Here is a 112,296-nt window from a genome sequence, read left to right on the forward strand (position 1 = left end):
ACTCGGTGGGGTTGACGCCACGCGAGCGTGCCCACAATCTGCACGACAAGATCATGACCGTGACCCAGCTCGCCGACGCGGCGGCCATCGCGGCGAACGCCGAGGTAGTCGTGGTCGACGACGTGCTCACGACAGGGGCGACTGTCACCGAATCGGTACGCGTTCTTAGTCGAATCGGCGTACTTCCGTGCGCCGTTTTGGTGACCTGCGCGGCTTGACTCCGCGAAATTTGCGTGAACAGTGGCGCACTTGCCCGTGGCGGACTAGCGTCGCGGACACACACCGAACGACAAGTTTGGGAGGTGGCGCCGCGGACATCTGGTGCCGAGCGAATCCCGATCGGCACAGCTCAATCCCGCCGCACTCGCTTCATCGTGTGCGGCCATATCCGGGAGGTACGCGTGACGACTTCTTCACGGGCATCAGTGCGAGATGCTGACCCCACGGCACTGGCTGACAGTGCCGCCGACTCGACCGAGAGCCCGCACGCCGAAGTGGTGGTCTCCGGTCGGAATGTCGAAGTCCCCGACCACTATCGAATCTATGTCGCGGAGAAGCTGGCTCGGCTAGAGCGCTTCGATCCGTCGATATTCCTCTTCGATGTGGAACTTTTCCACGAACGCAACCGTCGTCAACGCAAGGCCTGTCAGCGCGTCGAGATCACCGCGCGCGGCCGTGGACCGATCGTGCGCGCGGAAGCCTGCGCAGACAGCTTCTACGCCGCGCTGGAGTCGGCCACCCAGAAGATCGAGAGCAGACTGCGCCGGACCAAGGACAAGCGGCGCGTCGTGCACTACGGCGACAAGACGCCGGTCTCGGTCGCGCAGGCCACCGCGACGCTGGTGGACGAATCCCTGTTCGCCGCGCCGAACGGCGCCGCGGCGCACGCCCATGCCGAGGAACCCGAACACGAGGACGGTCCCGGCCACATCGTGCGCACCAAGGTGCACACCGCGACACCGATGTCGGTGGACGATGCGCTCTACCAGATGGAACTGGTCGGGCACGACTTCTTCCTGTTCCATGATCGCGAGACGGACCGGCCCTCGGTCGTCTATCGCAGACACGCCTTCGATTACGGCCTGATCCGACTGGCCTGACACCAACACACACCCCTCCGGGCATCCGCTGTCGCAGCGGGTGCCCGGATCGCGTTCAGCCGCCGAAGGTTTCGTGGTGCACGGCCTCGGTGAGCGAGCGACCCGATCGCCACCCGAATCGTTCCAGGTCGGGGACCCGCTGGAATTCGCGCACCGGTCCGACGCACAGCCAGGCCACCGGCTTGATCCCGGCGGGCAGGTCGACCAGCGCGCGCAGGAACTCCGGATCGTAGAACGACACCCAGCCGACGCCCACCCGCTCCGCGGTCGCCGCGAGCCACAGGTTCTGGATGGCCAGCACCGTCGAGTACACGCCGGTCTCCGGCACCGTCGCCCGGCCCAGGATCTGCGGTCCGCCGCGCCGGTCGTCGTGGGTGACCACGACGCCGGTGCCGCTCTCGATGATCCCGTCGATCTTGATCGGCTCGAAGGTCTCGGCCCGATCGGCGGGCAGCGCGTCCCGGAACTCGACCCGCTTGCCCGCGACGTGGTCGGCGAAGCGGCGCAGAGTGTCCGGCTTGCGGACCACGACGAAGTCCCACGGTTGGGAGTTGCCGACGCTGGGCGCGCGGTGGGCGGCGTCCAGAATCCGCCACAGGGTGTCGTCGTCGACGAGCTCGCCGGTGAACTCGGCGCGCACATCACGGCGCAGGCGGATCGCGTCGTAGACGCTCAACTGGTCGGCACACACGCCGACCAGTCAACCGCAGCCGGTCAGGCCATCGAGCGGCGGGCCAGCTTGCGCCCGGCGTCCAGCGCGGTGCGCAGGCCACGGCGACGGCCGGTCACCGGGTCGACGGTGCTGACGGCATTGCCGCCGAACAGCTTCTCGGACTTGGTCTCCGGGGCGTCGTCGGTGGTGTGGCGCAGGTACTTGTTGGGCAGCGACAGCTTGAGGATCGTGCGCCACGACTTGAAGTACTGCACCGGCAGCGACCCGGTGGTGTAGGGCAGGTCGTACTTCTCGGCCAGCTCGCGCACCCGCACGGCGATGGCGGCGTAGCGGTTGCTCGGCAGGTCGGGGAACAGGTGGTGCTCGATCTGGTGGCTGAGGTTGCCGGTCATGAAGTGCATGACCTTGCCGCCGGAGATGTTGGCGCTGCCCAGCATCTGGCGCAGGTACCACTCGCCCTGGGTCTCGTTCTCGATGTCGGCCTTGGTGAACTTCTCCGCGCCGTCGGGGAAGTGGCCGCAGAAGATCACCGCGTTGGTCCACACGTTGCGCACCACGTTGGCGGCCATGTTGGCGGTCAGGGTGGTGAAGAACGAGGGACCGGTGAGCAGCGGGAAGATCACGTAGTCCTTGGCCGCCTGCTTGCCGATCTTCTTGAGCACCAGCTTGCGGTCGGCGTCGAACTGCTGCCACTCGGGCGAGTCCTTGGTCCACTTCTTCTTGGCGACCTTGCCCAGCTCCAGATGCTGGATGGCGACGCCGTACTCGAACAGCATCTGCAGCAGCAGGTTGTAGACCGGGTTGCCCAGGTAGAACGGCATCCAGCGCTGATCGCGGGTGACGCGCAGCAGGCCGTAGCCGATGTCGTCGTCCATGCCCAGGACGTTGGTGTACTTGTGGTGCAGGAAGTTGTGGGTGATCTTCCAGTGCGCCGACGGGCCCGCGTTGTCCCATTCCCACGAGGTGGAGTGGACTTCCGGATCGTTCATCCAGTCCCACTGCCCGTGCATGACGTTGTGCCCGATCTCCATGTTCTCGATGATCTTGGCAGTGCCAAGCAGGGCGACGCCGGCCAGCCAGGCCGGCGGCAGGAAGCTGGCGAACAGCACGGTACGTCCGCTGATCTCCAGCGCCCGCTGTAGGCGGATGACATTGCGGATGTAGCGCGCGTCGGCGGCCCCCCGTGAAGATTCGATTTCGCGGCGGATCGCGTCGAACTCAGCACCGAGAGCTTCGACATCCGCGGCGGTGAGGTGCGCGTATTCCTTGACATCCGAGATCGCCATGCCGGTTACACTACCGTAGGTTACGAGAGCGTAGGTTGGCGATTTCGGGCCCGGATTGTGTGAAACGTCCTATTGCGAAATCGAGATGGAGATGTTATCTCATCCCCGGCGCGCCATCCGCTTGGCCGCTCGGTCGCGCAGCGCGCCGCGCTCGTGCTTGGCCCGCTCGCCGAGGGCGCGCTTGGCCTCGCGCAATGCCAGCTTCTCCTGCCGCGCCCGCGCCTTCAGCGTCGCTTTCGCTTCGCGCAGCACTTCCTTCTCGTGCCTGGCCTTGATCTCCAGCGACACCTTCGCGTCGTGCAGCGCCGAGCGCAGGCCGAAGCGCTTGCCCGTCTCCGGATCGACCCGCAGCGCGTCCGGCAGCGAGATGCCGGCGAACTTGTGCTCCGAGGACGTCTCGGGCGCGTCGTCGGCGGTCCGCTTCAGGAAGCGGTCCGGCAGGGCCAGCTTGTGGATGGTCCGGAACGCCAGCAGGTACTGCTTGCCCAGCGAGCCGGTCGTGTAGGGCAGGTCGTACTTGTCGCACAGTTCGCGCACGCGCACCGCGACCTCGGGGTACCGGTTGCTCGGCAGGTCGGGGAACAGATGGTGCTCGATCTGGTAGCAGAGGTTGCCGCTCATGAAGGCCATCACCGGACCGGCCTTGAAGTTGGCGCTGCCCAGCATCTGGCGCAGGTACCACTCGCCCTGGGTCTCCCCGTCGAGCTGCTCGATCGTGAACTTCTCGGCGCCGTCGGGGAAGTGGCCGCAGAAGATCACCGCGTAGGCCCACAGGTTGCGGACCAGGTTGGCGGTCGTGTTCGCCTTCAGCGTCGACTTCCAGGCGGGACCGGTCAGCGCGGGGTAGAGCACGAAGTCCTTGACGACCTGGCGGCCCGCCTTGCGGGCGAACTCCTTGTTCGGCTCGGAGAGCAGCTGTTTGGTCGGAACGCCGGCCAGCTCCTTCTCGATGCCGAGGTCGTGCAGCGCGATGCCCCATTCGAAGGTGGCCGCGAGCAACAGATTCGCCGCGGGCTGCACCAGATGCTTGGGGTGCCAGGCCTCGTCGCGGGTCATCCGCAGGATGCCGAAGCCCAGATCCTCGTCCTTGCCCAGCACGTTGGTGTAGGTGTGATGGGAGTAGTTGTGCGCCCGGCGCCACTGCGCCGAGGTCCCGGTCATGTCCCACTCCCAGCTGGTGGAGTGGATCTCCGGATCGTTCATCCAGTCCCACTGCCCGTGGCTGACGTTGTGCCCGAGCTCCATGTTCTCGATGATCTTGGCCACCGACAGCAGCGCCGTGCCGCCGAGCCAGGCCCAGCGGTTGCGGCTGCCGAACAGCACCGCGCGTCCCGCCACTTCCAGCGCGCGCTGGGCGGCGATGGTGCGACGGATGTACTTCGCGTCGCGTTCGCCGCGGGAGGTCTCCACCGAACGGCGGATCGAATCGAGTTCTTTCCCCAGGGTCTCGATGTCGGCCGACGTGAGGTGGGCGAAGGCCTGGATATCGGTGATGGCCACCGGGGTCCTCTCTGTTGGTGTGGCGGCTGGTCGGGTCGGAACGGAGACGGGCCGAGAACGGCTGGCTGTGCCGCGTTCTCGGCCCTCGTGCGCCGGTCGGCGCGTGGTAGCCGGGACCAGCCGCTGTCGGCCATTCATATGGCCGACGCATTACTCCGAGGGTACCTGGTGTCCGAAGTGCGTGGGGTGCTCAGATGTCGAGCGTGCAGTCACCTGCGGCGGCGGAGATGCAGGTCTGCACCTTGTCGCCCGGCTGACGTTCGTCACCGTTGCGCAGGTCGCGGGCGTGTCCGGCGGACAGGGTGACCACGCAGGTCTGGCAGATGCCCATCCGGCAGCCGAACGGCAGCTGGACCCCTACCGACTCGCCCGCCTCGAGCAGGCTGGTCGCGCCGTCGGCGGAGACGGTGCGGCCGGTGGTGCCGAAGGTCACGGTGCCGCCCTCGCCGATCGCCGAGCGCTCGACCTCGAAGCGCTCGATGTGCAGCTTCTCGGCGATTCCGGCTGTCTTCCAATGCTGTTCGATCGCGTCGAGCATCGGGGCCGGGCCGCAGGCCCAGGTCTCGCGCTCACGCCAATCGGGGTAGAGCTCGTCCAGGCTCGCCAGCGAGAACAGGCCCTGCGCGTCGGTCAGCTGCAGGTGCGAGACGAAGCTCGGGTGCTTGTCGTGCAGCGCCCGCAGCTCGGCGCCGAACATCACATCGGCGTCGGTGGGCGCCGAGTGCACGTGCACCACATCGGAGACGCCGTCGCGCCGATCCATCGTCCGCAGCATCGACATCACCGGGGTGATGCCGCTGCCCGCGGTGAGGAAGAGCACCTTCGCCGGCGGCGGCTCCGGCAGCACGAATCCGCCCTGCGGCGCGGCCAGGCGCACGATCGTGCCCGCGGCCACCCCGTTGACGAGGTGGCTGGACAGCTTGCCCTCCGGCATCGCCTTCACCGCGATGGAGATCAGCCGCTTGCCGCCCTCGCCGGTCCAGTCCGGCGGACAGGTCAGCGAGTAGGACCGCCAGTTCCAGCGGCCGTCGATCAGGATGCCGATGCCGATGTACTGGCCCGGCTGGTATTTGAAGTCGAAACCCCAGCCCGGCTTGATCACCAGGGTCGCCGAATCGGCGGTCTCCTTCTGTACCTCGACGATCCGCCCGCGCAGCTCCCGCGCCGACCACAGCGGGTTGGCCAGATGTAGGTAGTCGTCGGGGAGCAGGGGAGTGGTCACCCGGGCTACCGCGCCACGCAGCACGTTGAGCTTGCCGCCGCGGTCGCCGACCTGCGCGGCCGGTGCTTCGAGCCATTCCCGGAACTTGTTCATGACCATGCTTGCCGTTGTCTCCCTGTCCTGCCGTCGAGCCGCGGTGGGGCAGCTCGCTCGCAGCCAGGTTACGGCATCGTAGGTTTGATGGCAGTGGCAGCGGTGATCACGGCGTTGATCTCGGGAGATGTCACAGCAGGTCGAGCAGGAACGGTAGTTCCTGGGTGGCGTACCAGGCGAGCTGGTGGTCCTCGGCGTCACCGAGGACGAACTCGGCGTCGGTATCGCCCAGATCCGCGGCGTCGATGACGTCGACGGCCTTGGCGACCTGCGGCTCGGCCTCGGCCAGGTCGACGTGCACCGACGCCACCTGGTCGTAGGTGATCGGCCCGGCCAGCTTCACCACCGCGTCGTCCAGATCGGGCCGCAGCTTCGCGCCGGCGACGTCGGCGGCGATCACCGCCCGCCGGTAGATCGGGCTGCCGGGGTCGGCCGCCTCGCCCTCGGCGGTGGCGTCGTCGGCCGCGTCGTCGAGGCCGTCGCGTTCGGCCGCGAGCAGCCGCATCGACGCCCTGGCCGCCTCCTGCATCGCGACCTCGGCCAGTTCGTCGTCGTCGCCTGCGGCGTAGGCCTCGCGCAGCGCGGGTGTCACCGCGAACGCGGTCGCGCCGAGCGGGAACACCTCCCGCTCGTCGACGAGCCTGCGCAGCATCGGGATCGTCGCCGGGATGTAGACGCGCAGCTTGCCGTTGTCAGATACAGGCACCGAGCAACTCCTCCATCGATTCGTGCACCGACGCCGCCAGGACGTCGATGTCGGCCATGGCGTCGCGGTCGGCGTTGAGTCCGTAGAAGACCTGACCGTCGTACGAGGTGAGCCCGAAACTCAACGTCTGATTGCGCAGCAGCGGCGATACCGGATACATCTCCAGCATGCGCGCCCCGCCGATGTACATCGCGGTCTGTGGTCCCGGCGCGTTGGTGATCACCAGGTTGAACGTGTTGTCGGCGAAGGTACTCGCCGCGCGCACGCTCATCGCGTGCAGGCTCGCCGGGGCGAACCCGGCCAGGTGCACCAGCGTGCGAGCCCGCACGCCACGACGCTGCCGACCTGCGGCTTCGGTGGCGTGCGAGATGTGGGACAGGCGCATGACCGGATTCGGCTCGCCGACCGGCAGATCGATCAGGAACGAGGAGACCTCGCTGGCCGGGGTCAGCTGGTCGCCGCCGTCGACGTAGACCGACATCGGCACCACGGCCCGCAGGTTGTCCGATTCGACCAGGGCCTCGTTGCGTGAGAGCAGCCAGTTGCGCAGCGCGCCGGTGACCACGGCGAGCACCGTGTCGTTGATCGAGCAGTCGAAGTGGCGCCGGATGGTCCGGTAGTCCTCGAGGTCGGTGCGCACCACGTCGAACCGCCTGCTGCGCGAGGTACGGGCGTTGAGCGGGCTGTCGGCGACCCCGGAGGTCGCCGCGCGGACCGCGTTCGTCGCCGCCTTGACCGCCATGCGCGTGCCCCGGACCAGCCCGAACGCGTTCGACCCGGCGTCGCGGGCGACCTCGTAGGCCTCGCGCGGCTGCGCGGCCAGCTGGGACAGCGCGCCCGCCAGCAGCTCCACGTCGGTGGGTTCGCGCGGGGCCCGCCACGCGTCGTCGGCCAGTTCGCGCGGCAGCGGGCTGTTGTCGAGGATCACGTGCCCGATCTCGAGGGCGGTGTCGCCGTCGACGAGCGCGGAGTGCGATTTGGTGAACACCGCGCTGCGCCCGTCGGCCAGCCCCTCGATGAGATACATCTCCCACAGCGGCCTGCCCTGATCGAGCGGGCGCGAGGCGAGCCGGGCGACCAGGTCGTAGAGCTGTTCGTCGCTGCCCGGACCGGGCAGCGCGGAGCGGCGGATGTGGTAGCTGATGTCGAAGCGGCTGTCCTCCACCCACACCGGCCTGCCCAGGGCGAGCGGGATCTCGCGCACCTTGCGGCGGTAGCGCGGCACCAGCGGCAGCCGGGATTCGACCAGGTCGATGAGGCCGTCGTAGTCGAGGACCTGGCCGGTGACGCCGGTTTCGGTGTTCTGGAGGATCGCGAGAGAGCCGATGTGGATCGGGTTGCTGCTCGACTCGAGTCGGTAGAACGACGCATCCTGCGGCGTCAGTCTCGTGATCACGCGCTCCGCTACTCCTTCCGGTGCCGCACCGCGCAGATCGGGCACGTGCCTCATCCTACGTCACCGTAGGTGAATCGCGGTGCCGGGCAAGGAGCCTCATCGGCGCGCGTGACCTGGGCCGATGCCATCGCCCGGTACACCGGGCACGGGTACTCCCGGCCGGGTACGGTGGTCTGCGGACTACCATGGCCCATAACACCGTGGCTCACTAGCCGAACACACTCCGACCAGAGGACTGACGAGACCCGTGCCTGCGCTGACACTGACGAGGTTGCTACGGATTGGTGAAGGTCGCATGGTCAAGCGCCTGTCGAACCTCGCCGACGAGGTCATCGCGTACGGCGAGGAGATCGAGCAGCTGACCGACGACGAGCTGCGCGCCAAGACCGGCGAGTTCAAGCAGCGCTTCGCCGACGGTGAGACCCTCGACGACCTGCTGCTCGAGGCGTTCGCGGTGGCTCGGGAGGCGTCCTGGCGGGTGCTGAACCAGAAGCACTACAAGGTGCAGATCATGGGCGGCGCCTCGCTGCACCTGGGCAATATCTCGGAGATGAAGACCGGTGAGGGCAAGACCCTGACCTGTGTGCTCCCCGCGTACCTGAACGCGCTCTCCGGCGAAGGCGTGCACGTCGTCACCGTCAACGACTACCTGGCCAAGCGCGACGCCGAGTGGATGGGCCGCGTGCACCGCTTCCTCGGCCTCGAGGTCGGCGTGATCCTCGGCGGCATGACCCCGGCCGAGCGCCGGGTGGCCTACCACGCCGACGTCACCTACGGCACCAACAACGAGTTCGGCTTCGACTACCTGCGCGACAACATGACCCACTCGCTGGACGATCTCGTCCAGCGCGGGCACAACTTCGCCGTGGTCGACGAGGTCGACTCCATCCTCATCGACGAGGCCCGTACCCCGCTGATCATCTCGGGCCCGGCCGACGCCTCGTCCAAGTGGTACGCCGAGTTCGCGCGCATCGCGCCGCTGCTGAAGAAGGACGTCCACTACGAGGTGGACATCAAGAAGCGCACCATCGGTGTGCACGAGGCGGGCGTGGAGTTCGTCGAGGACCAGCTCGGTATCGACAACCTCTACGAGGCCGCGAACTCGCCGCTGGTGAGCTACTTGAACAACGCCATCAAGGCCAAGGAGCTCTACACCCGCGACAAGGACTACATCGTCCGCGACGGCGAGGTCATCATCGTCGACGAGTTCACCGGCCGCATCCTGGTCGGCCGCCGCTACAACGAGGGCATGCACCAGGCGATCGAGGCCAAGGAGAAGGTCGAGATCCAGCCGGAGAACCAGACGCTGGCCACGATCACCCTGCAGAACTACTTCCGCCTCTACAACAAGCTGTCCGGTATGACCGGTACCGCCGAGACCGAGGCCGCCGAGCTGCACTCGATCTACAACCTCGGCGTGGTTCCGATCCCGACGAACAAGCCGATGGTCCGCAAGGACCAGGCCGACCTGATCTACAAGTCGGAAGAGGCCAAGTTCGCCGCGGTCGTCGACGACGTGGTGGAGCGGCACGAGAAGGGCCAGCCGGTCCTGATCGGTACCACCAGCGTCGAGCGCTCGGAGTACCTGTCCAAGCAGTTCACCAAGCGCGGCGTCGCCCACTCGGTGCTGAACGCGAAGTTCCACGAGCAGGAAGCCCAGATCATCGCCGAGGCCGGTCGGCCCGGCGCGGTCACCGTCGCCACCAACATGGCCGGTCGTGGTACCGATATCGTGCTCGGCGGCAACGCCGACATCATCGCCGACATCCTGCTGCGCAAGCAGGGCCTGGACCCGGTCAACACCCCCGACGAGTACGAGGCCGCCTGGCACTCCGCCCTCGAGCAGGTCAAGAAGCAGACCGAGGACGACGCGGAGAAGGTGCGCGAGGCCGGTGGTCTGTACGTGCTCGGCACCGAGCGGCACGAGTCGCGCCGTATCGACAACCAGCTGCGCGGTCGTTCCGGTCGCCAGGGCGACCCGGGCGAGTCCCGCTTCTACCTGTCGCTGGGCGACGAGCTGATGCGCCGCTTCAACGGTGCCGCGCTCGAGGCGATCATGACCCGCCTGAACCTGCCCGACGACGTGCCGATCGAGGCGAAGATGGTATCCAAGGCCATCAAGAGCGCCCAGACCCAGGTCGAGCAGCAGAACTTCGAGATCCGCAAGAACGTCTTGAAGTACGACGAGGTGATGAACCAGCAGCGCACCGTCATCTACGGCGAGCGCAACCGGATCCTGCGTGGCGAGGACATGGAGGGTCAGGTCCAGAACATGATCACCGATGTCGTCGCGGCCTATGTCGACGGCGCCACCGCCGAGGGCTACGTCGAGGACTGGGACCTGGACAAGCTGTGGACCGCGCTCAAGACGCTGTACCCGGTGAGCCTGGACCAGAAGGAGCTGGTGGGCGAGACCCACACCGGCGACGCAGGCGAGCTCACCCGCGACGAACTCCGCGAGGCTCTGCTCGACGACGCGCACACCGCCTACGAGAAGCGCGAGCAGGAGATCGACGGCCTGGCCGGCGAGGGCGCGATGCGCAACCTGGAACGTCAGGTCCTGCTCTCGGTCCTGGACCGCAAGTGGCGTGAGCACCTCTACGAGATGGACTACCTCAAGGAGGGCATCGGCCTGCGCGCGATGGCCCAGCGCGACCCGCTGGTCGAGTACCAGCGCGAGGGCTTCGACATGTTCGCCGCGATGCTCGAGGGTCTGAAGGAGGAGTCGGTCGGCTTCCTGTTCAACCTCCAGGTCGAGGTCCAGCAGCCCCAGCCCGAAGGCGTGTCCGTCGGCACCGGCCTGCGCTCCCCGGTCGGCGCCCGCCCCCAGGACACCCCCGTCGAGACCCAGGCCCCGCCCGCCCTGCGCGCCAAGGGCATCTCCGATCAGGCCCCCCGCGGCCTGAACTACTCGGGTCCCGCCGAGGACGGCCGCGCCGAATCCCATTCCGACGCGCAGGAATACGGCGGCCAGCAGCCCGGCACCCGCCGCGAACGCCGGGAGGCCGCCCGCGCTGAAACCAAGGGTAAGCGCCGTCGCTGACGCACTCTCGATAGCTAGACCCACCGAGGCCCCCGCACCCGCGGGGGCCTCGGTCTTCGTTGAAGCAGCTGAAATCCGACCGGCCGCACCCCGGTTCGTCGGCGACGCCGCGGAATTCAGCTCGTGGGGGTCGACGATCCAGAGGTGCTCCGCGTGCTCGAGGGGGTGGTCGCGGAGGACTTCGGGGTGCTCGGGCCGGTGGGGGTGGTGGGGCTTGTCCGGCTGACGGAGGCGGTCGGGAGGGGGCCGACGGTGAGGGAGCGGGCCCTGGCCTGCCAGTCGCCCGGGAGGTCGCCCTGGGCGGATTTCGCGACGGTATAGGACTCGCCCGTGTTGTCGCGGGCGGCGAAGAGGGTGGCGGTCTTTCCGGTGCGGTTGTAGACCGAGCGGGCGGCGCTCTCGATGTGCTGGCCGGCGAGGTCGGGTGAGCCGATCTTGAACAGCGACATCTTGCCGGTGCCCTCGCTGCCGGTGAACAGGCACAGGTAGCCGGTGGGGCAGCGGTCGTAGCCGGTGCAGCCGCCGGTCTTGTCGCACCAGTTCTGGGTGACGCTGGTGAAGGTGTTCGCGCTGACTTTCGTTGTCTCGGTGCCCTTTCCGTTGTCCAGAATCACCGGGATCTCCTCGTCGGGTGCCTCGCCGAGCCGGTCGAGCAGGTACGTGCAGGCCTGGGAGAGCGCGATGCCGGTCGCCGCGACGACGAGCGCGGCCGTCACCGTCATTCCGGCCCTCAGCTTCGTCGCGACGACCTCGACGACCGGGACCACCATCTCGCACACGACTTCTTTCGCCGTGTCGGCTCCTTCGTCCGCCTTGCAGCCGACGATCCCGAATCCGACCACGAACGCGAGAACCACCGCGACCAGCTTCTGCACAGCGTCAGAATGCGCGTGTATTACCCACTCGTGCAAGGAAATTCGTGGTCACCTGCCCCGCGCTCGGGCGTGGCTACCTCATCCGCACACGGCTACCCCGACCGCGGTGGCGCCGTTGCGGGCGAACCACGCCGCGAGTTCCTCGCCGCGCACCAGCCGCGGTGACTCGTAACCGATGTCGATCGCGCCGTCGACCGCCCCGCTGGCGCCGGTCAGATCGCAGCCGGCCAGCCGCGCGCCGTCGAAGTTCGCGCGATCGAGCCGGCAGTCCCGCAGACTCGCGCCGCGGAAGTCGCTGTCGCCGAAGCAGGCCCGGCGCAGGTCGGCGCCGGTCAGATCGGCGCCGCGGAAATCGGAGGCCGCGAAATCGGCTTTCATCAGGCGCGCGCCGACGAGCCGGGCCGTGCGCAAGACGCAGTCGCGGGCCTGCGCGGTCCCGAGGTCGGCGCCGGTGAGATCGGCCCCGGACAGATCGGTGGCGAGCATCCAGGCGCCGTAGAGGTCGGTGTCGATCAGCCGGGCACCGGCCAGCCGGGCTTCGCCGAGCTCGGCGCCACCCAGATCGAGTCCCGACAGATCGCTGCCGGTGAGGTCGAGTCCCCAGCCGTTGAACAGCATCTCGGTCGTGCGTGGCACCGTCGGGTCGGCGGGGAGCTGGGCGAGATAGTGGGCGAGGACCTTCCTCGCGTCGGGGTCGTTGGGCCACCTGGGCACCGTGTGCAGATCGGCTTTCGGCCGACGCCGCCAGAACATCATGAGAAGTATTTACACCCTGCGGTTCTCACGCGGGAACGGTCGGGTCACGAACACGAATCAGCTGGCGCGGTGGATGGGATGGACCCGCGACAGCGCCCGTTTGGCCTCGGCGAGTGAGATCAGCTGATCCTCGTCGTCGATCTCGGCGACGGCGGCCTCCGCCCATTCCCGCAGCAGCGTGGACACGCCGACCCGACGTTCGTCGGCCAGGTCCTTCAACCGGGAGTGCAGGCCCAGCGGCAACCGGATGGAGGTGGTCACCATGATGTCCTCGTTGGCGGGCAGGCGGGGTGGCGCTTCGGCGGCCGCATCGGAGAAACTCAGCCGATCCATGAAGTCGGCGAGCTCTTCCTTGCTCGATGGATAATCCTGATCGCTCATGAGCGGTCCCTACTTTCCCACTGCTCGAATTGCGCCAGCTCCTCGGCGCGCATCGCGCGTGCGCCGATGATCACCCACGTCCAGTCGTCGCGCTGTCGTGTGACCACGATCAGCGGACGTCCGGCCGTGGTGCGCCCCCACACCGTCAGAACGGACACCTGGCCGTCGAAGGCCGGGCGTGGCCACCGTCGTGACGCTGCGAGGACCTGCCGAACCTCGCTGGGTTCGACGCCGATCAGGTGAGCGATCGCCCAATCAGGCCACTCGAAACCCATAAGTCCATAATACGCACGTAGTAACTGCCTGTGAAAGCACTGAGCATCCCGACCGGATCGGTGGGTAGATTCGCTGGGTGTTGACCATCAGCAGACTGGTCGCCGATCCCGCGCTCGGCCTGCGGATCGTGACGCCGGAACTCACCGATCGCCTGGCCGCCGAGATCCGCTGGCTGCACACCACCGAGCTGCCCGACCCGTCGCGCTATGTGCGTCCCGGCGAGCTGGTGCTGACCAACGGGCTGTGGCGGCCGCACGTCGCGGCGGCGCGGTTCGTCGAGGCGCTGACCCAGGCGGGGGCGGCCGGCCTGGTCTTCGGGCTGACCGCGCAGACCCCGGTGCTGCCCGCCGAACTCGTCGACCTGTGCCGCGAGCGCGAGTTGCCCCTGGTCGAGTTGTGTATCGGGGTCCCGTTCGCCGCCCTCACCCGGGCCGCCGCCCGGATCCAGAACGAGGTACTGCAAGCCGAGCTGACCGCGACGGTGCGTCGGGGCGACGCGCTGGCCACCGCGCTCTCGCGTGGCAGCGGTGCGGCGGGCGTCCTCGAAATCCTGCGGGGCGAGACGGAATTGCCGCTGCTGGTGGTCGATCGGCGGGGCCGCTGCCTGGCCGCCATCGGCTGTGAGCCGACCGCCGAGCAGATCAGGGTGGCCGCCGCCGCGCTCAATCGCACGCCACCGCCGCTGGAGGTGAACCTGCTCGGGTCGGGACCGTCGGCGCTGTACCTCGTCGAGGGCGCGATGGGGGAGATCGACGCCGGGCTCTACTGCCTCGAGCCGGCGGCGACGCTGACCGCCGCCGACCGGGAGGCCCTCGAGCAGGCGGCCAGGTTCCTGAGTCTCGAGGTCACCTAACAGCAGGCGGTGCAGGCCATCGAGGCCCGCTTCGCCGCCGAGGTGCTCGAGATGATCCTGTCCGGACCCGGCCGCGACGACGACGTGAGCCGCCGGTTGCGGGCCTACGGCGTGCCGTCGGACGAGCCGCTCGCGGTCCTCGCGCTCGCGGGCGCGGACGTGTCCCTCGACGACATCGCCGACGCGGTGGGCACCCTGTTCGCCGCGCACGGCATCCCGGTGTTCACCGCCGCGGGCAGCCGCGACGTGGTGGCGGTGAGCCCGTGGCCGGGCACCGCCGAGGAGCTGGCCCGCTTCGCCGCCGAGCTCTCCGGCGACATCGCCCGCCGTACGGCGGCGCCCCGCATCGTCATCGGCGTCGGTGACCTCGCCGCCGCCGCGTCGAGCCTGCGCGAGCCGCTGGTCCGGGCGCGGGAGGTCTGCCAGGCGTTGCGCGCGCAGCCCGGCCCCGACACCGCGACCTTCGCCGATATCGCCACCCACCGGATGCTGCTGGGCCTGCTCGACGCCCGGGTCCTGGAGCGATTCACCGACCAGGTCCTCGGCGCCCTGCGCGCGCACGACGCCCGCGCCCACACCGAACTCGAGCACACCCTGCGCGTCTTCCTCGCCAACGACGGGCAGTGGGGGGTGACGGCGACGGCGTTGCATGTGCACGTCAACACCCTGCGCAACCGGATGGCCAGGATCACCGAGCTCACCGGCCGCGATGTCCACCGGCTCGCCGACACCGTCGACCTGTTCCTCGCGCTCGCGGCGGGCGCTCAGCCGGGATAGATCGCCGGATCCAGGTCGTAGGTGGGCAGTGGCCGCTGCGGTGTCGCGGTGTCGGCGCGGGCCCAGGCCGCCACGTCCCGGCAGCGCGCGAACGTCACGTCCCCGCACTCCTGGGCGTAGCGGATCAGGCTGCGCAGCGCCAGCATCCGGCCAGGGCGGCCGGTGAGGAACGGGTGCATGCAGACGTTGAACAGGCACCGGTAGTGGCGCATCCCGTCGAGTTCGGCCCGCCACATGCGCTCGACCTTGGCCGGCTCCTCGATGACCGACCCGATCCGCGGTTGCGGCAGGTACGCGTACTGCTCCCAGTCGTCGAGCGACCAGTGCACCGGCAGTTCCACCACCGGCGCGTGCGCGCCCGGCACCAGATACGGCCGGTCGTCACCCATCAGCGAGGAGTCGTAGGCCAGCCCGTATTCGGCGACCAGCCCGAGGGTTTCGCGGCTGGCGCTCCACATCGCCGCCCGGTGCCCGGCGATGTCGATGCCCTGTGCCGCGAAAACCTCCAATGCCCGAACGAAATCCGCGCGCTCGGCGCCCGGGGGCAGCGAGGTGGGCGCTCGGTGACTGTAGGAGTGGTGGGCGACCTCGTGCCCGCGATCGACGATCGCGGCGGCCAGCCCCGGACGCTGCTCCGCGACCCAGCCGGGCACGAAGAACGTCGCGGGCACGGCCAACTCGTCGAGCAGGTCGAGGATCCGTGGCACGCCGACATCGGGCCCATAGGACTGGTGCGACATCACCATCGGGTGCTCGGCGTAGCGCCCGCCCTCGGCGAGGATCGGCGTCTCGGCGTCGACGTCGAAGGTCAGGGTCGCCACGGCGGCCGCGCCACGGGTCCAGGAGGTCATCGGCGTGCGCGCCAGGCCGCGGCAGTGTCCAGGTTCGCCATGGGGTGCAGCATCTCACGGTCGAACGCGGCGAGCGGAGCCCCGGTCTCGACCCGGCGGGGCAGGTCGGGGTTGGCCAGCGCGCCGGTGCCGAGCGAGAGCAGATCCGCGTGCCCGCCGGTGAGGACGTCGGCCGCCTGGGGCAGCGCGTGCATGCCGCCGTTGGCGACGACCGGCTTACCGGTCACCTCGCGGGCGAGCTGGGTGATCGTCGAGCCGCCCGCCAGCCGCGCGGTCTCCAGGAAGTCGCGGCCCTCGCTGGCGATGTGCAGGTAGCTCGCGTCGGCCAGCGCGTCGAAGATCACGCGCGCGTCGTCCGCGCCGCCGGGCCAGCGGTAGGCGAAGTCGTTGACCTTCGTCTGCGACAGCCGCATTCCCACCGGCAGGTCGCCGACGGCCTCGCGCACCGCGTCCAGCACGCGCACGTGCAGCCGGATCCGGTTCGCCACCGGGCCGCCGTACTCGTCGGTGCGCAGATTGGTGTAGTCGGTGAGGAACTGGTCGAGCAGGTAGCCGTTGGCGCCGTGGATCTCGACGCCGTCGAACCCGGCGGCCCTGGCCCGGGTGGCCGCGGCGGCGAACCCGGCGATCACCTCGTCGATATCGCGGGCGGTCATCTCCGCGGGCGCGCTCCACGCGCCGCCGACGCCGCCGTAGTCGGCCATCATCCGTCCCGGCGGCGCCACGGCCGACGGACCGATCGTCCCGACGCCGTAGGAGTTGCCCTGGGAGATGGCGCCCGCGTGCATCAGCTGGGCGACGATCGGCACGCCCTCGGCGTGCACCGCGTCCACCACCGTCCGCCACCCGGCGACGTGGCCCTCGGTGACCAGACCGGGCTGGCCGAAGTAGCCCTGGCTGTGCGCGGCGTCGGGGTAGATGCCCTCGGTGGTGATCAGGCCGAAGCCGCCTGCGGCGAATTCGCGGTAGTACCCGGCCATCTGCGCGGTCGGGGTGCCGTCGGGCTGGGCCGAGATCCGGGTCATCGGGGCGACGGTGAAGCGGTTGCGCAGCCGCAGGGGTCCGAGATCGAACGGGGCGAGGGCGGGGTGGGCGAGGTCGGTGGTGGTCATCGGTTCTTCTCCTCGGTGGTCAGTACGGTCAGCGACAGCGGGCTCGGGCCCGCCCCGTTGATGACGTTGTGGTCCTGCGGGCAGGACGAGACGACGACGAGACACGGCAGCTCGGCGCGCAAGGTGATGGCGTCGCCGGGCCGCGTCGCGGCGGTCAGCCACGACAGCTCGCCGTCGGCGCCGACGGGGATGCGCATGAACACGTTGATGGGCTGCGGGATATGGGACGGCGCCGGATACCCGCGTTCGGCCAGCGCGTCGGTCAGGTTCTGCGCACAGCTGGCGTGGTCCGGATCCCCGTAGGCCGCATAGCGTTGCGGGTCGCAGGCGGCGATCAGCATGTCGTGAATGCCGGGGGAGGTGTCGGCGAGGTAGGTGAGGATCGGGCGGCGCCGGTTGGTCACGAATGCCTCGCCCAGCGCCGGGAACAGGCGGCTGGTGTGGGTGCGGGTGTGCGCGGCGCTGTGGTGTTCGGCGAGGTCGTCGGCGTGGTAGGCGAAGACGTCACCGACCTGCCCGCCGGCGACATCGGTGATCCGCAGGCGATCTCCGGGGCGCAGGAGCACCGACCTGGCCTGCCTGGCGGGCACGAGGACCGGCTCCGGGTGGCTCAACGTTGTCATGCCGTTCAGTCAACCGGTGCGCGGGACCCGAGCGCCATGGAGATGTCGACACTCTCTTGTGTTCGAGGTGGATGTTTCACTATGTCACGAGGGCTTGGGGGCGCGATAGCGTGCGATGGTCCGTTCGGTCTACGCACAGGAAGTGCCCATGATCACTGCCCTCGCCACGGCACACGCCATCGCGACCGGCGACACGACCTCTTCGGCGGTCGTCTCCTCGGCGATAGACGTTGCGCGGCAGCCTGATTCGGCCACGACGCTGGTGACCGTCACCGCTGAACGCGCCCGTCTCCAGGCCGCGGTCGGCGATCGCCGGGCGGCACGGGGCCTTCGGCGCAGTGTCCTCGACGGTGTGCCGATCGTGTGGAAGGACCTGTTCGATCTCCAGGGCACGGTCACGACGTGCGGTTCGGCCAGCCACCAGTACGACGAACCCGCCGCCGTCGACAGCCTGCTCGTGCGCCGGGCCCACGATCGGGGCCTGGTCACCCTCGGCAAGACCACCCTCAGCGAGTTCGCCTTCTCCGGCCTCGGCGTCAACACCCGCTTCGGCACCCCCACCAACCCCGTGGCCCCCGATCTGATCCCCGGCGGATCCTCGTCGGGGTCCGCCGTCGCCGTCGCCCGTGGCCTGGTCCCACTGGCGGTCGGCACCGACACCTCGGGCTCCGTGCGCATCCCCGCCGCCCTCTGCGGAGTCCTCGGATTCCGCGCCAGCCCAGGGCGATACGGGCCGCACGACTTCGCGCCTCTGTCGCCGACTCTCGACAGCGTCGGTCTCTTCGCCACCACCGTCACCGACATCGCCGCCCTCGACGGCCTATTGCTTCCATCAGGTTCCACGCCGTCACTCGGGTCGGCGCCCGTCGGCCAGGGGTTCGAGGGCCGGACAACGGACCGGGAGCGTATCGCCGGTCATGGGAACGAATCCCTCAGAACGACAGCGGGATTCGACGCCGCGCGCCCGCTGCCGCCCCGGTTCGTCGTCCCGACCGGCGAATGGACCGACGACCTCGCGGCCCCGATCGCCGAGAACTTCGCCCGCACCGTCGCGCACCTGCGGGCCGCGGGAGCGGCCGTCGAGGTCCGCGCGCTCGCGTCCCTCGTGACCGCACAGCGACTGCTGGACGACCACGGCACGATCGTCGGCGCCGAGGCCCACCGCCTGCACGGCCACCGGCTTCGCTCGACGATGCCGATCGAACCGGCCACCCGCCGCCGTCTGGAAGCCAACGCCCACACGGCGACCACCATCGCCCCGGTGTACGCCGCGCTGCCCGGCCTGCGCGCCGACTTCGCCGCCGAACTCGGCGCCGCGACTCTCCTCTGCCCGACGATCCGCCGCCTGCCACCGCCGATCACCGACCTGCTCGCCGACCCGGATGCCTACGACACCGCCAACGCGACGATCCTGCGCACCACGATGCTGCTGAGCTACCTCGGCAGCTGCGGCATCAGCCTGCCCACCCCGTCCCGCCACCCGGGACACTCCGTCCTGCTCTCCAGACACGGCGGCGCCGACGGCGCGCTGCTGGCGGACGCCCTGTGGACCGAACGAGTCATGCACCGGCACCAGGATCACTAGCGGCCGAACGAGTCGCGCACCTGCCTCGGGATCACCAGCGACCGAATCCTCGGTGGCGCAGTGGGGACCGCGGGTCGGTGGCTTGCCTGTGCAGGGGTCGGCGCCGGTCCGGCGCACCGGGAACCGTGGGATTCGCGCCGGGGTGCGGTCGCGGCCGTACTCTCGAACGGATGCGTGTGGCCGGGCCGCGGGTGGGTCCGGGTGAGTGGAGGAGGGCGGGCGTGAGGGTGCGCGACGGCGAGATCGATCGCCCGCTGTCACCGTCGGAGCGCTGGTTCTGGCTGGTCGATCAGCTGTCCCCGGCCAATTGCGTGGTCCGGCTGCGGGTGCGCGGCCCGATCGGCGGGTATCGCCTGGAGGACGCCGCGGCGGCGGTGGTCGCCGAATTCCCGTTGCTGCGGGTGGTCGTCGCGGACGGGCCCCGGTTCGTGCCCGCCGCCGACCCACATCTGCCGGTGCTGCATCGCATCGTCGGCGATCCGGACGAGTGGCGCACCGTCTTCGACGAGCAGCTCGCCACCCCGGTCGATCTCGCGACCGCGCCCGGCAGGCTCATCGATCTGGCCTGGCGCCCAGGTACGTCCGACGAGCTGCACGACCTGATCCTGGTCTTCTCGCATGTCCTCGTCGACGGCCGTTCGATGGCCTCGCTCGGCTCCCGCATCCTCGCCGTCGCCTTCGGCGCGCCCGCGTCCGAGATCGTCCGGCCCCCGATCCCGGCCGCCGACGACCTGATCCCACCCGCGCACACCGGCCTGCTGCGGTGCCTGCGCACGAACCTCTCCGGCCAGCTCACCGCGACTCTGCGGCGCACCGTCGGCCTGCCCGGCACCCCGCCGCCGCTGCCCGCCCGGCGCACCCGCACCGTGCTGCGCACCCTCGAGGGCGACGAGCTGGCCGCGCTGCGCACCCGCTGTCATCGCGCGGACGTCACCGTCAACGCCGCGCTGACCGCCGCGCTGGCCCAAGCGCTGGGCGAGCTGAATCGCCCCCGTGGCTCCGGCATCGCCGCCATCGGCATCCCGGTCGACGTGCGGTCGCGCCTGCGTCCGCCGCCCGCCGACGACGAACCGGGCATGTTCACCGCCGTGGTCCCCACCTTCATCCCCTTCGGCCCGGAAAGCTCCCTCTGGGACGCGGCCCGCACCGCCAAAGCTCACCTGGCTCAGCGCCTGGACCGCCATGCCGACCTCACCGCGCTGGCCGCGATTCGCTACGGGTGCCCGCGCTCGCTCGAATCAGGCAGGCGCGCGGTCGAACTCGTCGACCGTCGCGCGCCATGGAACGTCACCCTGAGCAACCTCGGTCACCTCACCACCCCCGAAACCCCCGAGCCCCTGCCCATCACGGCCCTCACCGTCGCGGGCACCAACTCCTGCGCCAGCGCCCTCACCGTCGCCGTGGCGACCCTGCACGCCACCATGTCGATCACCTTCTGCTACGTCGACACGATGCTCGCGCGCTCCACCATCGAATCCCTCGCCGACCACACTCTCGCCGCCGTCACCCGCTGACACGCGGCGGAGCTAGCCGAGGTGGGCGCGCAGCCGGTCGCGGAGGGCGGCGCGGTCGGGTTTGTTGGTGCGGCCGCTGACCGGGATCTTGTCGACGATCACGATGTCGTCCGGAACGGCCGTGGTGTCGATGATCTGGGGCAGGCGGGTGCGCAGCAGCGCCGCGATGTCGCCCGCGTCCGGGTCGGCGACCACGGCGAGGACGATACGTTCATCACCGATCTCGTCGGGCAGGCCGACCATGATCGCCTCGCGGACCCCGGCGATCGCGGTGATCACCGGCTCGTACAAGCCCGGGTAGATATTGGTCTTGCCGCGGATCATCATGTCCTTCTTGCGGCCGGTGAGCACGAGCTGCTCGCCGTCCCAGCGCGCCAGGTCGCCGGTGGCGACCTCGGTGAGCGGCTCGTCGCCGAGATAGCCGCGGCACAGATTCGGGCCTGCCAGGACGAGTTCACCGTCCGCGGCGATGCGCGCCCGCACGCCGGGGACGGGGGCGCCGAGCAGATCGCCCTCGTGGGCGAGCTTGGCGACGTCGTTGGTGACGGCGACCGGCAGGATCTCCGTCATCCCGTAGATGGCGAGGAACTCGGTGCTGGGCAAGGATTTCCGCGCCCGCCGCAGCAGCGCCGAGGTGACGGGTGCCCCACCGAGGGCGACCTGGCGCAGGTTCGTCGGTGCGGTGATCTCGCCCGCCTCGAGCGCGTCGAGCGCGACGGCCAGGTCGGCGGGGGTGTAGAAGGCGTGGGTGGCGCTGCGCAGCTGGTGGGTGAACCGCACCGGGTCGATGTGGGTGCCGAAGCGTGGATACGGCGGCATCGCCCAGCGCGCGCCCGCCATCAGCGCGGGCAGCCCCATCATCAGCTGCTCGGTGTGCAGGAACGCGCCGGGGGCCAGACTCGTCCGCCCGCCCATCGCCGCCAGCCCGGCGCCGAGCGAAGCACGGGTGTGTACAACGGCTTTCGGGTCATCGGTGGTCCCGGAGGTGAACACGATCAGCGCGGCCGCCTCGGGATCGGCGGGCGCCGCGGCGGGCCCGGCCGCCTTACCGGTGAAGCGGCGCAGGGGAATCGAGCCTGCGGGCACGCCGGGCAGCCACGCGCCGCTGTGGATGTGCCGCACGTCCAGCGCACCGAAGCGCGGCAGGCTCAGCCCCCGCCGACGCCCGAAGCCGGCGAGCGGGCCGCTCACCGCGTACAGCAGCGATTCTGTGGCCGCCCAGGTCGGTTCGACCAGGGCTACCCGCTGGGCGAACAGCTCGGGCCCGATGCCCGGGTCGACGAACACGATGGTGCCGCCCGCGGCGATCACGCCGAAGATCAAGGTCACCGAGGCCACGCTCGGGCGGATCGAGAACAGCATCCGGTCGCCGGGCGCGAACCCGGTCGCGCCCAGATTGGCCGCGACCCGATCGACGCTGTCGACGAGCTCGCGATAGGTCAGCGCGCGCTGACCGACCGTGCCGAGGGCCGAGGCGTCGGGAATGCGATCGGCCTGCATCGCCAGGTGAGCGAGGAAATCGGCGGTCATCGGATATCGACGATGTCGGGCCGGTAGCGGTGGTCGGCGTACCAGGCCAGTGTCTTGCGGATGCCCCACGCGCGCACCCGCCGGTTCGAGCCGTACACCCGCACGTCACGGCGCAATCCGTAGTCGGTGGTGATCGTGCGCACGGCATTGACCAGCGCCCGGTCCTCGTGCAGGTCTTCGATGGCGGTTCGCGGGAATCCGCCTGCGGCCGTGTACAACTCGGCTGTGATCGCCATATTGCAGCCGGGCGTCATCACGTACGGGCCCAGATACTTCGGGTCGCGATTGCCCGAGCGCACCTTCCCGAAGGCCGAGGCCACCTCGAGTGCGACCCGGATGATCGTGCGGTCCCGCCACGACACCCCTTCGTCGGTCCGGGGAATCAGCTGCCCGCTGATCAGTCGCAGCCCCGCGTCGAACCCGGCGTTGATCCGCTGGGTCCAGTCGGGCGCGGGCAGGCAATCGGCGTCGGTCCGGGCGAGCCGGGTCGCGCCCCGCGCGATCGCGTACCGCATTCCGGTGTCGGCGGCGGCGCCGGTGCCCTTCTGCGCTTCGCTGATCACCTCGATCGCGGGAACCGGATGCGCGGCCGCGAACGCCCGCACGATGTCGGCGGTGCCGTCGGCCGAATTGTTGTCGACCACGACCACGCGGAAGTCGGTATCACGTTGCGCGGCAACGGCGGTCAGCGTCGCGTCGATCCCGCGCGCTTCGTCGAAGGCGGGGATCACGACCCACAGCCCGCTCACCGCCGCGCCACCAACCGGTCGAGACCACCGATCTCGGTGACCCAGTCGTGGAAGCGATCCAGCCCCTCCGCGAACGGCACGGTCGGTCGGTAGCCGAGTTCGCCCTCGGCGCGCGAGAGATCATAGGTCGCCGACCGGGTGACCAGCGCGACCGCGTAGCGCGACAGCGGGGGAGTCCACCGCCGCGCGACCGCCGGAATCCGCCACACCGTCTCGATCGCCGCCAGCGCCCCGCCGAGTACCGGCGCGGGCACGACGACGCTCGGTGCGGACAACCCGAACCGCCGCGCCACCGCGGCCATCGTCGGCCACACCGCCACCGGCTCCGCATCGGCGACGAAATAGGCGCGCCCGCCGACCTTTTCGGCCGCGAGCGCCAGCTCCACCGCCTGCACCAGATGATCGATGTAGCACAGCGACGCGCGCACCTCGCGGCCGCCGGACAGGTCGGGCAGGCGTCCCGCCCGCAATTTCGCCAGGATCTGCACGATCGGCCCGTGTCGATCCCCGGGCCCCCAGACGGCGCGTGGCCGCAGCGAGCACGTCGTGAAGGTCGGCGTATCGGCCGCCAGCACCAGCTGTTCGGCGACCGCCTTGGTCTCGCAGTAGCTGTTGAGGAATCGCGCCGGGTACGGCACCGACTCGTCGATCCCCAGCTGATCACCGCCGTCGGGCGCCATCAGCGCGCTGGGACTGCCGATGAACACGAAGCGCTCGACTCCGGCCGCGGCGGCCTCCTGCATCAGCCGATCGGTCCCAGCGACATTGACCGCGAAGAACTCCGCGGGCCGCCCGAACTCACCGAGCAGCGCCGCGGCGTGCACCACGGCCGTCACCCCGGAGACCGCACGGGCCAGCGCCGCCGTGTCCGCGAGATCGGCCACCGCCACCTCGGCGCCCGCCGGGGCCGTGGCGGGGTCGCGGACCATTGCCCTGACCGTGACGCCGCGCGCCAGCAGGCCGCGCACGATCGCCCCGCCGACGAACCCGCTCGCCCCTGTCACCAGCACAGTCATCGCGTCACCCTACGACGTGGACCCGGCCCGACCGCCGGGGCGCACCGGTCCCGGCGGTCGCGCGCCGCTGCCCACGCCGATTCACCGATCGGCCTCGCCCAGTGTCTTCCACCAGGTCGCACCGAGCAGCATCGTCATCGCGGCGGCCCGGCCGGGCCCGATCCCGTGCTCGGCGGCCACCCGCCGCGCGGCTGGGATCTGGGCGAGGTGCGCGCCGACGCTGAGCGCCAGATCGATCCAGAACGCCAGCTTCGCCAGGCGGGAACGGAACGGCCGCACGATCCCGAGGATCACGTAGGCCCAGCCGAGCACCGGCACCGCCCGCAGGGCGAACACTGTCGTTGCGCTCGGGGCGCTCGCCGTCGCCGCGCGATGGCGCGCCTGAGTCTGCTGCGGTGCCGTCACCGTCCACCTCTCCTTGTTCGCGTTCGCTGTCGACGCGGCGTGTGTGGTCATCACCGCACCCCGGGCCCGCGGTAGGTCACCGCGGCTGCCGTCGGCCCGCCGTCGGCGGCCACGAACAGCAGCGGCTGATCGGTGCGTCCGGCCTCGCGGGCCGCCACGTAGGCGGCCGTGAGCGCGGAAGTGTGCGCGTCACCGGCGAAGTCGTCGGTCACCAGCGCGGCGACGCCGAGTTCGGCGGCCAGTGCCGTGGCGAATTCGGGCGTCGGCTTGCCGCACACGAGGACCACGCGTTCGGCCTCGATGTCGTCGGCAGCCAATGCTTCCCGGGCCGCCGCGGTCGCGTGCTCGACGAGTTCCGCTGTGCCGGTGTCGAGTTCGACGGTCAATGCCGACCGTCCGGTGGCGCCCATCGCCGAGAGCGTCACGTAGCCCTGCGGATCGGGCAGCGCGTCACCGGCACTCACGTGCACGCCGCCGAAACCGATGGCGGTGGCGGAATTCTCGAGCACCAGTGCCGCCCCGACCGGCTCGAACGGGAAGTCCGCGTCGGCGCGCATCGACGGATGCGCGTCGCCGGAGACGACGACCACGTGCCCGGCGGGCAGGTCGGCCAGCAGCGACGCGGCCACACCGACCGCGTTGACCAGGCCGCAGGCGCCGTTCATCAGGTCGAACGACAGGCAGGGCACGTCGCCGGGCCGGTACTCGAGGCCGATGCCCGCCGCCTGCTGGATGAGCGCGGCCACCGCCGGTTCGACGAGGTTCGCGTCGCGGTAGACCCCGACGTTGATCAACGCGTCGACCTGGTCCGGCGGACAGCCCGCACCGGTCAGCGCGGCCCGCGCGGCGGCGGCCGCCTGACCCACCGAGCTGACGCCACCGGTCTGCGTGACGGCCGAAGAAATGATGATTCCCATACTGTCCTATACCCGCAGATCGCCGATTGTCACCGACAAGAACCCGGCGACCACGCCCGACGCGGCGGGCACCAGCAGCACTTTGGACCCCGGCGCGATCCGGCCCTGCCGTAGTGCGTCGTGCAGCACCACGAAGTGCGAGGTCGAGGCGGTGTTGCCGTAGCGATCCAGCACCGCCAGCTTCGGCGGCATCGGTGAGTCGAACTCGCGCTCGGCGATCTTGTCGATCAATTCCACGGCGGGACCGCTGAATTGATGATGGATCAGATAGTCGTAGCCCTCGGCGGCGAAGTCGGAACCACGGGCGGCCAGGAACTCGCGCTGCCGCGAAGTCCACAGCAGATACCGCGACTCGTTGTGCATCGCGCGATTATCGGTGTAGAGCGCGACGCCGGGGCCCTGATCGCTCGGCATGCCCAGGCACAGTTTCGCGAAGGCGGCGCTGGTGTTGAGCTCCACGTAGTCCAGGCCGGGGCCGTCGGTGGCGTCGAGGACCACGGCCGCGCCCGCGTCGCCGACGGTCAGCGAGGCGAACTGCGGGTCGTACTTCTGCGAGATCTCGCGCACCGCGGTATCGGAGATCGGGGTGATGCACTCGCCGGAGACCACCAGGCCCCTGCGGACCGCGCCGGAGCGAATCATCCGGTCCAGCAGCAGGACTCCGGTCATCATCCCGGCGCAGGCGTTGGACACGTCGAAGTGGATCGCCCGGTTCGCCCCCAGCGCGGTGCGCAGCATCAGCGCGAACGACGGCTCGAGGCAGAAGTCCTCGCCCCGGGTGCGGGTGATCGAGCAGGAGATGATCACCTCCAGCTCGGCGGCCTCGTAGCGGGAGTTCGCCAGCGCCTCGCGCGCGGCGGCCAGCGCGATGCTGAACGAGTCCTCCGGCCTGCCCTGCGCGTCGACGCCGCGCACCCGCCGCGCCGCCACCCCGCTGACCTTCTCCAGATCCAGCGGCGCATCGATGGCCAGCCGGCTCATCAGCTCCGCCGTGGTCACCTCGCGGGCGGGCAGATACGCGCCGACGGCCTCGATTGTGGATTTCACCATGTGCTTGTTCACTTCCGAATATCGCGCGATGCACAGTCCTCCATCAGCGCATCTCGCCGATCCTAGTCACAGACCTTCACTATTCGGTCTCGCTCAACTAGATTGTGCCGGGGTGTGGAGTGCTGCCCGACGCCATGAACTCACCCTACTCGCCGCAGGTCAGCCCTGGTTGCCCGGCGTATTGCTGCTGGGCCGGGTCGCGCGCCCGATTCGCAAGGTCCCCAAACTCGGCTGGTTCGTTGCCGATCCGCTGGTCGCACGCCAGATCTACAACGACAGCACGCACTTCAGCATCGTCTCCGAGGGCGCCGCCGGGCACTGGTGGGCGCAGGTCATCGGCGACTGGGTCGAGGACCTGTTCGAGGGTCCGGGTCACACCGAGCTGCGGACCACGGTGCGAGACCTGTTCACCCTGACCCACACCGACGCGCTCGTGGCGCGCGTCATCGGCCCTGACCTGCGGGATCTGCGTGATCGGCTGGCCGAGGGTGAGACCGTCGACATCGCCGCGCGCGCCCAGATCCTGGTCGGCCGCAGCGTGTCCGACCTGGTCGGCATGCGCCCCGAGGACATCGCCGCGGCCATCGGCGGCGATCCCACCGACGACCTCGACGCGCTGTTCCTGCGGCTGTTCCACCATGTGGAGGAGCTGGTCAACCTGGGTTTCGGCACCATGGCCTCGACCACGCTCGACCCCGTCGCGGTGGCGCGGGCGAAGGAGCTGGCCGGGCAGCTGGCTGTCAATGTCCCTACCGCCTACGCGCGCGCCGATCCCGACACCACGCTGGGGCGCTGTCGCGAACTCGGCCTCGACGTCGAGCACGCGGCCGGGCTGGCCATCCTGATGGCGGTGGCCGGCACCGACACCCTGGCCAGCGCCATGACCAGGATGGTCGCGATCATGCACGACACCGGCGAGCACCGGGCCCTGCTCGCCGCGCCGCACCGGCTGCCCGACGCGGTGCGCGAGACCCTGCGGGTGACCAGCCCGGCCTACCTGGTCGGGCGCTCGGTCACCGCCGACGTGCGCGTGGCGGACCGGGACCTGCGGGCGGGCGAGCACGTCAAGATCCTCACCTGGACCATCAACAACGCGGTCGGTGAGTTCAGCGTGCACCGCGACTACGTGTCCGAGACCCGGCAGCTCTGGTTCGGCGGCGGCCGCCATCTGTGCCTGGGTGCCCAGCTCGTGCACTCCGAGCTGACCGCGCTGCTCGAGGCGCTGACCGCGGCGGGCAGGCCGTGGGAGATCGTCGAGCGCCGCTACCGGCGCAAGGTGTTCATCCCCACCTACGAGACGCTGCGCATCCGGCTGGCGGGCTGAGCGCAGCACGAAGGCCCCGTCCGTGGACGGGGCCTTCGTGGTGGCTACTACTGGTTTTCCGGGGCGTTGATCCGGTTGCTGAAGCCGATACCGATCACGATCGCGGCGGGCACGCCGGTGATCACCAGACCGGCCGCGGCGCCCAGCGGGATGCCGACCGCGCCACCGGCGAGGCAGCCGGCGATGCCGGTCGCGCCACCGAGCGCCAGCACCGGGATGCCCAGGATCAGGCCGCCCGCGGCGCCGATCGCGCAGCCCGCGACGCCACCGACGAGGGTGCCGACCAGGGTGCCGATGGCGGTGACGATGCCGAACTGGGTGGCGGCGGCGCTCACCGCGTCGTCGAAGGCGTCCTGGCGGACGACGTCCTTGAGCAGGGTGGACGGGCGGGCCGAGGCCGCCTCGGTGCGCGGGGTGAGCACGGCGCGGGTGCCGTCGATGGCGGCGTCGATCGGGTACTCGAGGTCGTTGAGCGTGTAGGCGAGCGGGAACCCGACGACGACGTTGCCCTGCCCGTCACGGACCTGGAACTGGCCGTTCTCGCTGGCCAGCGAGCCCGCGTCGGTTTCGACGACGACCGAGTCGCCCTCGATGCCGGTCTTCCAGTTGATGCCGGGCAGCACCTGGTTCACGCCCTGGCTCACGCCGTCGAGGAAGGCGGGAATCGGCGCCGGGGCCGGGGCCGGGGCGGCGTGCGAGGTGCCGGTGGCGATACCGAGCGCGGCGATGACAAGTGCGGAGGTTGCGGCAACCTTGCTGAGCTTCATGAATGCAGTCTTTCCCTCAATGGCAATGCTCCCGGGGGGAGCGCAGGCCCTCGATCGAGCACCCATGAACAAGTGTCCAACTCAATGTTGCTGAGATGTAACTTAAAATGTCATAAGAACACAAAACGGACAGTGATCTGCGCCATTGCGTTCGAATGTCATTTGCCGCGTGGAACTTTCACCCCCGAATTCGCCATCGTGATCTGAAACACGTCAGGGTCGTCCCTGGTCGGCCACTGCCGGGACGAGCCGGAGCCGCCGCGACAGATCCGACGCGAAGACCTGCTCGGGATCGGCCGCGTCCCGCACCCGCCGCCATTCGTCCAGCCGCGGATACATCGCCGCGATCGTCTCCGGAGCGGTCCGCGAGTCCTTGGCGAAGTACAGCCGCCCGCCCGCGACCAGCAGCCGCTCGTCGAGCTCACGGCAGAAGCGATCCAGGCCGGCCGTGATGGGGAAGTCCAAGCTCAGCATGTATCCGGGGTGTGGCCAGGACAGCGGCGCCGGGTTGCTCGGGCCCATCCGCTTGAAGACGTTGAGGAACGAGTGGTGCCCCGACTCGGCGATGGCCTGCACCGCGCGGGCCAGGTGCCGCTCGGCGCCGAACGGCATCGAGAACTGGTATTGCAGGAACCCGCGCCTGCCGTAGGCGCGATTCCATTCACCGAGCAGATCCAGCGGGTGATAGAACTGCGTCAGATTCTGGATGCGACCGCGCGCCCGTCGCGGGAACATGCGATGCGCCGCCTCGGCCGCGATTCTCGTCGTCATGCTGTTCACCATCCCGTTCGGAAAGATATCGGGCACAGTGAACAATTGCGGCGCATCGAAAGTCAGTGGTTTGCTGCGAAGCCTCACCGGCAACTGGTCCACGGTCGCGAGCGAACCGCGGCTGAACCCGGCCCGACCGAGTTTCGCGCCGGTGGAAATGGTGTCGGGCACCGACATCGAATAGTCGTAGCCGTCGTCGGACCCGCCGGTCAGTAGCGCCATCGTCTCGTCGAGATCGCGGGTGCGGTCGTTGTCGACGAAGAAGTACGCGGTCTCGGTGTGCTTCAAGCGGATTCGGGCACCGGTCACGATGCCGGTCAGCCCCATCCCGCCGACGGTCGCCCAGAACAGCTCGGACTCGGGGCCCTGCGGGGTCAGTGTCCGCACCGAACCGTCGGCGGTGAGCAGATCCAGCGACACCACGTGGTTGCCGAAGCTGCCCTGCGAATGATGGTTCTTGCCATGGATATCCGACCCGATGGCGCCACCGACCGTCACCTGCCGGGTGCCGGGCAGCACCGGGACCCACAGTCCGTACGGCAGCGCGCGCCGCATCAGGGCATCCAGGCTGACCCCGGCGTCGACGTCGGCGATCCCGCTGTCGGGGTCGATGTGGTGGATGCGGTCGAGCGCGGTCATGTCCACGACCAGTCCGCCGCCGTTCTGCGCCGGATCGCCGTAGCTGCGGCCCAGTCCGCGCGCGATCACCCCGCGCGGGCCCGCCGTGCGCACCCGCTCGGCGATCACGCCGATGTCAGGCGTGCGCAATACCTCGGCGACGGTCGGCGCGGTGCGCCCCCACCCGCTCAGGCTGCGCCGTTGGGTCTCGGGAATCCCCTGTGTGAAAGTCACGGGAGCACACGTTAAGTCGTGTTGCTGAGGGCAGCCTGAGGCGTCAGCGTGTGGTCAGGGTGCCGTTCTCGACGGCGGTGACGTGGGTGCAGGTGGCGTCGAGGAGCGGACGGTCGTGGCTGATCAGGAGCACGCCGAGGGTGTCGGCGGCTTTCGTCATGATCAGCCGGATGATCGTGGCGGTGGTGGCGGCGTCGAGCATGGCGGTGGCCTCGTCGAGGACGAGATAGCGGGGGCGCTGGGTGAGCGCCCTGGCGACGCAGGCGCGTTGGAGCTGACCGTCGCTGAGGGCGTGCGGGCGGCGGTCGAGCAGGTCCGGAGTCAGGCCGACCGCGGCGGCGACCGCGTTGAGGTCGGGCGCGGGGAGGCGGCGGATCGTGGCCGGTTCGGCGATGATCCGGGCCAGGGTGAAGTGGGGATTGGTGGCGGCGCGCGGTGATTGGAAGACCATCGCGATCGCCCCGCGCCGCGCGTGTGGCGGCTCGCCGTCGACGGTGACCGTGCCCGCGCGCGGCGGGAGCAGTCCGGCCAGGGTCTTGGCCAGGGTGGTCTTGCCCGAGCCCGAATCGCCGGTGATCCCGACGATCTCGCCCGGCGCGACCCGTAGGTCGACCCCGCGGACCACGGGCTCCTCGGCTCGGTAGCCCACGGTGAGGGCGTCGGCGATCAGCATCGGGACCTCGGTCGGCGGATCATGCGCTCGCCCTCGCGAACCAGCGCGGTGGGCCCGCCCGCGTAGGGGCAGGTCTCGGACAGGTTGGTCAGCGCGAGCGGCGGATGCGGCAGGGGGCGCAACCCGCGTTCGGGCAGGGCCGCGAGCAGATCGCCGGTGTAGTCGTGCCACGGATCGTCGAGAACCTCCCGCCCGGGGCCGACCTCCATCAGGCGCGAGGCGTACATGATCGCGACGGTGTCGGCGATGCCCGCGCGCAGCAGATGCCCCAGATCGTGGGTGATGAGCAGGACCGCGGCGCCCTGATCAGCGCACTCGCGCAGCAACTGGCCGATCTGGTCGGTGCGCGCCCGGTCCAGTCCGGCGGTCGGTTCGTCGGCCACGATGACCTCCGGATCGCCGGCCAGAGCCGCCGCCACCGCCGCCCGCTGGGCCATCCCGCCCGAGAGTTCGTGCGGGTACAGCGACAGCGCCGAGGACTCGAGCCCGGCGCGCTCGACCAAGGCGGCGGGGGTGTGGTCGGTGCCCAGCGCGGCGATCGCCTCGGCGAGCTGGGAACCGATCGTGCGCACCGGCGTGAAGTGCGTCCCCGGCGACTGCGGGATCAGGGCGATGTGGCGTCCACGGTAGGAGTGCTCGCGGCGGCGAGGGCGTCGCAAGGCCCGGTGGGCCGGGGTCGCGGCGCCGAGTCCGGCGCGTGGCGGGCGGGCTCCGGTTCGCGGGTTCTCCTCGTCGAGCAGGTCGACGGTCCGGTCACCCAGATCCAGGCGCACCGCCCCGTCCGTGCGCGCCGTCGGCGGCAGCACGCCGACCACAGCGGCGGCGACGATCGACTTACCGCAGCCGGACTCGCCTGCCAGCGCGGTCACCGTTCCCGACGCCACCTCCAGCGACACCTCGGTGGCCGCGTGCACGACATCCTTGCCGCGCAGGGGAATCCGCACGGTGAGCGCGTCGATCGACAGTCCGGTCACCGGGGCATCCTCGCGGGTTTCGGCGGGAGCAGTACCCCGCGCAGTGCCGAGCCCGCGATGGCGACGGCGACCGTGGTCAGCACCAGGAAGCCGGCGGGGAAGACCAGCGTCCACCACCCGCCGAGCAGCAGGGAGGTGCGCGCTTCCTCGAGCAAGGTGCCGAGGCTCGGTTCGTGCGGCGGCAGTCCGAATCCGAGGAACGACAGCGTCGACTCGTGCCAGATCGCGTGCGGCAGCAGCAGGACCACCGCGATCAGTGCCTGCGGGGCGACCGCGGGCAGCAGATGCCGGGTGAGCAGATGGGTCCGTCCGGCTCCGGCGAGCACCGCCGCCGCCACGTACTCGCGTTCGCGCAGACTCAGGCTCTCCGCGCGCACGATCCGCGCGACCTGCACCCAGTGCGTGAGTCCGATCGACAGCACCACCGCCGCCGCGTTCCCGCGGAACAGCGCCACGATGACGATCCCCAGCAGCAGGTGCGGCAGCGCGTTCGCGGTGTCGGCCAGCCGCATCACCGCCCGATCGATCCGCCCGCCCGCCAGCGCCGAGACCGCGCCGACGCCGACCCCGATCACCGTCGACACCGCCGCCGCGCACGCCGCGACCACCAGCGAGGTGCGCAATGCCGCCGCGATCCGGACGAACAGCGGCCTGCCCGCCGCGTCGGTGCCGAACCACGCCCGCGCCGACGGCGCCTGGCGGGCCGCGGCGAAATCGGTGAGCCGGTCGTCGACACCGGCCACCCACGGCACCAGCACCGCGTACAGCACCACGGCGGCCAGCACGGCCAGCGCGAGGAACAGTCGCCGCCGCTCAGCCATCGGCCCGCACCCGCGGATCGAGCACGACCACGGCGATGTCGGCCAGCAGCGAACCGAGCATGACCGCGCAGGTGGTGCCGACGGTGAGGATCGCCAGCAGGGCCATGTCCAGGTCCTTCGCCGACTGCACGAACGCCCCGGCGACGCCGGGCCAGGAGAAGATCTCCTCGACCAGCACCGCGCCGACCACGACCTCCGGCAGCCGCACACCCAGGATGGTCACGAACGGGGCCAGCGAGGTCGGCAGGATATGCCTGCGGGTGATCGTCGTGGCGTCGATGCCGCGCGTGGCCGCGCCGACCACGAAATCCTCACTCCGGTTGCCCGACACCGACTCCCGCACGGCCAGCAACAGCCAGGGCACCTGCGACAGCGCCAGCGCGGACGCGGGCAGCACGAGATGCCGTGCCACTTGGGCGAATCCGGGGTCGGCGCCCGCGTCGGTCAGCCCGGCCGGTGGCAGCCAGCCGAGGCCGACCGCGAACACCGCGATCGCCGCCAGCGACACCACGAACGGCGGCAGCCCCTGCAGGATCACACACGCGGCGGCGACCCCGCGGTCGACGAGCCCGCCGCGACGCATGCCCGCCCATACCCCCGCACCGAGCGCGACCACCACGGCCGCGGTCATCGCCACGATCACCAGCAGTACCGTCCACGGAATGCGCTGGGCCAGTAGCTCGCTCACCGGCTGGGCGAAACCGCGCGAGACGCCGAGGTCGCCGCCGAGCAGGTCGGTGACCCATCGCCAGTAGAGCTGATACCAGGGCGCGTCCACGCCGAGCTGGTCCGTGAGCAGGGTCTTGTCGGCGGCGCTGGTCGATTCGTAGCGCGCGCCGAGATAGCCGACCAGCGGATCGAACGGTGACACCGCCGCGGCCGCGAACAGCCCGGCCGACACCGCGACGAGCACCGGAATCAGCGCCACCAACCGCCGGCCCGCCATCGCGCCGATGCCGCGACCGCGCAACCGGCCGCGGGTCACGAGCGGGTCCAGGTCTGCAGCGACCACCACGGCCCCCAGGTGACGCCGTGGGTGTGCGGCTCGAGGATCGGGCCGGAGGTGGTCCAGGCCGAGTCCTTCACCACGTAGGTGTGATCCAGGTGCACCAGGAACACGTGACTCGGGTCCTGGCCGTAGCGGCTCTGCACATCCCGGTAGGCGGCCGCCCTGATCGCGGGATCGGTACTGCGCCTCGCCTGTTCGAGGAGCGCGTCGATCGCGGGGTCGCGGTGCCTGCTCGCGTTGTCGTACGGGCTGCTCGCGCCGGGGTCGGCCGCGGGCGAGTGCAGGGTGGCGTAGGCCTGGGTATCGGGGTCGTACGGTTCGCTGCCGCCGCCGAGCAGAATGCCCGCCGTGTCGATGCGCGGCTCGATGCGGTCCCAGGACAGCGCCTCCGGATCGACCTCGACGCCGACGCGCCTGGCGTCGGAGACGAAGGCCAGGGCCAGATCGCGGCGCAGGGTGTCGGTGGAGTTGTACATCACCGTGAACTTCGCGCGCACACCGTCTTTGGCGCGGATGCCGTCGGGGCCGACACGCCAGCCCGCCTCGTCCAGGATGCGCTCGGCGCGGGCCCGGTCGAACGCGAAGGTCACCGCGGGGTTGTGGGCATCGCCGTAGACCTCGGGCAGCGGGGTGTACGCGGGACGGCCGTGGCCGCCGAGGATGTTGTCGATCATGGCCTGGCGGTCCACCGCGTAGTTGAGGGCCAGGCGCACGGCGGGGTGGCCCGCGACCGGGTCGCCGGCGGGCATCGAGATGCCGCGCCAATCCGCGGACGTGTTGGCCCGCACCGACATCGACGCCCGGGCGCCGAACGTCTCGGCCAGCAGCGGCGGCAGCGTGGTGCCGTCGAGTTCGCCCGCGGCCATCCGCTGCGCGCGGGTGTTGTCGTCGGGGACGTAGAGCAGCGTCAGCCGTTGCACCGCCGGCGCGCCGCCCCAGTAGTCCTCGTTCGCCTCGAAGACCGCGCGGGTCGGTTCGAGGCCGACGAGCCGGTACGGGCCGGTGCCGATCGGCGCGGTGTTGAGCGTGGACGCGGTCGCGGGGCCGGGAGTGGCGACGGATTCGGCCGGGACGATGCCGATGAGCAGCTTGGTGGGGAACGCGGCGTAGGGGTGGCGCAGGGTGAACCGGACCGAGGCCGGATCGACGGCCTCCACCCGCTCGATCATCGAGAACGACGAGCGGGCCTCCGAGGCCGAGGCCGGGTCCAGGATCGCCCGATAGGTGGCGACCACGTCGGCGGCGTCGAAGGCGGAGCCGTCGCTGAAGCGCACGCCGGTGCGCAGGGGCGCGGTCCATACCGTGGCATCGGCGTTCGGGGTGGGCAGCGCGGTGGCGAGGGCCGGGGCGAATCCGGACAGCCCGGGACCGCCGGTCAGGCGCAGCAGGCCGTCGTACATCTTGGCCTCACCGGCCGCGCCGTATCCGGCCACCGGGTTGTATCCGCCCAGCTCATAGGCTTCGGCGAGGACGAGCGAGTCGGTCGACCCGCTCGTCGGCGCGCCACACGAGGACAGCGCCACGGCCAGCGCGCACGCGGCCCCCACAGCGAACAGCGACCGAGCGCGCAGCCTCATCCTCGTCCCAACTCATGTTTATCTGAACAGATGGACAGATAATAGCCGCGCTGTCCAGTCGAGGACTAAGCTGAGCGTCGCCATGGGAGAGCCACGCACACTGGAGGGATCGCCGGTCGAACTCGGTCGGCGCGCGATCGGTGACGTCGAGATCGCCGCCTGGGCCCAGCGATTCGACCTGCTCTCCGACCCGAACCGCCTGGAGATCCTGCTGTGCCTGCACCGCACTCCCGGCATCAGCGTGGGCGAACTGGCCGCCGCCATCGGCCGCACCGAGAACGCGATCTCCCAGGCCCTGCGCGTCCTGCGCCACGAAGGTTGCGTCACCTCCAGTCGCGAAGGCCGCACGGTCACCAACCGCTTGACCGACCCGATCATCCACGAGATCCTGCACACCATCGGCGCCAAACACGCCTGATGGCGGCCGCTTTCAGGTCGCGGAGCCGGGGCGGACGATCATGAGGACGACCACGGCGGTCCAGAGCAGGTTGTAGATGCCGGCGAGCATGGACAGGGTGCGCAGCCGTTTGCCGTCGTCGGGGGTGTCGAGGGCCTGGCGCTGCAGTGGGTGGATCTGGACGGCGAGCAGGCCGCCGGCGATGGCGGTGGTGATCATCGCGATGGTGATCCAGATTTCGTTCATCCGGCCCTGGATCGTGGCCAGGACGATGCCGATCACGGGGACGATGATCGCGAGTTTGGCGTAGTTGCCGGTGATCCGGTGCAGGGCGACCGCGACCGACCGGCTGCGCACCGCCTCGGGATCGGGTCCGCCAGCCGTGACCGGGGCGTAGCGGGGGAACAGGCTGGTGGCGACCGCCGAGCCCCCGACGAAGACGATGCCCGCGACCACGTGCACGGACAGCAAGAGATGTTCCACCTGTCGACTCCCTCCGACCTTCAATGTGGCTGAAGCTTAGCTCGAGTTTCAACAACATTGAAGGTTGGTGGGGTCACGTCACGCGGGCAGACGGTTCAGGCTGTCGACGCGCCGGTGAACGCGGCGACGACGGCCGCGCCGACCCGCCGCTGGATCGGGTCGGCGTCGGGTCCGAACAGCTCGGTGTCGACCCGTGTCACCACCTTTCGCGCCTCACCGAGCAGGCGCGTGCCCGCCTCGGTGAGCTCGATCGCCGACGCCGAGCCGGCGCGCGCGGTGCGGTCCTGCACCAGTCCGGCCGCGACCAGCGACTTCACCGCGGTGTGCACGCTCTGCACGCTCGTCCCCGACATCCGCGCCAGCTCGCTGAACGACGCGCCCGGCAACCCGTTGATGTGCCCGAGCAGCCCGAGCCTGGCCACCGTGAGATCCAGCGGCGCCAACCCGGCGCTCAGTGCGGCCTCGACCCGGCGCGACAGCGTGATCACCAGGATGGTCGGGCTCATCGCCGGTGGTCGGGGGCGCGGGTTCTCGGTGGTCACCCGGCCATTTTCTCGCATGCGCCCACGCCCGGCGGGGACAGGCCGGGCGCGGGCGCGCCGGATCAGAGGCCGGAGCGGATCATGCCCTTGCAGCGCATGAGGAATTCGGCCAGGTAGCCGTCGTGCGGGACACCGGGCCGCAGCCAGGTGGTCGGATGGTCACCGAGGTAGAGATTGGTGATGGTCGGTTCGTGCAGCAGCGCCTCGACCAGTTCGGGGCGCGTGGTCATCGCCGTCAGAACCAGCGTATCGCGCAGGGGCGCAATGCCGTCCGTGGGCAGCCACGGCCCGACCCAGACGCAGGGGAAGGCCAGTTCGACCCCGAGTTGCGGCGCGGTCGCGGAGTCGACCAGGTGCACGGCCGGGCGCAGGACCGCACCGCCGGAGGGAAGTTCGTCGACGATGGTGTCGCCGCCGAGCAGCGGCGTCGCCGTGCCCGCGACCTCGTGCAGGTACGCGTCGATCGCCGTCACCGTCGGCACCGGCTGCACGGTGAGCAGGGCGTCGGGATGATCGGCGGGCAGGCTCGGGATGCGGGCCAGGCGCTCGGCCAGCGCCCGGGCCACCGGTTCCGGATCGCCCTCGACCAGCACCGCGGTGGTGCAGGTGCAGGCGGTACCACCCAGGTGACTCACCGAATCGGCGATCACGTCGATGTGCTCGCGCCAGTCCACGTCGGCGGCGATCAGGATCTTCGACCGGCCGGGGCCCTGGGTGAGCACCCGCGAGCTCGCGCCGTACTTGTCGACGACATCCTGACCGCCGTAGACGATCGCGTAGTCGGCCTCGGCGATGATCACGTCGGCGGCGGCGTAGTCGGTGGGCAGCAGGGTGATCGTCGCGGGCGGGAATCCCGCCATCCGCAGGGCGCTCACCAGTCGGAACGCGGTGAACGGCTCGCGCGCCGACGGCCGGACGACGACCTTGTAGCCCAGCGCGAGCGCCTCCGGCCAGAGCCCGTGCACCGCGGGCGTGTTGCCCGCCGCGTGCACCGCGAAGATGTCGCCCTTGCGGACCCACACGCCCGCGCCCTCGCGCGTGCGATCGTCGGACCATTCCGCGACCGCGCCCCGCGGCATGGCGAATGTCAGTGTGTCGCTGGATGATCGCAGCACCTCGGCGACCCACTCGACCGATCGGCGCACCACCTGCTGGGGCACGCCGGACACGGTCGAGACGATCCGGACGTACTCCTCGGGATCGAGGCCGCCGATGGTGGCGGTGGTGAACAGCTCGGCGGCCTTGGCCATGAGCGCGAAGCGTTCGGCGGCCGGGACGGTGGGCGCGGCCCGCATCGCCGCCAGCGCGCGGCGCACGAACAGGGCCGGAACCTGGCCCAGCGTGCCGACTTCGGTGCCGTCGAGCGCGGTGATCGGCAGGCGCTGCCGGGCGTGGTAGGAGCCGGCGGGACCGAGGGCGTCGATCTCGATCATCAGTAGACCCCCTCGATGACGGACTTGTCGGCGAAGGTCCGCACCGGCCGCACATCGGCGACGGCGCAGCCGAGCGCGCCCGGCGCGGGCGCGGCCCGCAGCGCGGTGTCGCGTTCCAGATTGTTCGGCAGCAGAGCGTATTTGGTGAGGTGGTTCATCACCACCTGACCGCGCTCACCCTCGGCGACATCGTCGCCGGTGGCCGGATCGACCACCCGGAACGCGATGTAGGGGCTCGGCGTATCGAACACGGCCAGCCCGTCCGCGCGCTCGATATCGCGCTCGCGCGACATGCCGAGAATGGTGGTGCTGCCGTAGAGGCCCTTGAGCGGGATGCCGGGAAAGACCTCCTGCCGCAGGATCTCCCGGGTGTCGGCATCCATGTGCGCGCCGCTCCAGCACAGGAACTTCACCTGCGCGCGCACCGCGTCGACCAGCTCCGGGCGCCGGGCCAGCCGCTCGAGCAGCGGCGGGGTCGCGATGAGGATGCCGACCGACTGGGTCGTGAGGATGGCGGCGGCCTGGTCGATCAGGTGCTCGGCGTAGCGGTCGGCGCCCTCGGTGTCGCCGGAGCCGATGAGCTGCTTGATCCAGCGCGGGTCCAGATCGACGGTGAACTTCACGCCGTGGTGTCTGCGGGCGCGCCGGGCGGCGAACTCCCCGAACATGTGTGGGCCGCTGGGGGCGATGGCCAGGGTGTTCGTCGTTCCCAGGTCGGCGTAGTGGTGCTCGTCCCAGGACAGCGCGAACTCCATCCAGCGCTCGAACATCACGAACCGCTTGGGCGCCCCTGTCGTCCCGCCGCTCTCGTAGACCCCCGCGATCTCCCGGTCCGCGCCGCGCAACCCGCGCGGGATCAGCTCCTCCACCGCGACGTCGCGGAACTCGTCGATCACGTTGGGGAACAAGCGCAGATCGTCGAAGCCGCGCACGTCGGTCCGCGGATCGAAGTCGAGCTCCGCGGCCCGCCGTAACCAGTACGGACTCCCCGTGTCGGCACCGAAATGCCAGCTCATCAAGGCCCGGACGTAGTCGTCGGGATCGACGTCGACAGCGTCCAGATCGAGTATGTCGGAACACATGGCACGGCCTCCGAGGCTCGCAAAAATTGGGCGTTTTGCGAGGTTCATCGTTCCGCGCCGGAGGCCGCGCGAGCTCACAGCCGCGCCCACGTCGATCAGACGATAGGAACGTCCATGGTCCGCCGGTGGCTAGGCCGGTAAGGCGGGGATGGTGCGGGCGTGGGTGACCTCGGGGGTGACGGTGATGATGTCGCACGCGGCGAGCAGCCGGTGGGGCAGGTCGGAGCCCAGGTGGGTGAGGTCGGGGGTGACCACGGCGGCGGCCTCGGTGGTGGTCACCACGTCGAGCAGGCGACCGAGGGGATTGGTCGTGCGGTTGCTGAACACGACGGTCTTGGTGAAGCGGTAGCCGAGTCGCTCGGCTAGGGAACGGATCTGCGTTTCGTCCCAGGACTGGGCGACACCCGAGATGTCGCGGCGCAGATAACCGATCGCCGGTGGCTTCATGGGGGAGACGCTACCGGCGTCGGGGCCCGGTTGCCGGGAACGCGAACCAACGTGAGTCGAATTCGCAATCTGAATGAGACTCATTTCGGAATTCGATCCGCGTGGGTGTCACTGCGTGATCTACTGCTCGCCAGCTCGGGCGATTCGTCGCCTCGACGACGACGTCGAGGGCGCCCGGTGTACGTGGGAGACAACGATGGTGGACAGAAGAGTGCAGCGGGTGGCCGGTTCGATGGCCGCGTTCGCGGTGGCGGCCGGTTTCGCGGTGGCGGCGATGCCCGCGACGGCATCGGCGGCGCCGGGAACGATCACCTGGAACGACGGGAACAGCAAGTTCACCCGGACGGTGTCCAACACCAACCCGGTCGTCGGCGACACCGTGACCGTGACGACGAAGTTCGAGCGCACCGGCATCCCGGTGGAATACATCTACAACATCAAGGACCTGCACCCGGCCTGCCTGACCCCGGTCCCGGGTTCGGCCAAGATGGGCGGTGACCAGGTCCAGCTCGACACCTCGTCCTCGGACTGGGTGCGCGCCGAATTCGGTATCACCAAGTACCCGGTGTACCCGAACATCGAACCGAAGTCGCAGACCTTCGAGGTGCAGTACAAGGTGGGCGTCAACTGCGCCCGTGACACCCCGCTGCCGACCTCCATGCACTACGGCGGCTCGCTCGGCGACGGCACCTACCAGGGCAAGGGCCCGAACATCACGGTCTCCAGCGACGCCGTGTCGAGCACCGTGCTCACCGAGGTAACCGGCGCGCAGGTCGGCAAGGCCGTCACCCTGGAGGCCACCGTGTCACCGGCGGCGGCCGGCGGCACCGTCCAGTTCAAGGCGGGCGACAACGTCCTGGGTGACATCCCGGTCGCCGCCAACGGCAAGGCCACGATCGTGTGGACGCCGGGTGCCGCGGGTGCCTACACCATCGGCGCGACGTTCTCCGGCCGCAGCGGCGTGGCCAGCTCGTCGACCACCAAGGTGGTCACCGTGGCCGACGTACCGACCGATCCCGGCCCGGGTGACGGCGGCGGCACCGGCACCGGATCCTTCGGGTTCTGACGCGCCGGCCCCGGCACGGAATCGGTTGCTACCAGGTCTCGTTCGAGATCAGCGCGGTCAGCAGCTGACGAATCGCGGCGACCCGCCGTTCCGTGCCGGGGAGCTGGTCCAGCGCGCACTCCGGGTCCGCGGGCGGACCCAGGTGGGTGCAGCCGCGCGGGCAGTCCTCGATGGCGTCGGCGAGGTCGGTGAACGAGGCGATCACGTCGTCGGGCGTGATGTGGGCCAGACCGAACGACCGCACGCCGGGGGTGTCGATCACCCAGCCGCCCTCGGGCAGCGGCAGCGCCACCGACTGGGTGGAGGTGTGCTTGCCCTTGCCCACCCCGGACACCTCGCCCACGGCCCGATAGGCATCGGGCACAAGGCGATTCACCATCGTCGACTTACCGACCCCGGAGTGCCCGATCAGCGCGGTGAGCCGGTCGTCGAGCAGCTCGAGTACCGGCTCCATCGGATCGTCGATCCCGGCGTAGAGGATCTTCAGGTCCAAACCCTCGAACGCGGCGGCGAATTCGGACTCCGCCACCAGATCGCGCTTGGTGAGCACCAGGATCGGTTCCAGCCCACCGGCGTAGGCGGCCACCATGGCCCGCTCGACGAAACCGGTGCGCGGCGGCGGATCGGCCAGCGCGACCACGATGAACAACTGCTCGGCATTGGCCACGACGATCCGCTCGAACGGATCGGTGTCGTCGGCGGTGCGCCGCAGCACCGTGCTGCGCTCGGCGACCCGCACGATGCGGGCGAGGGTGTCCGGCTTGCCGGTGAGATCGCCGACGACGTCGACCTGGTCGCCGACCACGATCGGCGTGCGGCCCAGTTCCCTGGCCCGCATGGCGACGATGCGCCGGTCGGCATCACCGTCGAGCACACATCCCCAGCGGCCGCGGTCCACCGCGACCACCATGGCGGCCTCGGCGTCGTTGTGCCGCGGGCGCGTCTTGGTGCGCGGACGCGAGGCCTTGCCCGGGCGGACCCGGACATCGGATTCGTCGTAGCTGGCTGCGGAGCGGCCTTGGCGGCTCAGCGCGCCGCTCCCTCACCCGATAGCGCGGTGTCGAGCATCTGCTCCCACAGGGTGACGAAGGTCGGCAGCGTCTTGGCCGTGGTGCCGATGTCCTCGATCTCCACGCCGGGCACCCGCAGACCGAGAATCGCGCCCGCGGTGGCCATCCGGTGATCGGCGTAGGAGTGCCACTGCCCGCCGTGCAGCGGGGCGGGCACGATCTCGAGGCCGTCCTCGGTCTCGGTGACATTGCCGCCGAGCCGGTTGATCTCGGTCGACAGGGCCGCGAGCCGGTCGGTCTCGTGGCCGCGCAGGTGCGCGATGCCGCGCAGGTACGAGGGCGAGTCGGCCAGGGCGGCCAGCGCCGCGACGGTGGGGGTGAGTTCGCCGACGTCGTGCAGGTCGATATCGATGCCGGCCAGGCGACCGGGGCCGCGCACGGTGAGCACGCCGTCGAAGATGCGCGCCTCGGCGCCCATCCGGACCAGGATCTCGCGGATCACGTCACCGGGCTGGGTGGTGCCGCGCGGCCACATCGGGACGCTCACCTCGCCGCCGGTGACCGCGGCCGCGGCCAGGAACGGGGTGGCGTTGGACAGATCGGGCTCGATCTCCCAGTCCACCGCGCGGATCGGGCCCGGCTCCACGGTCCAGGTCTGCGCGCTGCGCGAATCGGTCGGGGTGTGCACGGTCACGTCGGCGCGGCGCAGCATCTCCACCGTCATCTCGATGTGCGGCATGGACGGCAGCTGCTTGCCGTCGTGGTGGACGGTGATGCCCTCGTCGAACCGGGCCGCCGAGAGCAGCAGGCCGGAGACGAACTGCGAGGAACCCGACGCGTCGATGGTGACCGCGCCGCCGCGCAGGCTGCCGGTGCCGTGGACGACGAACGGCAGCGCGTCGCCGTCGACATCGAGGCCGAGCTTGCGCAGCGCGTCGAGGATGGTGGTCAGCGGGCGGGACTTGGCCTGCTCGTCGCCGAAGAAGGCCACGTCGCCGGTCGCCAGCGCGGCGGCGGGCGGCAGGAAGCGCATGATGGTGCCGGCCAGGCCGCAGTCGACGGCGGCGCTGCGCAGCGGCGCCGGGGTGACCTCGAGCGTCTCGGCGTCACCGAGGATCTCGGTGCCCAGGCTCTGCAGTGCCTTGATCATCAGGTCGGTGTCGCGGCTGCGCAGCGCACCCGTGAGGGTGGACGGCCCATCGGCCAGTGCGGCCAGGATGAGCGCGCGATTGGTGATGGATTTCGAACCGGGCAGGGTCACAGTCGCGTGGACGGGGACCTCGATATGGGGCGCTGGCCAGAAACTCACCCGCCCATCTTCGCGCATGTGCGGTCCGGACACACGGGTGGTGTGGAATTCGGTGTGGTCGCGTCGCCGTCGCGTGTCGGACTCCGGTGAGACGATGGCCGTATGTGCGGACGATATGCGACGACCACGAATCCGGGTCGGCTGGCGGCCGAACTCGACGCGATCGACGAGACCGACCTCGACGCGGACCAGCAGGAATCGACGGTCAGCTACAACGTGGCCCCGACCAGCCAGGTGCTCACCGTGGTCGAACGCCACGAGCACGACGCCCCCGAGGACGACCCGAAGCTGCGGGTGCGGCGCATGCGCTGGGGCCTGATCCCGTCCTGGACCAAGGCGGGCGAGCCCGGCAAGCCGGCCAAGGGCAAGCCGCTGTTCAACGCCCGCGCCGACAAGGCGGTCACCGCGCCGTCGTTCCGCGAGGCCGCCAAGCACAAGCGCTGCCTGGTGCCGATGGACGGCTGGTACGAGTGGCTGGTCGAATCGGACCCGGCCGCGCAGGGCAAGGCCGTCAAGCGGCCGTATTACATGGCGCACGCGGACGGGTCACGGCTGTACATGGCCGGCCTGTGGTCGGTGTGGCGTGATCGGCAGGTGCCCGACGCCGCTCCGCTGCTGTCGTGCACGATCCTGACCACCGACGCGATCGGCGACCTGGCGAAGATCCATGACCGGATGCCGCTGCCGATGCCGCGCGAGCACTGGGACGCCTGGCTCGACCCCGACCATCCCGCGCCCGCCGAGCTGCTCGCCGGCGCTTCGCCCGCCGAGGTGTCGGCGATCGTGGCGCGGCCGGTGTCGACCCTGGTCAACAGCGTGCGCAACAACGGACCGGAGTTGCTCGCCCCCGCCGACCCGGTCGCCGGCGAAGCCGGACTGTTCTAGCCGGTCACCCGGAACGAACGGGCCGGATCAGCGCGCTGATCCGGCCCGTCCAGGGACTACTCAGAGCTTGCACGGCACCGCGTCGGTGGCGATGTTCAAGCCACACTTCAGGATTCCGGTGGCCAGATCGATCAGCTCGCTGGCGACCCCGCCGCCGAGTTTCTCCGCCTTCTCGGCCTTTTCGTCCTTCTCGGGCGCGGCTTGTGGCGAGTTCTTGGAGGTGCCGGGACCGTTGAGCGGGTAGTCGCTCGGATCGGTCGGCGCGGTCGGGGCGACCGGCGGGATCGCGGTGACGGGCGGGGCGAAGGCGACAGCGCCGAAGGTCAGGACAAGAGCACCGGACAGGGTGGCGATCGTCGAACGAGCGGACATTTCTCGCATCACATCCTCGGGTCGAATCGGTCGTACCGGGCGCGGACTGCGTCGCAGTGAATTCGGAACCAGACCCCGATCGGATGGCTGTGCGCTGCTCAGGCCGTGATCGGGGCCGTGACGGCCGCCGCCGCGCGGACCAGATCGGCCGGTGCCAGCTCGATCTCCAGGCCCCGTTTGCCCGCGCTGCACAGCACCCGGTCCCAGTCCAGGGCCGAGGCGTCGACGACGGTCGGCAGCTTCTTGCGCTGGCCCAGCGGGGAGACGCCGCCCAGGACGTAGCCGGTGGTGCGCTCGGCCTTGGTCTTGTCGGCCATGCTCGCCTTCGGCGCGCCCAGCGCCGCGGCGGCCGCCTTCAGCGACAGCTTGGCGGGCACCGGCAGCACCGCGACGGCCAGCGCCCCGGTGGACAGCTCGATCACTAGCGTCTTGAAGATCTGCGCGGCCTCGACACCCAGTTCCGCGCCGAGCGCGTCGACCGCCTCGTCACCGAAGGACTCCGCCCGCGGATCGTGCGCGTAGGCGTGCACCCGGTGGGCGATGCCCGCACCGGTGAGAATCTTGATCGCGGGAGTCGACGCGGCTGCCATGAGCGTCACCCTAATCACGCGGGTGCCCCGCTCGGCAACCACATTTCCGTCCGTCCGGGAACACCGATGCGGGGGTGCATGTTGCACCCAAGTGACAAGCCCACCCGCCGCCGAACTCGCGAAGGAGAGATAGTGACACTGCTGCTCGAGGAGCGTCCCGTCTCGCCGCAGGGTGCGCGATTGCCCTTCGATTCCGTGGTGCCGGTAGATTCGGCTACTACGGCGATCGAAGGGATTGGTGTGACGAGCGACGACGACGTGGTGCCTGCGGAGGCGTCCGGCTCAGAAGTCGACGAAGCCGAGCTGGCTGCGCGGTTCGAGCGCGATGCGCTCCCGATGCTGGACCAGCTCTACGGCGCCGCCCTGCGCATGACCAGGAACCCGGCCGACGCCGAGGATCTGGTGCAGGAGACGTATGTGAAGGCGTTCCAGGGGTTCAAGTCCTTCAAGGAGGGCACGAATCTGCGGGCCTGGCTGTACCGCATCCTGACCAACACCTACATCAACTCCTATCGCAAGAAGCAGCGCCAGCCCGCGCAGTACCCGACCGACGAGATCACCGACTGGCAGCTCGCGGCTACCGCCGAGCACTCCTCGACGGGCCTGCGCTCGGCCGAGGTGGAGGCGCTCGACGCGCTGCCCGACGACGAGATCAAGGCCGCGCTGCAGCAGCTGCCGGAGGAGTTCCGGATGGCGGTGTATTACGCCGACGTCGAGGGCTTCCCGTATAAGGAAATCGCCGACATCATGGGTACCCCGATCGGTACCGTGATGTCCCGGCTGCACCGCGGCCGCAAGCAACTCAAGGGTTTGCTCGCCGATGTGGCGCGCGAACGTGGATTCGACCGTGGGGAACGCCAGGAGGTAACGAAGTGAGCGACCCCGACATGGAGATGGACTGCACTGCCGTACTCGCGGACGTGTGGCTCATGCTCGACGGCGAATGCGATCAGGCCACCCGGGACCGGCTCCAGGAGCACATGGACCATTGCAGTCCGTGCATCGAGGCCTACGGCATCGAGGAGAAGATCAAGGGCCTGCTCAGCCGCAAGTGCGGGGGTGAGCACGCGCCGGAGGGCCTGCGCGACCGGCTGAAGCTGGAGATCCACCGGTCGATCACGGTCACCAGGATCGAGACCACCGAGGGCTGAGCGCCCTGGTCAGGACACAGAAAAGGGGCACCCGACGGGTGCCCCTTTTCCGTACTCCGAGCGCAGCTCAGGAGTTGGGCCGCTTGCCGTGGTTGGCTGCGTTGCCCTTGCGGCTGCGCTTCTTACGTCCACGCTTACCCATAGGTTGCTCCCTTCTCTGGGTCCTCCCCGCCGGAGCGCGGAGCACGATCTGATCGAGAGCCATTGTTTCATGTGTGATTGGCTGTAGCTTCGGCGGATACGGCCATCGCGCATCGCGGTGGCCGAACGACTAGTGAACGGGGTGCCATGCCTGAAGAAGTGCGCGCGGAGATGGTCTCGACCGTGCTCGCTGTCGAGGTCGCGGTGGGCGAGCACGTGCGGGTCGACCAGACCCTGGTGCTGCTCGAATCCATGAAGATGGAGATCCCGGTGCTCACCGAGGTCGAGGGTGACGTCACCTCGATCGATGTGGCGCCCGGACAGGTCCTCCAGGCGGGCGACCTGATCGCCACCATCGCCTGACCCGCACCAGGAAGCGAAGCGTAGATCCACCGTGGCAACTCTGAGCGAGCTCCTGGCCGAGCACACCGACCTCCCCGGCACCGCCGTGGACCATCTGCAGCGGGTGGTGGGTGACTGGCAGTTGCTCGCCGACCTCTCGTTCTCGGATCTGCTGCTGTGGGTCGGCGCCGGGCCCGTCGCCGAGGGTGCCGACGTCGTGTGCGTCGCCCAGATCCGCCCGACGACCGCGCCGACGGTCCACCTGGACGACAAGGTGAGCACCACGGCCTCGCGCACCGACTTCCCGCAGGTCTTCGACGCCCTGCTGACCGGGGAGACGGCGCGGACCGACACCGAGGTCGAGGTCAGTGAGGTCTATCACCCGAGCCCGGTGCACGCGGTCCGTGAGGCCATCCCGGTGCGCTGCGGTGACGATGTGATCGCGGTGCTCAGTCGCGACTCCGACCTGGCGCGTTCCCGGGTGCGCAGCACCCTCGAGACGGCCTATGTCTCCTGTGCCGACGACCTGTGCCAGATGATCGCCGACGGCAGCTTCCCGACGCCGGAGGATCGCGCGGCGACCCACTCGAGCCCGCGGGCCGGCGACGGCTTCATCCGGCTCGATACCGAGGGCATCGTCGTCTACGCCAGCCCGAACGCGCTCTCGGCCTACCACCGGATGGGCATGCAGGCCGATCTGGTCGGCCAGGATCTCGCGGTGACCACCCGCTCGCTGATCACCGACCCGTTCGACGCGCAGGAAGTGGTGGCCGACATCCAGGCCGCGCTGGCCGGGCGCACCGGCCGCCGGATGGAGGTCGAGGCGCGCGGGGCGACGGTGTTGCTGCGCACGCTGGTGCTGCGGCCGGGCGGCGAACTGGCCGGGCCCGCAGTGCTCGTGCGCGACGTCACCGAGGTGAAGCGGCGTGACCGCGCGCTGCTCAGCAAGGACGCGACCATCCGCGAGATCCACCACAGGGTGAAGAACAATCTGCAGACCGTGGCCGCGCTGCTGCGGCTGCAGGCGCGCCGCACCGAGAATCCGGAAGCCCAAGTGGCGCTGACGGAGTCGGTGCGCCGGGTGACCAGCATCGCCTCGGTGCACGAGATGCTGTCGATGTCGGTGGACGAAGAGGTCGACCTCGACGAGGTCGTCGACCGGCTGCTGCCGATCATGGCGGACGTGGCCACGGTGCACACCGCGCGGATCAAGGTCCGCCGGGCGGGCTCGCTCGGGGTGTTCTCTGCCGAGCGCGCGACCCCGCTGGTCATGGTGCTGACCGAATTGGTGCAGAACGCGATCGAGCACGCCTTCGACGCGGGGCAGAACGGTACCGTGACGATTCGGTCGGAACGGTCGGCCCGCTGGCTCGATGTGATCATCAGCGACGACGGCCGTGGGCTGCCCGCGGGGTTCAGTCTGGAGGGGTCCGACCGCCTCGGCCTGCAGATCGTGCGGACCCTGGTGACCTCCGAACTCGGCGGTTCGATCGGTCTGCATCCCGGTGCCGATGTGGGCACCGATGCGGTGTTGCGGGTCCCGCTGGGCCGCCGCTCCGGACGCTGAGAAATCCGAAAACCGCTGGAGGGCAACAATAAACCCGGCACCGCGAGGTGCCGGGTTCTCAACATGCGTTACCGGGCCGGGCTGAATGGCCCGGCAACGCCTCCTTCGTCGACTAGACGGAGGTACGCGTACGGGTGCGCGCGTTGCGCCGCTTGAGCGCGCGACGCTCGTCTTCGCTCATTCCACCCCACACGCCGGCATCCTGTCCGGACTTCAGGGCCCACGACAGGCAATCGGCAGTGACGGGGCAGCGGGCGCAGACCAGCTTGGCATCGGCAATCTGCGCGAGCGCAGGACCACTGTTACCCACCGGGAAGAACAGCTCGGGGTCCTCGTCGCGACAGATGGCCTTGTGGCGCCAGTCCATTCCTCTGCTCCTTTGCGCGGGCGCCACAAAGGGCACCTCTGGTTAGTGGATCGTTCACTTGTGCGACTCGAATGTTTCCGCACGGTTGCTTGTGAATGCTTTCACGAACACCGTAGATGTCAATAGGTGTCCGGCGCACCGTGGGGGAGATCACGCTCTCAGGGCCCCGCAGGGGGAACCCGCCCGGTCCTTTGTACTCGCGTCTCCTGGTTTTCGCAGCGCAACCGGGAGATTTTTCCGCGTGTCCGGAGTTCAGGACGGCTTGGGAGCCACCACATCGAGGATGCCGGGCACCGATGTGAAATGCACCATCTTGCGTTTTCCGATGAAGTCGCCATCGATTTGCAGGCCGATCTCGTCGGGCGTCTCGATGTGCACCGACGGCACATCGTCCACCCGGAAAAGGCTGTCCGACTTGGGGTTTCCATTCTCGGCCAGCAACTGCCTGGCAAGCAGCAGGGTGCGGGTCACGCTCATCGAACGAACCGCGAACACGCCCAGTCCGGATTCGAAGGTCGTCCCCGGATTCGTGCGAATCGGACGGTCCTCGAGATAGGTCCACGGACTCGAATTCGTGACGAAGGCGTAATACACCTCATCGATCGGATCGTGTCCCGGGACCTCGACGGTGACGCGCGGATCCTCGCGCCGAGCGCGGAAGAACTGGCGCACGGTGGTCCGCAGATAGCGCGCGGGCGTGGCCTTGCGGCCCTTCGCCCTGGCGACGTCGATCGCCTCGCACACATCGGCGTCCAGACCTACGCCGGCGCTGAACGTGAACCACCGATCGTCGGCCAGCCCGAGCCCGATCCGGCGGTCGGCGTCGCGGGCGAGCAGATCGATGAGCTGGTTGGTTGCTGTGACCGGATCGGGGGAGATGCCGAGGGCGCGGGCGAAGACGTTGGCCGAGCCGCCGGGGATGATGCCGAGCCGCGGTCGCCAGACCTGATCGTCGCCCACCTGGGGCACCGGCAGGAAGCCGTTGATGGTCTCGTTGACCGTCCCATCGCCACCGTGGACGACGATCAGGTCCATCTCTTGCGTGGATGCCCACTGGGCGAGTTCGGCCGCGTGGCCGCGATGCTGGGTGTGCGCAACGGTCAGCTGCGTCCGGCTCTCCAGGGCATGGGCGAGCAGATCCCGGGTCGCCGGGGTGGTCGAGGTGGCATTCGGGTTGACGATGAGCAGCGTCCGCACGATGTCGAGCGTAATGGGAGACCGTGAACACCCGGCGCGCGCCGGGCTGCCACGACAGCTCGTCGTAGGCTGGGGCACGTGGCGGAGCACGACGTGACAGACGGTGGCGAACAGCGCGACGACGAACCGGTGCCGACCGGCATCCCGAGCTCGATCCGGGTCGCGGGCGCGCTGGTGACGCTGGAGGGCCTGGCCGGTGTCGGGACCGCGGTCGTGCTGGTGGTGCGCGCGCTGACCGGCCACGACCAGTCGGTGGCCAGCGGCATCGGCACCGCGATGTGGTTCGGAGTGCTCTTCGGCGGCGTGCTCGCCGCCGGTATCGCCCTGCTGCGCGGCAAGCGCTGGGGCCGCGCGATCGCGGTCATCGCCCAGGTGCTGTTGCTGCCGGTGGCGTGGTCGCTGTTGACCGACTCGCACCAGCCGCTGTGGGGCAGCCTGCTGGCGATCATCGCGCTCGGCGGGCTCGCGGCGCTGTTCGCGCCGGCGTCGAGCCGGTTCATGGCCCAGGACTACGGCGAGCTGCCCGATACCGAGCACAAGGGCGCGTAGTCAGGCTGTCGCCGCGCGCAGCGCCGCCCGGCACAGGTGGTCGGCGCGGCGGGTGGTCTCGGGTTGCCGGAAGCCCCGGGTGAGGGCGAGCACCTGCGCGCAGGCGGTGTCGAGGTCGATGAGGTGGCCGACCGAGACGAACAGCGGCTTCACCTCGTCGCGGGTGCGCAGCGCGCGCCCCACCACCTCGCCGTCGATGGTGACGTCGGTGGCGTCGCCGCGGCGCGGACCGGGCTCGGCGTAATCGCCCCAGACCGATTTGGCGACACCGATGGTCGGAATTCCGGCCAGCAACCCGACGTGGCAGGCCAGTCCGAAGCGGCGCGGATGCGCGCGGCCCTGGGCATCGCAGACGAGCAGATCCGGTGTGCCGGTGAGCTTTTCCAACGCCGCGACGGTGGCCGGGAGTTCCCGGAAAGCGAGCAGTCCCGGCACATAGGGAAAGGTCGAAATTCCGTGTGCCACTGCCGATTCCACCGGCTCCAGGGTGGCGATATCGAGAATTACCGCCGCCGTCGCGACGGTGCCGTCCGCGGCGTAGGCCGAATCAATTCCCGCCGCCGTCGAGAATTGCGGCGGCGCCGGATTCTCCGCGCGCACGAGCGGGCGCAGTTCGTCCTGGAGCGCGATCGCCTCGGCGGGCGTGCGCGGCCACTCGCGCGGCGCGTCGATCCGCACGGATCAGCCCGCGGTCGCGGCCAGCGCCGACAATTCGTCGCCCGCGAGCCGGTAGCCGATCCACTCGTCCTGCGGTGCGGCGCCGAGGGATTCGTAGAACGCGATCGACGGCGTGTTCCAGGTGAGCACCGACCACGACACCCGGCTGTAGCCGTGCGCGACCGCCTCGGCCGCCAGCGCCGCGACCAGCGCGCGACCGAGCCCCGTGCCGCGGGCCGCCGGCTGCACGTACAGATCCTCCAGGTAGATGCCGTGCACCCCGTCCCAGGTGGAGTAGTTCAGGAACCAGATCGCGCACCCCACCACGACCCCGTCGTGCTCGGCCACATGAGCGAACAGCGCGGGCGCCGCCCCGAACAGCGCCGCGTCCAGTTGCTCGACGGTGAGCGTGCACTCCGCGGGCGCCTTCTCGTACTCGGCCAGCTCGTGCACCAGCTCCACCAGCACAGGCACATCCTCGGGCCTGGCCCGCCGGACTATCGCGCTCATCGCGATTCGCTCCCTCACTCGTTCGGTACGAGTGGTCAGCGTATCGCGATGAATGAGGCCGTCGTCATGTCGTGGCCCTGGATCTGGGTCGACCTCGACTCGGCTGCTATCGAGGCAGGATTCACTGTCGCCGCTCTGGTGCGACCGTATCGACTCCGAGGGGCATGGACATGGTGTCTTTTCCGGTTTCCCGCATTAGCCAGTGGTAATCGAAGGTCGCTCACTGGTCCCACCCTGGATAGAACGCCTCGACAACAGGCGCTTGGTCTACGGGGCGGGCTGGAGTCGGTACCTCACGGGTTCCCCATCGTGTCTCGAACCATGACCCACAGGGGCTGGGGTCCAATGTCACCTTTCTGGGGTTGTATGTCATGTTGGTCGAAAACACGAAAGGGGTCTCGTCGGGGCGTGCTTTGCGGCCAGGTAGCTCAGACACGAGAAGCGGGCTCGATGTGGTTAGAGTTGGCTCTAGTCGGGGACTCAGCTCTCTCAATGGAATCGGGTCTGTCGACACGCTGACCGTGATGGCGCCAAAGGTCTCATCCACCTTGTCCGGGTTCGGATATGGGTAGGAGGTACCGATCTTGCGCGCCGTCCCGGTCATGTCCTTGCAGACGTGGTAGCGCTGGCTTTCCGAAGGCTCACCGTTGGCGATAATGTGCAGGTAGGCGGTACCGATACCTTCGACGGCTGGGTGTTCGAGATATGCTGCGGCGTTCGTAAGATTCCGCAATTCGCTCGCCTCATCGTATCCGGAATAGACATAATCGAGGCTGAGAAACTCGGCGACTGTATTGCTCTCTATGGCGGCTCGAATTGATTTGACTCCATCGGATTCCAGGTCTATTCCAGGATCTGCGCTCCAGCGGAAAGAAATATTGAAGGCAGGCGCCAGAGGCTCCGTCAGATCATCGGCACCGCAGGCGAGGGTCGTGGTCAACAGCGCAACGGTCGCGGCGAGCGAGGCCTTTCGCAGATTCCGGCTGCTGTATGTCATCCGGCGAGTACCCGCTTCTTGTAATCGTCTGCGCTGCTGCTGTAGTCGTCTAGGTAAATTCTCCGTTGAGATTCTGCGCCGAGGAACTCGCTGTGATTGACGCCGGATCCTTCGAGCCAGGCGCGTGCTGCGGTACTGAATTCTACGGTCGAGTTGACTGCGGCAACGCTTCCAGGCTCTCCGACTATCTCCTGGTAGTCCACCAGTCGCCCCTCTTTAATCCATGATTCGGGCAGCGAAAGGGCCGCTGGGGTGCATTGGCGAAAAAAGTGAACATCCCGGTATCGCGGCACCGATTTGGTCGCCTGTTGTCCGAACGTCGATCTTGTCGATCTCCTGTGCGACCGTGTCGACTGTCGTTGCCAACTTCTTCAGTTGGTCGATGTCGGCCTGCGGCATCCGTCCCCCCACGCACGGTTGTCGCCCCAGCGGGCGTTGTTGAGCGGATTCTATAGCTGGAACGTACTGCGGGTGTGTCGGGCACCGGAGATCGTGGCGCTCATCGGGCGGCTCCCTCGATCGGTTCGGTGCGGGTGGTGAGGTTGTGGCCCCAGACGGTGTGGGCGTCGTGGTCGTAGCCGAGTTCGGTGATCGCGCCGGTGGACATGGCGAAGCGGCGGCCCTCGGTGACGGCGAACTCGGCCCAGCGGGCGATCAGGACGCGGGAGAAGTGGCCGTGGCCGACCAGTACGACATCGCGGTCGGCCAGGATCGGTTCGACCCGGGCCAGGATCCGGTCGGCCCGGGCGCCCACCTGCTCGGCGTTCTCGCCGCCGGGGACGGGGGCGGTCCATACCGTCCAGCCGGGCACGGTCTCGCGGATCTGGACGGTGGTCAGGCCCTCGTAGTCGCCGTAGTCCCACTCGGCGAGGTCGTCGTCGATCGCGGCGTGGGTCAGCCCGGCCAGTTCGGCGGTCTGCCTGGCGCGCAGGCGGGGGCTGGTGAAGACCAGCGGATCGCGCAGGTCGAGTGATTTCAGCACCAGTCCGGCCGAGCGCGCCTGGGCTTCACCGAGTGGGGTCAGCGGCAGATCGGTGTGGCTGGTGTGCCGTCGCTGACTGGACCAGGTGGTTTCACCGTGGCGCAGCAGGACCAACCGGGCGTCGGGAGTGGACATGGGTCCATCATGGCAGGCGCCGTCGCGGCGGCATCCTCAGCCGAGGGCGTAGAGCTGGCCGCCGCGGCGTTCGAAGACCGTCGTGCCCAGGACCGCGGTGGAGATGGTGTCGCCCTGGTAGTCGGTGCGTTGCAGCGGGATCCGGGCGACGGTCTCGCCGTTGGCGGTGTCCACCGCGATCAGCCCGTCGGCCACCGGCACCAGCAGTCTGCCCGCCATCAGCGCGGGCGTGCCGAGCGCGTCGCGGACCGTCCAGACCGGTTGTAAGGTGTTCGCGCTCAACGCGATCAGGCTGTCGCCGGTGAAGACGTAGATCGCCGAACCGAGCCGGGTCACGGTGGTCGTGCGCGGGTTCCACGGCGCGGCCAGCTGATGCACCGCGATCTCGTTGCCGGTGCCGTCGTGCACGGCGATCCGGGCGGGCAGGCCGAGACCGGTCGCCGTCGCCGGGGTGGCCGGGTAGTAGACGGCGGTCTTGTTGTCCGACACCGCGAGCACGCGCAGTTCGGGGGAGTCCGCGCCGGGCGCGGTGAGCACCCGCGAGCCGTACTCCTCGGGGTTGGTCGATTCCTTCGGCGCCGGGTTGAGGACGGTCAGCCGGGCGGTCATGTCGGCGGGGCAGCGCTCCAGCACCGACAGCCGCGCGGAACTCGACGCGGCGGAGGTCAGCGCGCACCCGCTGCGCGGCTGGGTGTTCGGGTTCACCGGGGCGTCTACGTAGCCGAATTCGAGGGTGCGTACCAGGTCCGACCGCCACATCTCCAGCCGGTCGGGGCCGAGAGCGAGCAGATAGGTGCCGTCGCCGGTGACCCGGATGTCGTCGTCCATGTAGCTGCTGCGCGCGACCTTGCGCGCGCCGGTGTCGGACTCGAGCATCGCGGTCTGGCTGCAGCCGCGCTGATCGCGGTAGGTGGCGATGACGGTGCCGAACTGGGATTCCACCGCGCACAGCGGCATGTCGCGGCGATACCACCACAGCTGCTCGCCGGTGACCGGGTCGCGGCCGCTCACGGTGCCGTCGTCGCCGGTCACCACCACATTGCCGGAGGTCAGGGCTCGGCGGCCGGCGGTATCGGCCGCGTGCCACACCTCGCCGAGCGTCGCGGGTAGTTGCGTCGCCGCGGTCACCGTCGGCGCGGGCGAGGCCGCGGTGACCGAATCGGTCCCGGTGGCGTCGGCTCGCGCCCACACCACGATCGCCGCCACCACAAGGATGACGGCGATCGCCGCTGCGGCAAAGATATCGGCGCGCGTCCGCCGCTCGGGTGCGAGCACACAGGCGAGTGTATTTGGCGCGCCGTGGCACCCGGACCCGCGGCCCCTGGTGGCCCGCCCGCGCGCGCGGCGCTGTCGTCCGCGCGCGGACGCCTGACCAGGACCGGCGGGTTCGCGGGCTGTCCCCCGCGCCCGAGGTGGGGCAGCGGGCGCTCGGCGTGGCGCCTTCGTCGTGGGAGACCTGTCACCCGGCGAGGTCGACCAGCTGGCCGCTGTCGTCAGGCGCCGAGGTCAGCGGGCTGTCGGGCGTCGGGCCGACCGGGGTGGCAGACGCGACCGCCCCCAGCCCGAGGCGGGCAGGGGGCGGTCGGTGGATGGTTCCGCGTCAGGCGTCGACGGTCACCGGGCTGTCGGCCGCGGCGGACTCGGCCGGCTTGCGCCGGCGACGGCGCCGAGCGGGCTTGGCCTCGGCGGGGGCGTCGTCGTCGGCGGCGGGCTCGGCGGCCGCGTCGCCGGACACAGTCGGAGCGGACACGGCCGGAGCGGACTCGGTCGCGTCGGCACCCGGCTCGGTGGCGGCCGCCTCGCCCGACTCGGCGGGCTTGCGGCGGCGACGCCTGCGGCGGGCCGGTTTGTCGCCCTCGGTGGCGTCGTCGACCGGGGCCGCCGTCTCGTCGGTGCTCGCGTCGGCTTGCGTCGGCTCGGTGGCCGTGGCATCGGCCTTGCCGCCCCTGGTGCGGCGGCGGGAGCGGGTCGACTTGGGACGCTCGGCGCGCTCCTCGACGACGTCGCCCTCCTCGCGGACCGGCTTCGGCTTGCGGACGACGCCGGTGACGCCCTCCGGGATGCCGAGATCGGCGTAGAGGTGCGGCGAGCGGGAGTAGGTCTCGGCCGGCTCGGGGATGCCCAGGCCCAGCGCCTTGTCGATCGACGCCCAGCGGTGCAGCTCGTCCCAGTCGATCAGGGTGATCGCGACACCGGTGCGGCCCGCGCGGCCGGTGCGGCCGATCCGGTGCACGTAGGTCTTCTCGTCCTCGGGGCACTGGTAGTTGATGACGTGGGTGACGTCGTCGATGTCGATGCCGCGCGCGGCGACGTCGGTGGCCACGAGCACGTCGATGCTGCCCTTGCGGAACTTGGTCAGTGCCTTCTCACGGGCGATCTGGCCCAGGTCGCCGTGCACCGCGCCGACCGCGAAACCGCGCTCGGCCAGATCGTCGGCGACCTTCTGCGCGGTGCGCTTGGTGCGGGTGAAGATCATCGTGGCGCCGCGGCTCTCGGCCTGCAGCACGCGCGCGACCAGCTCGCTCTTGTCCAGCGCGTGCGCGCGGTAGACGAACTGCGCGGTGCGGTCGTGCACGGCGGAATCGTTGGCCAGCTCGGCGCGGATGTGCGTCGGCCTGGTCAGGAACGTGCGGGCCAGGGTGATGATCGGGCCGGGCATGGTGGCCGAGAACAGCATCGTCTGACGCTTGTCGGGCACCATCGACAGGATGCGCTCGATATCGGGCAGGAAGCCCAGGTCGAGCATCTCGTCGGCCTCGTCCAGGACCAGCACGCCGATCTTGCCGAGGATCAGGTGGTTCTGGTTCGCCAGATCCAGCAGGCGGCCGGGGGTGCCGACGACCACGTCCACGCCCTCGCGCAGCGCGGCGATCTGGGTGTCGTACGGGCGGCCACCGTAGATGGCGGCGACCTTCAGCGAACCCTGGTGGTTGGTCAGGTACTTGCTCGCGTTCTCCAGGTCCTTGGTGACCTGGATGCACAGCTCGCGCGTCGGCACGATGACCAGGGCGCGCGGGGTGCCGTCGAGCGGGGTGGTGCCGGTGTCGGCGGTGGCGATGCGGTGCAGCAGCGGGACGCCGAAACCGAAGGTCTTGCCCATGCCGGTGCGGGCCTGACCGATGAGGTCCTCGCCGGCCAGCGCCAGCGGCAGGGTCAGTTCCTGAATCGCGAAGGTGCGTTCGATCCCGATCTCGCCGAGCGCGCGGACGATTTCCTCCCGCACGCCCAATTCGGCGAAACTCGGCGGGATGTGGGTGTTGTCCAGTTCGGCCGTCAGGAGAGTGTCGGTCAAACCGGGTTCCTGTTCGACAGTGATCTTGCTCAGGGTTCGTGCCTTCCTCGTCATTGCATCTCGCACGCACGAGGTGGGGCGGGCCGGTCGGCCCGCGACGACCACATATCCGCCTGTGATACTCACCGGGCCTGCACCGATCGCTAGCGCGTCGTCGGTGCGGCACATCGGTGATGCGGATTCGGTGCGCGCACATTTTCCATGGACATCGCCGCCGTCCGCCCGCGCTGACCGCCGGTGGAGCGCAGCGCCCGCGAGAGCGGGAGTGTCGCGCCCGCAGGGTCTGCCGGGGCGAGGAAACTAGCGTTGTCCACGGTGATTGTAGCGTGATATTGTTCGCAACCCGAATTTCGGCTCGTCGCAGCGCGGGGTGAATACCGGCGCGCCGTCACATTCCGGTGGTCCCGCGGTGTGTCACAGCACAATTCGGCGGCGCGGAATTCGCGCGTGTCCGGCGCGTGTAACAGAACTCACTTGGTACCGCCGGTACCGGGTGTGAGACATTCTTGGGCGTGAGCATCACCGAGACCGTCACCACCGCCGCGCGCAACGCGTGGGCGCTGAGCTTCGGCGCGGGCATCGAAGCGCCGGACCCGGCGCCCTCGACCGTGCTGTGGGACGAGCCGCACCGTCTGCTGCGCCGCTACGATTCCGAATCGTCTTCGGCCACAACGGATTCCGCGGTACTGCTGGTGCCACCGCTGGCCGCGCCCGCGACCTGCTTCGACCTGCGCCCGGACCAGAGCCTGGCGCGGCACCTGGTCTCGACCGGCCGCTCCACCTACCTCGTCGACTACGGCGACATCTCCTTCGCCGATCGCCGGATGGGCTTCGAGGACTGGGTCACCGACATCCTGCCCGAGGCGATCCTGCGCACCAGCGCCGATCGCGGCGGCGCCCCCGTCGACCTGGTCGGCTGGTCCATCGGCGGCGTCTTCGCCCTGCTCACCGCGGCCGCGAACCCGGAACTGCCGATCCGCTCGGTGACCGGCGTCGGCTCGCCGCTGGACTACAACAAGATGCTCGGGATGCCGCAGCTGCGCGCGGTCGCGAGCATCACCGGCGGCCAGGCCACCACCGCGCTGGTGCGGGCGGCGGGTGGCATTCCCGCGCCGCTGGTCAAGATCGGCTACCGGCTCGCGGCCATCGACCGTGAGCTGGCCCGGCCGCTGTTCCTCGCGAACAACATCACCCGCACCGAGACGCTGGCCAAGATGGAATCCATCGACCGGTTCCAGGCCGCCATGCCCGGCTACCCCGGCCGCTTCTACGGTCAGATCTGGGGCCGGTTCATCCTGGCCAACGACATCGGCCGGGGCAGGCTCCAACTGCGCGACCGCGTCATCGAGCTCGCCGACGTGCGGGTGCCGGTGCTGCTGGTCGGCGGCACCGCCGACGTGATCACGCCCAAGGCCGCCGTCGAGGCGGGCCTGCGCACCCTCACCGGATCGCCCTCGGTCACCTACGAGGTTGCGCCGGGCAGTCATCTCGGCATCCTCGCCGGGCCCGACGCCCGTCACACCACCTGGACCTACCTCGACAAGTTCCTGGCGGAGCGCGACTGATCATCGATCGGGACTAAGGTTGACAGTCATGGGAGCACAGACCTCTGCCGCGTCGGATGTTGTCTCGACCGAACCGCTCGCCGCGGATCACCCGGGGGTGACCGAGCTGTTCGCGGTCGTCGCCTACGGTGAGATCTCCGCGTTCTACCGGCTGGCCGAAGAGGCCAAGCTGGCGCCGTCGCTGCGCGGCCGGGTGGCCGTGGCCAAGATGGCCGCCGCCGAGCTGGCGCACTTCGAGACCCTGGAGGCGGCCCTGGCCGCGCGGGGCGCCGACCCCGAGGCCTCGATGGCGCAGTACCAGGGCGCGCTGGACTCCTACCACGCCTCCACCGACCCCTCGACCTGGCTCGAGTCGATGGTCAAGTTCTACGTGGGCGACGGCCTGGCCGCCGACTTCTACACCGAGATCGTCGGCGTGCTCCCCGCCGAGGTCGCCGACGTGGTGCGCGAGGTGCTCGCCGAGACCGGCCACTCCCAGTTCGTCGTCGACGAGGTGCGCAGCGCGGTGGCGGCCAGCCGCTCCGAGCGCGACCGCCTCACCCTCTGGGGCCGCAGGCTGCTCGGCGAGGCGATCACCCAGGCGCAGTACGTGATGGCCCAGCGCGACGAGCTGGCCGAACTGGTGCTGGCCGCGACCGGCGACCTCAACGGCATCGCCACCCTGTTCGACCGCATGCAGGAGCGCCACGCCGCCCGCATGGCCGAACTCGGCTTGTAGGACCTACTCGCCGACCGCGTGCCCGGGCACCAGGCGCAGCTCCGGCGCACGGGTCGCGGCCTCCCTCGGCAACCAGACGACGACCTGCTGATCGCGTTCGGCGGCCAGGGTCTGCACCGTGAAGGTGACGGTGCCGCGGACCGGATGCTCGAAACCGAGCAGGGTGGGAACGTCCTCGGCCAGCCGGTGCGGTTGCCAGCGCCGGGCGAATTCCGGCTCGGCGCACAGGTGGGCGATGATCCCGGCGACCCGGTCGTCCTCGGGACGGCGCAGCCGGGTCCGGGCCAGCTGGTCGGCCAGATGATCGGCGAGCCGGGCCCAGTCGGTCACCGTGACACGGGCCTGCGCGTGCCGGAAGGTCCAGACGGCCAGGTTCACCTGGTCGGGATCGTCGAGCAGGCCGATCGGGCCGACCAGATCGGCCCACGCGTTGTTCCAGGCCAGCACGTTCGCCCGCGGGCCGAGCACGAACGCGGGCGTCGGCGTCATCGCGTCGACGACGCCGCGCAGCGCGGCGGGCACCTGATCGAGTTCCGGATCGAACGCCGTGCTCGGGCAGCGGGCTTCGGCGCTGCTGGTCAGCGCCAGCCAGCCGAAGTGCGCGCGCTCGGTGTCGTTGAAGCGCAGCGCGGTGGCCAGCGCGTCGACGACGGCCATCGACGGATTGCTGTCACGCCCCTGCTCGAGCCGGGCCAGGTAGTCGGCGCTGACGCCGGCCAGCACCGCGACCTCCTCGCGGCGCAGGCCGGGGGTGCGTCGCCTGCCGCCGCCGGGCAGACCGACCTCCTCGGGCCGCAACTCGGCCCGGCGCGCGACCAGAAGTTCCGCGAACGCCGAGCGGGCGCCGTGCCGCTCTGTCATGTCTTCGCCTGCCATGTCTCGATGGTGCCCGGTCCCCGCTCCCGCAGCCACGCCCTGCGGGGTCCAGGATAAGCGCGGTCTGGTTAGCGGACCACGGTCCGGTGAGGGTGGAGGCATGACTTCCTCGACACAGACCCAGCAGCTGAAGACCGGATCGTGGGCGCTGGACACCCACCACTCCTCGGTCTCGTTCACGGTGCGCCACCTCGGCATCGCCAAGGTGCGCGGCGGCTTCACCCGCTTCGAGACCGAGTTCGTGGTCGACGAGACCGGCGCGGCCACCATCGGCGCCACCATCGCCCTCGACTCGTTCGACACCGGCAACGCCGACCGCGACGCCCACATCCGCGCCGCCGACTTCCTCGACGTCGCCAACCGCCCGACCCTCACCTTCCGCGCCACCGGACCGGTGCGCGTCGCCGAGTCCTTCACCGTCGCGGGCGAGGCCACCCTGGGCACTGTCACCCAGCCGGTCACCCTCGACGTCGAGTGGGGCGGCGTCGCCGACTTCCCCGACGGCACCCGCCACGCCGGCTTCTCCGCCGCCGGCACGATCAAGCGCACCGACTTCGGCGTCGGCGTCCCGATGCCGGGCATGCTGTCCGACACCGTGAAGATCGAGCTCGAGATCGAACTGGTCGAGCCCGCCTGACCCCGTTCGCTCAGAGCGCAGGCGGGCATGACACCGGCGTCGCCCGCCTGCATTAGCCTGGAGTCGACAACACAGGACTCTTACGTTCGGAGGTTTGGCCGTGGAGGTCAAGATCGGTATTTCGGATAGCCCGCGCGAGCTCATCATCAACAGCGCGCAGAGCCCTGACGAGATCGAGGCGCTGGTCTCCGAAGCGCTGAGCGGCGCGAGCGGTGTGGTGTCGCTGACCGACGAGAAGGGCCGCAAGTTCCTGATCCAGTCGGCCAAGGTCGCCTACGTCGAGATCGGCTCGCCCGCCACCGGCCGCGTCGGCTTCGCCACGGTCTGAAGGTCCTGACACCGAAAAGCCCCGCACCGGATTCCGGTGCGGGGCTTTTCGTCTGGTCTGGGCCGGTGCGCTCAGCCGATCGGGTGCAGGGGGACGTGCTTAAGGCCGCCCCAGGCCAGCGCCACGGTGGTGTCGACCGCTTCGTCCTTGGGGATCGGGCGGTCGGCCTCGAGCCAGTAGCGCGCGGTGAACTGGCTGGCGCCGACCAGACCGACGGCCAGGATGCGGGCCCGGTAGGGGTCCAGGCCGGAGTCGTGGGCGACGAGGTCGAAGACCGCGTCCACACACGCCTCGGTGGCCTGCTCGACCCGGCGCTGCACCTGCGGTTCGCTGGTCAGATCGGATTCGAAGACGAGGCGGAAGCCCTGCATCTCGTTGTCGACGAAATCGAAGTACGCGGCGACCGCGGCGCGCACGCGCTGTTTGTTGTCGGTGGTGGAGCGCAGCGCCTGGCGCACGCTCGACACCAGGATGTCGACATAGTTCTGCAGCACCGCCAGATACAGCTCCAGCTTGCTCGCGAAGTGCTGGTAGAGCACCGGCTTGCTGACGCCGGCCACCTGCGAGATCTCGTCCATGCCCGCGGCGTGGTAGCCACGCTGGACGAACACTTCGCTGGCGGCGAGCAGCAGTTGCTGGCGTCGCTCGTCACGGGGCAGCCGGGTGCCGCGCTTTGCCGGGACCGTTTCCGGCACCGATCGGCGCGAGGTCATGCGGTCCACGAGGTCTGTCATCTCGGCTCTCTTTGTCGTTTACCCCGGCCCAGGGGTGCGGTCCGGTGTCCCACGAACGATACCCGCACGGTGTTCCCATCAAGTTTCGCCCTGGAAATGTAGTACCAGTCCCCAGGGTTCGCCGGGCCGTAACCGCGTGATCTCCTGCGGCCGCCGCGAGGTCGCGCTTGCGCACTGTGAGAATCTGGTGGGGTGACCGACCGACCGGAACGACCATCCGGCGGCGGGCGCGATGTCGCTCGCCCCACGCAACCCACCGAGTCCGGTTCCGTGACGTCGGCGCCAGAAGGGCGAGAACTGCAGGTCTACGACCCGCTCGGGCTCTACCAGCCCGCCGACAAGTCGCGGCAGCCGCTGCGCGCCCACTGGAACCCCACCGACGCCGACACCGGCCGACCGCGCAGCCCGCAGCGGGAGGCCAAGAAGCAGAGCGCGATCGGCCGATTCGTGCGCCGCTACGGCTGGCGCGCCTACGCGCTGCCGGTATTGCTGGCCGTCACCGTGTTCGTCGTCGTCGACGCGATGCGCGCGAGCCCGATGCCCGCCGCGACCGAGCCCGGTTTCGGCGCGCTGAGCCCGAAGATCGCCCAGTCCGGCATCATCGGCGCCCCGCCCGGTGACGGGAAGTTCCCCGCCGATCTGCCGCTGGGCGCGCTGCCCGAGGGCGGCGAGTACGTCGACCGCGCGGCGGGCACCTGGCACGTGGTGCCCGGCACCAGCCCGCAGGTGGGCGCGGGCACCGAGCGTGTGTTCCGCTACACCGTCGAGGTCGAGGACGGCATCGACACCGCGCCCTTCGGCGGCGACGCCGCCGTGGCCAAGATGGTGGAGACCACCCTGGCCAACCCCAAGAGCTGGACCCACGACCCGCGCTTCGGTTTCCAGCGCGTCGACACCGGCGAACCCGATTTCCGGCTCTCGCTGACCTCCCGCGAGAGCACCCGCGCCGCGTGCGGATTCGAGATCCCGATCGACTCGTCCTGCTACAACGCCGACATCGACCGCGTGGTGCTCTCGGAGGTGCGCTGGGTGCGCGGCGCGCTCGCCTTCGACGGCGACATCGGCTCCTACCGGCAGTACCAGATCAACCACGAGGTCGGCCACGCCATCGGCTACCACGGGCACCAGCCCTGCGAGACCGACGGCGGCCTGGCGCCGATCATGATGCAGCAGACCTTCGGCACCAAGAACAACGACATCGCCCTGCTCGACCCGCACGGCGTGGTCCCCGCCGACGGCAAGACCTGCCGCTTCAACCCCTGGCCGTACCCGAGAGGGTGACGGTCGCGGTGATGCGCGACCATGGACGGGAAGAACCCCGCGGCAGGCGACGTTGTCACCAATGCCAACCCGTACGGTTTTCGGCCGCCTCGCCGTCGAGGGGCGAGGCGTAACGGCGTAGCCGGAGCCTCGCCCCTCGACGGCGAGGTCACGAGGCCGAAAACCCGCGGCGCCAGCCGCCAACAAGCACAGGAGCTCTGACGTGTCATTCAACGGGTCCCTGCCGCCGCTCGTCGAGCCGGCCGCGGAACTGACCAAGGACGAGGTCGCTCGCTACAGCAGGCACCTGATCATCCCCGATCTGGGCGTCGACGGTCAGAAGCGCCTGAAGAACGCCAAGGTGCTCGTGATCGGTGCGGGTGGTCTGGGTTCACCCGCCCTGCTGTATCTGGCCGCGGCCGGTGTCGGCACCCTCGGCATCGTCGAGTTCGACGAGGTCGACATGTCGAACCTGCAGCGCCAGATCATCCACGGCGAGTCCGATATCGGCCGTTCGAAGGCCGACAGCGCCCGCGATTCCATCCGGGAGATCAACTCCGGGATCGACGTGCGGCTGCACAAGATCCGCCTGGAACCGGACAACGCGGTCGAGCTGTTCCGCGAGTACGACCTGATCGTGGACGGCACCGACAACTTCGCCACCCGCTACCTGGTCAACGACGCCGCCGTCCTCGCGGGCAAGCCCTATGTGTGGGGCTCGATCTACCGCTTCGAGGGCCAGGTCTCGGTGTTCTGGGAGGACGCTCCCGACGGCCGTGGCATCAACTACCGCGACCTGTACCCGGAGGCCCCGCCGCCGGGCATGGTCCCCTCCTGCGCCGAGGGCGGCGTGCTGGGCGTGCTGTGCGCCTCGATCGGTTCGGTGATGGTGACCGAGGCGATCAAGTTGATCACCGGCATCGGTGAGACGCTGCTCGGCCGGCTGATGGTCTACGACGCACTGGACATGAACTACCGCACCATCAAGCTGCGCCGCGATCCGGAGCGTCAGCCGATCACCGGGCTGATCGATTACGAGGCGTTCTGTGGTGTGGTCTCGGAGGAGGGCATGGCCGCCGCGGCCGGGTCCACGATCACCGCCGCCGAGCTGAAGGATCTGCTCGACGCGGACAAGGTCGAGTTGATCGACGTCCGCGAGCCGGTGGAGTGGGACATCGTCCACATCGACGGCGCGACGTTGATTCCCAAGGACCGCATCCTGTCCGGCGAGGCGCTGGCCGAGTTGCCGCAGAACAAGCCGATCGTGTTGCACTGCAAGACCGGTATCCGTTCGGCGGAAGCCTTGGCGGCGCTCAAGCTGGCCGGTTTCGCCGACGCCACGCATCTGCAGGGCGGCGTCGTCGCCTGGGCCAAGCAGGTCGATCCCTCGCTGCCGGTGTACTGATCCGGTAACCACGCTGTTGCCGACCTCGCCGAAGATTGCGGCGAGGTCGCAAAGTGGAGTGTGCCAGCGTGCCTTCGGGCTCGGGCGGTAGCCGCGGGGTTACGGTACGGCCGTGACCTCAGTCGAACCTCCCGAGCATGTGCGGGCCACATTCGGGCTTCGCGAAGTGACACCGGTCTCCCTCGGTGACTGGGACGGTGGCTGGCGGCTGGGTGACGTGGTGCTGAGTCCGGTCGCCGATCACGCGCGGGCCGCGTGGTCGGCGAAGGTGCGCGAGACGCTCGCGGTCGACGGTCTGCGGGTGGCGCGCCCGGTGCGCGCCACCGATGGCCGGTACGTGGTCTCCGGCTGGCGGGCCGACACTTTCGTCGACGGCGCGCCGGAACCGCGCCACGACGAGGTGGTCTCGGTGTCGCTGCGGTTGCACAAGGCGACAGCGCAATTGGAACGCCCGCGTTTCCTGGTGCAGCCGCCGGTCGCGCCCTGGGTGGACGTCGATGTCTTCGTCGCCGCCGACCGGGCCGCCTGGGAATCGGTGCCGCTGCGCAGTCTGCGCGCGGGCGGCGTCCCGATCGCCGCGACCCCCGACGGGCAGCGCAGCCTGGAATTGATCGGCCAGCTGGCCACCCTGCGCAAGCCGGTGCGCAGCCCCGATCAGCTGGTGCACGGCGACCTCTTCGGCACCGTCCTGTTCGCCGGCGCGCACACGCCCGGCCTCACCGACATCACGCCGTACTGGCGCCCGGCCACCTGGGCGGCCGGCGTGGTCGTCGTGGATGCCCTGGCCTGGGGCGGTGGCGACGACGGACTGCTCGACCGCTGGGCCAGTCTGCCGGAATGGCCGCAGATGTTGTTGCGCGCCTTGATCTTCCGGCTCGCGGTACACGCCTTGCATCCGCGCTCGACCCCGGAGGCCTTTCCCGGTCTGGCCCGCACGGCGGACATGGTCCGATTGGCACTGTAAGGGCGAATTGCGCCGATAGTGACCGATGGGTCGGATGTGATTTCAAATCCGTTGAGACCCAACGTTTCCTGGGATATCCCGTGCTATCTTCATCGAGCATCGCCGCCATGTGTCCTGCGCCGGACCGGGGGACCCGTGCGGCCCGTCACGAGCGGTGAGGATTGCTGCGGGTGAGAATCCAGCCCAGACAACAGATTCTGGATATTTGGAGCGCCATGCTCTCGGCCTGCTATCGGGACGAGAAATGGCATTGGGACGGTGTCCTCGGCGCCAATTCGATCAGTGATTCCGAACAGTTGCTGTGCCTGCTGTATCCAGCCACCGAGATCGAGAGCTTCGCGCTGGACCGTCCCGAGGCGATGTCCGACGACGTCAGGGTCGTCCTCGAGGCGTTCGGCGGCCAGGCCAGGATCGGGATCACCGTGCTCGGCCTGGTCGAGGAGTACCTGGCGCGCAACACCGCGCCCGACGGCCTGCCCCGGTTCGACGCGGGCAGCTACCTGCGCACCACCGGTGACACCGAGCCGTCGCCCGCCCAGCACGCGCTCGAGGTGGTCGACGGCTACTCCATGTCGGTGACGCTGTGCATCGCGGCGCTGGGCTTCGCGCGCGTGTTCGACCGCTGGGCGCGCACCGAGCGGCGCAAGGACATCAGCGCCAGGATCGCCGAGCTCAGTACCGGTTTGAGCACCCGGCTGACCGCCGCCATGACCGGCCTGGTGCGCAGTTTCGTGGTCAACACGGCCTCGCCGCGCTCGCCGGCCGGCAAAGTGATGCTGGGCATGCTCAACCAGTCGGGGCAGCCGGAGAAGGTCGTCGTCGACGCCGTCGCCCGCAGCCTCGATCGTGTGCGCGCCCGGCTGCGCAACGACGTCACGCTGGGCCGGGCACCGGAATCCGAACTCGACGACGAGGATCTGCTGTTCGAGTGCGGCTGGAGCTGGGGTGTGGTGCAGGGCGCCGACCCGGTCGACTTCGTCCCGGACGCGATCGGTTCCAGCGTCGGCTACGCCGACCCCAGGCCCTACCTCTACTTCACCATCACCGCCCTCGACGGCATCAACGACGTGCTCTCCCAGCGCACCCGGGAACTCGACCTGCTCGACGACACCCAGTACCGCCTGGCCGAGGCGCTGCGCATCCGCTGGGACATCACCCAGCGCTACTGGGCGACCGTCGCGCGATTCGGTAGCGGCACCTGGCCGCTGGAAGACATCCCGTGGCGCACCTCCGACGGCGAGGAATCCGACTACTTCTCCCTGCTCGTCTCCGCGGTGCTGATCCAGGAACTGGTGGCCCGCACCGCCTCCGACGACGACCTGACCCGCGCGATCGGCATCTTCGACGAGCTGGCCCGCCGCGGCCGCATCATCCGCAGGCCCACCCAGGACGACCCGTCACTGGCCCTGCACCATCCCGGCGTCCGAATGACACTGCGCGGCAGCGAACTCGTCGACGGCGGCGGTTCCCGGCTGGAGTGGATCGCCTCGGACTTCGCGCCGGTGCTGCTCAAGCGCAGCCTGCAGGCGGCCCGGCTGTCGGGCAACATCACCGCGCGCGATCGCCTGATGGAACTCGCCAAGAAGGTGATGGACCACCTGGACCTGCGGATGATCACCGAGGGTGACGCCGCGGGCCTGTGGGACGATCCCGGCGCGGCCTTCGGCGCCGCGGCCCAGCCGGGCCAGACCCTGCCGTCCTGGTACATGACCGAGCGCGTGATCGAATGCCTGGTCACCGCCGACCGCACCTACCGGGAGGCGCCGTTGCGCTCACCGGCCATGGTGGTGCGCGCGGTCGAACTGCTCAACGAGGCCGAGCACCTGCTCAACCAGGAGATGCTCAATGTCAGCGTCGAGGACACCTCGGCCAACCGCATCGCGCTCGACGGTGTCGAGCAGCAGCTGGCCCGGGCCAGAGACGTGGTGAATCTGCAACCGGGAACGGCGTTCACGCTCGCCTCGGCGGCCCTGATCGAACTCGACCGGCTCGCCTACGCTCGTCTCGACGCGATGAGGAGCACGTGATCCCATGATCGTTTTCGCCACCTCGGACAAGGGCGGCACCGGACGGTCGGTGACCAGTTGCAATCTGGCCTACCGGCTGGGATTGCGCGGGATCAGCACGGCCTACCTCGACTTCGACTTCGGCTCGCCGACCGCGGGCGCGCTGTTCGAGATCAGCGCGGTGGAGCGGGGCACCGCCTCCGGCAGCGGCCTGCACTCGTACCTGCGCGGCCACAACAGCCTGCCGCAGCGCATCGACGTGCGGGCCAACACCAACCGGGACGCGTTGCGCAGCCAGCGATCTCGCGGCGGCAAGCTGGTCCTGCTGCCCGGCGACGAGGGCGGCGGCGAGGCCATGTCGGCCAACGACGCGCACGTGGTGCGCCGCTGCCGCGAGCTGCTGCTCGACCTGGACAGCACCTACAAGGTGGTCATCGTCGACCTGAGCGCCGGCCGGTCGGTGGCCATGCAGATCGCGCTGGAAGCGACGCGTCCCCAGGACATGCCGGACAAAGAGGTGTGCTGGCTGGTCTACCACCGCTGGACTCGGCAGCACCTGATGGCCGCCCAGGGCCTGGTGCACGGGCCCAAGGGCCTGCTGAAGACCGGCGTCGAACTCGGCTACGCCCCCGACGACCTGCTGGCCCGGATCCGCTTCGTCCGCACCGCCGTTCCGCGTGTCACCGACGAGCACGCGGCCAACGGCGGACCCCAGGCGGCGTGGCTGCTCAAGCAGAACGACGCGCTGCGCTCGCTGGCGGCCGAGTACCGGCTCGGGGCAGGCGCGCTGCTGGGGGAGACGCCGGTCGAGCCCGTGCTGCAGTGGCGGGAGCAGATCGTGCTCGACGCGGATGTGAACGCGGGTATCGCCAATCGCGCCACCGTCGACGCGTTCGAGGAACTGGCGCGGCGGCTGTGGGATCGCGCGACGTGGGTGCGGGTGTAACCGCAGGAAGACGCCGGGTGGGGACGATGCGCGCAATCGCGACAAAACTTGCGAAAGGGACTGGGGGAGGAGAAAATTCGATCGGGCGTGTCCGATCGATGGGCGCGCCGACGTGATGGCTAGAATCGCGACGATTCTATCCGGACGGGTTGACAGGGGCTGTGGTTGTGGGTGGCGCCGTCTACGCCGAGTCGACGGCGTCAGTGCGTGTCGAGGATGTACCGCTGTCGCATGTGTCCATCGAGGTCGGGCACTTCTACATGTCGGATCTGCTCAACGGTGAAGCGACGATCGCCGCCCAATTCCGGCGCGTGGCACCACTGCTCGAGGCGTTCACCGAGATCGCCAGGCAGGACTTCGCCGAGGCCGCAGGCGGTGCCTCGCGGGTGCGGGTGAGCACCTGCTTCCTGCTCGACGACTACTTCCAGACCGACGCCGATCCGCGCCGGATCGTGCCGAAACTGCTGCGTATCGCGCAGGAGTGCGGCGTCCGGATCGACTACCTGGCCAGTGAGGCCGGGTGCAGCCGGTATCTGCGCCGTCAGCACGACGAACCGCGGATCCCGCTGGCCCAGATGGTCGCCGACTCGATCGTGGCCGAACCGGCGCCGGGCAGTACCGGGCGCAGGCCACCGACCGCGGAATCCGGCTGGCTGTGCAACGGCGAGCGGTCCAGCGACCACGAGCCGGGCCACGCCATGGAGGTCAGCTATCGGCCGCCGGTGGAGTTCGCGGCGCGCAATCACAACATCTTCCTCGACGTCGAGATGTGGCGGGACCGGGGCGCCGGCCAGGACGTGCTGTGGTCGTGTCCGTTCCTGGCCTCGGTCTGGCAACTGCTGCGCCTGGGGATGCTGCGCTACGAGGGCAGAGCCATCGTGGACGCCGAGTACTGGCAGCCGGGCCACGAATGGCCGGCGCGCTGGGCGGACTTCCCGAGCGTGATCCGGCTGCAGGAGCGGGCGGCGCCGTTCGCCGCGTTCCGCTCCCTGTCGCTGCTGCCGCAGCGGTACGTGGGCATCGAGCACGCGGTGCGGATGATCCTCGACCATGTGCAGCCCGACCCCGCCGTCGTCGGGCTGATCACCCGGCGTGCGAGCGAGCAGGGGATCGCGATGACCGACGACGTCACCGACCGGCTCTCGCATTTCTTCCTCAGCAGCCTCTGATCCGATGCCGTCCCCAGCGCAGACGGGCTACGCTGCAGCAATGCAACTCAGCGGTGGACCGCTGGCGCTTCTGGGTGAAGTGCGCACCGGCCTGCTCCCGGAGTCGGCGGCACTGAGCCGCGGGTCGGCCGCGGAATTGCTGACCCTCGTACGGGGCAGGCGCGTGCAATCACGGGAACGGCCGGTCAGCTGGGCGCGGTCACCGGTGATCTCCGAAGGCGTCGACTGCCGGCTCGCCACCCCGACGCGCACCCGGGTGCGCGCGGTCGGGACCGTCGCTGCCCACGCCGTGGTCCTGGGCGGGCGGATCCTGCAGAGCTCGGCCACGGCCACCGTCACCGCCGGGCAGGGCACGCACCGGCGCGGCTGGGGGCACTACCTGAGCCGGATCGGCATCGTCGAGATCCTCACCCGGATACCGCCGGACATCGGCGCGCAGCTGGCCGACGGCTTCCTCGGTCCCGGCGACGCGGCGACGGCCACCCTGGACCCGGGCGCGATCGCGGCCCGGCTGCACATGCGGGTCCGCACCGATCCGATGCTGAATCAGAAGCCGCCGATCCAGACCAGTGCGTCGCGGCTGCGCTGGGCCGCGCGGGTGGACCGCGAGCAGGCGCCGAGCATGTCGTTCGTGCTGCTCGACGAGGAGACGCGGCTGGCCTCGGTCGTGGTCGGCGACGAGGCGGAACTGGCGGCGGTGCAGGGCTTCTGTGAGGACCTGGCCATGCACGACTGGCTGTTGACGGTGCTCACCGAGGTGATCGACGAGGCCGAGATGGCCGAGCTGTCGCGTAGCTCGCCCGCCCAGGTGCTCACCCCACTGCTGGAACACCTCGTGCACCTGTGGCTGCCCGGTGCGTTCACCCCCGCCCCGCTGCGTGGCCTGTGGACGGGGTTGGAAGCCGATCCCGGCTTCACCGTGCAGTGGAATTCCCGGATCGGGCAGCTGCGCGACCGGGTCGCGGTGGCGACCCTCGGGGCGCTGACCCGCAGCCAGTCGCGGTGGTGATCACAGCCGGAACAACTGGCGCACCAGCAGCGCGAAGAACACCGAGGTCGACACGATGCCGGCGTAGGACTCCACGATCAGGGTGGCCTGCGCGAACGATCCCAGCTTCGGCAGATCGTCGGTGCCTACCGGATTCAGGAAGTTCAGCAGTCCCACCCGCACGGCGGTGTTGACGCCGATCCCGGTGCTCGACAGATAGAAGACCCCGACGAACAGCGCGATCTCCACCGCGATCCAGGCCAGCAGCAGGAACGGCCGATAGCCGTAGCCGCACAGCAGATCCGAGGTCATCCCGGGCAGCCGCCGCCAGCGCGGACTGCGCGCCCTGGTCTTGGCGCGGGCCATGTTCAGGCCGCAGCGGTCCTGGCCACGCGGGTTCTCGGTGGTGGTGTGCAGGCGGTAGGCCTGCCGGTAGGCGAGCGCGGCGTGCGCGGGCAGCTTGTGCGCCGAGAGTTGTGCGCCGAGTTCCTCGTACACCTCGGCCAGCAGGATGGACTGGGTGCGGCTCAGGCGCAGCGGACCGCGGAATTCGACCTCGGCGGCGAACAGCGCGGTGAGCACGGTCTCGCAGGACAGCTCGCGCCCGGCGTTGTCGAGCATGTCCGGATCGGCGTCGCGGTAGAGATGGGCGAAGACCAGGCTGTCGCCGACCCGCCGGGTCGAGGGCGGCACGTAGTCGGCCAGGAACTGCTCGACGCGATGGTTGAGCTCGTCGAGCAGGGTGTATTCGCCCGCGGGTCCGGGCGCGCGCAGGAAATCGGCGACGACCTCGGCGAAAGCGCCCGCGTGCCTGCGGATCAGGGTGGTCTTGGAGGCGACGAAGTCGCCGAGCCGATCGTGTTCGGCGTAGTCGGTCATCCCTCGTCGACCGGCCCACGGTCCTTGTACCACCGGCGATCGGTGGGATCGGCGTTCGGCCAATCGGGAACGATGCGGTGCACCAAAAGATCTCGCGGTTCCCCCACCCCGAAATACTGGTCCTCGTAGCCCGCCCAGACGAAGCCGGAATTCTTGTACAGCGTCGCCGCGGGCACGTTCGACGGGCGAACCGTGATGAAGACGGCGTCGACCTGCGACGAACGACATTGCGCGACAGCGAGATCGAGCAGCGACCGGCCCAGTCCCCGGCCCTGATAATTCGCCGAGACGGCCAGGCCGATCAGCCAGGCGGAATCCGGTCCGACGGCCACCATCGCGTACCCGCAGAGCGAACCATCCACATCGGCCACCTGCCAATGTGATCCGTGGATATCGAACAATTGCCGAATGGCGAAATAGGGGTAGGCCAGTGGCCTGAACTCGCTCGATTCGAGCTCGGCGATGGCGGCCAGATCATCGACCGTTGCGGATCGGAATCGTAACTCTGCCTGCTCGTTCGAGATGTTCAATACCGCTCACCTCTGCCGCCCCGGTGCAAGTCTGGACTCCAGGGTAAGCGCAGATCGGTGATCGCGGCCACAACCACGGACGAAAAGTGTTGTCACACAGCCGAAAGCCACGTTCGGTGAGGGGAGCCGAACGTGGCTTTCGGGGTCGCGCTGGGTGGATCAGACGCTGGCGTAGGCCAGCGAGGGCGCCCGGTCGGTGGCGAAGCTGGTGCGCAGGTAGCACCACCAGGTGACCGCCGCCATCACCAGGAACACCACGGCGTAGGCCCAGAAGGCGGGGGCCATGGTCTTGAGGTGGACGTTGGACAGGCGCAGCGCCTGCTGGACGACGAAGCCACCCGCGGCGCCGACCGCGCCGATGACGCCGATGGCGGCGCCGGCCTGACGCTTGGCCGAGATGGCGGCTTCGGCGATGTCGATGCCGTGCTCGGCGGCGTACTTCTTGGAGGTGGCGTTGAAGATCGACGGGATCATCCGGTAGGTGGAACCGTTGCCGATGCCGGCCAGGACGAACAGCGCCAGGAAGGCGACCAGGTAGAGCGGGAAGCTCTTCAGGTCCACCGCGAGGACGATGAACGCGACCGAGATCGACATGCCGCCGAAGACGTAGACGGTGATCTTGGCGCCACCGCCGACCTTGTCGGCGACCCAGCCACCGAACGGACGGCTGAACGAACCGACCAGCGCGCCGAGGAAGGCGAGGTTACCGAGGGTGGTGATCCAGCTGATCTTGGCCAGGTCCGGGAAGGTGGCCTTGATCAGGGTCGGGAAGGCGAAGGAGAAGCCGATGAACGAACCGAAGGTGCCGATGTAGAGGAAGGCCATGATCCAGGTGTGGCGGTTGGTCAGGGCCAGCTTGTAGGACTTGCCGTCGGACTTCGCCTCGGCGATGGAGTCCATGAAGTACAGCGCGCCCACGGTGGCGACCGCGATGAACGGCAGCCAGAACAGCACCGCCAGGGTGATGCCGAAGCGGTAGCCGCCCGCGTCCTTGGCCATCACGTGGGTGCCGAAGGTGATCAGCAGCGGCACGATCAGCTGGGTCTGCGCGACGCCGAGGTTGCCACCGGCGGCGTTGAGGCCCAGCGCGGCGCCCTTCTTGCCCTCGGGGAAGAAGAACGAGATGTTGGCCATCGAGGACGAGAAGTTACCGCCACCGACACCGGCCAGCGAGGCCAGCACGAGGAAGACCCACATCGGCGTTCCGGGCTGGTTGACGAAGTAGAGGATGCCCAGGGTCGGGATGAACAGCATCGCCGCGCTGAAGGCGGTGAAGGCGCGACCACCGAACTTCGGGACGGCGAAGGTGTAGGGGATGCGCAGGGCGGCGCCGACCAGGGTCGGGATGGAGGTCAGCAGCAGGGCGTTGCTGACCGCGGTCGGGTTGCCCTTGCCCAGTCCGGCCAGGAAGTCGAAGCCGGCCGCGCCCATGGCGGTGACGATGGAGCCCCAGATCACCCAGATGCTGAAGCCCAGGTTCTCGGCGAAGACCGAGAACCAGAGGTTCTTGCGGGCGGTCTGCTTGCCGCCGGCTTCCCAGAACGCCGGATTGTCAGGATTCCACTGGGTCAGCCAGCGACCCTTCTTCTGATATTCGAAGGACGGGGATTCCGTCTCCTGGCCGGTGGCGGCGATTGCGGTCATCGGCTTCCTCTCGATCGGGCTCGATAGAGGCGCATCGGATTTCGTGGCGTTCGATGCGCTTCTTGCGGGGTCGAGATAAAGGTAGAAGCCGGTTGTTGCGTGACAATGGCCTCAGGTGACGTTCCAGCCAACTCACGCTCACCGTGGAAAACGCGGACCGGTGACCGGCCGGAAACCTGGATGTAGGACAGCCGCCGTTCGCTGTACTCAGCGATCGGGGTACTCGGCGATCAGCGAGCCGAGGAAACAACGGGTCGCCTGCATCGCCTTGTCGGCGTCACCGTCGATCACGGCCTGCACGAGTTCGGCGTGCTCGGTGTCGTAGGCGTCGTCGGAGCGGGCGGTGCGCGCGTGGATCACCTGCTCGATGATCGGCAGCAGCGAATCGTAGAACTCCAGGTATACCGCGTTGTGGCTGGCGACGACGATCGCGCGGTGCAGTTCCACGTCGGCGGCGATGGCGACCGGGTCGGGTTCGGTCCAGTTGCGGTTGCTGCGCTCGGCGAGCAATCGGCGCAGGGTGGCGATGTCGGCGTCGTCGCGGCGGCGTGCGGCCAGGCCGGCGGCGGTGGTGTCGAGCGCCTGGCGGAGTTCGAGGATGTCGCGCTCCTCGGCGTCGGCGAAGAACTTGCCCAGGGTGCCGCCGACCTCGGAGGTGGCGATCACATAGGTGCCCGAGCCCTGCCTGCGTTCGAGCATGCCCGCGTGCACGAGGGCCTGGACGCCTTCGCGGACGGTGTTTCGCCCGGTCCCGGTGAGCTCGGTGAGTTCCGGTTCCGTGGGAATTCGCTGGCCCACGGGCCAACGGCCGGAACGGATCTCGGCCCGAAGCTGCTCGGTGACCTGAGCGATGAGGCTGGTTCGCCGGACGGGTTGCACGTCAGCCAGGGTACTCACCCGCCGCCCCGCGAATATCGGCCAGACTCAGGTGCGTGCAGATCTGGGGCCGCGGCAAGCCTTGGGTGCGGGGTCGGGTGAGCCCGTCCCCGGTGAGTTGTCCATGTTCTCGCGTTGGAGATCGCTCACAGTCCCTTGGCGTTAGTCATCGGGTCATCCTATGATTTGTCGGTGACCGCGACCCTCCCCGATGCCCGAACTCTGCCCGATTCCGGTACGCGCAGTCGTACCCGCGCACTGATCGAAGGCCGCCTGCTCGTGCTGGCGGCCATTGTCATGTCCGCGCTGACGTTGCGCGCCGCGGTCACCGCGTTCAGCCCGCTGGCGGAGGAGATCGGCGCCGATATCGGGTATGGGACCGCGATCGTCGGCGTGTTCGGCATGCTGCCGACCGCGATGTTCGCCATCGCCGGGCTGGTGACGCCGCTGCTGGTGCGCCGGTTCGGGCTGGAGCGCACGGTGCTCATCGCGATGCTGCTGGCCGGGACGGGGTCGCTCACCCGCGTGTTCTCCGCGGGCACGGGCGAGCTGCTGGCCTTCTCCGGTGTGGTGCTGCTCGGGATGGGTATCGGCAATGTGGTGATCCCGCCGCTGGTGAAGCGGTATTTCGCCGATCAGCTGGCCGCGATCAGCTCCTTGTACATCGTGATGGTGCAGTTGAGCACCGTCGTCCCCGCGTTCGTCGCGGTGCCGCTGGCGGAAGACCACGGGTGGCGGATCTCGATGGGTGTGTGGGCGCTGGTCGGCTTCGCCGCCGCGGTGCCGTGGGTGTTCGTCCTGCGCGACCGCAAGGGCCGCGACCGGCACGACGTCACCGCCCTGCCCGTCGATTCGGCGACGGACACCGGCAGGATCTGGCGTTCGCCGGTGGCCTGGGGGATGGCCGCGATGTTCGGCATGACCTCGCTGACCACTTACGCCATGTTCGCCTGGCTGCCCAAGATCCTGTCCGACGCGGGGGCGAGCGCCGGTTTCGGCGGCAGCATGGTCGGCCTGTTCGCGCTGATGGGCCTGATCCCCGCGCTCGGTGCGCCGACCGTGGTCTCGCGGATGCGCAATCCGTTCCCCGTCGTGGTGGCCTGCATGGTGCTGTTCGTCGTCGCCTTCGCCGGTCTGCTGATCGCGCCCATGGGCGCGCCGGTGCTGTGGGTGGTGCTGCTGGGCCTCGGCCCGAGCACTTTCCCGATGGCGCTGACCCTGATCAACCTGCGCACCCGCACCCCGCGGGGCTCGGCGGCGCTGTCCGGGTTCACTCAGGGCGTCGGGTACGCCGTCGCCTGTGTCGGTCCGTTGCTGTTCGGCATGCTGCACACCTGGACCGGCGGCTGGCCGGCCCCGTTCGCCCTGCTCCTGGTCGCCCTCGGCGTGCTGCTGGCTGGTGCCTGGCAGGCCTGCAAACCGCGGATGCTCGAAGACACCTGGAATTGAGCCGAGAAAATCTCACCGCTCGAGTTGCACGCGTGTGCGTCGAGAGTAATGCTGTGTAGGTCACACCCTCACGGGTGATTCCGACGATTTCTGGCCGCTTCCTTACCTGCGGAAATCGTTGTGTCACACGCCGGAAACAAACGGGCTGATCTCACCTACCCGAAGCGCGGTAGGTGAGAAACCGTTGATTCGCGCGACATTTCCCGCAGCATTCCGGCAATACCCATTTCCTACCGTTGGGCCATCGCACTTTTGGGAGGCCCAACTTGAGCACGCTGAAGCGTAACCACGACATCGAGCACTGGGATGCCGAAGATGTCGCGGCCTGGGAGGCCGGCGGCAAGGACATTGCCAAGCGCAACCTGATCTGGTCGGTCTTCGCCGAGCACATCGGGTTCTCGGTGTGGTCGATCTGGTCGGTGATGGTGCTGTTCATGCCCGCCGACAAGTTCGGCATCGACCCGGCGGGCAAGTTCTTCCTGGTCGCCATGCCGACCCTGGTCGGTGGGTTCCTGCGGATCCCCTACACCGTGGCCACCGCTCGCTTCGGCGGTCGCAACTGGACGATCTTCAGCGCGCTGCTGCTGGTGGTCCCGCTGCTGCTGACGCTGTACTTCGTCACCCAGCCGGGCACCTCGTACACGACCTTCCTGGTCGTCGCCGCGTTCGCCGGTGTCGGCGGCGGCAACTTCGCCTCGTCGATGACCAACATCAACGCCTTCTATCCGCAGCGGCTCAAGGGCTGGGCGCTGGGCATGAACGCGGGCGGCGGCAACGTCGGTGTCCCGGTAATCCAGCTGCTCGGTCTGTTGGTGCTGGTCACCCTCGGCGGCGACTACGCCTACCTCATCTGCGCGATCTACCTGGTCCTCGTCGCTCTCACCGCGGTCGGCGCGGCGTTGTACATGGACAATCTGACCAACCAGAAGGCCGACCTGTCCTCCATGGGCACGGCCCTGCGGGTGCCGCAGTCCTGGGCGATCGCCTTCCTGTACATCGGCACCTTCGGTTCGTTCATCGGCTACAGCTTCGCCTTCGGCCAGGTCCTGCAGATCAGCTTCAAAGCCGGTGGCGACACCGCCGCCCAGGCCGCTGTGCACGCCGCCTCGATCGCCTTCATCGGCCCGCTGCTGGGTTCGCTGGCCCGCCCCTACGGCGGCAAGATGGCCGACCGGATCGGCGGCAGCAAGGTCGCGCTCGGCACCTTCGGCGCCATGATGGCCGCCGCGCTGATCGTGATCTTTGCTTCGACCATGGCCGACCGCAACAACGGCGTCGCCTCCGGCGCCACCATGGCCTTCCTGGTCGTCGGCTTCATCGCCCTGTTCGTGCTCTCCGGTTTCGGCAACGGCGCCGTCACCAAGATCATCCCGTCGGTGTTCGAGGCCAAGTCCAAGAGCCTGCCGCTCCCGCGTGCCGAGCAGGCCGCGTGGTCGCAGAACGCAGGCGGCGCCCTGATCGGCTTCGTCGGCGCGATCGGCTCCCTGGGCGGCGTCGGCATCAACATGGTGCTGCGCTCGTCCTACTCCGCCACCGCCTCGGCCACCACCGCGTTCTGGGTGTTCCTCGCCTTCTACGTGGTCTGCGCGGCCGTCACTTGGACGGTGTTCCTGCGCCGTCCCCGCCTGTCCGTGCCTACCGACTCCGATGTCGTGGTCGAGGCCGAGTCCCTGGTCCTCGAGGCCGAAACCAACGCTTCGTCGGCCAAGACGTCGGCTCGCTGACTACCGACCACTACCAAGGAGGTCACTCTCATGAACAGCACTCGCAAGACAGTGGTCGTGGTCGGCCACGGCATGGTCGGTCACCGCTTCGTCGAGGCCCTGCGCTCGCGCGACGAGGCAGGCGAATGGCGGATCGTCATCCTCTCCGAGGAGAAGCTGCCCGCCTACGACCGCGTCGGCCTGTCCTACTACGTCGGCAGCTGGAAGGCCGAGGAGCTGGCGCTGCCGGGTAACACCTACGACGGCGACGCCCTGGTCGAGCTGCGGCTGGGCCAGCGCGGCGAAGCCATCGACACCGCGGCCAAGACCGTCACCAGCTCCAACGGCGACGTCATCGCCTACGACGCGCTGGTCATGGCGACCGGTTCCTACCCGTTCGTCCCGCCGGTGCCCGGCCACGATCTGCCCGAGTGCTTCGTCTACCGCACCATCGACGACCTCGACGGCATCCGCGCCGCCGCCGAAGCCGCCGGTCCCGGCGCGCACGGCGTCGTCGTCGGTGGCGGTCTGCTCGGCCTGGAAGCCGCCAACGCGCTGCGGCTGATGGGCATGACCCCGCACGTGATCGAGTACAACGACCGCCTGATGCCCGCCCAGGTCGACGCCGGTGGTGGCGCGATCCTGGAGAAGCTGGTCAGCGACATCGGCCTCAACGTGCACACCGGCGTCGGCACCGCCAAGATCGTCTCGATCGAGGAGGAGGGGGCGAACAACGTCACCCTGCACCTGTCGGACGAGTCCGAGATCCACGCCTCGCTGGTGGTGTTCTCGGCCGGTATCCGACCGCACGATGCCCTGGCCAAGGCCGCGGGCCTCGAGATCGGCGCCCGCGGCGGCATCCTGACCGACCTCGCCCTGCAGACCTCGGACCCGAGCGTCTACGCCATCGGTGAGTGCGCCGCGATCGAGGGCATCTGCTACGGCCTGGTCGCCCCCGGCTACACCACCGCCGAGATCGTCGCCGACCGGCTGCTCGGCGGCGCCGGCGAGTTCCCCGGCGCCGACATGTCGACCAAGCTCAAGCTCATGGGCGTCGACGTCGCCTCCTTCGGTGACGCGCACGGCACCACCGAGGGCGCGCTCGAGGTCGTGCTGCACGACGCGGCCAAGGGCACCTACGCCAAGCTGGTCGTCTCCGACGACGCGCAGACCCTGCTCGGCGGCATCCTCGTCGGCGACGCCAGCCAGTACGCGGCCCTGCGTCCGCTGGTCGGCCGTCCGCTGCCCGCCGACGCCGCCGCGCTGATCTCGCCGGCCGGCGCCGAACTGGGCGCCGACGCGCTGCCCGACGACGCCCAGATCTGCTCCTGCAACAACGTCAGCAAGGGCGCGATCTGCGGCGCCATCGCCGAGGGCGCCTGCGACATCCCCGGCATCAAGAGCTGCACCAACGCCGGCACCTCCTGTGGTGGCTGCGTGCCGATGATCAAGAAGCTGCTCGAGCAGTCCGGCGTGGAGATGTCCAAGGCGCTGTGCGAACACTTCACCCAGTCGCGCGCCGAGCTGTTCCAGGTCGTGCAGGTCACCGGCATCCGCACCTTCTCCGAGCTGATCGCCAAGCACGGCAAGGGCACCGGCTGCGATATCTGCAAGCCGACCGTCGCCTCGATCCTGGCCTCGACCTCGAGCGATCACATCCTCGACGGCGAGCAGGCCGCGCTGCAGGACACCAACGACCACTTCCTGGCCAACATGCAGAAGAACGGCACCTACTCGGTGGTGCCGCGGATGCCCGGTGGTGAGGTCACCGCCGAGCAGCTGATCGTCATCGGTGAGGTCGCCAAGGAGTTCGACCTCTACGTCAAGGTCACCGGTGGTCAGCGCATCGACCTGTTCGGCGCGACCGTGGAGCAGCTGCCGCTGATCTGGAAGCGCCTGGTCGACGCGGGCATGGAGTCGGGCCACGCGTACGGCAAGTCGCTGCGCACCGTCAAGAGCTGCGTCGGTTCCACCTGGTGCCGCTACGGCCAGCAGGACTCGGTCGGTATGGCCGTGCTGCTGGAGAAGCGCTACCGCGGCCTGCGCTCGCCGCACAAGCTGAAGCTGGCCGTCTCGGGCTGCGCCCGGGAGTGCGCCGAGGCCCGCGGCAAGGACGTCGGCGTGATCGCCACCGAGCACGGCTGGAACCTCTACGTCGGCGGCAACGGCGGCCTGACTCCCAAGCACGCGGTGCTGCTGGCCGGCGACCTCGACGACGAGACGCTGATCCGCTACATCGACCGCTACCTGATGTTCTACATCCGCACCGCCGACCGCTTGCAGCGCACCGCGCCCTGGCAGGAGGCGCTCGAGGGCGGCATCGACTACCTCAAGGCCGTCGTGTGCGAGGACAGCCTGGGCATCGCCGACGACCTGGAGGCCGCGATGGCCAAGCACGTCGACGGCTACAAGGACGAGTGGGCGGCCGTGCTCGAGGACGAGAACAAGCTCTCGCGCTTCGTCTCGTTCGTCAACGCCCCTGGCGAAGCCGACCCGACCATCTCGTTCGACGACAGCGGCGAGCGCAAGGTGCCTGTGCTTCTCGGCCTGCCCGGCATGCCCGCCGGTGTTGGCTCCGACACAGCAGCGGCCGGGAAATAAGCGCTTAACCCTGCGGAAACAGGGCGCCTGTACCAATAGGTAAGGCGTTCGGAGGAGGAACCGATGACCGTTATCGACACACCCACCATCACCACGGAGACGGCGACCTGGACACAGGCGTGCCGACTCGACTTCCTGATCCCGGGCCGCGGCGTTGCTGTCCTGCTCAAGGGTGGCAAGCAGGCCGCCCTGTTCCTACTCACGGACGGCACCCTCGCCGCCGTCGGCAACATCGATCCGTTCGGCCGGGCCGCGGTGATGTCGCGCGGCATCGTCGGTGATCGCGGTGGCATTCCGGTCGTCGCCTCGCCCCTGCTCAAGCAGGCTTTCTCGCTGATCGACGGTCGTTGTCTGGACGACCCGACCAAGTCCCTCCCGGTCTACGCCGTGCAACTCGACGGTGGCGTCGTCGCGGTATCCAACGAGCCGGTGCAGGTCGCGGCCCTCGAATCCTCGGACGGCTGATTTCATGACTGCTCCCACCGACAGTGGCCCCGGCCTGGCCGGCTTCACCATCGGCGTGACCGCCGCGCGCCGCGCCGAGGAATTCGGCACCTTGCTCACCCGCAAGGGCGCGACCGTGGTCTCTGCCCCCGCCATCCGCATCATCCCGCTGGCCGACGACACCGAGCTCGAGCGCGTCACCGAGCTGCTGATCGCCGATCCGCCGCAGATCACCGTCGCCACCACCGGCATCGGTTTCCGCGGCTGGATGGAAGCGGCCGAGGGCTGGGGTCTGGCCGAGACGCTGCGTGACACGCTCGCCTCGACTCGGATGCTGGCCCGCGGCCCCAAGGCCAAGGGCGCGATCCGCGCCGCCGAACTGCGCGAGGAATGGTCGCCCGCCTCGGAGTCCTCGGCCGAGGTGCTCGATCACCTGCTCGCCGAGGGCGTCGAAGGCGTCCGCATCGCGGTGCAGCTGCACGGCGCGACCACCGAGTGGGAGCCGGTTCCCGACTTCTGCGAGGTGCTGCGCTGCGCGGGCGCCGACGTGGTCCCGGTGCCGGTGTACCGCTGGGAGCCGCCCGCCGATCGCGGCCCGATGGACGCCATGATCGAGTCGATCATCTCCGGCAGTCTCGACTGTGTCACCTTCACCAGCGCCCCGGCCGTGGCCTCGCTGCTGATGCGGGCCAAGGAGACCGGCCTGCTCGAGTCCGTGCTGCACGCGCTGCGCGGGCGCGTGCTCGCGGCCTGCGTCGGCCCGATCACCGCCGCGCCGCTGGAGGAGCTCGGCGTGCCGACCACCATGCCGGGCCGTGCGCGGCTCGGCGCGCTGGCCCGCCACGTCGCCGAGGAGCTGCCGCGCCGGGCGAGCCGGATCTACGCGGCCGGTCACCTGATCAGCGTGCGTGGTGGCTGCGTCGTCGTCGACGGTGAGGTGCGTCAGCTGGCGCCCGCGCCGATGGCGTTGATGCGGTCGCTGGCCCGTCAGCCCGGCCGGGTCGTCTCCCGCGAGGACCTGCTCTCGGCCCTGCCCGGCGGCGGCGACGACACCCACGCCGTGGAGACCGCGATCGCCCGGCTGCGCGCCGGTCTGGGCACGCCCAAGGCGATCCAGACCGTGGTCAAGCGTGGCTACCGGCTGGCGCTCGACGCCGCGGACTGCTCGGACACCCCGGCGGCCCGCCCGCCGGTGCAGCCGCCGCACCAGGCCGGGATCGGCACGCCCGCCCGGTCGCCGCGCCCGGCGCAACCGATCGGAGTCTGGTGAGCACCGCGCGGCCGGATGAGCCGGCCCTGGTGCTGGTCGCGCACGGCACCCGCAGCGCGCGCGGTGTGGAGATGATCGCCGCGCTCGCCGACGCGGTGGCCGCCGAACTCGGCGCCGCGGTTTCGGGGCGCGGCGCCGAGGGCGCGGACTCCGACGGCGCCGCGCCCAACGCGGCGCTGCGGACCGCCTTCGTCGACGTGCTCGGCCCGTCACCGTCGGAGGTCCTGCGCGACCTCGACGGTCCGGCCGTCGTCGTGCCCGCCTTCCTCGCCTCGGGCTACCACGTCTACCAGGACGTGCCGCGCGAAGTCGCCGAGAGCGGACACGCCGAGGTCGCGGTCACCGCGGCCATGGGCCCCGATCCGGCGCTCACCAGGATCATGGCGGTGCGGCTGCGGGCCGCCGGCTGGCGTCCCGGTGACGCGGTGGTCTTCGCCGCCGCGGGATCTTCGGACGCGCGAGCCCGCCAGGACGTCCGCCGGGCGGCGGGCATGCTGGCCGAACAACTCGGCGTGCCGGTGCGGATCGCCTACGTCGCGACCGGGGCGCCGCGGGTGCCCGAGGTCGTCGCCGAACTGCGGGAAGCGGGTGCGGGGCGGGTCTTCGTCGCCTCCTATCTGCTGGCCCACGGCCTGTTCCACCAGCGCCTGCACGACGCGGGCGCCGACGGGGTGGCCGAGCCGATCGGTGTCCATCCCGCGGTGGTCCGCCTGATCGCGGACCGATACCGCACGGCCGCACGGGAACTCGTCCGCGCCCGGGTGCGCTGACCGAGTTGTCCGCGTCCGCGCCGAGGTCCGCCGCCGCTGTGCGCGACGGCCTCGCGCGGGTGCGCGGACCTCGTCGGACGCGCGTCGCCGCTGCCCGGTGAGTACGGGCTCCGGCGGCTAGAGTTGGGCCCGACTTCACAGCGAGGGGGCACCGTGCAGGATTCGTCGGCGGACCACGAGGATCCGCGACCGCACCAGGACGAGCTGACGTCGTATCCCGACGCGATTCCGCAGGCACCGGCCAACCAGAGCGCGGCGGTGCCACCGTCCCCGAGTGGCGTCGGGGGGCCCACGCCGTATCCGCCCCCGGTGGTACCCCCGAGTTCCGGGGCACCGTACCCGCCCCCGCCGAATGCGGCGAGCGCTCCCTCCCCGAATCCGGCTGCGCACCAGCCATATCCACACGCCACGGGTCACCCGGGCGGGCCCTACCCGCAGGCCGGGCCCGGCGCCGGCCCCGCGATCTATCCGTCGGCGGTGCCCGGTGGGCAGGTGCCCTACGCGGACGCCGGGCCCGGCAGCCCTGCGCCCTATCCGTCGGCGGTGCCGGGCGGGCAGTCGCCCTATCCGCCGGCGACCCCCTTTCCAACGGCAGCGCCGGTCGACGCGGGCCCGAAAGTGGTTCCGCAGAATGTGCAGATCGCGTTCTACGTGATGCTGGCCGGCGCGGTGGTCACCCTCCTCAGTGCCGCCTACCTGCTGACCACGATCGACCGGATCCGCTCGGACGCGCTCGACGCCTCGGGCGGGGTCTTCCGCGGCGACGACCTCGACGTCGTCGTGTACGCGGGGCTCGCGGGCGGGATCCTGGTCTCGCTGGTGACGGCGGGGCTGTGGGTGTGGATGGCCTTCGCCTGCCGCGCGGGCAAGAACTGGGCCCGTATCACCGGCACGGTGTTCTTCGGCCTCAATGTGTTGTCCTCGGCTGTCAGCGTGATCAGCGTGTTCGCCACCGGATCCCGGACCGACCTGCAATCGATGGCCTTCACCGTGGTGACCGTGATCATCGGCCTCGCCGCGGTGATCCTGCTCTGGAACCCCCGCTCCGCCGCCTTCTTCGCCCCGGCCCCACCGCCGGGATACCAGCCCTACCCGCCTACCGGGCCCTGGTGAAGTTCGCCCGGTAGGTGCTCGGGGGGACGCCGAGCTGGCGGATCATGTGCTGCCGCAACGATTCCGCCGACCCGATCCCGCTGTGCCTGGCCACCTGCTCGATCGGCAGCGACGTCGATTCCAGCAGCTCCCTGGCCCGGTGCAGGCGCTGGTGCAACAGCCATTTCTGCGGGCTGAGCCCGGTCTCCTCGTGGAAGCGCCGGGTCAGCGTGCGCACACTCGTGGTGGCGTGCTCGGCGAGTTCGCGCAGCGACAGGGGAGTGTCGAGCCGGGTCAGTGCCCAGGCACGGGTGGCCGAGAGCGAGAGGTCGTCGTCGGGCGGCAGCGCGGTGTCGACGAACTGGGCCTGCCCGCCGGGACGCACCGGCGTCACCACGGCGGCCCGAGCCGCCTCGTTGGCGACGGTGGCACCGTAGTCCTGGCGAATCAGGTGCAGGCACAGGTCGATTCCCGCGGCGGCGCCTGCCGAGGTGGTGACCGGGCCGTCCGCGACGAACAGCGCGTCGGTGCGCACCCGGACGCCCGGATGCGCGTCCGCCAGTTCGTCGGCCAGCGCCCAGTGCGTGGTGGCGGCCCGCCCGTCGAGCAGTCCGGCCTGGGCCAGGACGAAAGCGCCGCTACAGATCGAGGTGACCAGGGTGCCCCGGTCGACGGCGGCGCGCAGCGCGGCCAGGATGGCCGGTTCGGCGTCGGTCCGGGCGCCGGTGCTGGGCACGATCACGGTGTCGGCCGACTCGAGGACGTCTAGCCCGTGCGGGATCACCACGTCGAACCCGCCCGAGTTCGCGAGCACCACACCGGGTTCGGCGGTGCACACCAGCACGCGATAGCCGGGCGCGCCGTCGATCGTCACCGATTCCATCAGCGATCCCGGCATGGCCAGATCGAACGACTTCACCGGGGGAACCGCGACGACGGCGACAGTCTTCATGGCCTGATCCTTGGGATAGCTGGCATTCCGGCCACTAGTCTAGCCCGCTCCCGCCCGGCATCGTTGACAGTGCACCCGGCGAACAGCGCCGAATCGCCTGAAATACATTGCTGGAAAAGAGAATTCACATGACCAAGCATGTCGTGATCGGTCGCGGGGCGACCGCGTCCGCCACTGCGCTGCGCCTCGCCGAGTCCGGCGACCGCGTGACGATGATCAGCCGCGGCGGCCTCGGTCCCGACCACCCCGGCATCGACCGCGTCGCCCTCGACGCCACCGACACCACCGCGCTGATCGCGCAGGCCACCGGTGCCGAGACCGTGTTCAACCTCGCCATGCCCGCGTATCACACGTGGCCGGAAACCGTTCCGCCCCTGTTCGGTTCGATCAGGTCCGCCGCCGAGGCCACCGGCGCGAACCTGGTGATGATGGGCAATCTCTATGGCTACGGACCCGTCGACGGCATCGTCGACGAGGCGACACCGCTGGCCGCCGCCGGCAGCAAGGGCGAGGTCAGGGCCAGGATGTGGATCGAGGCGCTGGCCGCGCACGAGGCGGGCAGGCTGCGGGTCACCGAGGTGCGGGCGGGCCAGTTCCTCGGCGCGGGCGCGGTCTCGGTCTTCTCCCTGCTGGTGCAGCCCGCGGTGCTCGCGGGCGCACCGGCGAAGGTGCCGCAGGCGCTGGACCTGGCGCATTCGTTCACCGCGATCGACGACGCCGCCACGGCGCTGGTCGCCGTCGCCCGCGACGACCGCGCGTGGGGTCGTGCCTGGCACGCGCCGATGATCACCACCACCGTGCGCACGGTCGCGGGCCGGCTGGCGGCATTGGCCGGTGCGCCCGAGCCCGACCTCGCTGTGCTGGCGGACGCCGAGATCGCCGAACTGGCGCAGGGTGATCCGTTCTGGGGCGAACTCTTCGAGACCGCGCACATGTCGCACCGGGAGTTCGTTGCCGACGATTCCGCACTGCGCACCACCTTCGGCGTCACCGCCTCCGCGCTCGGCGAGGTGCTGCGCGCGGTCCTGCCCGAGGGTGCGACAGCGGGGATGCTCTAGGTTTGCCGACGCCGTGCGCGACGGCGGACACGAGCCCGTCAATGCCGGATATCGGCCGTTCGGTAGGGCATGCTCGGGGTATGCGTCGGCTCCTGTGCGGTGTGCTCGTGCTGCTCGGCTGTGGGTTCGTGATCGCGCCGCGCGCGGTGGCGGAGGCGGGGATCATCGACGTCCGGCCGCTCGGTGGCAGGCAATACGAAGTGGTCGTGTATTCGGCGGCGATGAACCGCCCGATCACGCTGTGGCTGTCGCATCCCGGCGCGGGAGCGCCCGCGCTGTATCTGTTGAACGCGGTCGACGGCGGGGAGAGCGGCGGGCCCTGGATGCGCCGCACCGACGTGGTGGACTTCTTCGCCGACAAGCCGGTCAATGTGGTGGTCCCGATCGGCGGCCGGGCCAGCATGTACACCGACTGGCAGCGCGACGACGCGATCCTGGGCCGCAACAAGTGGACGACCTTCCTCACCGGCGAACTCCCACCGCTGCTCGATCAGCGCTTCGGCATGACCGGCGCCAACGCGGTCGCCGGCCTGTCGATGTCGGCCACCTCGGCGCTGAACCTGGCCATCGCCGCGCCCGGCCTCTACCGCGCGGTCGGCGCGTTCAGCGGGTGCACTCAGACCGCGAACCCCTTGGCGCAGGCGCTGGTTCGCGCCCAGCTGGCGACCTTCGCCGCGGACGCCACCAACATGTGGGGCGGCCCGATCGACCAGGCCTGGATCGGCAACGACCCGGTCGTGCAGGCCGAACGCCTGCGCGGGACCGCGATCTACCTGTCCGCGGGCAACGGCATCCCGGGTCAGCACGAGGCGATCAACGATCCGAGCATCGCGGGCAATCTCGGCGTGCTGGTCGACCGGCTGCTGGTCGGCGGCACGATGGAGGCAGTCGCGGGCAGCTGCACCGGCCCGATGGCGGCCCGGCTGGCCCAGCTCGGCATCCCCGCCGACGTGCGTTTCCGGACCGCGGGCACCCACGCCTGGCCGTATTGGCAGGACGACGTGCACGATTCGTGGCCGATGTTCGCCGCCGCCCTCGGCCTCTGAAAACTGTCGGTGCCCCGGCGCACACTGGGTCCATGGCCTATGACGAGGAACTCGCCGAGCGCATCCGGGAGATCGTCTACCCCGGACCGGATCTGGTCGAGCAACCGATGTTCGGTGGACTCGCGTTCCTGGTCGGCGGCAATATGGCCGTCGCCGCCAGCGGCAAGGGCGGGCTGCTGGTGCGGGTCGACCGGGCCGAGGGGGAGTCGCTCGTCGACGGGCTGTCGGTGTCGCCGATGGTGATGGGCGGGCGGGAGATGGTGGGCTGGCTGCGGGTCGACACCGCCGCCGTCGCCGACGACGCGGTGTTGCGCGAGTGGGTCGAGCGCGGCGTGAGCTACGCCAGAACCCTGCCGCGAAAAAAGTAGAGAGAACTTCGATGGATGTGTCGAGACCGCGTGCTCGGCTCCGACCAGTGGGTGACAGCAAGCCTGCGCATCACCCTCCCGAAGGAGCACATCATGTCCGTCAACACCTTCCTCTGGTTCGATACCGACGCCGAAGCGGCCGGTGAGCTCTACGCCGCGACGGTGCCGAATTCGCGCGTCGTCGAGGTCACCCGGCAGGCCGACGGCTCGGCCTTCATCGTCACCCTCGATCTCGACGGTCAGGCCGTCACGCTGATGAACGGCGGACCGGCGCATCCGCACACCGACGCCGCCTCGCTGCAGGTCGTCGTGGACACCCAGGACGAGGTCGACCGGCTGTGGGACACCCTGTCCGAGGGCGGCGAGCCCGGCCCGTGTGGCTGGCTGAAAGACCGGTTCGGGCTGTCCTGGCAGGTCGTGCCTTCGGTGCTGCCGAAGCTGATGAGCGGCGACACCGACCGGGTCATCGCGGTCGGCACCGCGCTGCGGTCGATGTCCAAGCTCGACATCGCCGCTCTGCAACAGGCCTACGACCAGGCCTGAGGCCCGATACGTCGACGGCCGCCGCGGATCGGTAGTCCGCGGCGGCCGTCGAGGCGTGTCGGGTCGGGTCAGCCCGCCGAGCCGGTCAGCAGACCGCCCAGGTCGGCCGAGCCGGTGCCGGTGCCGCCGCCGGGCGTCGTCGGCTTCGTGGTGACCTCGACGGTGACGGTCTTGGAGCTGATCAGTTCCTGCACGGCCTTGATCTCGTGCGAACCGGGGGTCGTCGGGGTCCAGGTGATGGTGGCCTTGCCGTCGGAGACCGAGACCGGCTCGCCGATCTGGGTGCCGTTGTCGGTGAAGGTCACCTTGAACAGGAACGACGTCGCGGTGACATCGGCGGTGACGGTGTAGGCCGTGCCGACGTAGTGGGTGCTGCCACTGACGGTGACACCCTGGACGAGTGCCGAGGCCTGCGGCGCCACCAGGACGCCTGCCGCGGCGACCGCGGTGAAAGCTGTGAGTCCGAAGCCGGCCCGCCGAGCCTGGTTGGTCTGCATGGTTGTTCTCCTGTATCGCGCTGTCCCACCGCTGTGGGTGTGGCGACACTATCGACCCGGTCGCCGCGCTGTCCGGGAAACAGAAAAACGACTGTTTAAAATTGTCGCGACCGCTTCGTCACAGGTGACGCCGGAATCATCCCGTGCGGATGAGGCGATCGCGGCGGCTGTCGTCGAGACTGGACACATGCCGACGTCGGATGCGGTTCGCTACCAGTTCGTCATCGAGGGCGAACTCACGGAACGTGCTGTCGCCGCGTTCCCGGAGCTTCGGCGTAGCGCCCATTCGCCGACCGGAACCACCACCCTCTACGGCGAGCTGGCCGACAACACCGCCATGCGCGGCGTGCTCGCCCGCATCGATGTCCTCGGGCTCACCCTGCTCGGAATGTCTCGCCTGCCCGATTGATCGTGAGGTTGCCGAACGATAGCCGGTTGCGGCAAACCCTCACGATGACGTCGATCTCATAACGAGCGCGTCGACGCCGCACCACCGGCGAACGCGCTGGTCGCGTTTGGCCTACCGTCGAACCTGCTGGTGGATCGACCCCGCGGGGAGATGACGAGCTGAGGAGTGTGGTGGTGGCAACCTCGTACCGCGCGTTAGCTGACGACGTCTCGGCGGTCGGTGTCCAGATTCCCGAGCTGTCCTTCGCCTCCGTGCGCTCCGGCGACCTCGCCGCCCGGCTCGACCGCGCGCACGCCGCGGGCGGGCACACGGTGCTGGTGTCCGGCCCGGCGGGCAGCGGCAAGACCGTCGCCCTGGTCGACTGGGTGACCCGGTCACGCAAGGCTCGCGCGGCCACCGTCGGCTGGCTCACCGTCACCGCGCGCCTGGCGGACAGCGGCGAGCTGCTCCCCACGATCGCGCGGCTCCTGCACCGCCCCGCCGACGCCGTCGACACGACCCTGCGCACCCCGGCCGACCAGGCCGCCGACCTGGTCGACGCGCTGGCCGCGCGGGCCGAGCACGCCGTCCTGGTGCTCGACGACGCCCACCTGATCACCGACCCGCTGCAGCTGGCGGGCCTGGAGTACCTGCTCGCGCACCTGCCCGGCACGGTCACCGTGCTGCTGGCGGGCCGGTTCGATCCGCCATTGCGCTGGCACGCGCTGGAGCTGGGGGGCAGGCTGACCCGGATCGGTGTGGGCGAACTGGCGCTCTCGCCCGAGCGGATCGTCCAGCTGTTCGCCCAGCACGGCTGCCGGCTCGACGACGACGAGCTCGCCACGGTGCACTCGCTGACCCGCGGCTGGGCCGCGCTGGTCCGGATCGCCGCGATCTACGTGGCCGCCAACGGCGAGGATCGCGATACCGCGCTCACCACGCTGGCCCGGCCGTCACACGCGGTCGCGGATTTCCTGGTCGCGGAGCTGATGCAGTCGCTGCCCACGTCGACCCTGGATTTCCTGCTGGTCACCGCGATTCCCACCCGGTTCTGCCTGCCGCTGGCGGAGGAATTGGCCGGTGAGAACGCGGCCCGGATCGTCGACGAACTGCTGCGGGCCAACTTCCCCATGCAGACCGTGGCCGACGCGGGTCAGCTCTGGCACAGCTACCACCCGCTGCTGCGGGCGTATCTGCTGGCCGAGGCCGCGCACTCGCGGGCCGACCGCCTGCCCACCGTGCACCGTCGCGTCGCCGAGTGGTTCGGGGCGGCCGCGCTGCCGGGCCCCGCGCTCGAGCACGTCCTGGCCGAACCGGGCGCGCCCGGCCTGGTGTCGTTCCTGCGGGACTGGGGCCCGCGCATGGTCCTCGACGGCGCGGGCCAGCAGGTGCTCGCCGCCATGGAGTATCTGCCGGATGCGACCGAGGACACCTTCGTGCGGCTGCTACGCGCGGCGGTCGCGGTGGAGGCGGGTGAGATCGCCGCCGCCGAGGTCTATCTCGAGGCCGCGCATCTCGGGTCCGAGCAGGTCTCGCGGCTGGTTCCCGATGCCTGGACGGTCTCACTGGACCGGGCGGTCAGCGCGGGGCTGGCTGTGCTGGTGGGGGATTCGGCCTCGATGAGCTGGCCGCTGCCCGCGGTGACCGGCCAACCCGACCTGGATTGCTACGCCGCGCTGCACTGCGGTACCGCCGAGGTCACCGGCGGCGCGATCGACAGCGGCATCGCCGCGTTGCGGCACGCCATCGTGCACGCGGAGGAAGTAGGGCTCGGCAGCGTCGCGGTGCGGGCCCGGACCGCGGTCGCGGTCGCCGCCGGGTACGCGGGCCGGGTCGGAGACCTGCGAGCCCTGGCCGCCGCCGCGCGCGACTGCGCCGATCGCTACGACCTGGCGCAGGCTCCCGAAGGCGTGTTCGCCCGGCTGATCGAGGCCTACGGTGCGTACCAGCAAGGCGAGGCCGTGCAACTGCCACTGCCCGGTCAGCCCGGTGGGCCGGCGGCGGAGGCGAGCGCCCCGGCGCCCGCCCGGCAGGCCGCCGTGATCACCGGCGTGCTGATGTTCGACGCGGCCCCCGATCGCGCGGCCGCCGCGACCCTGCTCTGTACCCAGACCCACCGCCTGCTCGACGACTCCCCGGCGGCCTTCGGCATCGGCACGCTGGTCACCGATGTGCTGTGGGTGCTGCTGCGTCTACAGGCCAAGACCGACGCCCAGCACCTGGTCGATCACGCGACCCGGGTGTTCGGGTCGACCCCGCAGCTGGCCGTCGCCGAGGCGGCCCTGGCCGTCTACACCCATCGGCCCAGCGCGGCGCTGACCATCCTCGAGCCGCTGCTCGGCGGAGCCCCGCGGCTGACGGCGGGCGCCCTGGTCACCGCCAGGCTGCTGGAGGGCGTCGCCGCCGACCGGCTGGACCGGCCGCGCAAGGCCGAGGACGCGTTCGAGCAGGCACTCGCCCTCGCGTGCGGCGAACGGCTGATCCGCCCGTTCCTCGACGTGCCCGGCGCGGCCGAGACCCTCGACCGCCTGGGCGGGCGGTTCGGACGCTTCGACGCCTTCGTCGACCTGGTCCGTTCGCATCGCGCGCCCGCCACCGACGCGCCGCAGCTCACCGAGACCGAGCTGGCGGTGCTGCGCCAGCTCCCGTCCGGCATGACCGCGATCAATATCGCCGCGAACATGGGCGTCTCGGTGAACACCGTGAAGACCCACCTGCGCGGCATCTACCAGAAGCTCGGCGTCAACGCCCGCGCCGACGCGATCGGCAGCGCCCGCCGCGTCGGCCTGATCTGATACCGCCCGAACTCACCCACAACGGGTGATTTCCCGCCCGTCCCGCGCGGATACGGTCGCGGGACCGCCAGGATTCCGACGAGGCAAGGGTGGACCATGGGCACGTATCCGGACTTCGGGAACACGACCGACTTCGACAACGCCAATCGGGGCTTGATCGACAAGCTCGACCCGCCGGTCATCACCGCGGCGGACGGCCGGGTGGTGTGGGATATCGGCGCCTACGATTTCCTCGACGACCGGTGCCCGCCGACGGCCGACCCGAGCCTGTGGCGCCAGAGCCAGTTATGCAACATCCAGGGCCTTTTCGAGGTCACCGAGGGCATCTACCAGGTGCGCAACTTCGACCTGTCGAACATGACGATCGTCGAGGGCGACCGGGGCGTGATCGTCATCGACCCGCTCATCTCCGCCGAGACCGCGGCCGCCGCACTCGCGATCTATCGCAAGCATCGCGGTGACCGCCCGGTCACCGGCCTGATCTACACGCATTCGCACGCCGACCACTTCGGCGGCGCGCGCGGCGTCGTGCCCGAAGGGCATCCGAAGGTGCCGATCATCGCCCCGGAGGGCTTCCTCGAGCACGCCGTCAGCGAGAACGTCTACGCGGGCAACGCGATGACCCGGCGCGCGATCTTCATGTACGGCACCGGCCTGGCCAAGGCTCCCGACGGCCAGCTCGGCTGCGGCCTGGGGATGACCACCTCCACCGGCACGGTCACCCTGATCCCGCCGACCGTGGACATCACCCGCACCGGCCAGGAGGAAGTGGTCGACGGCGTCCGCATCCTCTTCCAGCTCACCCCCGGTACCGAGGCTCCCGCGGAGATGAACTTCCTGTTCCCGGACCGCCGCGCCCTGTGCATGGCCGAGAACGCCACCCACAACATGCACAACGTGCTCACCCTGCGCGGCGCACTCGTCCGCGACTCGCGGATCTGGTCGAGCTATCTGGACGAGGCCATCGCCCTTTTCGCCGACCGGGCCGATGTCGCCTTCGCCTCCCACCACTGGCCGACCTGGGGCGCCGACAATTGGACCGCATGGCTGGCCGGTCAGCGCGACATGTACGCCTACCTGCACGATCAGACCCTGCGCCTGCTCAACCAGGGTCTCAACGGCCCGGAGATCGCGGAGGTCCTCACCTTCCCGCCCGGCTTGGACGGCATCTGGGCCAACCGCGGCTACTACGGCTCGCTCAGCCACAACGTGAAAGCGATCTACCAGCGCTATCTCGGCTGGTTCGACGGCAATCCGGCGCATCTGTGGGAGCACACCGAGGTGGAGCAGGCCAAGCGCTACGTCGCCGACTACGGCGGTGTCGAGGCGGTCGTGGCCAAGGGGCGGGCGTACGCGGCCGAGGGCGACCACCGGTTCGCGGCGACGCTGCTCAATCACGCCGTCTTCGCCGACCCGGGCAACACGGCGGCCAAGGAAGCGCTGGCCGAGGTCTATCAGACCCTCGGCTACGGCAGCGAGAACGGGACCTGGCGCAACTTCTTCCTGGTCGGCGCGACCGAGCTGCGCAACGGCCCGACCCCGGTCACCCTCGACACCGCCGATCCGCAGATGCTGGCGGCGCTGACGATCGACATGATCATCGACTCGATCGCGATCCGGGTCGACGGCCTGCGCGCCGCCGAATCGGACTTCGTGCTGGACCTGAACCTGACCGACAGCGGCACGGTCACCCGGCTGACCATGTCCAACGGCGCGCTCACCCACCGGACCGCCTCCGAGTACGCGCCCTTGCGCGGTCCCGCCGACCTCACCCTGACGCTGACCAAGGCGCAACTGCTGGCCGGGCTCGGTGGCCAGGGCTTCGCAGGCGTCACGGTCGACGGCGACCAGTCGGTCCTGAAAGCCCTGGTCGGCGTGATCGAGACCCCCGACCCGCGGTTCCCGATCGTCACACCCTGAGACCCAGCTCGGGGTTCATGAACAGCGCCCCCGGCCGCCCAGGGCCGGGGGCGCTGTCGCGCGGGGTCTCAGCCGAGCAGCTGTGCCTTCGCGGCGGCGAACTCGGCATCGGAGAGCGCACCGGCCGAATGCAGGTCGCTCAGCTCCTTCAACTTCCCGACCAGATCGACCGGTGCGGCGGGTGGTGGCGGCGCGGCGTACACCGGGGGCGGCGCGGCATACGCCGGGGGCGGCGGTGCGGCGGCCGCGGGTGGCGGGGCGGCGGTCTGCTGCTCGGCCGAGCGTTTCCTGGCCGCCCGGTTGTTCACGGCGTTGGAGGTGGCGGTCGCGGTGCCGGCGACGACCGCGGTGCGGGCGATCGTGCCCAGGAGTCCCGGCCGTCCGGCGCGGCCCCTTCGTAGTGGCATGCTGGTTCCTCCTCAGCCGGTCGTCGCCGCGGAGACCGCGGACTCGACGACATCGCGCGGCACCTGAACGTGCAGCGTCACCTCACCCCTGGCGTCGCGTACCGCGGCCGCCAGCCGCGCGGCCCAGGTCTGTTCGAAGACCAGGATCACCGCGGTGCTGCCGGGCGCCATCGAGGTGCGCACGACTTCCACGTCGGCCGCGCTGACCAGGTCGATGTCGGCGGCGGTGAGCCCGGTGAGACCCACCTCGACCAGGTCGTCGTCGATCTCCGATTCGGTGATCGTGCCCGCTTCGTCCATCGTCAGCACGATCAGATCGAGCAGCGTCACCAGGCCGTTTCCGACCACCTCGGCGAGCGCGTCGGCGACGGTCGCGTCGATGGCGGTGCCGGGGAAGGTGAGCACCAGGAAATCGACCGGGCCCAGCGCAGGTGTTGATCCCATGGCCTGATCGTGCGCCGATCCGGCGGCGTCCACCTCACCCGAATCGGGTGAACCGGGGTGGCGCCCGGAGTTCTAGCGTGGACGCTATGAATGGCATCGTCGTCGTGATCGTCGGAGCGCTGCTGTGCTTCTACGGGATCCGCTCGGTCCACCTGGGCATCCTGGCGATCGGCTTCGGCCTCGGCTGGATGATCGCCGACCTGTTCAACGCCTCGCTGGCGTGGCTGGTGCTGGTCGGCTTGATCGGCGCGGTGTCGTCGTGGGTGGTGACCTCGCTGGTGTTCCGCTTCGCGTCGTATTTCATCGGCGGCCTGACCGGCGCGATGATCGGCACCAAGTTGGCGACGGTCCTGCAGCCGGGCGACAAGAACGTCGCGCTGAGCATGATCGTCGCGCTGGCCATGTGCGTGGCAGGCGCGTTCCTGGCCGAGAAGTTCCGCGCCCGCGCGCTGCTGTGGCTGACCTCGATCGGCGGCGCCAGCATGGTGGTCAGCGGCCTGGGCCGGATGAGCGATTCGCTGGCGTTCCTGCGCGATCCCGAGCCCGGCTGGCAGCAGGTGACCTCCGTGCTGGCCTGGATCGGGCTGGCGCTGCTCGGCTGGATCACCCAGCGGCACCTGTTCGCCGAGAAGCTCGGGATCCAGCACCTGGCCGGCGGCGACGACGAGATCGATCAGAGCAAACGCAACGGTGGCTGGCCCACCCGCTAGCGGCTACTCGACCGGCGCCTGCAGCGCGGGGAACCAGACGTCGGTGAGCACGGTGGCGGCCTTCTCGGCCGTGACGTCGATGACGCCCTGCATGGCCCACCGGGTGAAGAACCGCTCCAGCTGGGCGACGAGCAGTTCGATCCGCAGCCTGGCCTCGTCGCGGCGCTGTTCGGGCCAGCGGGCGAGGTAGGCGGGCATGCTGTCGGCCAGCGTCATGATCCCCTCGCGGGCGACCGCGCGGAACTCCGGTTCGAGCGCGGTGGCCTCGTCCCAGGCCGGGAGCATGTCCTTGTTGGTGAGGAACCAGTAGATCGCGCGGGTCATCCACTCCTCGAACGCCGCCCTGGAGCCGGTGGTGAGCACCCGGTCCAGGTCCGCGTAGAACTCCCGGACGCTGGTCAGCGTGCCCTCGTTGGCGATCGCCCGCAGCACCTCGCTCTTGCTCGTGAAGTGCAGGTAGAACGTGGCCCGGCTACAGCCGACGGCGGCGACGATGTCGTCGACCCGGACCGCGGAGTAACCCTCGGTCTCGAACAGTGAGCGCGCGGTTTCCACGATCTTGTTCCTGGTGAGGCGCTTCTGTTCCTCGCGCAGGGAGCCGCGGCGCGCAGCGGGTTCGGTCGGCATGCGGCTCATCTTAGACGATCCGCCCATTCACTAGACACCATGTCTAGCGAGCCGCTACGCTGTGGTTCACGTCACTCGGCGCGGTCATCGGTGACCGCGCTGTTCAGGAGTTGTGCATGAATACACGCGAATTGCCCCGGGTCTGCGTCATCGGCGCCGGACCCTCGGGGATCACCGTCGCCAAAAGGCTGGCCGAGAACGGAATTCCGTTCGACTGCTACGAGGCGTCCGACGAAGTCGGCGGCAACTGGTACTACAAGAACCCCAACGGGATGTCGGCCTGCTATCAGAGTCTGCACATCGACACCTCGAAGTACCGCCTGCAGTTCGAGGACTTCCCGGCGCCCGAGGAATGGCCGCACTTCCCGCACCATTCCCAGCTGCTGCAGTACTTCAAGGACTACGTCGACCATTTCGAGCTGCGTGACCACATCCGGTTCAACACCCTGGTCACCGCCGCCGAGCGCGACGACGCCGGGCTCTGGCGGGTGACCACCGCGGCGGGCGACACCGAGGTCTACGACGCGCTGATCGTGTGCAACGGCCACCACTGGAATCCCCGATTCCCCGACTATCCGGGCGAATTCGACGGCGTGCTGATGCACAGCCACGCCTACAACGACCCGTTCGATCCGGTCGACATGCGCGGCAAGCGGGTCGTGGTGGTGGGGATGGGCAATTCCGGGCTCGATATCGCCTCGGAACTGTCCCAGCGATTCATCGCGGAGAAGCTGTTCGTCTCGGCTCGCCGCGGTGTCTGGGTCCTGCCCAAGTACGTGAACGGCGAAGTCGGCGACCGGCGTTCGATGCCGTCCTGGATTCCGGCGAAGGTGGCGCTGAAACTCAAGCAGCGATTCGTCCGCAAGAATCGCGGCGACATGCGCAACTACGGCCTGCCGGCGCCCGACCACGAGCCGTTCGAGGCGCACCCGTCGGCGAGCGAGGAATTCCTGCACCGGGCCGGCTGCGGCGACGTGGAATGCAAGCCCGCGATCACCCGCTTGGACGGCGACACCGTACATTTCGCCGACGGCAGCAGCGAACAGATCGACGTGATCGTGTGCGCCACCGGCTATCACATCAGTTTCCCGTTCCTCACCGACGCCGCGCTGGTCCCCGACGCCGCCAACCGGTTCCCGTTGTTCCAGATGATGCACAAGCCCGGCGTGGACAATCTGTTCTATCTCGGCCTGGCCCAGCCGATGCCGACGCTGGTGAACTTCGCCGAGCAGCAGAGCAAGCTGGTCGCCGCGTACCTGACCGGCCGCTACCACCTGCCGCCGCGCGCGGAGATCGATACGGTGTTGCGCGAGCAGGAATCCCGGCGCACCGGTCGCTACTACGACTCGCCCCGCCACACCATCCAGATCGAATTCGAGCCGTATGTGCGCGCGATGACCAAGGAGATGGCGCGCGGTGCGAAACGCGCCGCCGCGGCGGGCAATACGCTGCCGGTGCCCGCGCGCGCGACCACCGGGGTCCTCCGATGAGCGCCGCCGGCTTCTGTCGCGACGAATTCGCCGGTGTGCGCGCCGCTTTCGACGAGGAGCTCGACGCGGGCTCCGAAGTCGGCGCGGCACTGTGTGTCACCGTGGACGGTGATCCGGTCCTGGATCTCTGGGGCGGCTACCGCGATCCGGACAGGACCATGCCGTGGGGTGCCGACACCCTGGTCAACGTCTTCTCGGTGACCAAGACGATGACCGCCCTGTGCGCGCTGCTGCTGGTCGACCGCGGCGAGCTCGACCTCGACGCGCGGGTGGCCGCCTACTGGCCGGAGTTCGCGGCCAATGGCAAGGACGCCATCCTGGTCCGGCACCTGCTCTCGCACACCTCGGGCGTGTCCGGCTGGGAGAAGCCGATCGAGCTGTCCGACATCTACGACACCGAGGCCGCCGCCGCCCGGCTGGCGACCCAGGCGCCCTGGTGGGAGCCCGGCACCGCGTCGGGCTATCACGCCATCAACTACGGCCATCTCATCGGTGAGCTGGTGCGCCGCATCACCGGTCGCTCGCTGGGTCGCTTCTTCGCCGAGGAACTGGCGGGCCCGCTGGGCGCCGACTTCCACATCGGCACCGGCCCCGAGCACGCCGACCGGATCGCCACCCTGATCCCGCCGGAGCTGCCCGAGTTCGACCTGTCGACCCTCGACCAGGACAGCGTGCTGATCAAGACGCTCACCAGTCCCTGGCTCGAGATCGGCGAGACGGCGACGCCGCAGTGGCGGGCGGCCGAGATCGGCGGCACCAACGGACACGGCAACGCGCGCTCGGTGGCCCGGATCCAGTCGCTGCTCACCACCGCGGGTGAGCTCAGCGGCAGGCGGTTCCTCTCGCCCGCCACCATCGATCTGATCTTCCGCGAGCAGGCCGACGGCATCGACCTGGCGCTGCTGACTCCGCTGCGTTTCGGCATCGGCTACGGGCTGCCCCGGCCGCAGACCTTCCCGCACATTCCCGACGGCCGGGTGTGCTGGTGGGCGGGCTACGGCGGCTCGATGGTCGTCAACGACCTGGATCGCCGGATCACCTTCGCCTACACAATGAATCGGATGGCGACCGGCCTGATCGGCTCCGATCGCTGCGACCGGTACCTGAAGGCCACCTTCGACGCGGTGGGGGAGCTGCGATGACGATGCGCGCCATGCAGCTGACCGCGCCCGGCACCCTGGAGCTGCGGACGGTGCCGGTGCCCGATCTCGGACCCGACGATCTGCTCCTGCGGGTCGGTGCGGCCGGGATCTGCCACTCGGATTCGTTCGTGCTGAGCCTGCCGTTCCCGATGAGCGAGCAGCCGCTCACCCTCGGTCACGAGATCGCGGGCACCATCGAGGCGGTCGGGTCGCGGGTGGCGGGCCGCCGGGTCGGCGAGCGCGGGCTCGTCTACCTGTGCTGGTCCTGTGGCGAGTGCCGGGAGTGCCTGCACGGCAACGAGAACGTCTGTCTGGCGGCGGGGCGTACGGCCATGCCGCCGTGCCCCGGCCTCGGCCCTGACGGCGGCATGGCCGAGTACGTGCGGATCCCGGTGCGCTCGTTCGTCCCGATCGGCGACATGGATTTCGCGCAGGCTGCCCCGCTGGCCGACGCGGCGCTCACCCCGATGCACGCCATCCGCGGCGCGCTGGATCAGCTGTGGCCGGGCGCGACCGCGGTCGCGATCGGCATCGGCGGCCTCGGCCACGTCGCCGTCCAACTGCTGAAGGCGCTCACCGAGACCAGGGTGATCGCGGTCGACGTCGATCCCGACAAGCTGGCCCTGGCCACCGCCTGCGGCGCCGACATCGCGCTGACCGCCGGAGACGACACCGCGGCCACCATTCTCGAGCTCACCGGCGGACGCGGCGCCGAGGCGGTGTTCGACTTCGTCGGCGCCGACGCCACGGCCGAGCTGGCCGTGCGAACCGTCGCGCCCAACGGCGCCTACCGGATGGTGGGTCTGGCCGGTGGCATCCCCGGCATCGACTCCGGTCCGGCCGGTGGCCCCGGCCTGCCCTGGGGTGCCACGGTGCGTAAGTCCTACGGCGGCACCAGAAGCGACCTCGTCGACGTCATCGCGCTGGCCGCCGCGGGCAAGGTCCGCGCCGAGGTCGAACGCTTCGACCTCGCCGATGCCCGCACCGCCTTCGACCGGCTCGACGCGGGTGCGATCCGCGGACGCGCCGTCCTCATTCCCTGATGGAGAACAAGACCATGACCGATGTAGTGGACCCACAGGAATTCGTGGCCAAGGTCGCCGCGGGCCTGACCGCGCCCGGCGCGCCCTTCGAACTGACCGTCGAACCGGTGCTCGGCGTGCCGATTCCGGTGCTGGCGCACCGCCGCCGCAGCCTGCGCGAACTGCTCGAACACTCGCTGGGCTGGGGGGAGCGTGACTACCTGATCACCGAGGACCGGCGGCTGTCCTTCACTGAGCACGCCGCGGCGGCGGGCGCGCTGGCCACCGCGCTGGCGACCCGCTACGGCGTCGGCAAGGGCGACCGGGTCGGCATCCTGGCCGCCAACGGCCCGGACTGGGTGATCGCCTTCTGGGCCGCGCAGTGCCTGGGCGCCATCCCGGTCGGCTACAACGCCTGGTGGGCGCCGCCGGAGATCGCCTACGGGCTCGAGCACACCGCGCCCACCGTGGTGATCGCCGACGCGAAGCGGGCCGCGCTGCTGGCCGAGACCGGCACCGACATCCCGGTCCTCACCATGGACGACGACCTGCCCGCCCTGATCACCGAGTTCGGCGGCGGCGAGATCCCGAATACGCCGGTGGGCGAAGACGATCCGGCCGTGATCCTCTACACCAGCGGCACCAGCGGCAGGCCCAAGGGCGTGGTGCACTCGCAGCGGAACATGGTGGCGATCAGCGACTATCACCGCTTCACCGACGCGATGCTCGCCGCGTTCGCCGGTCAGCCGCCCAGCGACGCGCCGAGCGATCGCCGCTACCTGGTCACCGCGCCGCTGTTCCACATCGCCAGCCTGCACAACCTGGTCATTCCCCGGCTGGTGACCGGCGCGGCCGCGGTGTTCCCGCACGGCGCGTTCGAGGTCGGCCGGGTGCTGAACCTGGTCGAGCGCGAGCGGGTCACCAACTGGGCCGCCGTGCCGACCATGGCCTCGCGGCTGCTGGATCACGATGTCTCCCAGCACGATCTGTCCTCGCTGGGCGCGCTGTCGCTCAATTCGGCGCCGTCCTCGCCCGCGCTGCTGGCCAGCCTGCGCGAGAAGATCCCGTCCCTGCAGTTCGCGCTGACCACCAGCTACGGGCTCACCGAGAGCGGCACCGCCGCGACGGTGGCCACGCCGCTGGATCTGGTCGCCGACGACGCCTCGGTCGGCAGGCCGATCTTCGGGGTGGCGGTGGAGATCCGCGACGCCGAGGGCGCGGTCGTGCCCGACGGCGAGGAGGGCGAGATCTGCATCCGCAGCCCGTACGTGATGCTCGGCTACTGGAACGACGAGGCCGCGACCGCCAAGGCCATCGACACTGCACGCTGGCTGCGCTCGGGCGATTTCGGCACTGTCACCGACGGCAGGCTCACCGTGTCCGGCCGGCGCACCGACCTGATCCTGCGCGGTGGCGAGAACGTCTACCCCACCGAGATCGAGAACGTGCTGTCCGAGCATCCCGCCGTCGCCGAGTGCGCGGTCTTCGGCGTCGCCCATCCCGATCTCGGCCAGGAGGTGGCGGCCGTGGTGGTCGCCGAGCCCGGCGCGGTCGAGCCGGACGAACTGCGCGACTTCGTCGCCGCGCGGCTCGCCTACTTCAAGGTGCCCGCCCGATGGCGGTTCACCACCGAAGCCCTGCCGCGCAACGCGACAGGCAAAGTCACCCGACGCGATCTCGCGCTGTAAGAGGGAACGGTTATGTTCGACAGCATCATCAAGGGCGGCCGCTGGTTCGACGGCACCGGGGCCGCGTCCGCCATCCGCCACCTCGGCATCAAGGACGGCAAGGTCGCCGAGATCTCGGCGACGCCACTCGACGAGACCGGCTGCGCCCGGGTCGTCGACGCCACCGGCAAGTGGGTCGTGCCCGGCATGATCGACATCCACACCCACTACGACGTCGAGGTACTGCTCGATCCGTCGCTGTCGGAATCGGTGCGCCACGGGGTGACCACCGTGCTGCTCGGTTCGTGCTCGCTGTCGACGGTGCACGTCGACGGCGAGATCGCCGGTGACCTGTTCGGCCGGGTCGAGGCGATTCCGCGCCCCCACGTGGTGCGCGCGGTGGAGGAGACCAAGTCCTGGCACAGCGCGGCCGAATACGCCGCCGCCCTCGACACCTTGCCACTGGGACCCAACGTGGCGAGCTTCATCGGGCACTCCGACATCAGGTCCGCGGTGATGGGTTTGGACCGGGCGACCCGCAAGGACGTCGAGCCCAGTGACATCGAACTCGCCGCGATGGCCACCAAGCTGACCGAGGCGCTCGACGCCGGCTTCGTCGGGATGTCCTCGCAGCGGCTGCTGTTCGACAAACTCGACGGCGAAATGTGCCGCTCACGCACGCTGCCCTCCACGTATTCGACCCGGGCCGAACGCAAGACACTCAACACCATCCTGCGGACTCGCGGTCGCGCACTCCAGGGCGGGCCCGACGTCAACCGGGCCGACACGATGATCGCGATGGCGGCGAGCAGCATCGGCCTGTGGCGCAAGCCGCTGAAGGTGAGCCTGCTCTCCGCCGCCGACATCAAGGCGATTCCCGGTGTGGCCAAGGTGTTTCCGCTGCTGGCCCGCGCGATCAACGCGCTGAAGGGCGACTTCCGGTGGCAGCACCTGCCGGTGCCGTTCGAGGTCTACTCCGACGGCATCGACTTGCCGATCTTCGAGGAATTCGGTTCCGGCGCGGCGGCACTACACCTGTCGAACCACATCGACGAGCAGCGCCACCTCATGCAGGACGAGCAGTACCGGCGCCGGTTCCGCAAGGACTACGACCAGAAGTACGGTCCCCGGGTCTGGCACCGCGATTTCTTCGACGCCGACATCGTCGAGTGCCCCGACCCCACCGTCGTCGGCAAGACCTTCGGCCAGGTCGGCCTCGATCGCGGCGGCGTGCACCCGGTCGACGCCTTCCTCGACCTGGTCGTCGAGCACGGATCGAAGCTGCGCTGGCGCACCACCATCTCCAACCACCGGCCCGCGGTGCTCGATGTCCTCGCCGCCGATCCCGGAATCCAGCTCGGCTTCTCCGACGCGGGCGCGCACCTGCGCAACATGGCCTTCTACAACTTCGGCCTGCGCCTGCTGCGGCGGGTCGCCGACGCGGAGCGCGCGGGCGCCCCGTTCATGACGATCGAGCACGCGGTGCACCGGATCACCGGCGAGCTGGCCGACTGGTACGGGCTCGACGCGGGTCATCTGCGGGTCGGCGACCGCGCCGACGCTGTCGTCATCGACCCGGCCCACCTCGACGACAGCCTCGACGCCTACGCGGAGAATCCGATCCCGGAATTCGACAACCTGCCGCGCATGGTCAACCGCAACGACGAGACCGTGACCGCGGTGTTCGTCGGCGGGCGGTACGTGTTCGGCGCGGGTAGCAAGGATCCCGTGCTCGGCACCGAGCGCGTCGGCCGGTTCCTGCGCGCCGGGTAGCCGGCGCGACCGCCCACCGAATCGCCCGTGGGGCGGGCCGGTGGGCTGTCCGCGTTCCTCGATCTGGGACAGTCGAGGCAAGTCCGGGGTTGTCGACCCCGGGACGCTCCAGCGAGAGGATCGCCATGTCGAACGCGAAACGGATCACCTGGGGCAAGCCACGTCGGCCCAGCGACGCAGATCGCGACGCCCTGCGCGAGGACCTGCTGAGCAAGGCCCGCGCCGTTCGCTCCGACGGCTGGTCGGCCCACCGCGAGACCTGGCCCGCGGGCCAGGTAGCCGTCGTCGCCTACCTGCTCGGCGACACCGAGGTCCTCACCGGACTCGACGAGACCGACAAGACCGTCCTGAGCCGCTTCGCCGCCGACCTCTTCGGCTTCACCGGCGGCCGCAAGGACAACGAGAAGGGCCTCGTCGACACCCAGGCCTGGTTCGACGCCGTCCGCGCAACTCTGGGCCCCACTTCGTCCTGAGCTGAGAACAAGCCCACGCCGCGCGTCCACAGCGCGCGCTCCGTGACCGGTGCCGCAGTGCTGGGCATCGACCATCTCGCCGCGACGGCCGCCAACCCCGATGGTCCGTTCGCCGGCGTCGGCCGTGAGGACACGGATGCGTGCTGTACGCCCCCTACGGCGCCGTGGCCTCGGCCAGGTGGAGGGTGATGGGGAACGGCAGGGTCAGGTCGAGGGTGTCATGGTAGATCCCGGTCGGTGCGTACTGACCGGTGGCCGGGTCCAGTTCGAAGACGTAGACGACAGCGCGCCCGTCGACGTTCTCGACGCGCCAGAAGCGCGGGATGCCTGCGTCCGCGTAGAGCACCGGCTTGCGCTTGCGGTCGCGGATGATCGAGTCCGGGGAGACGACCTCGATCGCGAGAAGCACGTCCTGTGGTTCGTAGGTCGTTTGTTCGAGGCCGGTGCTCGCCGCCGCATCGACGATCATGATGTCGGGCTCCGGTCGCGGCCGTGCGGACAGCGTCACGGTCATTTCCCGACGCACGTGGAGATGGCGTGGAGCCTGCGCTTTGAGACTGTCGCGAAGGTAGTCGATGACCAGCATGTGAAACGCCATCTGCGGCTCCCGAAGACGAGGCTCCCGTCGATCAGCTCGGTGTGCGGGGGAAGGCCGGTCAGACGATCCAGATCGGTCCCCTCGCTAGTTGGTGTTCCAGCTGACCGGACCAGTATGGCGCTGGCCCGGGTCAGGGGGTACGAGCGAGCGAATCCGGGCCCTACCAGCGGTCGGGGGTGACCGGGGCGTCCCAGGCCTTGGCGAAGCGGGTCTTGTCCTTGGTGTCGACTTCCTTGCGGCGGTAGACGATGTAGGGCCGGGTGAGGTAGCCGATGGGGGCGCTGAACATGTGCACCAGGCGGGTGTACGGCCAGGCCGCGACCAGGGCCAGCACGACCAGGCCGTGCAGCTGGAAGGTCCACGGGACACCGACCATCAGCCCCGGTTCCGGGTTGATGGTGAACAGGCTGCGGAACCAGGGGGAGACGGTCTCGCGGTAGTTGTAGGTGCCCCAGAGCAGGTTGGAACCCCAGGTGTTGAGCAGACCGGTGACCAGGGCCAGCGTCAGCAGGGTGTACATCATGATGTCGTTGCGGCTGGTCGCCTTGCGCACGGCGGGAACGACGATGCGGCGGTAGCAGAGGATGGCGACACCGGCCACCACCATCAGCCCGGCGACCGAACCCGCGCCCACCGCGACGAGGTGGTAGGCGTGTTCGGAGATGCCGAGCGCGCTGGTCCACGACTCGGGGATCAGCAGACCCATCACGTGCCCGCCGAACACCCCGAGCATGCCGAAGTGGAACAGCGGGCTGCCCAGTTGCAGCAGCTTGGACTCGTAGATCTGCGAGGACCGGGTGGTCCAGCCGAACTGGTCGAACCGGTAGCGCCAGATGTGGCCGAGCACGAAGGACGTGGCGGCGATATAGGGCAGGATCAGCCACAGGCCTTCGGGGAGCGGGATGGTGGCGTTCATCGGCGGCCTTCCGTGGCGTCGAACAACGAGGGGTCCATGGCGAAGGGTTCCAGCCCGACTTCCTCTTCGGGCGGCCCCTGCGCGGCGAGCTCGGCGATGCGGCGCCGGTCGGCGGTGGTCACCGGCGGCAGCGTCGTCAGCACCGCGGCCAGCACGCCGCTGTAGGGCGAGTCGTTGTCGCCCAAGGACAGTCGCAGCAGCTCCATGACCGGAACGTGCTCGCCGAGCAGGCGCTCACCGCCGATCGGGTCGACGGTGGCGGCGAACTCCAGCAGTACCGGCAGGTGGTCGGGCAGTTCCTCGTCACCGAGTTCCACCCCCGCCTGCCGGTAGGCATGCTTGAACCGCAGCAGCGCCATGCCGCGCTTGCGGGTGTCGCCGTAGGCGTAGAAGGTCAGATGCAGGCTGGCCCGGCGGCGCATGTCGAAGGTCTCGACATAGCTCTGCGCCACCTCGATCGAGGGCGTCTCCCGCAGGTAGGTCAGCACCGCGTCGAAGTGCGCCCGCACCTCGGCGGGCAATTCGGCCGCGGCCGTGGACATCTGGTCCAGCAGCGCCAGCGTCGACTCACCGGGGTAGTCCAGCAGCAGCGCGGCCAGCCGCCACACGACCCGCCGATCGTGCTCGGGCATGGCGGTGACCGGCTGGGGTCGCTTGCGGATCGAGAGCAGACTCATTGCGCCGCACCGCTGACCGTGGAGTCGGCAACGGCAGCGCCGTTGCTGCCGTTGCCGTTGCTCCCTGCGTCGGCGCCGTTGCCGTTCGCGGTGGGCGCAAGCTTGTCGCCGCTCGGCACGAGCCCGCTGGTGCTGCGGCCGTCCCAGTTGAGCAGGTTGATCCGGCCCGACTTCTCCTCGGGCGCGGCCTGATTGGTGTCGGCCAGCGAGAACTTCTCCACCACCTGGTCGAACGCGGTCATGCCGGGTCCGCCGTCGGTGTCGAGGCTGCATCCGGTGGCCAGCGAATCCAGTTCGTGCGCACGGGAGGTCGCCCCGGAGGGGATCACGTAGCGGTGCTCGTACTTGGCGATCGCGAGCAGCCGGTACATGGCCTCGATCTCCTCGGGCTCGAGCCCGATCGACGGCGCGATACCGGGCTCGGGCTCCTCGCCGAGGTTGACCGAGCGCATGAACGCGCGCATGCCGGCCAGCCGTTGCAGCGAGGCGCGCACCGGCCCGATCTCCCCGGCGGTGAACAGCTCGGCCAGGTATTCGATCGGGATGCGCAGCGCGTCGATGGCGCCGAACAGGTTGCCCGCGTCCTCACCGTCGTGCCCGGTCTCGCTGAGCACGTCGACCACGGGCGACAGCGGCGGCACATACCAGACCATCGGCATGGTGCGGTATTCCGGATGCAGTGGCAGCGCCAGCTGGTAGTCCACGATCAGCTTGTAGACCGGCGAATCCTGTGCCGCCTGAATCCATTCCGGCGAGATGCCGGCCTTCTCGGCCTCGGCGATCACGCGCGGGTCGTGCGGGTTGAGGAACACCCCGAGCTGGGACGGGTAGAGGTCCTTGTCGTCGGTCACCGACGCCGCCTCGAGCACCGCGTCGGCGTCGTAGAGCATCACGCCGATGTAGCGCAGCCGCCCGACGCAGGTCTCCGAGCACACGGTCGGGATGCCGACCTCCACGCGCGGGTAGCAGAAGGTGCACTTCTCCGCCTTGCCCGTCTTGTGGTTGAAGTAGATCTTCTTGTACGGGCAGCCGGTGATGCACTGGCGCCAGCCACGGCACTTGTCCTGGTCGACCAGGACGATGCCGTCCTCCTCGCGCTTGTAGATCGCTCCCGACGGGCACGACGCGGCGCACGACGGGTTCAGGCAGTGCTCGCAGATGCGCGGCAGGTAGAACATGAAGGTCTCTTCGAACTCCAGTTTCACCTTGTCCTCGAGCTTGCCGAGCAAGGGGTCCTTGCCGACCGCTTCGGGACCGGAACCGAGGTCGTCGTCCCAGTTGGCGCCCCAGGTGACCTTGGTGTCCTCGCCGGTGATCAGCGACTTCGGCCGCGCGACCGGCGTGGTGTCGGTGGGCGGGGAGGCCAGCAGGTTGTCGTAGTCGTAGCTCCACGGCTCGTAGTAGTCCTCGACCGTGGGCAGGTCCGGGTTGGCGAAGATGTTCATCAGGCGCTTGAACCGCGAGCCCGACTTCAGCGACAGCTTGCCACGCTTGTTCAGCGTCCAGCCGCCCTTCCACTTCTCCTGATCCTGGTACTGACGCGGATAACCCTGTCCCGGACGGGTTTCCACATTGTTGAACCAGACGTACTCGGTGCCGCCGCGGTTGGTCCACGCCTGCTTACAGGTGACGCTGCAGGTGTGGCAGCCGATGCACTTGTCCAGGTTCATGACCATGGCGAGCTGAGCCATTACGCGCATGATTAGTACTCCACGTTCTGGTTGCGTCGGCGAATTGTCGTGACCTCGTCACGCTGGTTTCCGGTGGGGCCGTGGTAGTTCAGCGCGAAGGACTGCTGGGCGTAGCCGCCGATCAGGTGCGACGGCTTGATCAGCACCCGGGTCAGCGCGTTGTGGATACCGCCGCGCTTGCCCTTGGCTTCCTTGGTCGTGGTCTCGGTGCCCTCGATGCGCGGCACGTCCACCGCGCGGTCCTGCGCGTGGTACATGAAGACCGTGCCCTCTGGCATGCGGTGCGAGACGATGGCGCGGGCGACGACGATGCCGTTGCGGTTGATCGCCTCGATCCAATCGTTGTCGGCGACACCGATCTTGGCGGCGTCGCGGTCCGACATCCAGATCGTCTGACCGCCGCGCGAGAGCGTCAGCATGTGCAGGTTGTCCTGGTAGGCCGAGTGGATGGACCACTTGGAGTGCGGCGTCAGGTACCGCACGGTCACCCCGCCACCGGCGACATTGCCGATCGACGGTTCGGCGAACAGCGCGGTCATGTCCAGCGGCGGCCGGAAGATCGGCAGCTGCTCGCCGAGTTCGATCATCCAGTCGTGATCGAGGTAGAAGTGCTGGCGCCCGGTGAGGGTGTGCCACGGCTTGAGCCGCTCGACGTTGATGGTGAACGGCGAGTACCGGCGGCCACCGCTCTCACTGCCCGACCACTCCGGCGAGGTGATCACCGGGACCGGCCTGGCCTGGGTGTCGGCGAAGGTGATCTGCTTGCCCTCGGCCTCGGCCGCGAGGTCGGCCAGCTTGGTGCCGGTGCGGCGCTCGAGCTGGTGGAAGCCCTCGACCGCGAGGCGGCCGTTGGTGGTGCCCGACAGCGCCAGGATGGTCTCGGCGGCGAAGGTGTCCTTGGCCAGCGACGGCCGCCCGGCCGCGATGCCGGAGACGACGGTGCCGTTCTTGCCCGCGAGGTACGCCACCTCTTTGTCCGGGTAGGTGGTGATGCCCTTGGTGGTCACACCCAGGGTGTCGACTAGCGGGCCCAGTGCCGCGAGCTTCTCCGCGATCTTGGTGTAGTCGCGTTCGATCTCGACGATCTTGGGCATGGTCTTGCCCGGAATCGGCTCGCACTCACCGGCTTTCCAGTCCAGCACCTTGCCGCCGGCCTGCGCGAGCGCGTCGGGGGAGTCGTGCTGCAACGGCACCGCGACGATGTCCTTGCGGGTGCCCAGGTGCTTCTCGGCCAGCCAGGAGAAACCGCGCGCGATCCGGTGGAACGCCTCGAAGTCGGTCTTGGCCTCCCACGGCGGGGAGATGGCGGGGGAGAACGCGTGCACGAACGGGTGCATGTCGGTGGAGGACAGGTCGTGCTTCTCGTACCAGGTGGCGGCCGGCAGCACGATATCGGCGAACAGCGTGGTGCTGGTCATGCGGAAGTCCAGCGCCAGCAGCAGATCCAGCTTGCCCTCCGCGCCCTCCTCCCGCCATTCCAGTTCCTGTGGCCGCACGCCGGTGGCGTCGGTGGTCTGCAGGTTGGAGCCGCAGCCGAGCAGGTGCTTCTGGAAGTACTCGTTGCCCTTGCCCGAGGAGCCGAGCAGGTTGGCCCGCCACACGGTGAGCACGCGCGGGAAGTTCTCGGGAGCGTCGGGGTCTTCACAGGCGAACCGCAGGTCACCGGACTTGAGCTGGGAGACGACGTGGTCGGCGGCGGTGGTGCCCGCGGCGGCGGCCTCGTCGCTGAGGTCGAGCGGGTTGCGGTTGAAGGTCGGGTAGCTCGGCATCCAGCCGAGCCTGCTGGCCAGCGCGATGTTGTCGGCGGCGGTGCGGCCCGCGAACTTGCCCTTGCCCAGCGGCGAGGCGAAGGCGTCGGAGGTGAACGGGTCGTAGCGCCATTGGTCGTTGGTCAGGTACCAGAACACGGTGCCCTGCATCTGGCGCGGCGGCCGCTGCCAGTCCGAGGCCGACGCCAGCGTGGCCCAGCCGGTGACGGGACGGCACTTCTCCTGGCCGACATAGTGGGCCCAGCCGCCGCCGTTCTTGCCCTGGCAGCCGGTGAGCAGCGTCAGGGTGAAGAACGCGCGGTAGATCTGATCGGAGTGGAACCAGTGGTTGGTACCCGCGCCCATCAGGATCATCGAGCGGCCGCCGGAACGCTCGGCGTTGTCGGCGAACTCGCGACCGATGCGCGCGGCCTGCACAGCGGGCACACCGGTGATGGTCTCCTGCCAGGCCGGGGTGTACGGCGACTCGGCGTCGTCGTAGCCCTTGGCCCACTGGCCGGGCAGACCCTCGCGGCCGAGGCCGTACTGGGCCAGCAGCAGGTCGAACACCGTCGTGACCCGCTTGCCCGCGACGATCTTGGTCGGCACGCCGCGGATGATCGACTCGGCGGAGTCGGTGTCGAAGCGCGGCAGCGCGATCTCGGCGGGCGCGTCGCCCGAGTGGCCGAGCAGGGTGAGCAGCGGGTCGACACCCTCGAGATCGAGGTTCCACTTGCCCGCGTCGCCCTCGCCGAAGCGATGGCCGAGCGAACCGTTGGGCACGACCGGGTTCCCGGCCTGGTCCAGCAGCACCGGCTTGTGCTCGACGCCCTCGCCGGTCTGGCCCAGGTCGGCGGCGGTGAGGAACTTGCCGGGCAGCGCGCCGCCCTGGCCGTCCGCCTCGTCGAGGCAGATCAGGAAGGGCAGGTCGGTGTAGGACTTGATGTAGTTCAGAAAGCTCGGCGTCTGCTTCTCGAGGAAGAACTCCTTGAGCACCACGTGGCCCATGGCCATCGCCAGCGCCGCGTCGGTGCCCGGTCGCGCCGCGACCCACTCGTCGGCGAACTTGGTGTTGTCGGCGTAGTCGGGGGAGACCACCACGACCTTCTGGCCGCGGTAACGCGCCTCGGTCATGTAGTGCGCGTCGGGCGTGCGGGTCACCGGGACGTTGGAGCCCCACATGATCAGGTAGCCCGCGTCGAACCAGTCGGCCGACTCCGGCACGTCGGTCTGATCGCCGAAGACCTGCGGCGAGGCCACCGGCAGGTCGGCGTACCAGTCGTAGAACGAGAGCATGTAGCCGCCGATGAGCGATACGAACCGGGCGCCGGTGGCGTGGCTGACCATCGACATCGCGGGAATCGGCGAGAAGCCGGCCACGCGGTCGGGTCCGTACTGCTTGATCGTGTAGACGTGCGCGGCCGCGGCGATCTCGGCGGCCTCCCACCACTCGGCCCGGACGAAACCGCCCTTACCGCGCGCGGTCTTGTAGGCCTTGGCCTTGGCCGGGTCCTCGACGATCGACTCCCACGCCAGCACCGGGTCCTTGAGCTCGGCCTTGGCCTTGCGGTACAGGTCGAGCAGCGTGCCGCGCACGTACGGGTAGCGCACCCGGGCAGGGGAGTAGGTGTACCAGGAGAACGACGCGCCACGCGGACAGCCGCGCGGTTCGTATTCCGGCTTGTCCGAGCCCACCGAGGGGTAGTCGGTCTGCTGCGACTCCCAGGTGATCACGCCGTCCTTGACGTAGATCTTCCAGGAGCACGAACCGGTGCAGTTCACGCCGTGGGTGGAGCGCACCACCTTGTCGTGCGACCAGCGGTCGCGGTAGAACGCGTCGGCGTCGCGACCGCCGACCTTGTACACCGACCGGTTGTCCGGCGAGACCTCACCGCGCTGAAAGTATTTACCGAGGTTCAGCAACGTGTCGCCGATATCGGTGGGCGACGGACCATGAGTGCGCGAATTAACCACGACGCCCCCTTCGAGCTGTGCTTTCGGGCTGATAGGGGCAACTGTAAAGAGACCGGGTGCTCCGGCAAAACGAACTTTTCACATCCTCGGTGACCCCTCGGTGAGCTGTGAGGTCGGCGAAATCTCGTGGTCACGGACGCGGCTCGGGCGGCGGCGCGCGATTCGGGGCCGACCTGGGTCAACGGGCGGCGACCTGGCTGAACGGGAGTCGCGCGGAGCCTGTTCCCGGGCCCGCGGTGATGCTTCGGAAACCGCTGGTTCTCGGGCGGTTTACATTTGTTTACACATCCGGCGGGCTCGCTGAACAGGGAAGATGTGACGGCCCGCACACCGCGCGGGGGTTGTCGCGGCGGAGTCGGCGCCCGTGCGGGAGGGGTGGATCGAGGTCGCTCGCGCGTCGACTGGCGTGCGGCGGCGAAGTCTATAGCACTGCTGTACGGAAAGAATTCGAATCCTTTTATTTCGCCTCGGCCCTTGGTGTTTCGTGATCGCGCCCACAGTTGCCGGTCGGTAACTACCCAATAGACAACGCGTCAATATAAAGAAACGGCAACTTTTCCGTTCGGCGATTGGTTCGAGGTTGAAACGTCATCCAGGATGGGGCGGTGCAGACAGGGAGGGTTGGGGTGCTACCGAAGTCATCGTCCGACGGGCCGGCTGGTCCGCCGAAGCCGCCGACACTCGGCGGGTTGCTGCGGCGACTGCGCGACGATCGGCGGATTTCCCGGGAAAAACTGGCTTTCGCGGCCGGTGTCAGCTCGAGCTACATCACGCATCTGGAGAGCGGGGACCGGGACCGGCCGACGCAGGCCGTCGTCGAGGCGTTGGTGCGCTACCTCGACCGGATCACCCCGGTGACCGACATCGAGCGCAGGCATCTGTTCGATCTGGCCGGGCTCGCTCCCGTGGACAATCCGTCGGTCGACGACCTGCGCGCCGAGATCAACGCCGAGATGCGCCGGACGCTGGCCCTCCAGGAGCCGAACCTGGCGGCCTATGTCGACACGCGCTGGAATGTGCTGGCGGGCAACAACTCCTATCATCGCGCGTTCCCCGGCTTGGTCGAGGACGTGAACATCCTGCGCTGGTTCTTCGGCAACCCGCTCTCGCGCAAGGTGATGGTGGAATGGGAGAAGGAGTCGACCCTGACCGTGCACTGGCTGCGCGGTCTGATCGGTCAGCAGGGCGGCGGTGAGTGGGCGGCGGAGCTGCTCGACGAGCTCGCCCAGTATCCGGACTTCCGGCGGATCTGGGACGACGGCGACACCGTCTACGGCCGCGAGCACACCGCCATGCGGCTGTGTGATCTGAACACCGGCGAGTACTACACCGTCGACGTCCAGCTCTTCCGCCTCGACTCGGTGGCCTACCCCGGCCGCATCCAGTACTACCTGGCGGTGCGGGAACCCGACGGCGCCTAGATGCCGGCGACGGCGACCGGTGCCGCGGTGTGTGGTGTGCGGGTGGTGACCAGCTCGATCAGTGCGGCGGCGACGTCGTCGGGGTGGGTCACGGGGGCTCCGTGACCCGCGCCGGGCACCGTGTGCACGCCGCGTGCCCCGGGGAGTCCCGCCGCCAGCCGCGCGCATTTCTCGGCGGTGCTGCTGTGGTCGTATTCGCCGCGCAGGACGAGCGCGGGCACGGTGATCTCGCCGAGCCGCTCCAGCACGGAATCCCGATCGATCAGGCACCGGGCCGCCGGATGCAGGGCCGTGCGATCGTGGGTCAGCCAGCGGGTGATCCACCAGCGCCAGATATCCGGGCGATCGCCCCCGATCAATTGGGGCGCCAATTCTTCGGCCAGTGGCACCAATTCCGCGGTGCCGCACCATTCGTCGAAGAATTCTTCGTAGTAGGTTTCGTCGGCCCGGGTGCACGCGCCCGCCTCGGTGTCGAGCAGGGCGAGTCCGCTGACCCGTCCCGGCGCGAGCAGCGCCATCCGTAAGGCGGCGTATC

Annotated in this window: 110 protein-coding genes (2 of these 110 running past the window's edge); 49 read left to right on the forward strand and 61 right to left on the reverse strand. The window is 69.6% G+C overall.

Annotated elements, in window-relative coordinates:
• On the forward strand, window positions 1–218 hold the final stretch of the coding sequence (locus tag ACIO52_RS05645) for a ComF family protein (RefSeq protein WP_402641930.1). The gene continues 427 nt to the left of window position 1, outside the view; the window shows 218 of its 645 coding nt (coding positions 428–645); its start codon lies off the left edge, out of view; it ends in the stop codon at window positions 216–218.
• A 183-nt stretch (window positions 219–401) separates the two neighbouring features.
• On the forward strand, window positions 402–1,100 hold the full coding sequence (gene hpf / locus ACIO52_RS05650) for a ribosome hibernation-promoting factor, HPF/YfiA family (protein ID WP_218718636.1): 699 nt from the start codon (window positions 402–404) through the stop codon (window positions 1,098–1,100).
• Window positions 1,101–1,155: 55 nt separating this feature from the next.
• Here the strand turns inward: hpf and bluB are convergent, their stop codons facing one another.
• The 6 genes from bluB to ACIO52_RS05680 form a co-directional block, all read right to left on the reverse strand.
• The gene (gene bluB / locus ACIO52_RS05655; RefSeq protein WP_316575893.1) at window positions 1,156–1,791 is read right to left on the reverse strand and encodes a 5,6-dimethylbenzimidazole synthase; all 636 of its coding nucleotides are present in this window, start codon (window positions 1,789–1,791) and stop codon (window positions 1,156–1,158) included.
• Between the two features lie 23 nt (window positions 1,792–1,814).
• A complete protein-coding gene (locus tag ACIO52_RS05660) occupies window positions 1,815–3,059 on the reverse strand; it encodes a fatty acid desaturase (protein ID WP_218718638.1) in 1,245 nt (414 codons plus the stop codon).
• Between the two features lie 99 nt (window positions 3,060–3,158).
• Entirely contained in the window at window positions 3,159–4,559 is a 1,401-nt protein-coding gene (locus ACIO52_RS05665) for a fatty acid desaturase (RefSeq protein WP_218718639.1), read from the reverse strand.
• Between the two features lie 190 nt (window positions 4,560–4,749).
• Window positions 4,750–5,880: a ferredoxin reductase gene (locus ACIO52_RS05670; protein ID WP_218718640.1), complete on the reverse strand. Its 1,131-nt coding sequence runs from the start codon at window positions 5,878–5,880 to the stop codon at window positions 4,750–4,752.
• 124 nt (window positions 5,881–6,004) lie between these two features.
• Complete coding sequence (locus ACIO52_RS05675; protein ID WP_218718684.1) at window positions 6,005–6,526, reverse strand: DUF6912 family protein; 522 nt, start codon at window positions 6,524–6,526, stop codon at window positions 6,005–6,007.
• A 40-nt stretch (window positions 6,527–6,566) separates the two neighbouring features.
• Window positions 6,567–7,976 (reverse strand): wax ester/triacylglycerol synthase family O-acyltransferase, encoded by a 1,410-nt coding sequence (locus tag ACIO52_RS05680; protein ID WP_218718641.1) that lies wholly within the window; start codon window positions 7,974–7,976, stop codon window positions 6,567–6,569.
• Window positions 7,977–8,223: 247 nt separating this feature from the next.
• On the opposite strand from ACIO52_RS05680, the gene secA reads away from it, so the two are divergent.
• A complete protein-coding gene (gene secA, locus ACIO52_RS05685; protein ID WP_342801692.1) occupies window positions 8,224–11,019 on the forward strand; it encodes a preprotein translocase subunit SecA in 2,796 nt (931 codons plus the stop codon).
• Between the two features lie 116 nt (window positions 11,020–11,135).
• Here the strand turns inward: secA and ACIO52_RS05690 are convergent, their stop codons facing one another.
• The 4 genes from ACIO52_RS05690 to ACIO52_RS05705 all read right to left on the reverse strand — a co-directional run bounded on the left by ACIO52_RS05690 (window position 11,136) and on the right by ACIO52_RS05705 (window position 13,306).
• Window positions 11,136–11,894 (reverse strand): peptidase inhibitor family I36 protein, encoded by a 759-nt coding sequence (locus ACIO52_RS05690; protein ID WP_402641936.1) that lies wholly within the window; start codon window positions 11,892–11,894, stop codon window positions 11,136–11,138.
• Window positions 11,895–11,972: 78 nt separating this feature from the next.
• A complete protein-coding gene (locus ACIO52_RS05695; protein WP_218718644.1) occupies window positions 11,973–12,647 on the reverse strand; it encodes a pentapeptide repeat-containing protein in 675 nt (224 codons plus the stop codon).
• Between the two features lie 60 nt (window positions 12,648–12,707).
• Window positions 12,708–13,031, reverse strand: coding sequence for a hypothetical protein (locus ACIO52_RS05700; RefSeq protein WP_218718645.1), 324 nt, complete (start codon window positions 13,029–13,031; stop codon window positions 12,708–12,710).
• On the reverse strand, window positions 13,028–13,306 hold the full coding sequence (locus tag ACIO52_RS05705) for a hypothetical protein (RefSeq protein WP_218718646.1): 279 nt from the start codon (window positions 13,304–13,306) through the stop codon (window positions 13,028–13,030). Before ACIO52_RS05705 ends, ACIO52_RS05700 begins: the two co-directional genes overlap by 4 nt.
• Window positions 13,307–13,383: 77 nt before the next feature.
• Here ACIO52_RS05705 and ACIO52_RS05710 point away from each other — a divergent pair, with 77 nt between their 5' ends.
• Both ACIO52_RS05710 and ACIO52_RS05715 read left to right on the forward strand, forming a co-directional pair.
• Window positions 13,384–14,160: a PucR family transcriptional regulator ligand-binding domain-containing protein gene (locus tag ACIO52_RS05710; RefSeq protein WP_402641939.1), complete on the forward strand. Its 777-nt coding sequence runs from the start codon at window positions 13,384–13,386 to the stop codon at window positions 14,158–14,160.
• Window positions 14,161–14,169: 9 nt separating this feature from the next.
• On the forward strand, window positions 14,170–14,937 hold the full coding sequence (locus ACIO52_RS05715) for a PucR family transcriptional regulator (RefSeq protein ID WP_402641942.1): 768 nt from the start codon (window positions 14,170–14,172) through the stop codon (window positions 14,935–14,937).
• Here the strand turns inward: ACIO52_RS05715 and ACIO52_RS05720 are convergent.
• From ACIO52_RS05720 to ACIO52_RS05730, 3 genes are read right to left on the reverse strand one after another with little or no spacing between them, the layout of a single operon-like run.
• A complete protein-coding gene (locus ACIO52_RS05720) occupies window positions 14,925–15,788 on the reverse strand; it encodes a polysaccharide deacetylase (protein WP_218718648.1) in 864 nt (287 codons plus the stop codon). The two genes, ACIO52_RS05715 and ACIO52_RS05720, sit on opposite strands and share 13 nt — an antisense overlap.
• On the reverse strand, window positions 15,785–16,900 hold the full coding sequence (locus tag ACIO52_RS05725) for an NADH:flavin oxidoreductase (RefSeq protein WP_218718649.1): 1,116 nt from the start codon (window positions 16,898–16,900) through the stop codon (window positions 15,785–15,787). Before ACIO52_RS05725 ends, ACIO52_RS05720 begins: the two co-directional genes overlap by 4 nt.
• Window positions 16,897–17,523 carry a DUF1989 domain-containing protein gene (locus ACIO52_RS05730; RefSeq protein ID WP_218718650.1) on the reverse strand — a complete coding sequence of 209 codons (627 nt, stop codon included), beginning with the start codon at window positions 17,521–17,523 and terminating at the stop codon, window positions 16,897–16,899. The genes ACIO52_RS05725 and ACIO52_RS05730 overlap by 4 nt, the downstream gene beginning before the upstream one ends.
• A 148-nt stretch (window positions 17,524–17,671) precedes the next feature.
• Here ACIO52_RS05730 and ACIO52_RS05735 point away from each other — a divergent pair, with 148 nt between their 5' ends.
• Window positions 17,672–19,108, forward strand: coding sequence for an amidase family protein (locus ACIO52_RS05735; protein WP_402641946.1), 1,437 nt, complete (start codon window positions 17,672–17,674; stop codon window positions 19,106–19,108).
• 221 nt (window positions 19,109–19,329) lie between these two features.
• Window positions 19,330–20,622: a condensation domain-containing protein gene (locus tag ACIO52_RS05740; protein ID WP_402641949.1), complete on the forward strand. Its 1,293-nt coding sequence runs from the start codon at window positions 19,330–19,332 to the stop codon at window positions 20,620–20,622.
• A 12-nt stretch (window positions 20,623–20,634) separates the two neighbouring features.
• Here ACIO52_RS05740 and ACIO52_RS05745 read toward each other — a convergent pair whose 3' ends face one another.
• The 6 genes from ACIO52_RS05745 to ACIO52_RS05770 form a co-directional block, all read right to left on the reverse strand.
• Complete coding sequence (locus ACIO52_RS05745; RefSeq protein WP_218718653.1) at window positions 20,635–22,152, reverse strand: class I adenylate-forming enzyme family protein; 1,518 nt, start codon at window positions 22,150–22,152, stop codon at window positions 20,635–20,637.
• Window positions 22,149–22,901: a glycosyltransferase family 2 protein gene (locus ACIO52_RS05750; protein WP_218718654.1), complete on the reverse strand. Its 753-nt coding sequence runs from the start codon at window positions 22,899–22,901 to the stop codon at window positions 22,149–22,151. The genes ACIO52_RS05745 and ACIO52_RS05750 overlap by 4 nt, the downstream gene beginning before the upstream one ends.
• Window positions 22,898–23,917 (reverse strand): NAD-dependent epimerase/dehydratase family protein, encoded by a 1,020-nt coding sequence (locus ACIO52_RS05755; protein WP_402641953.1) that lies wholly within the window; start codon window positions 23,915–23,917, stop codon window positions 22,898–22,900. Before ACIO52_RS05755 ends, ACIO52_RS05750 begins: the two co-directional genes overlap by 4 nt.
• 81 nt (window positions 23,918–23,998) lie before the next feature.
• On the reverse strand, window positions 23,999–24,373 hold the full coding sequence (locus ACIO52_RS05760) for a hypothetical protein (RefSeq protein ID WP_402641956.1): 375 nt from the start codon (window positions 24,371–24,373) through the stop codon (window positions 23,999–24,001).
• The gene (locus ACIO52_RS05765; RefSeq protein ID WP_218718656.1) at window positions 24,373–25,239 is read right to left on the reverse strand and encodes a hypothetical protein; all 867 of its coding nucleotides are present in this window, start codon (window positions 25,237–25,239) and stop codon (window positions 24,373–24,375) included. Before ACIO52_RS05765 ends, ACIO52_RS05760 begins: the two co-directional genes overlap by 1 nt.
• A gap of 6 nt (window positions 25,240–25,245) precedes the next feature.
• On the reverse strand, window positions 25,246–26,289 hold the full coding sequence (locus tag ACIO52_RS05770; protein ID WP_316575883.1) for a 3-oxoacyl-[acyl-carrier-protein] synthase III C-terminal domain-containing protein: 1,044 nt from the start codon (window positions 26,287–26,289) through the stop codon (window positions 25,246–25,248).
• Between the two features lie 169 nt (window positions 26,290–26,458).
• On the opposite strand from ACIO52_RS05770, the gene ACIO52_RS05775 reads away from it, so the two are divergent.
• Window positions 26,459–27,613: a cytochrome P450 gene (locus ACIO52_RS05775; RefSeq protein ID WP_316575882.1), complete on the forward strand. Its 1,155-nt coding sequence runs from the start codon at window positions 26,459–26,461 to the stop codon at window positions 27,611–27,613.
• Between the two features lie 47 nt (window positions 27,614–27,660).
• Here ACIO52_RS05775 and ACIO52_RS05780 read toward each other — a convergent pair whose 3' ends face one another.
• The 7 genes from ACIO52_RS05780 to ACIO52_RS05810 form a co-directional block, all read right to left on the reverse strand.
• The gene (locus tag ACIO52_RS05780; RefSeq protein ID WP_218718658.1) at window positions 27,661–28,380 is read right to left on the reverse strand and encodes a hypothetical protein; all 720 of its coding nucleotides are present in this window, start codon (window positions 28,378–28,380) and stop codon (window positions 27,661–27,663) included.
• A gap of 213 nt (window positions 28,381–28,593) precedes the next feature.
• Window positions 28,594–30,003 carry an FAD-binding protein gene (locus ACIO52_RS05785; RefSeq protein ID WP_402641961.1) on the reverse strand — a complete coding sequence of 470 codons (1,410 nt, stop codon included), beginning with the start codon at window positions 30,001–30,003 and terminating at the stop codon, window positions 28,594–28,596.
• Between the two features lie 43 nt (window positions 30,004–30,046).
• Window positions 30,047–30,676 (reverse strand): ABC transporter ATP-binding protein, encoded by a 630-nt coding sequence (locus ACIO52_RS05790; RefSeq protein ID WP_402641964.1) that lies wholly within the window; start codon window positions 30,674–30,676, stop codon window positions 30,047–30,049.
• Window positions 30,670–31,650 carry an ATP-binding cassette domain-containing protein gene (locus ACIO52_RS05795; protein ID WP_218718660.1) on the reverse strand — a complete coding sequence of 327 codons (981 nt, stop codon included), beginning with the start codon at window positions 31,648–31,650 and terminating at the stop codon, window positions 30,670–30,672. The genes ACIO52_RS05790 and ACIO52_RS05795 overlap by 7 nt, the downstream gene beginning before the upstream one ends.
• Window positions 31,647–32,471, reverse strand: coding sequence for an ABC transporter permease (locus ACIO52_RS05800; protein ID WP_218718661.1), 825 nt, complete (start codon window positions 32,469–32,471; stop codon window positions 31,647–31,649). The genes ACIO52_RS05795 and ACIO52_RS05800 overlap by 4 nt, the downstream gene beginning before the upstream one ends.
• Window positions 32,464–33,495: an ABC transporter permease gene (locus ACIO52_RS05805; protein ID WP_374104863.1), complete on the reverse strand. Its 1,032-nt coding sequence runs from the start codon at window positions 33,493–33,495 to the stop codon at window positions 32,464–32,466. The genes ACIO52_RS05800 and ACIO52_RS05805 overlap by 8 nt, the downstream gene beginning before the upstream one ends.
• Window positions 33,453–35,057 carry an ABC transporter substrate-binding protein gene (locus ACIO52_RS05810; protein ID WP_402641969.1) on the reverse strand — a complete coding sequence of 535 codons (1,605 nt, stop codon included), beginning with the start codon at window positions 35,055–35,057 and terminating at the stop codon, window positions 33,453–33,455. Before ACIO52_RS05810 ends, ACIO52_RS05805 begins: the two co-directional genes overlap by 43 nt.
• Window positions 35,058–35,139: 82 nt before the next feature.
• Between ACIO52_RS05810 and ACIO52_RS05815 the strand changes: the two genes are divergently transcribed.
• Window positions 35,140–35,475 carry a metalloregulator ArsR/SmtB family transcription factor gene (locus tag ACIO52_RS05815; protein WP_316575878.1) on the forward strand — a complete coding sequence of 112 codons (336 nt, stop codon included), beginning with the start codon at window positions 35,140–35,142 and terminating at the stop codon, window positions 35,473–35,475.
• 12 nt (window positions 35,476–35,487) lie between these two features.
• On the opposite strand, the gene ACIO52_RS05820 is transcribed toward ACIO52_RS05815, so the two are convergent.
• From ACIO52_RS05820 to ACIO52_RS05840, 5 genes are all read right to left on the reverse strand, one after another.
• Window positions 35,488–35,937, reverse strand: a complete 450-nt coding sequence (locus ACIO52_RS05820) for a hypothetical protein (RefSeq protein WP_316575877.1) — start codon at window positions 35,935–35,937, stop codon at window positions 35,488–35,490.
• Between the two features lie 95 nt (window positions 35,938–36,032).
• Entirely contained in the window at window positions 36,033–36,479 is a 447-nt protein-coding gene (locus tag ACIO52_RS05825; protein ID WP_308248487.1) for a MarR family winged helix-turn-helix transcriptional regulator, read from the reverse strand.
• A gap of 62 nt (window positions 36,480–36,541) precedes the next feature.
• Window positions 36,542–37,912, reverse strand: coding sequence for an aldehyde dehydrogenase family protein (locus ACIO52_RS05830; RefSeq protein WP_402641974.1), 1,371 nt, complete (start codon window positions 37,910–37,912; stop codon window positions 36,542–36,544).
• Window positions 37,912–38,994 carry an AMP-binding protein gene (locus ACIO52_RS05835; RefSeq protein ID WP_218718666.1) on the reverse strand — a complete coding sequence of 361 codons (1,083 nt, stop codon included), beginning with the start codon at window positions 38,992–38,994 and terminating at the stop codon, window positions 37,912–37,914. Before ACIO52_RS05835 ends, ACIO52_RS05830 begins: the two co-directional genes overlap by 1 nt.
• A gap of 129 nt (window positions 38,995–39,123) precedes the next feature.
• A complete protein-coding gene (locus tag ACIO52_RS05840; protein ID WP_218718667.1) occupies window positions 39,124–39,441 on the reverse strand; it encodes a hypothetical protein in 318 nt (105 codons plus the stop codon).
• Between the two features lie 196 nt (window positions 39,442–39,637).
• Between ACIO52_RS05840 and ACIO52_RS05845 the strand changes: the two genes are divergently transcribed.
• A complete protein-coding gene (locus ACIO52_RS05845; RefSeq protein WP_218718668.1) occupies window positions 39,638–40,507 on the forward strand; it encodes an Ig-like domain-containing protein in 870 nt (289 codons plus the stop codon).
• A 28-nt stretch (window positions 40,508–40,535) separates the two neighbouring features.
• Here ACIO52_RS05845 and rsgA read toward each other — a convergent pair whose 3' ends face one another.
• Together rsgA and aroA are read right to left on the reverse strand one after the other, a co-directional pair.
• Window positions 40,536–41,417, reverse strand: a complete 882-nt coding sequence (rsgA, locus tag ACIO52_RS05850; RefSeq protein WP_218718669.1) for a ribosome small subunit-dependent GTPase A — start codon at window positions 41,415–41,417, stop codon at window positions 40,536–40,538.
• Between the two features lie 116 nt (window positions 41,418–41,533).
• Window positions 41,534–42,844 (reverse strand): 3-phosphoshikimate 1-carboxyvinyltransferase, encoded by a 1,311-nt coding sequence (gene aroA, locus ACIO52_RS05855; protein WP_402641979.1) that lies wholly within the window; start codon window positions 42,842–42,844, stop codon window positions 41,534–41,536.
• An 84-nt stretch (window positions 42,845–42,928) separates the two neighbouring features.
• On the opposite strand from aroA, the gene ACIO52_RS05860 reads away from it, so the two are divergent.
• Window positions 42,929–43,711 (forward strand): SOS response-associated peptidase, encoded by a 783-nt coding sequence (locus tag ACIO52_RS05860; protein WP_402641982.1) that lies wholly within the window; start codon window positions 42,929–42,931, stop codon window positions 43,709–43,711.
• 60 nt (window positions 43,712–43,771) lie between these two features.
• Here ACIO52_RS05860 and ACIO52_RS05865 read toward each other — a convergent pair whose 3' ends face one another.
• A complete protein-coding gene (locus ACIO52_RS05865; RefSeq protein ID WP_218718672.1) occupies window positions 43,772–44,083 on the reverse strand; it encodes a hypothetical protein in 312 nt (103 codons plus the stop codon).
• Between the two features lie 98 nt (window positions 44,084–44,181).
• Window positions 44,182–44,673 carry a Cys-tRNA(Pro) deacylase gene (ybaK, locus tag ACIO52_RS05870; RefSeq protein ID WP_316575875.1) on the reverse strand — a complete coding sequence of 164 codons (492 nt, stop codon included), beginning with the start codon at window positions 44,671–44,673 and terminating at the stop codon, window positions 44,182–44,184.
• 240 nt (window positions 44,674–44,913) lie between these two features.
• On the opposite strand from ybaK, the gene ACIO52_RS05875 reads away from it, so the two are divergent.
• A complete protein-coding gene (locus ACIO52_RS05875) occupies window positions 44,914–45,549 on the forward strand; it encodes a sigma-70 family RNA polymerase sigma factor (protein ID WP_218718690.1) in 636 nt (211 codons plus the stop codon).
• An 11-nt stretch (window positions 45,550–45,560) separates the two neighbouring features.
• On the forward strand, window positions 45,561–45,824 hold the full coding sequence (gene rsrA, locus ACIO52_RS05880) for a mycothiol system anti-sigma-R factor (protein ID WP_218718691.1): 264 nt from the start codon (window positions 45,561–45,563) through the stop codon (window positions 45,822–45,824).
• Between the two features lie 67 nt (window positions 45,825–45,891).
• Here rsrA and ACIO52_RS05885 read toward each other — a convergent pair whose 3' ends face one another.
• A complete protein-coding gene (locus tag ACIO52_RS05885) occupies window positions 45,892–45,966 on the reverse strand; it encodes a 50S ribosomal protein bL37 (RefSeq protein WP_110293457.1) in 75 nt (24 codons plus the stop codon).
• Between the two features lie 146 nt (window positions 45,967–46,112).
• On the opposite strand from ACIO52_RS05885, the gene ACIO52_RS05890 reads away from it, so the two are divergent.
• Both ACIO52_RS05890 and ACIO52_RS05895 read left to right on the forward strand, forming a co-directional pair.
• On the forward strand, window positions 46,113–46,328 hold the full coding sequence (locus tag ACIO52_RS05890) for a biotin/lipoyl-binding carrier protein (protein ID WP_189026708.1): 216 nt from the start codon (window positions 46,113–46,115) through the stop codon (window positions 46,326–46,328).
• Window positions 46,329–46,359: 31 nt separating this feature from the next.
• A complete protein-coding gene (locus ACIO52_RS05895; protein ID WP_218718674.1) occupies window positions 46,360–47,874 on the forward strand; it encodes a sensor histidine kinase in 1,515 nt (504 codons plus the stop codon).
• A 112-nt stretch (window positions 47,875–47,986) separates the two neighbouring features.
• Here the strand turns inward: ACIO52_RS05895 and ACIO52_RS05900 are convergent, their stop codons facing one another.
• Both ACIO52_RS05900 and ACIO52_RS05905 read right to left on the reverse strand, forming a co-directional pair.
• Window positions 47,987–48,241 (reverse strand): WhiB family transcriptional regulator, encoded by a 255-nt coding sequence (locus ACIO52_RS05900; RefSeq protein ID WP_022567051.1) that lies wholly within the window; start codon window positions 48,239–48,241, stop codon window positions 47,987–47,989.
• 252 nt (window positions 48,242–48,493) lie between these two features.
• On the reverse strand, window positions 48,494–49,438 hold the full coding sequence (locus ACIO52_RS05905; RefSeq protein WP_218718675.1) for a diacylglycerol kinase family protein: 945 nt from the start codon (window positions 49,436–49,438) through the stop codon (window positions 48,494–48,496).
• Between the two features lie 129 nt (window positions 49,439–49,567).
• On the opposite strand from ACIO52_RS05905, the gene ACIO52_RS05910 reads away from it, so the two are divergent.
• Window positions 49,568–49,987, forward strand: coding sequence for a hypothetical protein (locus ACIO52_RS05910; protein ID WP_218718692.1), 420 nt, complete (start codon window positions 49,568–49,570; stop codon window positions 49,985–49,987).
• Here ACIO52_RS05910 and ACIO52_RS05915 read toward each other — a convergent pair whose 3' ends face one another.
• From ACIO52_RS05915 to ACIO52_RS05940, 6 genes are all read right to left on the reverse strand, one after another.
• Window positions 49,988–50,665 carry an endonuclease V gene (locus tag ACIO52_RS05915; protein ID WP_218718676.1) on the reverse strand — a complete coding sequence of 226 codons (678 nt, stop codon included), beginning with the start codon at window positions 50,663–50,665 and terminating at the stop codon, window positions 49,988–49,990.
• A gap of 3 nt (window positions 50,666–50,668) precedes the next feature.
• The gene (locus tag ACIO52_RS05920) at window positions 50,669–51,154 is read right to left on the reverse strand and encodes a GNAT family N-acetyltransferase (RefSeq protein WP_402641988.1); all 486 of its coding nucleotides are present in this window, start codon (window positions 51,152–51,154) and stop codon (window positions 50,669–50,671) included.
• 220 nt (window positions 51,155–51,374) lie between these two features.
• Complete coding sequence (locus tag ACIO52_RS05925; RefSeq protein ID WP_402641991.1) at window positions 51,375–52,151, reverse strand: hypothetical protein; 777 nt, start codon at window positions 52,149–52,151, stop codon at window positions 51,375–51,377.
• Between the two features lie 499 nt (window positions 52,152–52,650).
• Window positions 52,651–53,268, reverse strand: coding sequence for an acid phosphatase (locus tag ACIO52_RS05930; protein ID WP_218718678.1), 618 nt, complete (start codon window positions 53,266–53,268; stop codon window positions 52,651–52,653).
• Window positions 53,269–53,304: 36 nt separating this feature from the next.
• Window positions 53,305–54,543 (reverse strand): hypothetical protein, encoded by a 1,239-nt coding sequence (locus ACIO52_RS05935; protein ID WP_342801546.1) that lies wholly within the window; start codon window positions 54,541–54,543, stop codon window positions 53,305–53,307.
• Window positions 54,544–54,868: 325 nt separating this feature from the next.
• Entirely contained in the window at window positions 54,869–56,614 is a 1,746-nt protein-coding gene (locus ACIO52_RS05940) for a DEAD/DEAH box helicase (RefSeq protein ID WP_402641994.1), read from the reverse strand.
• A gap of 458 nt (window positions 56,615–57,072) precedes the next feature.
• Here ACIO52_RS05940 and ACIO52_RS05945 point away from each other — a divergent pair, with 458 nt between their 5' ends.
• The gene (locus tag ACIO52_RS05945) at window positions 57,073–58,125 is read left to right on the forward strand and encodes an alpha/beta fold hydrolase (protein WP_218718040.1); all 1,053 of its coding nucleotides are present in this window, start codon (window positions 57,073–57,075) and stop codon (window positions 58,123–58,125) included.
• A gap of 28 nt (window positions 58,126–58,153) precedes the next feature.
• Window positions 58,154–58,843, forward strand: a complete 690-nt coding sequence (locus tag ACIO52_RS05950) for a ferritin-like fold-containing protein (RefSeq protein WP_218718039.1) — start codon at window positions 58,154–58,156, stop codon at window positions 58,841–58,843.
• A 3-nt stretch (window positions 58,844–58,846) separates the two neighbouring features.
• On the opposite strand, the gene ACIO52_RS05955 is transcribed toward ACIO52_RS05950, so the two are convergent.
• Window positions 58,847–59,719, reverse strand: a complete 873-nt coding sequence (locus tag ACIO52_RS05955) for a helix-turn-helix transcriptional regulator (protein ID WP_402641998.1) — start codon at window positions 59,717–59,719, stop codon at window positions 58,847–58,849.
• Between the two features lie 100 nt (window positions 59,720–59,819).
• Here ACIO52_RS05955 and ACIO52_RS05960 point away from each other — a divergent pair, with 100 nt between their 5' ends.
• Complete coding sequence (locus tag ACIO52_RS05960; RefSeq protein WP_218718038.1) at window positions 59,820–60,356, forward strand: YceI family protein; 537 nt, start codon at window positions 59,820–59,822, stop codon at window positions 60,354–60,356.
• A gap of 100 nt (window positions 60,357–60,456) precedes the next feature.
• Window positions 60,457–60,684, forward strand: a complete 228-nt coding sequence (locus ACIO52_RS05965; RefSeq protein ID WP_218718037.1) for a DUF3107 domain-containing protein — start codon at window positions 60,457–60,459, stop codon at window positions 60,682–60,684.
• Window positions 60,685–60,755: 71 nt separating this feature from the next.
• On the opposite strand, the gene ACIO52_RS05970 is transcribed toward ACIO52_RS05965, so the two are convergent.
• Window positions 60,756–61,418, reverse strand: coding sequence for a TetR/AcrR family transcriptional regulator (locus tag ACIO52_RS05970; RefSeq protein ID WP_019048689.1), 663 nt, complete (start codon window positions 61,416–61,418; stop codon window positions 60,756–60,758).
• A 297-nt stretch (window positions 61,419–61,715) separates the two neighbouring features.
• On the opposite strand from ACIO52_RS05970, the gene ACIO52_RS05975 reads away from it, so the two are divergent.
• The 7 genes from ACIO52_RS05975 (at window position 61,716) to ACIO52_RS06005 (ending at window position 70,177) form a co-directional block, all read left to right on the forward strand.
• Window positions 61,716–62,699: a DUF3152 domain-containing protein gene (locus ACIO52_RS05975; protein WP_255587600.1), complete on the forward strand. Its 984-nt coding sequence runs from the start codon at window positions 61,716–61,718 to the stop codon at window positions 62,697–62,699.
• Window positions 62,700–62,901: 202 nt separating this feature from the next.
• Window positions 62,902–64,083, forward strand: a complete 1,182-nt coding sequence (moeZ, locus tag ACIO52_RS05980) for an adenylyltransferase/sulfurtransferase MoeZ (RefSeq protein ID WP_218718035.1) — start codon at window positions 62,902–62,904, stop codon at window positions 64,081–64,083.
• A gap of 112 nt (window positions 64,084–64,195) precedes the next feature.
• The gene (locus tag ACIO52_RS05985; protein ID WP_218718034.1) at window positions 64,196–65,047 is read left to right on the forward strand and encodes a TIGR02569 family protein; all 852 of its coding nucleotides are present in this window, start codon (window positions 64,196–64,198) and stop codon (window positions 65,045–65,047) included.
• 170 nt (window positions 65,048–65,217) lie between these two features.
• Window positions 65,218–67,074 (forward strand): SCO2524 family protein, encoded by a 1,857-nt coding sequence (locus ACIO52_RS05990; RefSeq protein ID WP_308248450.1) that lies wholly within the window; start codon window positions 65,218–65,220, stop codon window positions 67,072–67,074.
• 4 nt (window positions 67,075–67,078) lie between these two features.
• On the forward strand, window positions 67,079–67,999 hold the full coding sequence (locus ACIO52_RS05995) for an SCO2523 family variant P-loop protein (RefSeq protein WP_218718033.1): 921 nt from the start codon (window positions 67,079–67,081) through the stop codon (window positions 67,997–67,999).
• A gap of 167 nt (window positions 68,000–68,166) precedes the next feature.
• Window positions 68,167–69,168 carry an SCO2522 family protein gene (locus ACIO52_RS06000; protein ID WP_218718045.1) on the forward strand — a complete coding sequence of 334 codons (1,002 nt, stop codon included), beginning with the start codon at window positions 68,167–68,169 and terminating at the stop codon, window positions 69,166–69,168.
• A 40-nt stretch (window positions 69,169–69,208) separates the two neighbouring features.
• Window positions 69,209–70,177 carry an SCO2521 family protein gene (locus ACIO52_RS06005; protein WP_218718032.1) on the forward strand — a complete coding sequence of 323 codons (969 nt, stop codon included), beginning with the start codon at window positions 69,209–69,211 and terminating at the stop codon, window positions 70,175–70,177.
• Here the strand turns inward: ACIO52_RS06005 and ACIO52_RS06010 are convergent, their stop codons facing one another.
• The 4 genes from ACIO52_RS06010 to ACIO52_RS06025 all read right to left on the reverse strand — a co-directional run bounded on the left by ACIO52_RS06010 (window position 70,178) and on the right by ACIO52_RS06025 (window position 74,088).
• Window positions 70,178–71,035: a hypothetical protein gene (locus ACIO52_RS06010; RefSeq protein ID WP_218718031.1), complete on the reverse strand. Its 858-nt coding sequence runs from the start codon at window positions 71,033–71,035 to the stop codon at window positions 70,178–70,180.
• Window positions 71,032–71,565 (reverse strand): GNAT family N-acetyltransferase, encoded by a 534-nt coding sequence (locus ACIO52_RS06015; protein WP_402642007.1) that lies wholly within the window; start codon window positions 71,563–71,565, stop codon window positions 71,032–71,034. Before ACIO52_RS06015 ends, ACIO52_RS06010 begins: the two co-directional genes overlap by 4 nt.
• 159 nt (window positions 71,566–71,724) lie before the next feature.
• A complete protein-coding gene (locus tag ACIO52_RS06020; RefSeq protein WP_218718029.1) occupies window positions 71,725–73,209 on the reverse strand; it encodes an MFS transporter in 1,485 nt (494 codons plus the stop codon).
• 207 nt (window positions 73,210–73,416) lie between these two features.
• Window positions 73,417–74,088, reverse strand: coding sequence for a FadR/GntR family transcriptional regulator (locus tag ACIO52_RS06025; protein ID WP_218718028.1), 672 nt, complete (start codon window positions 74,086–74,088; stop codon window positions 73,417–73,419).
• A 189-nt stretch (window positions 74,089–74,277) separates the two neighbouring features.
• On the opposite strand from ACIO52_RS06025, the gene ACIO52_RS06030 reads away from it, so the two are divergent.
• From ACIO52_RS06030 to ACIO52_RS06060, 7 genes are all read left to right on the forward strand, one after another.
• A complete protein-coding gene (locus ACIO52_RS06030; protein ID WP_316575869.1) occupies window positions 74,278–75,534 on the forward strand; it encodes an MFS transporter in 1,257 nt (418 codons plus the stop codon).
• 266 nt (window positions 75,535–75,800) lie between these two features.
• A complete protein-coding gene (locus tag ACIO52_RS06035) occupies window positions 75,801–77,258 on the forward strand; it encodes a nitrate/nitrite transporter (RefSeq protein ID WP_316575868.1) in 1,458 nt (485 codons plus the stop codon).
• 30 nt (window positions 77,259–77,288) lie between these two features.
• On the forward strand, window positions 77,289–79,838 hold the full coding sequence (gene nirB / locus ACIO52_RS06040) for a nitrite reductase large subunit NirB (RefSeq protein ID WP_316575867.1): 2,550 nt from the start codon (window positions 77,289–77,291) through the stop codon (window positions 79,836–79,838).
• Between the two features lie 63 nt (window positions 79,839–79,901).
• Window positions 79,902–80,303: a nitrite reductase small subunit NirD gene (nirD, locus tag ACIO52_RS06045; protein WP_218718024.1), complete on the forward strand. Its 402-nt coding sequence runs from the start codon at window positions 79,902–79,904 to the stop codon at window positions 80,301–80,303.
• A 4-nt stretch (window positions 80,304–80,307) separates the two neighbouring features.
• Window positions 80,308–81,552: a uroporphyrinogen-III synthase gene (locus tag ACIO52_RS06050; protein ID WP_218718023.1), complete on the forward strand. Its 1,245-nt coding sequence runs from the start codon at window positions 80,308–80,310 to the stop codon at window positions 81,550–81,552.
• Between the two features lie 71 nt (window positions 81,553–81,623).
• Complete coding sequence (locus ACIO52_RS06055; protein ID WP_218718044.1) at window positions 81,624–82,322, forward strand: sirohydrochlorin chelatase; 699 nt, start codon at window positions 81,624–81,626, stop codon at window positions 82,320–82,322.
• 477 nt (window positions 82,323–82,799) lie between these two features.
• The gene (locus ACIO52_RS06060; RefSeq protein ID WP_402642012.1) at window positions 82,800–83,435 is read left to right on the forward strand and encodes a hypothetical protein; all 636 of its coding nucleotides are present in this window, start codon (window positions 82,800–82,802) and stop codon (window positions 83,433–83,435) included.
• On the opposite strand, the gene ACIO52_RS06065 is transcribed toward ACIO52_RS06060, so the two are convergent.
• Window positions 83,419–84,366, reverse strand: a complete 948-nt coding sequence (locus ACIO52_RS06065) for a GlxA family transcriptional regulator (protein WP_402642015.1) — start codon at window positions 84,364–84,366, stop codon at window positions 83,419–83,421. The two genes, ACIO52_RS06060 and ACIO52_RS06065, sit on opposite strands and share 17 nt — an antisense overlap.
• Window positions 84,367–84,494: 128 nt before the next feature.
• Between ACIO52_RS06065 and ACIO52_RS06070 the strand changes: the two genes are divergently transcribed.
• From ACIO52_RS06070 to ACIO52_RS06085, 4 genes are all read left to right on the forward strand, one after another.
• The gene (locus ACIO52_RS06070) at window positions 84,495–85,424 is read left to right on the forward strand and encodes an NAD-dependent epimerase (RefSeq protein WP_316575864.1); all 930 of its coding nucleotides are present in this window, start codon (window positions 84,495–84,497) and stop codon (window positions 85,422–85,424) included.
• Between the two features lie 80 nt (window positions 85,425–85,504).
• Complete coding sequence (locus ACIO52_RS06075) at window positions 85,505–86,470, forward strand: alpha/beta hydrolase (protein WP_402642019.1); 966 nt, start codon at window positions 85,505–85,507, stop codon at window positions 86,468–86,470.
• 32 nt (window positions 86,471–86,502) lie between these two features.
• Window positions 86,503–86,838: a TfoX/Sxy family protein gene (locus ACIO52_RS06080; RefSeq protein WP_316575862.1), complete on the forward strand. Its 336-nt coding sequence runs from the start codon at window positions 86,503–86,505 to the stop codon at window positions 86,836–86,838.
• Between the two features lie 93 nt (window positions 86,839–86,931).
• Window positions 86,932–87,381, forward strand: a complete 450-nt coding sequence (locus tag ACIO52_RS06085; protein ID WP_316575861.1) for a VOC family protein — start codon at window positions 86,932–86,934, stop codon at window positions 87,379–87,381.
• Window positions 87,382–87,449: 68 nt separating this feature from the next.
• On the opposite strand, the gene ACIO52_RS06090 is transcribed toward ACIO52_RS06085, so the two are convergent.
• Entirely contained in the window at window positions 87,450–87,878 is a 429-nt protein-coding gene (locus tag ACIO52_RS06090; protein WP_316575860.1) for an Ig-like domain repeat protein, read from the reverse strand.
• 187 nt (window positions 87,879–88,065) lie between these two features.
• Between ACIO52_RS06090 and ACIO52_RS06095 the strand changes: the two genes are divergently transcribed.
• The 3 genes from ACIO52_RS06095 to ACIO52_RS06105 all read left to right on the forward strand — a co-directional run bounded on the left by ACIO52_RS06095 (window position 88,066) and on the right by ACIO52_RS06105 (window position 92,981).
• Window positions 88,066–88,287, forward strand: a complete 222-nt coding sequence (locus ACIO52_RS06095; RefSeq protein ID WP_218718015.1) for a hypothetical protein — start codon at window positions 88,066–88,068, stop codon at window positions 88,285–88,287.
• A gap of 173 nt (window positions 88,288–88,460) precedes the next feature.
• On the forward strand, window positions 88,461–91,061 hold the full coding sequence (locus ACIO52_RS06100; protein WP_218718014.1) for a LuxR C-terminal-related transcriptional regulator: 2,601 nt from the start codon (window positions 88,461–88,463) through the stop codon (window positions 91,059–91,061).
• A gap of 96 nt (window positions 91,062–91,157) precedes the next feature.
• A complete protein-coding gene (locus ACIO52_RS06105; protein WP_316575859.1) occupies window positions 91,158–92,981 on the forward strand; it encodes an alkyl sulfatase dimerization domain-containing protein in 1,824 nt (607 codons plus the stop codon).
• A gap of 68 nt (window positions 92,982–93,049) precedes the next feature.
• Here the strand turns inward: ACIO52_RS06105 and ACIO52_RS06110 are convergent, their stop codons facing one another.
• On the reverse strand, window positions 93,050–93,388 hold the full coding sequence (locus ACIO52_RS06110) for an SHOCT domain-containing protein (protein ID WP_316575858.1): 339 nt from the start codon (window positions 93,386–93,388) through the stop codon (window positions 93,050–93,052).
• A 12-nt stretch (window positions 93,389–93,400) separates the two neighbouring features.
• Window positions 93,401–93,832: a DUF6325 family protein gene (locus ACIO52_RS06115; protein ID WP_402642025.1), complete on the reverse strand. Its 432-nt coding sequence runs from the start codon at window positions 93,830–93,832 to the stop codon at window positions 93,401–93,403.
• 86 nt (window positions 93,833–93,918) lie between these two features.
• Between ACIO52_RS06115 and ACIO52_RS06120 the strand changes: the two genes are divergently transcribed.
• Window positions 93,919–94,542: a TMEM198/TM7SF3 family protein gene (locus tag ACIO52_RS06120; RefSeq protein ID WP_218718010.1), complete on the forward strand. Its 624-nt coding sequence runs from the start codon at window positions 93,919–93,921 to the stop codon at window positions 94,540–94,542.
• Between the two features lie 3 nt (window positions 94,543–94,545).
• Here ACIO52_RS06120 and ACIO52_RS06125 read toward each other — a convergent pair whose 3' ends face one another.
• Entirely contained in the window at window positions 94,546–95,169 is a 624-nt protein-coding gene (locus ACIO52_RS06125) for a TetR/AcrR family transcriptional regulator (protein WP_316575857.1), read from the reverse strand.
• A gap of 116 nt (window positions 95,170–95,285) precedes the next feature.
• On the opposite strand from ACIO52_RS06125, the gene ACIO52_RS06130 reads away from it, so the two are divergent.
• The 6 genes from ACIO52_RS06130 (at window position 95,286) to ACIO52_RS06155 (ending at window position 102,736) form a co-directional block, all read left to right on the forward strand.
• Complete coding sequence (locus tag ACIO52_RS06130) at window positions 95,286–96,659, forward strand: NAD(P)/FAD-dependent oxidoreductase (RefSeq protein ID WP_218718008.1); 1,374 nt, start codon at window positions 95,286–95,288, stop codon at window positions 96,657–96,659.
• Window positions 96,656–97,801 carry a serine hydrolase gene (locus ACIO52_RS06135; RefSeq protein WP_218718007.1) on the forward strand — a complete coding sequence of 382 codons (1,146 nt, stop codon included), beginning with the start codon at window positions 96,656–96,658 and terminating at the stop codon, window positions 97,799–97,801. Before ACIO52_RS06130 ends, ACIO52_RS06135 begins: the two co-directional genes overlap by 4 nt.
• A 2-nt stretch (window positions 97,802–97,803) precedes the next feature.
• Complete coding sequence (locus ACIO52_RS06140; RefSeq protein WP_218718043.1) at window positions 97,804–98,844, forward strand: NAD(P)-dependent alcohol dehydrogenase; 1,041 nt, start codon at window positions 97,804–97,806, stop codon at window positions 98,842–98,844.
• Window positions 98,845–98,858: 14 nt separating this feature from the next.
• On the forward strand, window positions 98,859–100,511 hold the full coding sequence (locus tag ACIO52_RS06145) for a class I adenylate-forming enzyme family protein (protein WP_402642031.1): 1,653 nt from the start codon (window positions 98,859–98,861) through the stop codon (window positions 100,509–100,511).
• Between the two features lie 12 nt (window positions 100,512–100,523).
• Window positions 100,524–102,263 carry an amidohydrolase family protein gene (locus tag ACIO52_RS06150; RefSeq protein WP_316575855.1) on the forward strand — a complete coding sequence of 580 codons (1,740 nt, stop codon included), beginning with the start codon at window positions 100,524–100,526 and terminating at the stop codon, window positions 102,261–102,263.
• Between the two features lie 125 nt (window positions 102,264–102,388).
• Window positions 102,389–102,736: a hypothetical protein gene (locus tag ACIO52_RS06155; RefSeq protein WP_218718004.1), complete on the forward strand. Its 348-nt coding sequence runs from the start codon at window positions 102,389–102,391 to the stop codon at window positions 102,734–102,736.
• Window positions 102,737–102,890: 154 nt separating this feature from the next.
• Here ACIO52_RS06155 and ACIO52_RS06160 read toward each other — a convergent pair whose 3' ends face one another.
• The 5 genes from ACIO52_RS06160 to ACIO52_RS06180 all read right to left on the reverse strand — a co-directional run bounded on the left by ACIO52_RS06160 (window position 102,891) and on the right by ACIO52_RS06180 (window position 110,340).
• Window positions 102,891–103,334 carry a Uma2 family endonuclease gene (locus ACIO52_RS06160; RefSeq protein WP_402642036.1) on the reverse strand — a complete coding sequence of 148 codons (444 nt, stop codon included), beginning with the start codon at window positions 103,332–103,334 and terminating at the stop codon, window positions 102,891–102,893.
• A 160-nt stretch (window positions 103,335–103,494) separates the two neighbouring features.
• Window positions 103,495–104,250, reverse strand: a complete 756-nt coding sequence (narI, locus tag ACIO52_RS06165; protein WP_218718003.1) for a respiratory nitrate reductase subunit gamma — start codon at window positions 104,248–104,250, stop codon at window positions 103,495–103,497.
• Window positions 104,247–104,927, reverse strand: coding sequence for a nitrate reductase molybdenum cofactor assembly chaperone (gene narJ / locus ACIO52_RS06170; protein ID WP_218718002.1), 681 nt, complete (start codon window positions 104,925–104,927; stop codon window positions 104,247–104,249). Before narJ ends, narI begins: the two co-directional genes overlap by 4 nt.
• Complete coding sequence (gene narH, locus ACIO52_RS06175) at window positions 104,924–106,618, reverse strand: nitrate reductase subunit beta (RefSeq protein ID WP_218718001.1); 1,695 nt, start codon at window positions 106,616–106,618, stop codon at window positions 104,924–104,926. The genes narJ and narH overlap by 4 nt, the downstream gene beginning before the upstream one ends.
• Before the next feature lie 11 nt (window positions 106,619–106,629).
• Window positions 106,630–110,340, reverse strand: coding sequence for a nitrate reductase subunit alpha (locus ACIO52_RS06180; protein ID WP_316575852.1), 3,711 nt, complete (start codon window positions 110,338–110,340; stop codon window positions 106,630–106,632).
• 689 nt (window positions 110,341–111,029) lie between these two features.
• Between ACIO52_RS06180 and ACIO52_RS06185 the strand changes: the two genes are divergently transcribed.
• On the forward strand, window positions 111,030–111,761 hold the full coding sequence (locus ACIO52_RS06185) for a helix-turn-helix transcriptional regulator (protein ID WP_402642041.1): 732 nt from the start codon (window positions 111,030–111,032) through the stop codon (window positions 111,759–111,761).
• Here the strand turns inward: ACIO52_RS06185 and ACIO52_RS06190 are convergent.
• Window positions 111,758–112,296 carry the 3' portion of an alpha/beta fold hydrolase gene (locus tag ACIO52_RS06190; protein WP_402642044.1) on the reverse strand. It continues 295 nt past the right edge of the window, so 539 of the gene's 834 nt are visible here — the last part of the coding sequence; its start codon lies beyond the right edge, outside the window; the stop codon is at window positions 111,758–111,760. The genes ACIO52_RS06185 and ACIO52_RS06190 overlap by 4 nt on opposite strands.

This window comes from Nocardia sp. NPDC087230, from assembly GCF_044744725.1.
GTDB classification, from domain to species: domain Bacteria; phylum Actinomycetota; class Actinomycetes; order Mycobacteriales; family Mycobacteriaceae; genus Nocardia; species Nocardia canadensis.

Bases quoted from the DNA above. Each gene is read 5' to 3' on its own strand.
- ACIO52_RS05660 (WP_218718638.1), bottom strand. From the start codon at position 3,059: ATGGCGATCTCGGATGTCAAGGAATACGCGCACCTCACCGCCGCGGAT.
- ACIO52_RS05670 (WP_218718640.1), bottom strand. From the start codon at position 5,880: ATGGTCATGAACAAGTTCCGGGAATGGCTCGAAGCACCGGCCGCGCAG.
- ACIO52_RS05675 (WP_218718684.1), bottom strand. From the start codon at position 6,526: ATGCTGCGCAGGCTCGTCGACGAGCGGGAGGTGTTCCCGCTCGGCGCG.
- ACIO52_RS05695 (WP_218718644.1), bottom strand. From the start codon at position 12,647: ATGTTCTGGCGGCGTCGGCCGAAAGCCGATCTGCACACGGTGCCCAGG.
- ACIO52_RS05700 (WP_218718645.1), bottom strand. From the start codon at position 13,031: ATGAGCGATCAGGATTATCCATCGAGCAAGGAAGAGCTCGCCGACTTC.
- ACIO52_RS05705 (WP_218718646.1), bottom strand. From the start codon at position 13,306: ATGGGTTTCGAGTGGCCTGATTGGGCGATCGCTCACCTGATCGGCGTC.
- ACIO52_RS05720 (WP_218718648.1), bottom strand. From the start codon at position 15,788: ATGACCTCCTGGACCCGTGGCGCGGCCGCCGTGGCGACCCTGACCTTC.
- ACIO52_RS05725 (WP_218718649.1), bottom strand. From the start codon at position 16,900: ATGACCACCACCGACCTCGCCCACCCCGCCCTCGCCCCGTTCGATCTC.
- ACIO52_RS05730 (WP_218718650.1), bottom strand. From the start codon at position 17,523: ATGACAACGTTGAGCCACCCGGAGCCGGTCCTCGTGCCCGCCAGGCAG.
- ACIO52_RS05735 (WP_402641946.1), top strand. From the start codon at position 17,672: ATGATCACTGCCCTCGCCACGGCACACGCCATCGCGACCGGCGACACG.
- ACIO52_RS05745 (WP_218718653.1), bottom strand. From the start codon at position 22,152: ATGACCGCCGATTTCCTCGCTCACCTGGCGATGCAGGCCGATCGCATT.
- ACIO52_RS05755 (WP_402641953.1), bottom strand. From the start codon at position 23,917: ATGACTGTGCTGGTGACAGGGGCGAGCGGGTTCGTCGGCGGGGCGATC.
- ACIO52_RS05760 (WP_402641956.1), bottom strand. From the start codon at position 24,373: ATGACCACACACGCCGCGTCGACAGCGAACGCGAACAAGGAGAGGTGG.
- ACIO52_RS05765 (WP_218718656.1), bottom strand. From the start codon at position 25,239: ATGGGAATCATCATTTCTTCGGCCGTCACGCAGACCGGTGGCGTCAGC.
- ACIO52_RS05770 (WP_316575883.1), bottom strand. From the start codon at position 26,289: ATGGTGAAATCCACAATCGAGGCCGTCGGCGCGTATCTGCCCGCCCGC.
- ACIO52_RS05780 (WP_218718658.1), bottom strand. From the start codon at position 28,380: ATGAAGCTCAGCAAGGTTGCCGCAACCTCCGCACTTGTCATCGCCGCG.
- ACIO52_RS05790 (WP_402641964.1), bottom strand. From the start codon at position 30,676: ATGCTGATCGCCGACGCCCTCACCGTGGGCTACCGAGCCGAGGAGCCC.
- ACIO52_RS05800 (WP_218718661.1), bottom strand. From the start codon at position 32,471: ATGGCTGAGCGGCGGCGACTGTTCCTCGCGCTGGCCGTGCTGGCCGCC.
- ACIO52_RS05810 (WP_402641969.1), bottom strand. From the start codon at position 35,057: ATGAGGCTGCGCGCTCGGTCGCTGTTCGCTGTGGGGGCCGCGTGCGCG.
- ACIO52_RS05815 (WP_316575878.1), top strand. From the start codon at position 35,140: ATGGGAGAGCCACGCACACTGGAGGGATCGCCGGTCGAACTCGGTCGG.
- ACIO52_RS05830 (WP_402641974.1), bottom strand. From the start codon at position 37,912: ATGATCGAGATCGACGCCCTCGGTCCCGCCGGCTCCTACCACGCCCGG.
- ACIO52_RS05835 (WP_218718666.1), bottom strand. From the start codon at position 38,994: ATGTGTTCCGACATACTCGATCTGGACGCTGTCGACGTCGATCCCGAC.
- ACIO52_RS05840 (WP_218718667.1), bottom strand. From the start codon at position 39,441: ATGAAGCCACCGGCGATCGGTTATCTGCGCCGCGACATCTCGGGTGTC.
- ACIO52_RS05845 (WP_218718668.1), top strand. From the start codon at position 39,638: ATGGTGGACAGAAGAGTGCAGCGGGTGGCCGGTTCGATGGCCGCGTTC.
- rsgA (WP_218718669.1), bottom strand. From the start codon at position 41,417: ATGGTGGTCGCGGTGGACCGCGGCCGCTGGGGATGTGTGCTCGACGGT.
- aroA (WP_402641979.1), bottom strand. From the start codon at position 42,844: ATGCGCGAAGATGGGCGGGTGAGTTTCTGGCCAGCGCCCCATATCGAG.
- ACIO52_RS05860 (WP_402641982.1), top strand. From the start codon at position 42,929: ATGTGCGGACGATATGCGACGACCACGAATCCGGGTCGGCTGGCGGCC.
- ACIO52_RS05865 (WP_218718672.1), bottom strand. From the start codon at position 44,083: ATGTCCGCTCGTTCGACGATCGCCACCCTGTCCGGTGCTCTTGTCCTG.
- ybaK (WP_316575875.1), bottom strand. From the start codon at position 44,673: ATGGCAGCCGCGTCGACTCCCGCGATCAAGATTCTCACCGGTGCGGGC.
- rsrA (WP_218718691.1), top strand. From the start codon at position 45,561: ATGGAGATGGACTGCACTGCCGTACTCGCGGACGTGTGGCTCATGCTC.
- ACIO52_RS05890 (WP_189026708.1), top strand. From the start codon at position 46,113: ATGCCTGAAGAAGTGCGCGCGGAGATGGTCTCGACCGTGCTCGCTGTC.
- ACIO52_RS05900 (WP_022567051.1), bottom strand. From the start codon at position 48,241: ATGGACTGGCGCCACAAGGCCATCTGTCGCGACGAGGACCCCGAGCTG.
- ACIO52_RS05920 (WP_402641988.1), bottom strand. From the start codon at position 51,154: ATGAGCGCGATAGTCCGGCGGGCCAGGCCCGAGGATGTGCCTGTGCTG.
- ACIO52_RS05925 (WP_402641991.1), bottom strand. From the start codon at position 52,151: ATGACATACAGCAGCCGGAATCTGCGAAAGGCCTCGCTCGCCGCGACC.
- ACIO52_RS05930 (WP_218718678.1), bottom strand. From the start codon at position 53,268: ATGTCCACTCCCGACGCCCGGTTGGTCCTGCTGCGCCACGGTGAAACC.
- ACIO52_RS05940 (WP_402641994.1), bottom strand. From the start codon at position 56,614: ATGACGAGGAAGGCACGAACCCTGAGCAAGATCACTGTCGAACAGGAA.
- ACIO52_RS05950 (WP_218718039.1), top strand. From the start codon at position 58,154: ATGGGAGCACAGACCTCTGCCGCGTCGGATGTTGTCTCGACCGAACCG.
- ACIO52_RS05955 (WP_402641998.1), bottom strand. From the start codon at position 59,719: ATGGCAGGCGAAGACATGACAGAGCGGCACGGCGCCCGCTCGGCGTTC.
- ACIO52_RS05960 (WP_218718038.1), top strand. From the start codon at position 59,820: ATGACTTCCTCGACACAGACCCAGCAGCTGAAGACCGGATCGTGGGCG.
- ACIO52_RS05970 (WP_019048689.1), bottom strand. From the start codon at position 61,418: ATGACAGACCTCGTGGACCGCATGACCTCGCGCCGATCGGTGCCGGAA.
- ACIO52_RS05995 (WP_218718033.1), top strand. From the start codon at position 67,079: ATGATCGTTTTCGCCACCTCGGACAAGGGCGGCACCGGACGGTCGGTG.
- ACIO52_RS06005 (WP_218718032.1), top strand. From the start codon at position 69,209: ATGCAACTCAGCGGTGGACCGCTGGCGCTTCTGGGTGAAGTGCGCACC.
- ACIO52_RS06010 (WP_218718031.1), bottom strand. From the start codon at position 71,035: ATGACCGACTACGCCGAACACGATCGGCTCGGCGACTTCGTCGCCTCC.
- ACIO52_RS06020 (WP_218718029.1), bottom strand. From the start codon at position 73,209: ATGACCGCAATCGCCGCCACCGGCCAGGAGACGGAATCCCCGTCCTTC.
- nirB (WP_316575867.1), top strand. From the start codon at position 77,289: ATGAACAGCACTCGCAAGACAGTGGTCGTGGTCGGCCACGGCATGGTC.
- nirD (WP_218718024.1), top strand. From the start codon at position 79,902: ATGACCGTTATCGACACACCCACCATCACCACGGAGACGGCGACCTGG.
- ACIO52_RS06050 (WP_218718023.1), top strand. From the start codon at position 80,308: ATGACTGCTCCCACCGACAGTGGCCCCGGCCTGGCCGGCTTCACCATC.
- ACIO52_RS06055 (WP_218718044.1), top strand. From the start codon at position 81,624: ATGATCGCCGCGCTCGCCGACGCGGTGGCCGCCGAACTCGGCGCCGCG.
- ACIO52_RS06065 (WP_402642015.1), bottom strand. From the start codon at position 84,366: ATGAAGACTGTCGCCGTCGTCGCGGTTCCCCCGGTGAAGTCGTTCGAT.
- ACIO52_RS06070 (WP_316575864.1), top strand. From the start codon at position 84,495: ATGACCAAGCATGTCGTGATCGGTCGCGGGGCGACCGCGTCCGCCACT.
- ACIO52_RS06075 (WP_402642019.1), top strand. From the start codon at position 85,505: ATGCGTCGGCTCCTGTGCGGTGTGCTCGTGCTGCTCGGCTGTGGGTTC.
- ACIO52_RS06080 (WP_316575862.1), top strand. From the start codon at position 86,503: ATGGCCTATGACGAGGAACTCGCCGAGCGCATCCGGGAGATCGTCTAC.
- ACIO52_RS06085 (WP_316575861.1), top strand. From the start codon at position 86,932: ATGTCCGTCAACACCTTCCTCTGGTTCGATACCGACGCCGAAGCGGCC.
- ACIO52_RS06090 (WP_316575860.1), bottom strand. From the start codon at position 87,878: ATGCAGACCAACCAGGCTCGGCGGGCCGGCTTCGGACTCACAGCTTTC.
- ACIO52_RS06095 (WP_218718015.1), top strand. From the start codon at position 88,066: ATGCCGACGTCGGATGCGGTTCGCTACCAGTTCGTCATCGAGGGCGAA.
- ACIO52_RS06105 (WP_316575859.1), top strand. From the start codon at position 91,158: ATGGGCACGTATCCGGACTTCGGGAACACGACCGACTTCGACAACGCC.
- ACIO52_RS06110 (WP_316575858.1), bottom strand. From the start codon at position 93,388: ATGCCACTACGAAGGGGCCGCGCCGGACGGCCGGGACTCCTGGGCACG.
- ACIO52_RS06115 (WP_402642025.1), bottom strand. From the start codon at position 93,832: ATGGGATCAACACCTGCGCTGGGCCCGGTCGATTTCCTGGTGCTCACC.
- ACIO52_RS06120 (WP_218718010.1), top strand. From the start codon at position 93,919: ATGAATGGCATCGTCGTCGTGATCGTCGGAGCGCTGCTGTGCTTCTAC.
- ACIO52_RS06125 (WP_316575857.1), bottom strand. From the start codon at position 95,169: ATGCCGACCGAACCCGCTGCGCGCCGCGGCTCCCTGCGCGAGGAACAG.
- ACIO52_RS06130 (WP_218718008.1), top strand. From the start codon at position 95,286: ATGAATACACGCGAATTGCCCCGGGTCTGCGTCATCGGCGCCGGACCC.
- ACIO52_RS06135 (WP_218718007.1), top strand. From the start codon at position 96,656: ATGAGCGCCGCCGGCTTCTGTCGCGACGAATTCGCCGGTGTGCGCGCC.
- ACIO52_RS06140 (WP_218718043.1), top strand. From the start codon at position 97,804: ATGCGCGCCATGCAGCTGACCGCGCCCGGCACCCTGGAGCTGCGGACG.
- ACIO52_RS06145 (WP_402642031.1), top strand. From the start codon at position 98,859: ATGACCGATGTAGTGGACCCACAGGAATTCGTGGCCAAGGTCGCCGCG.
- ACIO52_RS06150 (WP_316575855.1), top strand. From the start codon at position 100,524: ATGTTCGACAGCATCATCAAGGGCGGCCGCTGGTTCGACGGCACCGGG.
- ACIO52_RS06155 (WP_218718004.1), top strand. From the start codon at position 102,389: ATGTCGAACGCGAAACGGATCACCTGGGGCAAGCCACGTCGGCCCAGC.
- ACIO52_RS06160 (WP_402642036.1), bottom strand. From the start codon at position 103,334: ATGGCGTTTCACATGCTGGTCATCGACTACCTTCGCGACAGTCTCAAA.
- narI (WP_218718003.1), bottom strand. From the start codon at position 104,250: ATGAACGCCACCATCCCGCTCCCCGAAGGCCTGTGGCTGATCCTGCCC.
- narJ (WP_218718002.1), bottom strand. From the start codon at position 104,927: ATGAGTCTGCTCTCGATCCGCAAGCGACCCCAGCCGGTCACCGCCATG.
- narH (WP_218718001.1), bottom strand. From the start codon at position 106,618: ATGGCTCAGCTCGCCATGGTCATGAACCTGGACAAGTGCATCGGCTGC.